This is a genomic window from Streptomyces zaomyceticus (assembly GCF_014656215.1).
Classification (GTDB): Bacteria; Actinomycetota; Actinomycetes; order Streptomycetales; family Streptomycetaceae; genus Streptomyces; species Streptomyces zaomyceticus.
This window is the reverse complement of sequence record NZ_BNBZ01000026.1, coordinates 1-98,368: the sequence shown is the minus strand read 5'-3', so window position 1 is coordinate 98,368 and position 98,368 is coordinate 1. Positions and strand designations below refer to the sequence as shown.

Here is a 98,368-nt window from a genome sequence, read left to right as displayed (position 1 = left end):
GCCCGGCCGCGGCGCCCGCGCCGGGGGACGCGCCGGCACCGGGCGACGTGCTCGCACCGGGCGAGGCGCTGCGGGTGGAGGCGGGCTCCTTCGCCGGTGAGGTCTCGACGGCTTCCCGGCCGCAGCCGACGAGGACGGCACCCAGAAGACCGAGCGCCGCCAAGTTTCGTACAGAATTGTTCACGATCGGAAGTTATCCGATCAAAGTGTCAAACGCTCGCGACTCCACAGCGGCAGCACCCGCGTCCACGCGGTGAGCTGACGCACCATCGCGTGGGCGGCGGCCCGCTCAGGTGGCCAGCAGCCGCCGCCGGCACTCGTCCACGTCGAAGTCCCCCGGCGGGTAGGCCGGGTCCAGCGCCTCCAGGGCGATCTCGTACGCCTCCCGGTACGCCGGCCACAGCGCCCGTTCCTCGATGTCGCCCACGTTGAACTTCCAGTGCTTCTCCGGGTTGTCCAGGCGCTCCAGGAGACGGCCGCGCTGCTCCTCGTACGAGATGTGGAGGAAGACCTTGACGATCGTCACGCCGTCCTCGGCGAGGGACTGCTCGAAGCGGTTGATCTGGCCGTAGCGGGGGTCGAGCTGCGAGCGCGGGACCAGTTCCCGTACGCGGGCGATGAGGACGTCCTCGTAGTGCGAGCGGTCGAAGATGCCGATCTCGCCCGGCCGGGGGAGCGCCTGCATGATCCGCCACAGGAAGGGGTGGCTCTGTTCCTCGGGGGTCGGCGCCTTGAAGGCGCGGATACGGCAGCCGGACGGATTGAAGAGACCGATGACGTGCTTGACCGTGCCGCCCTTGCCGCTGGTGTCCATGCCCTGGAGGACCAGCAGGATCCGCCGGCGGTCACCGGCCGTGCTCGCCGCGTACAGGCGTTCCTGGAGGTCCGCGAGGCGGGGCGCGAGGGCGGCGGTGGCGGCCAGTCCGGCCGCCTTGTCGGCGGGGCCGGCCGGGACCGCCGAGGCGTCGTACGCGGTGAGGTCGATCCGCCGGCCCCCGGGGACGCGGAGCACGTCCCGCAGTGCCGGGGACTTCTCCCGGGACCTCCGGCGCGCGGACTTCTTCCCGCCGTCCTTCGCCCGGTCCTTCCCGCCGCCCCTCTTTCCGTCCTTCTCCCCGTCCTTCTTCGCCACCTCGTACCCCTTCCGCCGCGCCGCTCGTCCTTCCCGATCCTGCGACGGAACCCGGTCGCCCGCGAGTGCGGGCGACCGGGGGAGGGTCAGCTCAGCACCACGGACCCGTCACCGCGAACGTCGTCCCCGGTGTGTAGCAGTTGACGTACATGGTTCCCCGGTCGGGCGAGAAGGTGACGCCCGCGAACTCGCCCCACTCCGGGTTCTCGGGGGTGCCGATGTTCTGCGCGCCCCGGGCGACCGCGTACACCTCGCCCTTCTCGCTCACCCCGAAGACGTGCTGCGCCCCGTTGCCGTCCTCGCTGACCATCAGGCCTCCGGTCGGCGCCAGGCAGATGTTGTCGGGCGACTCGCCCGGGAGCCGGATGTCGGTGTCCGGGCCGAAGACGACGACCAGGGTGAGCCGGCGCCGGTGCGGCTCGTACTTCCAGACCTGGCCGAAGTGGGTGCCGCCCGAGCCGTCCGTCACGCGCGCGAAGGACGACACGAAGTACACGGCCCGGCCACCCCAGTAGCAGCCCTCCAGCTTCTGGGCGTGCGTGATGCCCCGGGGGCCGAAGTCCTGGTGCCGGATCGGCGTCCCGGCCGCCTGCGGATCGGGTACGGGGACCCACTCGACGCCCTCGAACCGGGCGCCGGTCTCCTGGACGACGGAGAGGTCGGGCACGCCCGGCACCCGCATGGCCTCCAGGTCGCCGCCCGCGCGCAGCGAGCCGGTGCCGCCGAGCGGCTTGCGGGGGAGGAAGCGGTAGAAGAGCCCGAAGGGTTGTTCGAAGGCGTCCTCCGTCTCGTAGACGATCCCGCTCGCCGGGTCGACGGCGATCGCCTCGTGCTGGAACCGGCCCATCGCGGTGAGCGGGACGGCTCCGGTGCGGTGCGGGTCGGCCCCGTCGACCTCGAAGATGAAGCCGTGGTCCTTGGTGTAGCCGTTCGTCCCGGCCTTGTCCTCGGTCTCCTCGCAGGTCAGCCAGGTACGCCAGGGAGTGGGCCCGCCGGCGCAGTTGACGGCCGTGCCGGCGATGGCGACCCGCTCGCCGAGGACGTTGTTCCGGCCGTCGAGTTCCAGGGCCGTACAGCCGCCCTTGGCGGCCGGGTCGTACGTCAGGCCGGGCACGGTCGGGACGCCGATCTTCCCGCTGACCCGGTTCTCGTGGTTGCGGACGAGGTGCACCCGGCCCCGGCGGCCGGCGAAGGCGGCCATGCCGTCGTGGTTGCTGGGCACCGGGCCCTCACCGGAGCGGAGCGGATCGCCCTGCCGGGAGAGGACCTTGTAGCGGAAGCCGGCCGGGAGGTCGAGGAGTCCGGCGGGGTCGGGGACGAGAGGGCCGTAGCCGGCCCGTCCCGTGTGGCCGCCGGGCGCGGCGCCCGCGGTGCCGGCGAAGAGTTCGGAGAGGGCGCCGGTGAAGGCGATCCCGGCGGCGGTGGCGCCGGTACGGGACAGGATCTGACGTCGTGTCGCGGAGGACATGAGGCAACAACTCCTGTTGGCGGACAGGTAGGTGTGTGACGCGTGACCCGCATGTGTGTACCACGCACTGTGGTGACACGTGAACCATGCGGGCCACAACTGCCTCATGTGGCGCGTGTTCTGACTCGGGGTCAGGAACCGATGAGCTCGGCCGTGAGGGTGATCTTCGTGCCCGTGAGCGCCTGGCTGACCGGGCAGTTCTTCTTGGCGTCCTCGGCGAGCTCCTGGAACTTGTCCGCGTCCACACCCGGGACCTCGCCGCGCACGGTGAGGTGGATTCCGGTGATGCCCTCACCCGGCTGGAAGGTGACGTCGGCCTTGGTCTCCAGGCGGGTCGGCGCGTGGCCGGCGCCGGCCAGGGCGTGCGAGAACGCCATGGAGTAGCAGGAGGAGTGCGCGGCCGCGATGAGCTCCTCGGGGCTCGTCTTCCCGTTGGGCTCCTCGGAGCGGGCCGGCCAGGAGACGTCGTACGAGCCGAGGCCCGAGGAGTCGAGCGAGACGACGCCGGAACCCTTGAGGAGGTCGCCCTGCCAGACGGTGTGGGCGTGACGCACGGTGGCCATGGTGGATCCCTTTCGATCGGGTACGGCCTCCAACCTACTGCGCCACAAGCCCCTTGGCGTCGCGGGCGAGTGCGGTGAGCCGGGAGATCGCCCGGAAGTACTTCTTGCGGTACCCGCCGTTCAGCATCTCGTCGCTGAAGAGCCGGTCGAAGGGGAGTCCGGAGGCGAGCACGGGTATCTCACGGTCGTACAGCCGGTCGGCGAGGACGACGAGCCGGAGCGCGGTCGACTGGTCGGGGACGGGCTGGACGTCGGTGAGGCAGACGGCGGCGAGGTCGTCGGTGAGGGCGCCGTACCGGCTCGGGTGGACCTTGGCCAGGTGTTCGAGCAGATGCGGGAAGTCGTCGAGGGAGGCACCCGCCGTCGCGTACGCGGTCTCCGTGACGACCTGGTCGGAGTAGGGGGCCGGGGCCTCGGGGAGACCGCGGTGGCGGTAGTCCTCCCCGTCGATCCGCAGCGGCCGGAAGTGGGCGGAGAGGCCCTGGATCTCGCGGAGGAAGTCGACGGCGGCGAAGCGGCCCTCGCCGAGCTTGCCGGGGAGGGTGTTGGAGGTGGCGGCGAGCGCCACGCCCGATTCGACCAGCTTGCCGAGCAGGCTGGAGACGAGGACGGTGTCGCCCGGGTCGTCGAGCTCGAACTCGTCGATGCAGAGGAGCCGGTGCTCGCCGAGGGTCTTCACCGTCTGCTGGAAGCCGAGCGCGCCGACCAGATTGGTCAGCTCGACGAAGGTGCCGAAGGCCTTCAGGGCGGGCTCGGCGGGGGTGGCGTGCCAGAGCGAGGCCAGCAGGTGGGTCTTGCCGACGCCGTAGCCGCCGTCCAGATAGACCCCGCGCGGCCCGGTGGGGGCGGCCGGCTTCCGGGCGAACCAGCGGCGCTTCCCGGCGCCGGAGGCATGGGCTCCGCCCAGGCCCTCGGCGAAGGTGCTCAGTGCCTTGACGGCGTCCGTCTGGCTGGGCTGGTTCGGGTCCGGGAGGTACGTGTCGAACCGTACGGAGTCGAAGCGCGGCGGCGGCACCATCTCCGCGACGAGGCGGTCGGCGGGGACGTGGGGCTCTCGGGAGCAGAGCGAGAGCGGGGCCGCGGGGGCGGAAGCGGCTTCGGTGAGGGCACGGGTCGACACAGTTCCCCACTGTAAGCGCCATGTCAGACTCACAGGATGCGACGACTGCTCCCTGTGACGGACATGACAGCTGCCGAGACCGAGGGCGGGACCGCCGCCGGACCGGCCGCCGCCGGGCCGGGCGCCGGGGGACGGGCTTCCGCCGGACCGGCCGCCGCCGGGCCGGGCGCCGGGGGACGGGCTTCCGCCGGACCGGCCGCCGCCGCGTCGGCCGCCGCATCCGGCCCCGGGTCCTCCGCCTCCGGTCGCGAGTGGTCCCTCGACGAGCTGGCCGACGCCTACGCGTACCCCGCCCTTCCCGCCGGGGAGGGCGCGTGGCTGCGGGCCAACATGGTCTCCTCGCTCGACGGGGCGGGTCAGCACGACGGGCGCTCCCAGCCGCTCTCCTCCGACGCGGACATGCGGATCTTCGGCACCCTGCGGGGTCTCGCCGATGTGGTCGTCGTCGGTGCGGAAACGGTACGCCTGGAGGGATACCGCCCCGCCCGCGCGCGTGAGGCCTTCGCCGCCCGCCGCGCCGCCGCGGGACAGGGCCCCGCCCCCGTGATCGCCGTGGTCAGCGCCTCGCTGAACCTCGACTTCTCCCTTCCGCTCTTCACCGAGCCGCTGGTGCCGACCCTGATCCTCACGGGGGCCGCCGCGCCCCCGGACCGGGTGCGGGCCGCCCGCGCGGCGGGCGCCGAGGTGCTGACGGCGGGCGACGGCGCCGGAGTGGAGCCGGCCCGTGCGAAGGCGGCGCTGGCGGAGCGCGGGCTCCGGCGCCAGCTGACCGAGGGCGGTCCCCGGCTGCTCGGCCAGTTCGTGGCGGCGGAGGCCCTCGACGAGCTGTGTCTCACGGTCTCGCCGACGATGACGGCGGGGAGCGCCCAGCGGATCGCCGGAGGCCCTTCGGTGGCCGTCCCGACACGCTTCGCGGTGGCTTCCGTGCTGGAGCAGGACGGCTTCCTCTTCACCCGCTACCTTCGGATCTGACAATCAGCGGAATTTGTCGTTCCGCTTAGCGTCCGCTGGGCACACTTACTTCGCAGACCCCGTGCGGGCACGGGGAAGGATGGTTTCCGCAGAAGGGCTCCTGAGGTGTTCACAAGCGTTCTGATGATCGAGAAGCCCCTGACGTCCGTCGACGTGGAATTCGTCACCACGCTGCACGGCGACGAGGGCGTGTCCTTCATCGTTCTGATGCAGCCGCGTGGTGACCAGGCCGATCTACTGCTGCGTGCCATCGACGACGTCGCCATGGGCGAACTGAAGGAAGCCGCCCGGGAGGGCGACGAACCCGAGGGCAAGGAGGCCCGCGGTCCGGCCGAGCTGGCCCTGGAGCACTCGCTCCGGGCCCTGAGAGACGCCGGCTGCGAAGCGGTCGGCCAGGTCGTCGAGGACCACCCGCTCAACAAGATGAAGGCGGTGGTCGACGAGTCGGCGGCGGACGAGGTGATCGTGCTCACCGCCCCGCACTACGTGGAGGAGTTCTTCCACCGGGACTGGGCCTCCCGGGCCCGCCACAAGGTGGGCGTCCCCGTCCTCAAGCTCTTCGCCCACAGCGAGGAAGCGGCCGAGTAGGCGGTCGACCGGGTCCGCGCCCCGTGCAGGGGGCGCGGACCCGGCACCCGCACGGGACCCACGCACACACGACCCGCCCCCCGGTGGCTCCCGCCGGGTCCATCCGGCGGGAGCCACTAGGCTGGGGGCTTCCACGCACGACGCACCCCGGGGAGAGATCCGCATGGCACCCGCCATCCCTGCCGCCATGGAACGGCCGCACTTCATCGGCATCGGCGGTGCCGGAATGTCGGGCATCGCGAAGATCCTCGCCCAGCGCGGCGCCAAGGTCGCCGGCAGTGACGCCAAGGAGTCCGCGACCGCCCAGTCGCTGCGCGCCCTCGGCGCCACCGTGCACATCGGCCACGCCGCCGAGCACCTCGCCGACGACGCCTCCGCCGTCGTCGTCTCCAGCGCCATCCGCGCCGACAACCCCGAGCTGGCCCGCGCCGCCGAGCTCGGCATCCCCGTCGTCCACCGGTCCGACGCGCTCGCCTCCCTGATGGACGGCCTGCGCGCGATCGCCGTCGCCGGCACGCACGGCAAGACGACGACCACCTCCATGCTGGCCGTCGCCCTCACCGAGCTCGGTCTCGACCCCTCGTACGCCATCGGCGGCGACCTCGCGGGCCCCGGCACCAACGCGCTGCACGGCGCGGGCGAGGTCTTCGTCGCCGAGGCCGACGAGAGCGACCGCAGCTTCCAGAAGTACGACCCCGAGGTCGCGATCGTCCTCAACGTCGAGCTGGACCACCACGCGAACTACGCCTCCATGGACGAGATCTACGAGTCCTTCGAGGCCTTCACCGCCAAGATCCGCCCCGGCGGCACCCTGGTCGTCGGCGAGCACGCGGGCGCCCGCGAGCTGGCCCGCCGGGTCGCGGACCGCGAGGGTCTGAACATCGTCACGGTCGGCGAGACCGAGGGCTCCGACGCCCACATCCTGAAGATCGTCCCGAACGGGATGAAGAGCGAGGTGTCGGTCGCCCTCGACGGCACCGAGTACACCTTCACCGTCTCCGTCCCCGGCCGTCACTACGCCCACAACGCCGCCGCGGCCCTCGCCGCCGGCGCCCGTGTCGGCATCGACCCGGCCGAGCTCGCCCAGGCCCTCACCGCCTACACCGGTGTCGGCCGCCGCCTCCAGCTCAAGGGCGAGGCCAAGGGCGTCCAGGTCATCGACTCGTACGCGCACCACCCCACCGAGATGACCGCCGACCTGGAGGCCATGCGCGGCGCCGCCGGAGCCTCCCGCCTCCTCGTCGTCTTCCAGCCCCACCTCTTCTCCCGCACCCAGGAGCTGGGCAAGGAGATGGGCGACGCGCTGGCCCTCGCCGACGCGTCGGTCGTCCTCGACATCTACCCGGCCCGCGAGGACCCGATCCCCGGCATCACCAGCGAGCTGATCATCGCCGCCGCGCGGCGGGCGGGCGCCGACGTGACGCCCGTCCACGACAAGGCGACGGTGCCGCAGGTCGTGGCAGGAATGGCGGGCCCCGGCGATCTCGTTCTCACCATGGGCGCGGGCGACGTCACGGACCTCGGCCCGCTGATCCTGGATCACCTGTCGAAGTAGCGGGAAGCAGTCCTTCCCCCAGCAGCAGAGGGAGCGAGCTCATGGCGTACGACGTCGAGAAGCCGGACGAGCAGTGGCGTGCGGAGCTGACCCCGGCGGAGTACCAGGTGCTGCGCCAGGCGGGCACCGAGCCCGCGTTCCGGGGTGAGTACACCGACACCACGACCAAGGGCGTGTACTCCTGCCGGGCCTGTGGCGCGGAGCTGTTCACGTCGAACGAGAAGTTCGAGTCGCACTGCGGCTGGCCGTCCTTCTTCGACCCGAAGGACAGCTCCGCCGTCGAGCTGATCTCGGACACCTCCCACGGCATGGTCCGCACCGAGGTCCGCTGCTCCCGCTGCGGCTCCCACCTGGGCCATGTCTTCGAGGGGGAGGGCTACCCGACTCCGACGGACCAGCGGTACTGCATCAACTCGATCTCGCTGCGGCTGGAGCCCGGCGAGGGCTGACCCGAGGAGCGACGGCGGCAGGGGAAGGTTCCCCTGCCGCCGTCGCGCTGTACCGGGAACCCTCCCGCGCGACAGCCACGGACACGGCCGGTGTCACCGCGTACGCCGGACAAGGAGCACGCATGCCGCACGTGAACACCCCGGAGGACGTCGACGCCTGGTTCCGGGACCACGGATGGTTCCCGGGGCGGGACGTGACCGGCACCGTGCCGGCGATGGTGGACGAGATCACCGGGCAGTACCGGGAGGCGGGGTTCCCGGTGGAGCCCTTCGAGGCCGCGACCGCCTTCCTCGCCGAGCACGGCGGACTGCGTCTCACCATCGACGCCGCGCGGGAGGACCACCTCTACCTCACCCCCCACCTCGGCTTCCGGTCCGCCCCGGCGGAGGTCGCCGAACTGAGCGGCGCACTCGGCGTCCGGCTCTTCCCGGTCGGCCTCGACGGCTCCGAGAGCTCGCCCGTGCTCATCGACGAGCGGGGCAGGTTCTTCCTCGTGCACCACACCGGCGCCTACTTCATGGGTGCCGACAAGTACGGGGCGATGATCGGTTTCGCCCACGCCCCCATGCGGGACGCGGAGGACTTCTTTGTCTGAGACGACCCCCGGTCCGGCGGCCGCGCCGCCGCCGGTGCGTGGCACGATCCTCGGCCAGGAGTTCTGATGCCCTTTCTCCGCACCCCGGCGGACGTCGACGCCTGGTTCGCCGAGTACGGCTGGTATCCCGGCCGGAACGCCGCCGAGCAGGCATCGGCGTTCGTGGCGGAGGCCGTCGAGGAGAGCCGGAAGCGCGGGTTCCCGGTCGAGCCGTTCCCCGCGGCGACCGACTTCCTCACCGAGCACGCCGGACTCCGCGTGATGCACGACGTCCGGCGCGACGACTACATCGACCTCACGCCCGTTCCCGACTGGTGCAATCTCTTCGAGGACATGGCGGAGCTGAGCCGCCGACTGGAAGTGCGACTCTTCCCGATCGGCTGGGACTCCACGGACGGCGAGGTGTACGTCGTCGACGAGCGGGGCCGGTTCTTCTGCATGCACCACACCGGCGACTACTACCTGGGCACCGGCAGGCACGAGGCGATGATGGGCCTCTACCGGTGTCCGATGCGGGACGCGGAGGACTTCTACGTCTGACGCGCGGCGGCGGGTGCGGCCCGCCGGTACCGCGCTCAGTGGACGGAGAAGCCGCCGTCCACGAAGAGCGACTGCCCCGTGACGTACGCCGAGGAAGTGCTCGCCAGGAAGACCGCCGCACCCGCGAAGTCCTCGGCGAGGCCGTTGCGGCCGGTCATCGTGCGGGCGGCCAGCGCGGCCACCTTCTCCGGGTCGGACGACAGGCGCTGGTTCAGCGGGGTCATCACGAAGCCGGGCACCAGGGTGTTGGCCGTGACGCCGTACGGGGACCAGGCCTCCGCCTGCGAACGGGCCAGCGACTCCAGCGCGCCCTTGGACACCCCGTACGCACCGCTCTGCACGAAGGCGCGGTGCGCCTGCTGGGAGGTGATGTGGATGATCCTGCCGAAGCCGCGCTCGGCCATCCCGGGGCCGAAGCGCCGGCCGAGGAGGAACGGCGCCTCCAGATTCACCGTCATCGTGGTGTCCCAGACGTCGTCGTCCAGCTCGCCGAAGGGCGGACGGAGGTTGATGCCGGCCGAGTTGACCAGGATGTCGGGCTCGCCGAAGACGGCCGCGGCCTCCTCCGCCCCTGCCTTGATCCCGTCACGGGTGGACAGGTCGGCACTCACCCAGGCCACCTCACAGCCGTCGGCCGTCAGCTCCCCGGCCGTCGCGACGAGTTCGGCCTCCTTGCGGGCCACGATCACCACCCGCGCCCCGGCCCGGGCCAGCGCACCGGTGATGGCCCGGCCGATGCCGGAGCTGCCGCCCGTGACCAGGGCCGTACGCCCTTCCAGGGAGAAGAGCCCGGAGAGGTAACCGCCGGGTGTGGTGCTCATGGTGTCGCTCCTCGTCTCGTACGGCACCTGCCGCACCGGTGCGGATGGCGGGCAGGTACACGCATCCTGGCACACGCGGGCGGGACGGGGACCGTCCAGGACGACCGGGCACCCGCCGCGGGCACCCCCACGGGCGGGCGTCAGAACCAGTGAAGGCAGTGCGGCGGACGATCGGCACGGAAGAGCGTGTCGGCGACCGCCGCCGCCTCCGGGCGGTGCGCCAGGACGTGCCCGGCGCGCACCAGCCGGCTCGGCTCCGTGCCGCCCAGATAGATCGCCCCCAAGTCGCTGACGTCCAGCGACAGATCGGGCTCCCGGTCCGTCGCGACGCACTCCGCCTTCCCGTCCCGGACGGTCAGCAGCCACCGGTCGCGCTCGCCGAGGAACGGGTCGTCCACGTCGAGGACCAGCTCCCCGTCCGCGAACCAGCCCCGGGACGTCAGCGCGCGCGGGACGTCCAGCAGTCGCACCCACAGCCCGTCGGTGTCACCGGTCACCTCGCCGCCCCGGAAGTCCTCCAGCTGCCAGCGCAGCGGGTGGTCGGTCGGCACGTGCTTCAGTACGACCCGCTCGACCAGGTCGTGCCCGATCAGGAACCGCACCAGCGCCGTGTACACCGCGTCGTCGGCGGTGATGATCTCGTCGACGGTCATGACCCCCGAGTCGACCGCGTAGCTGGCGTACCCGTCCGCGACCCCTTCGGCGTCCCGGTGAAGCGCGATGTACCGCGGCGCCTCGGCGACCGGCGGCTGACCCGCCCGCAACGCCCACCAGCGGTGCGGCCGCGACACCGCCCCCGGCTGCGCCCGCCGGTACCGGTCGTAGACCTCCTCAAGGGCCTCGACGCACCGCGACCGCCGCACCACCTCGACCGAACCGGACGCCGCCGCCCCGGCCGCGCCTCGCGCCCGGGGAGCCGCCAGCGCGCCCCGGTGCCGAGGAACCGTCAACCGAGCCGTGTACGTCGCCGGCCCGTAACCGAACCTGCGGTAGATCACCGCCTCGGCGGCCAGCAGCACCGCCAGACACTCCCCGCGCTCCCGGAACGAGGTCAACTGCTCCCGCATCAGCGCGGTCAGCGCCCCACGCCGACGGTGCGACGGCAGGACACCGACGGCCGTCACCCCGGAGGCCGGCACGATCGCCCCACCCGGCAGCGTCAGCTCGAAGGAGTACGCCCCCGCCGTCCCGACGGCCCTCCCGTCCTCCGCCGTCGCCAGCAGATTCCGGTCCATCTCGTACGCCGCCCAGAACACCCCGCCACCGTCCTCCGCCGGGGTCGGCGGGTGCATCGCGAACGCGGCGTGGATCGTGTCGACGAAGACCTCTCGGTCCTGCTCGGTCGTGTGACGGATCTCCATTGCTGCCGCTGCCTCCCTGGATGAAGGGACGCCACGGCCCGTGAAGTCCCGCCACAGTCCAGCCCCACCACGGCTCCGGAGCAACCGGATTACGACGCGGGGCGCTTGGGGGCGGGACCCCGTCAGGCCAGCCGGGAGAGGAACTCCGTCCAGGCGGCGGGGTCCAGGGCGAGCTGAGGGCCGGTGGGGTTCTTGGAGTCGCGGACGTGGACGGTGGAGGGGCAGGCGGCGACTTCGACGCAGTTGTCGCCGTCACCGCTGCTGTAGCTGCTCTTGAACCAGGCCAGTTCAGTGGTGCTCATAGTGCTCCTCGGATCTCCCGCATCAGGCCCACGGTCGCCTCTACAGACAGAGCCTGTGTCCGCATCCTGGCATACCGCTGCTGGAGGATGCTGACCACTTTGGGGTCGGAGATGAGCTGGCCGGTGCCCTGGCCCTCGCTGTACGCGTACCAGGCGTTCTCCTCGGTCTCCAGGAGGCACAGGGGGCCTCCGAGACCTGCGTGGTACCCACGCGACTGCGGCATGATCTGGACGTCGATGTTGCGTCGCTTGCTGAGTTCGATGATGTGGTCGAGCTGTGCGTCCATAACCTCCCGGGCGGCCACCTGACGGCGCAGTGCGTGCTCCTCGATGATGAAGCTGTAGATCGTCTCCGGGCGCTCGGTGAGGATGCTCGCCCGCTCCACGCGCGTGACCAGGTTCGACGCGATCTTGTCATCGCTCATCGCCGGGATCTGTTCCTCGAAGAGCGTCCTGGCATACGAGGGTGTCTGTAGCAGGCCTGGCACCAGCCGGTTCTCGAAGATGTACAGCGTCACCGCCAGCGGCTCCAGCTCCGCCCACCCCTCGAACCACTTCGCGAGGCCCGCCTTGCGCGTCAGGTGCTTCGCCGCCGCCCTGATGACGCCGAACGCGTCCAGCACCTCCTCCGCCCGGTCCACGAACTCCTTCGAGGGCAGACGTCGGCCCTGCTCGATCGAGGCGATCATGGGGACCGAGTAGCCCACCGGCGGTGCGAACTGTTCCTGCGTCAGCCCCGCCCGTCTGCGGAAGGCCTTGACCACTTCCCCGAAAGCCTTCAGGCTCTCCGACGTCTCCGGTTCGGTTCCCTTCGGGACCCCGTCCGTCACCCCGCCACCTCCCGTACCTGTGTGCTCGCGCCGAACGCATCCAGGTTCACTGGTAGTCACCGGTACAGTCCAGAGCGTGAACCCGTACGCTGTGCAGCGTACGGGTTCCTGAGCTGGCAACTCCGTCCGGCCGACGCCACATTGGCCCCATGACCACCCCCACGGCCCGCCAAGCCCCCGTCACCGTACGTATGTTCACCCAGCGCTTCAGCTCGACCCCGCGCGGCGCCCGGCTCGCCCGGCGTCTCGCTCTGCATCAGCTCGACCGCTGGGGCATCCCGTACGGCTCCGAAGTCTCCGACTCTGTCGGGCTGCTCGTCGCCGAGCTCGCCGCCAACGCCGTCACCCACGGCCGTGTCCCCGGGCGGGACTTCGAGCTGGCGCTCACGTACACGCCCGGTGTGCGGCTGAGGGTCGACGTGTCCGACACCCGGGGCGAGCGCCGCCCGGCCTCCGTCGCCACGGGCCCCCTCGACGAGGGCGGCCGCGGTCTGCTCCTCGTCGAGGCGCTCGCCTCCCAGTGGTCGGTGCTCGACCGCGTACCGGTCGGGAAGACCGTACGAGCCGACCTCGACCTCGGCCCCTGACGTACCTTGATCGGGAAGGAACAGGCGTAGGGGGTGGACGACTTGGACGCCGAGACGAATGCGGTCAAGGGATTTCTGGGACCACGCGCGGCGGTCGTGTTCGGGCTGGTGATCACACTGCTGCTGGCGGCTCTGTCGGGGCTCGTGATGCTTCCGGCGGCCCAGCACCTGCGCTCCCTCCAGGACGGCCGACAGGCCGAGGCGACGATGGTCGCGGCCGGCTCGGGATGCTTCCTCGGGGGATGCGAGGTCAGGTTCGAGGCCGAGGGGCGGACCGTGGTGGCGAACCTTCCGGTGGGGAGCGGTCACGGGGACGACGAGGCCGGTGATCGTCTGACCGTCCGGTTCAGGGAGGACGATCCGCAGGTGGTCGCCGCTCAGGACGATGTCGGTGGCGGTGGGGCGGCCGTGGGCGCCGTCCTGTTCGGTGCCGGTGCCGTGTTCTTCGCGCTGTTGCTCGTGTGGTCGACGGTCCACCTGAGGCGGCAGCGGCGCGCGGAGGGCGTCCACGCTCCGATGCCCGGGGCCGGGGCGACGAAGAGCGGCGCCTGAGCGGGTGTCCGGTCCGTGGGGTCGCCACGGACCGGACACCCTTCCCTCAGTCGACCTGCCCCCGTGGCGCCGGGGCATAGCCCGCCGGGCGGGTCGTGAAGGTGCCCCGGCCCTGGGTGCGGCCGCGCAGGCGGGACGCGTAGCCGAAGAGTTCGGCCAGCGGCACCGTCGCCTCCACCACCGCCGTACCGGAGCGGGTCGTCTGGTCCGTCACCCGGCCGCGGCGGGCCGCGAGGTCGCCGAGGACCGAACCGACGGACTCCGCGGGGGCGGTGACCGTCACGTCGGTCACCGGCTCCAGGAGCGTCATGGCACTCGCGCGGAGCGCCTCGCGCAGCGCGAACCTGCCCGCCGTGCGGAACGCCATCTCCGAGGAGTCCTTCGGATGCGTCGCGCCGTCCGTGAGCGTGACCCGGACACCCGTCACCGGGTGGCCGCCGAGCGGGCCCTCGACGAGGGCGTCCCGGCAGCCGGCCTCGACCGCGCGGACGTACTCCTGCGGGACCCGGCCGCCCGTGACGGCCGACGTGAACGCGAACTCCTCTCCCTCGTCGAGCGGTGCGACGTCGATGACGACATGGGCGAACTGGCCCGCGCCGCCGTCCTGTTTGACATGGCGGTACAGCAGGCCGGTGACGCCCTTCGCCACCGTCTCCCGGTACGCGACCTGCGGACGGCCCACCGTGACCTCAAGGCCCCGGTCGCGCCGCAGCTTCTCCACCGCGACCTCCAGGTGCAGTTCGCCCAGGCCCGACAGGACGGTCTGGCCCGTCTCCGGGTCCGACCGCACGACGAGCGACGGGTCCTCCTCGGAGAGCCGGGCGAGGGCCGTCGCCAGCCGACCGGTGTCCGTGCTCCGGCGCGCCTCGACGGCGACCGAGACCACGGGGTCGGCGGTCGTCGGCGGTTCGAGGACGATCGGCGCGCCCGGGGCGCACAGGGTCGCCCCCGCGCGGACGCCCTTCGGGCCCACGACGGCGACGATGTCCCCGGCGCGCGCCACGTCGACCTCGGTCGCCCGGTCGGCCTGCACCCGCAGGATGCGGGCGATCCGTTCGGTGCGGCCGCTGACGGCGTCGAGCACGGTGTCCCCCTTTCCGATCGTGCCCGCGTAGACGCGGACGTACGTCATGCGGCCGGTGGCGGTCGCGCTCACCTTGAACGCGAGGGCGGTGAACGGCGCCTCCGGGTCCGCCGGGACCTCCCCGCGGACCGGAGGCATGTCCGACGGCGCCGGGAGGTACGAGACGACCGCGTCGAGCAGCGGCTCGACACCCCGGTTGCGGTACGCCGAACCGCAGAGCACGACCACGGCCTCGCCGGTGAGGGTGAGGTCGCGGAGCGCGCCCGTGAGGGTCTCCGCCGAGAGCGCGCCCTCGCCGCAGAACTCCTCCAGGGCACCCGGGTGGAGCTCCGCCACCGATTCCTCCAGGCGTCGCCTGCGGTGCCGGGCCTCCTCCAGGAGGTCGTCGGGGACCGGCCGGTCGGTGTACGTGTCGGCCCCGTCGGCCCATACGTACGCCCGCATCCCGACCAGGTCCACGAGGCCCGTGAAGCCGTCCTCGCGCCCGATGGGGAGCTGGACGGGCAGCGGGACGGTGCCGAGACGCGTACGGATCGACTCCACGGCGGTGTCGAGCTCCGCGCCCGCGCGGTCCAGCTTGTTGACGAACGCGATGCGCGGGACGCCGTGCCGGTCGGCCTGGCGCCACACCGTCTCGCTCTGCGGCTCGACGCCCGCGACGGCGTCGAAGACGGCGACGGCGCCGTCGAGGACGCGCAGGGAGCGTTCGACCTCGTCGGAGAAGTCGACGTGCCCCGGGGTGTCGATCAGGTTGATCCGGTGCCCGGCCCAGTCGCAGCTGACGGCCGCGGCGAAGATCGTGATGCCCCGGTCCCGCTCCTGCGGGTCGAAGTCGGTGACGGTGGTGCCGTCGTGGACCTCGCCGCGCTTGTGGGTGGCTCCGGTGAGGTACAGGAACCGCTCGGTGACGGTGGTCTTGCCGGCGTCGACGTGGGCGAGGATGCCGAGGTTGCGGACGCGGTCGGTGAGGTGAGTACGCACGGTGTCGTGCCTTTCGCTGCTGCGTGGAGACAGGGCAGCGCGATGTCCCGTACGAGGGCCGTCAGAGGGACGGCGGAAGCGTCACGGGTCGGCGATGGCGGGCGCGCAGCCGCCACCGGCCGGAGGGAGAGGCGAGGATCACGTCGTACCGGGCACGGGGGGACGACGCGGCGACGGCGTTGTGGCAACGCACGGTCGTCTCCCCTCGGTCGGACGTCGGACGGCACACCGGTCGGCGCGCCGTGACGTGAGTGTAGGGAGTGGGGCGGCCCGGGGGACAGCGGTTTTGGCGTACGGCACGTCGGCCGTGCCCGCACCGGCACAAGAAGGGATGTAGGGCAAAGTACCGGCCAGAAAGGCGAGTTGGCTGTTTCTCTCCTGCCTCACGACCCTCTTCGGGCGCTTAATGGTGACCCCGCGCGCGGGGTGGAAGCGACCGACCGGACATCGGGGGGAACACATGGACGCCACGGGACCCGCAGGACCGCCGCCGCCCGAGCCGCCGCGGGCGCCTTCGGTGCCACCGACACCGTCCGAGCGGCCATGGGCGTCTTCGGTGCCGCCGGCATCGCCCGCACCGCAGGTGCCCCGCCGGGACGGCACCCTGGTCCTCAAGGTGAGTCGCCGGATCCTGTGGGTGGGCTCCGCGGCCCTCCCGCTGCACAACATCACCCGCGTCGAGGCCTTCATGATCAAGGCCGACCGGGGTGCGGCCTTCGTCCGCTTCCTGAGGTGGCTCCTCGTCGCCGCCCTGATCTACGCCGCGATCAACTACGCGAGCGACGGCGAGATCGAGGGCAACCCCGTTCTCCTCGTCGTCGGGATCGCCCTGTTCCTGTTCCTCCTCAAGGAGCTGTTCCAGTCGCCGACGCCTGTGCTGGTCGTGGAAACGGCCGGCGGCTCCACGGTGGTCGTGACCCTGCCGACCGTGAACGAACTGCTGGACATCGCCGGACGGATCGCGCACGCCATCGACAACCCGGAGGCCGAGTTCACCGCGGTCGTGCAGCAGTACAACCACACGAACAACTTCGGCCCTGTCGTCCACATGAACGGCGGCCGGAACAACAGGGGGATCAACCTGTGAGCGACGACACGACGAACAACTACGGGCCCGTGGTCCACATGAACGACGGCCAGGGCAACGTCGGCATCAACTACGGCACCGTCGGCGGCACACCGGACGACCGGCTCCGCGCCGCCGTCGAGGAGCTCACCCGCCTCCTTCAGGACCTGCGGCCCCACCTCGGCCCGGAGCAGGCACAGACCGTCGACGAGGCCCTGCCCGAACTCATCCCCGACCGGGCGGCCCTGCGGCAGCGCGGCCTCGTCCTGGCCTCCGTCGCGCAGATCGCCGCCGCCGTCGGCGCCGTCGGCCAGCCGGTCGTGGAGGCGGTGGGACGGCTCCTCCCGCTCCTGGGCTGAGTTGTCGCCTCCGGGTGACACGAAAAGGAAACGGCCCGCCGATCTCATCGGCGGGCCGTCGTGCGTAGTGCGCGTGAGCGGGACTACGGAATTACTGGGAGATCTGCCACACCTGCGCGTAGTTCCACGTGGGGTTGCAGGTCCACAGGGTCAGCCAGGTGCCGTTGGCCAGCGAGTTGCCCTTGTTGGTGATGCACTTCGTGCCGTTGAGGGTCCGGATGCGGTCGGAGTACTGGTCGAAGTCCTCGTCGAACCGCTGCGGGCTGTTCAGCGAGTTGAAGTCACAGGTCCACAGGGTCAGGACGGCGCCGTTGGTGCCCGAGGCGTTGCCGCGCGGCGTCAGACACTTACCGCTCACGTCGTGGACGAGGAACATGCCGTTCCAGTGCCACCGCTGCAGCGGGCTGCCGGTGCAGTCCCACACGGTGACGACGGCGCCGTTGGCGGTGCTGTTGCCCTCGGGGGTGGCGCAGTTGCCCATGTTCCACAGCTTGGTCTCGCCGGCGGCCGAAGCCGGGCTCGCGGCGAGGAAGCTCACGCCGACCATGGTCATGAGCGCTATGAGCGCCGACATTGCCTTGCGAATCATCTTCAGTTCCTTCTTGGTCTTCGGCCCACAGGGCCGACCCATGCCCGCACTTGCCCTGAGTCGTCATGAACCACTGGTCTTCCAGGGCTGGTTGCGGGCAGTTCCCCCGGGTCAATCAAAGCGATACGACACGGAGCGTTTCCGCTGTTGATCAAGGTGCCAGTGATCCACTTGACTGTCAAAACGCTTCGTAGCGTTGGGTCTTGGGGTAGGGTCGGACGCATGTCCACGGCCCCGTCCCGCCGCAGCGAGAAGGCCCGGCAGGCGATCCTCGAAGCCGCCTTCGACCTCTGTGCCGAGCGCGGACTCGCGGCGACCACGATCGAGGCGATCGCGGCCCGGGCGGGCGTCGCCAAGACGACGATCTACCGATGGTGGCCCTCGAAGGCGGCGATCCTCCTGGAAGTCGTGGAGGTCCGGCGCAGCGCCGACGGCGGCTACCCCGACACCGGTGACATCATGGCCGACCTGGCCACCCAGACCGCCAATGTGACGCGCCTGTTCGAGACGGAGCTCGGGGCGATCTGGCGCGGTCTGATCGCCGCCGCGCAGACCGAGGACGTCGCCGCCGAAGGGGTGCGCCGCATCCTGCGAGGCGCCATCGACGAGTGCGTCGCACGCCTGGCCAAGGCCCGCGACGCGGGCCAGATCCGCGAGGACCTCGACCTCGAACTCGCCGTCGAGCTCGTCTACGGGCCGATCTACCACACCTGGCTTCTCGGCATCCGGGCCGTGAGCCCGCCCTTCATGGCGTCCGTCCTCGACGCCCTCAGGCCCAGCCTGCAGCCGCCGCCGTCCTGTGGGGTCGGCCCGCCCCTGGGCACGGGGTAGGCGGAACCCCGGGAGACGGCGGGTCCGACGCCCGGGTGCACGGCCGTACCCGGCGATGCCGAGGTGCCGCGTCCCGCCCGGGGCGGAAGCGCTCCCGGCGTCCGGGGCGCTACGCGGCCGGGTCCGCCGGCTGGAGCAGGTCCCAGCGGTTGCCGTAGAGGTCCTCGAAGACGGCGACCGAGCCGTACGGCTCGTGGCGCGGCTCCTCCAGGAACTTCACCCCCGCCTCCGACATCCGCGTGTGGTCGCGGGCGAAGTCGTCGGTGTGGAGGAAGAAGCCGACCCGGCCACCCGTCTGGTTGCCGACGGAGGCCTCCTCGGCGTCGTTCTTGGCGCGGGCCAGGAGCAGGCCCACGTTCCCGAGGCCGCCGACCCCGGCCGCGCCGGGCGGGCGGACCACGACCCAGCGGTTGCCGCCGCCCCGGTCGGTGTCCTCGACCAGGTCGAATCCGAGGGCGTCGGTGTAGAAGGCGATGGCCTCGTCGTAGTCACGGACAACGAGGGTCACAAGTGCGATGGACGGCATTACCCCAACGTAATACGGGCAAGCGGCAGGAATCTATCCGCGTCGACCCGTGTCGTTCCCGGCGCGACCCTTGTCGATAGCAGGGTGCGAACGAGGGTCCGAAGGAGGGCCGGGGGAGGGTCGGGACGGGGGGACGGGGCCGCGGACGGAGCGGGCCGTGCCGGCCGCGGCGGTGCGAGAATGCCCCGCATGGACGCGCAGCAGTTCGACCGCCTCGCCGCCCGGGCGGAGGCCCTCGCCGAGCGCCCCGGGGACGGCCGCCCGCCCCGCCGCATCCTGGGGCTGGCCGGCGCGCCCGGCGCCGGGAAGTCCACCCTCGCCGCGCGGCTCGTCGCCCGGCTCGGCGGGCTCGCCGCCCTCGTCCCCATGGACGGCTTCCACCTCGCCCGGGCCGAACTGGAACGCCTCGGCCGGGCGGAGCGGAAGGGCGCCCCCGACACCTTCGACGCCGCCGGATACACCGCGCTCCTCGCCCGGCTGCGGACCCCGGCCCCCGGCACCACCGTCTACGCGCCCGCGTTCGACCGTTCCCTGGAGGAGCCGATCGCCGGGGCGATACCCGTCGGACCCGAGGTGCCGCTCGTCGTCACCGAGGGCAACTACCTGCTGCACGACGAGGGCGGCTGGGCCGGGGTCCTGCCCCTCCTCGACGAGGTCTGGTACCTCGACCTGGACGACCGGCGCCGCGTCCCCCGGCTCGTCGCACGCCATGTCCGCTTCGGCAAGGACCGGGCCCACGCCGAACGCTGGGTCCACGACTCGGACGAGGCCAACGCCCGCCTGGTGGCCCGCGGCCGCGACCGGGCGCACCTCGTGGTGCCGATGTCCTGATCCCCGGGGCTCCGAGCCCCGGGCCCCGGGCAGGCGAAAGGACGGACTCCCGCGGCGACGCCGCTCTATGGTGGCGCTTCCGGTCTCGAAACCAACGGGAGGGCCGACGGATGACCGTCGACGGTTTCAAACTGCTCGCGGAGGCACACGACTACCTGCTCGCCGCCGCGCGTGGCGTCCCCGCCGGGGCGTGGGGGGACGCGACGCCGTGTACGGAGTGGACGGTGCGCCAGGTGCTGAACCACGCGCGCCTGGACCAGCAGGCGCTGGTCATGCAGATCACGGGTGTCACGCCGCCGAGCGACCCGTTCGAGCCCGTGGACGCGGTGGCGGACGACCCGATCGCGGAACTGGCGGGGGTGCTGGAGGCGGCCGCCGTGGCGTGGGAGTCGGGGAGGGGCTCCGAGAGCGTGGCCACCCCGATGGGGCCGATGCCGGCCGGGACGGGTGCCGCCGCCGCGGCCCTCGACGCCGGCCTCCACGCCTGGGACATCGCCAGGGCCACCGGGCAGGACCTGCCCCTGACCGAGGAGATGGCTGAGGGTCTGGAGGACATCGCGTCGAAGCTCGTCGACTTCGTCCGCGACTCGTTCGGGAAGTACGCGCCGCCCGTGGTCGTCCCGGAGGGGGCGAGCCGCGCGGAGCGGCTCCTCGCGTTCACCGGACGCGACCCGCACTGGTCCCGCTGACCGCACGCCGAACCCCCGCCGGCCACGCGCCGGGCGCGGAACCCGGCGCCCTGCCCAGGGACGCGTCCCTAGGCAGGGCGTTCGGCCGCGTGCTTCGCCGCCGCGGCCGCGAGCGCCCGGATCAGCGCGTGCGGGCGGGTGCCGTCGCCCGCGAGCTCCGGCTGGAAGAGCGTCGCCAGGAAGAAGGGGTGCGAGGGGAGTTCCGCGATACGGATCCCGCCCTCCTCGTCCGCGCCCGTGAACCGCATCCCGTGCGCCCGCAGGGTGTCCAGGTGGCGGCTGTCGGGGCCGTATTCGCAGTGGTAGCGCTCGGTCGTCCGCTCCGCGCCCAGGGCCCGCTCGGCGCGTGAGCCCGGGGTGACCCGTACGACTCCCTCGTGGCCCACCAGCGAACAGGCCAGCGGGGCGATGAGGAGGTCGCCCTCGTCCGCCGCCGGGTCGTTCTCGGCGTGCGCCGCCCCGGTCAGGCCGCAGACGTCCCGCGCGTATTCCAGGAGGGCGTGCTGGAATCCGCCGCAGGTGCCGAGGAACGGGATGCCGTCCTCGCGGGCCGTACGGATCGCGGCCAGCGCCCCCGCCTCGCTCGCGTACGGACTCCCCGGCAGCACCCACACCGCGTCGAAGCCCTTCACAGCGCCGGGCGCCGCCGCGTCCCCGGTCGGGATCCAGTACGCGTCGAGGGCGAGGCCGTCGCGCTCGGCGAGGGCGTCGAGGAGGACAGGGACCCGGACGTGGGAGCGGACGTGCGGGGAGCGGTCGCCGACCAGGGCGATACGGGGGGTACGGGCGTGGGGATGCGTGGTGTTCATGGGGATCATCCTCGACAGCGGCCGCGGTTCACGTCCAACGATGATCTCTGCACCTCGCATCACGAATGCTTATGACGGGCTGGATAGGGTGCACGCATGACGAACGATCAGGACCCGAACGGCTGGGAAGACCGCGTCGCCGCGCTCTGGGAGCGGATCGACAGCCACGAGCCCGCCGACTTCCGCGCCCGCGTCGCCGCGCTCGCCGCCGAGCGCCCCGCCGACGACGCCCCCGCCCTCTTCGAACAGGGCGCCGCGCACGACTCCACCGGCCTGCCCGAGGAAGCCGTCGGGTTCTACCGGCGCGCCCTCGACAGCGGTCTCACCGGGCTGCGCCGCCGCCGCGCCGTCATCCAGCTCGCCAGCAGCCTGCGCAACCTCGGCCGGCCCGACCGCAGCGTCGAACTCCTCACCGCCGAGCGGGCCGTCCCCGCCGACCGGCTCGACGCCGAGGAGATCGCGCTCGCCGGAGCCGTCGACGCCTTCCTCGCCCTCGCCCTGGCCGACACCGGCCGCGACCGCGAGGCCGCCTCCCTCGCCCTCGGCGCCCTCGCCCCGCTGCTGCCCCGCTACAACCGCTCCCTCGCCCACTACGCGCAGGCCCTCCTCACCGCCCCCGACGGGTCCTGAGGGGCCCGGCGCACGCCATGGACCCGCACCTCCTCCGTACCTACGTCACCGTCGTCCGCCTCGGGTCCTTCTCCGAGGCCGCGCGCGAGCTGGGCTACACCCAGTCCGCCGTCTCCCAGCACATCGCCGCCCTGGAGACCGACCTCGCGCTGTCGCTGCTCACCCGCAGGCCCGTCGCCCCCACCCCGGCCGGCGAGCGGCTCCTCGAACACGCGGGGGCGCTGCTGCTCCGCCTCGACGCGGCCCGCGCCGACCTCGACCGGTTCGCGGCGGCGCCCCGCGCGACGCTGGACGTCGCCGCCTCCCCGCTCGCCCTGCACGCCCGTACCCTCGCCGCGCTGCCCGCCACCGGCGTCACCCTGCGCGCGGTGCCCCGCGAGCGGGTTCCCGTCGCCGTCGCCACCGGCGAGGCCGACGCCGGGCTCGTCGACGGAGTCGCCGCCCCCAGCGACCCCCTGCGCCTGCCCGACGTCGCCCCGCTGACCGCGACCGGGGTCGCGGAGGAACCGCTCGCCGTCGTCCTGCCCACGACCCATCCGCTCGCCGGCCGCACCGGGCTCCGCCTCGACGACCTCGTCGACGCCCGCTGGCTGGAGGCGCCCACCGCGGGCATCCCGCTCGACCGGCTGCGGGCGGTCCACGGCGGGCCCGCAGGGCGGGGCTTCCGCACCGCCCTGCGCTACGAGGGCGGCGACCCCCGCACCCTCGCCGCCCTGGCCGCCGCCGGGCACGGCCTCGCGCTGCTGCCGCTGCCGCTGGCGACGGACGTCCCCGGAGCCACCGCCGTACCGCTGGTCGCTCCCCGGCTCGTCCACCGCACCGAACTCCTGCTGCCGGCCGGTGCGGACGCCGAACCCACCGGTCCGGTGGCCGAGTTCACCGGACGGCTCAAGAGCTGACACCCGCAGTCGCTACCCTGTGCGCAACGGCGACGGAAGGCGGGCAGGCGTGGGGTGGCTGCGACGAGGACCCAGGCGGGACGGCGACGACGCACCGAGGGACCCCGAGTTCGCGTACTTCTCCCAGCGCGAGGCCGGGCTCTTCCGCGGCCGGGTCCGGGAGACCTTCGCCGAACTCGGCCTCGAGGTCACCGTCTACGCCGACCACGTCATCGACGACAAGGGGCGCCGCTTCGGCCTCGGCAACCTCGCCGCCGTCTGCCACCAGGACCGGCGCGGCCCGCGCGTCTGGCCGGGCATGATCAACCGGCACATCGGCCTGGTCGTCCGTGCCATGGACGGTCCGTCCGCGCTCGACACCCTGCCGCCCGAGCAGATCCGCTCCCAGCTCTACCCCCGGGTGGTCAGCGGCGACGGCATCGACGCCGCCGCCTTCGGCTATGCCAGGACCGTCGGCCCGGGGCTGTACGAGATCCTCGCGCTCGACCTGCCGGAGAGCGTCATGATGCTCACCGACGAGGCGCTCGAACGGCTCGGCGACCACGCCCAGCTGCGCGACCGGGCCCTGCGCAACCTGCGGGGGCTGCCCGTCGAGGAGCACGAGACCGTCCGCGACGCCGACGGCATGTGCTTCGAGATCATCCTGGGCGACTCCTTCTACACCGCGAGCCGGGTCCTGGACCTGGACGGCGTGGCCCGCCGGGTCACCGGCCTGCCGCTCGGCGAGCACGGCGCCCTCGTCGCGATGCCGTTCCGGCACCAGCTCGCGTTCCACCCCATCCGCGACACCTCGATCATCCCGGCCCTCGGCGCGATGGCCTCGTTCGCCGCCTCCGGGTACGAGGACACCCCGGGCGCCATCAGCCCGTACGTCTTCTGGTGGCGCGGCGGCACGCTCACCCAGCTCAGCGAGCACGACGAGGAGCGGGGGGACCTGCGGATCGTCGTCGGCGACGACTTCCAGGAACTCCTGGAACGGCTCATCGCACAGGGCCCCGACCGCCGCTGACCGGTCGCGGCCGGGGGCCCGTCCCGGCAGGATGCTGTACGTCGAGGACGCAGCGGAGCCGAGAAGGAGACCCCATGTCGAGCACTCCCGCCCCCGAAGCGGCCGAGGACCGGGGCGACACCCCCGTTCCCTTCACCGCCGACGACTACCGGGCCCGGATGACCCGCGCCACCGAGTCCGCCGCCGACGCCGGACTCGCGGGCGTGATCGTCGCCCCGGGCCCCGACCTCGTCTATCTCACGGGCTACCGGCCGACCGCGATCACCGAGCGGCTCACCTTCCTCGTCCTCGCCGTCGGACAGGAGCCGGTCCTCGTCGTCCCGACCCTGGAGGCCCCGGACGCCGAGAAGGCGGTGGGAGCCGCCGCGCTCACCCTGCGGGACTGGACCGACGGCAAGGACCCGTACGCCGTCACCGCGCCCCTGCTCGACGTCGACGGCCGCTTCGGCATCAGCGACAACGCCTGGGCCATGCACCTCCTCGGTCTCCAGAAGGCCCTGCCGGAGACCTCGTACGTGTCCCTCACCGAGGCCCTGCCGATGCTCCGCGGCGTCAAGGACGCCCACGAGCTGGCCCGGATCGCGGCCGCGGGGGCCGCCGCCGACCGGGCGTACGGCGAGATCCTCAAGGTCCGTTTCGCCGGCCGCAGGGAGACCGAAGTGGCCGCCGACCTCGCCGCGCTGCTGATCCGCTTCGGGCACTCGCAGGTCGACTTCACCGTCGTCGGCTCGGGCCCCAACGGCGCCAACCCGCACCACGAGGCCGGCGACCGGGTCATCGAGCACGGCGACATGGTGGTCCTCGACTTCGGCGGCCTGAAGCACGGCTACGGCTCCGACACCACCCGTACCGTCCACGTCGGCGAGCCCACCGACGAGGAGCGGCGCGTCCACGACCTCGTCCGGGAGGCCCAGCAGGCCGGCTTCGAGGCGGTACGGCCCGGGGTGGCCTGCCAGGACGTCGACCGGGCGGCCCGCAAGGTCATCACGGACGCCGGCTACGGCGAGTACTTCATCCACCGCACCGGCCACGGCATCGGCGTCACCACCCACGAGCCGCCGTACATGATCGAGGGCGAGGAACTCCCGATCGTGCCGGGCATGTGCTTCTCCATCGAGCCCGGCGTCTACCTGCCGGGCCGCTTCGGCGTCCGGATCGAGGACATCGTGACGGCGACGGAGGACGGGGCGGGGCGCCGGTTCAACAACACCCCGCACGAGATGGCCGTCGTGGAGTAGCCGGGCGGGACGGCCGTCCTTCGTACAACGGGACGGCCGTCCGCGGAACAGGCGGGCAGGTCCGCCGTCAGCCGTCCGCGAGGACGACCGCCGACTCGCCGGGCAGCCGCAGGACCCCGTCCGCCGCGGGGGTCTCGACCGGGTCCCAAGCCGCCAGGACCTGGTCGCGGCCGTTGGAGCCGAGCGGGATCACGGCCGGCTCCTTGCCCAGGTTGACGGCCACCCGCAGCACCCCGCGCCGGAAGACCAGCCAGCGGGCCTCCTCGTCGAAGGCCACCTTCACCCCCGCCAGGTCCGGGTCCGTCAGGTCCGGCAGGGTGCGGCGCAGCGCGATGAGCTGCCGGTACCAGGCGAGCAGCCGCTTGTGCGGGTCCCGCTCGCGCTCGGCCCGGTCGAGTACGGAGCGGTCGCGGGTGGCGGGCTCCTGCGGGTCGGGGACCTCGTTCTCGTCCCAGCCGTGCTCGGCGAACTCCCGCCGCCTGCCCCGCCGTACGGCCTCGGCCAGCTCCGGGTCGGTGTGGTCGGTGAAGTACTGCCAGGGTGTCTTCGCCCCCCACTCCTCGCCCATGAAGAGCATCGGCACCGAGGGCCCGGTCAGGACGAGGGTCGCCGCGCAGGCGAGGAGGCCGGGGGAGAGGGAGGCCGAGAGACGGTCGCCCAGGGCCCGGTTGCCGATCTGGTCGTGGGTCTGGGCGTAGCCGAGGAAACGGTGGGCGGGGGTGCGCTCCCGGTCCACCGGCCGTCCGTGCCGGCGGCCCCGGAAGGCCGAGTACGTGCCGTCGTGGAAGAAGACATGGGTGAGCGTCTTCGAGAGCGCGGCCATCGGGGCGCGGGCGAAGTCCGCGTAGTAGCCCTGGGACTCGCCGGTGAGGGCGGTGTGCAGGGAGTGGTGGAAGTCATCGTTCCACTGGGCGTGGATCCCGAGCCCGCCGAGCGCGCGCGGGGTGGTGGTGCGGGGGTCGGCGAGGTCGGACTCGGCGATCAGGAAGTGCGGGCGGCCCTGCTCCTTCGCCAGCTCGTCGACGGCCGCCGACAGCTCCTCCAGGAAGGTCAGGGCCCGGGTGTCGGCGAGCGCGTGCACGGCGTCCAGCCGCAGCCCGTCGATCCGGTAGTCCCGCAGCCAGGCGAGCGCGCTGCCCCGGAAGTACGCCCGGACCTCGTCCGAGCCGGGCGCGTCCAGGTTCACCGCGGCGCCCCACGGGGTGTGGTGGGTCTCCGTGAAGTACGGCCCGAAGAAAGGGAGATGGTTGCCGTCGGGCCCCAGGTGGTTGTGCACCACGTCCAGGACCACGCCCATGCCGAGCCCGTGCGCCGCGTCCACGAACCGCTTCAGCGCCTCGGGTCCGCCGTAGGGTTCGTGCACCGCCCACGGCGCCACACCGTCGTACCCCCAGCCCCGCACCCCGGGGAACGGACACAGCGGCATCAGCTCCACATGGGTGACGCCGAGGCCCGCGAGCTCCCCGAGGCGCGCGGCCGCCCCGTCCAGGGTCCCCTCCGGGGTGAAGGTGCCGAGGTGCAGCTCGTACAGGACGGCGCTGCGGAGCCGCAGCCTCGGGGACTCGTTCCGCCAGACGTACGCGGAGTGGTCGACGACCGCGCTCAGGCCGTCCGGCCCGTCGGGGAGCCGGCGGGAGCGCGGGTCGGGCAGCAGGTGCCCGCCGTCCAGCGAGAAGCCGTACCGGTCGCCGTCCTCGGCGGGTACGACCCCCGTCCACCAGCCGTCCCGCTCGGCGTCCCGTTCCAGGGGATGGGCGGAGCCGTTCAGCTCCAGCGTCACGCGGTCACGGGCGTTCGGCGCCCACACCTCGAAGAGCACGGAAATCCCCTCGTCGACGGTCCAGTCAGTCAGCGAATCAACGCATGACTACCGTGCCCATCCTGGCAGTCAGGACACCGCCACGCCCGGCGCGTCCCACAGGTAGTTGATCGCGCGCTCGAAGGTGATGTAGCCCGTACGGGCGAACGAGGCCGCCATCGGCACGTTCCCCAGGTCCGTCGCGGCCCGGATGCGGGGCACGTCGTGGGCGGCCAGGATCCGCGTCCCCTCGACCAGGATGTCGTCGATGTAGCCGTGGCCGCGGTGGGCGGGCAGCACGCCGATGTACGCGATCGTGTGGTGGTAGTTGTTGCGCGCGGGGACGACGAAGCCGACCGGCTCGCCGCTCTCCGGCAGCTGGGCCACCTGCCACCACTCCTGAGGCGAGGAGTAGTGCGTGAACTCCTCGTCGTAGTGCAGCTCCGCGGCCTCCCGCACCGAAAGGCCGGAGGCCAGGTCGGCCTGCCCGTGGGCGTCGAGGGTGCCCTCCATGACGAGCGTCATCAGGGAGACCAGGTCCTCCCGGTCCCGCACCGGACGGAACTCCAGACGGCCCTTCGGCTCCGGTACGGGGGTGCCGGACCGCCATTCCAGGCGCAGCCGTTCGACGAGCGGACGGGCCCCCGTGGCCACCAGGGCGCCGAAGACGGACTCCAGGAGGGACCGGGTCTCCGGCACCTCGCGCCAGTCGGCCGGCATGAAGCGGCCGAACTCGGGGCGCTGCGTGCCCGCCGGGATCACGGCGGCCGTGGCGGTCTCCAGGAGCCGCAGACCGATCGTGGCGCGCTCCTCCTCCGACAGCTCCGGGGCGAGGTCGAAGAAGTCGAGGGCCTGCGGGGCGCGGCCGGCCGTGTTGGTCCACCAGGCGATCCGGCCGAGAAGCCGGTCGCCGTCGACGGCGACCCACATCCACTCCGGCAGACGGCGGCCGGTGGCGAGGTCGTCGGCGAGCTCGTGGTCGAGCGAGTAGGTGAGACGGAGGAACAGGTCGAGTTCCTCGGGTCCGGCGAGCGGACGTATGACGAGGTCGTGCGCCTCTGTGGTGCCGGTGGTGCTGGGCGTGCTGGTGGTGGTGCCGGGCGTGCTCGAAGAAGACGCGGTCACGTCGTGTTTCCCCCTGGGGATCCGTGCTGTGGAGACGGCAGACCGTAGCAGCGATCATGGACGAGGGGGTACGGGGTTTCCCGGGCCGAGGGCCCTTCTGGACACTGCGGGCCCGACGGACCGACAATCACAGATGTGACGACCCCTTTCGAGCTTCCGGCGAACACCCCTCGGCTGACCGACGCCGAGCGGGACCGCGCGCTGGTGCTGCTCCGTGAGGGCGCCGCCCAGGGCCGCCTCTCGCACGACACGTTCATCTACCGGATGGAGCGCGCGCTCCAGGCCAGGCGCTCCGACGAACTCGCCCTGCTCACCGCCGACCTGAGGACCGAGGGCACCTGGACCCGCCGGGTGGTGGGCGCGGTCGAGCGGATGTCCGCGTTCACGGCCAGGCTGGGACGCGCCTGGTCCGCGGAGCGCCTGCCGAAACTCCTGCTGCCCCTGCCGGGCCCGCACCCCCTGCGCATCGGCCGCGACCCGGTCAACGGCCTCCGCCTCAGCCACGAGACGACCTCCCGGCTGCACGCCGAACTGTCGATGCAGAGCGGGATGTGGATCCTCCGCGACCTCGGCTCGACGAACGGCACGACGGTCAACGGCCGCCGGGTCACGGGCGCGGTGGTCGTGCGCGAGGGGGACGTCGTCGGCTTCGGTCAGATGACGTTCCGGCTCTCGCACGGGTAGGCACGCCAGGAAGGCCCGAGCGCCCGAACGTCTACGCTCTCGGGATGCAGCGGAACGACGTCACGCGGAACGACGGCACATGGATGGGCCTGTCACTCGACGCCCGGGACGGCCGTCAGCCCGGGCTGCGCGTGTTCAGCGCCGGGCAGAAGCTTTTGGTCTCCCAGCAGTCGCGGCCCGTGCTGCTCGCCGTCGTCGACGAACACCTCGAGGGCGTGGACTTCTGGCGCACCGACGCGTACCGCTCCCCCGTCCCGCCGCTCCGCGCCGATACGGGGCGCGCGCTGGCGGGCGGTCCGGAGCGGTGGGCCCACCGCTTTGCACGGCACCTCGTCGACTCGCCGGACAGCCCGCTGCACGAGGGCCGCTGGCTGCTCTCGTGCGACAGTCCGCTCCGGCGCTGGAGCCACGCCGACACCTCGCACGCCGAGTACTGGAGCTCGCTGCTCGTCGACGGCCATCCGGACGGCTCCATCGACTGGTTCCTCCATTCCCACTCGTGGGAGGTCCTTCCGCTGCGGCCGATGCCCGATGCCGAGGACAGCAGGGTCAAGGCGTACCGCAAGCAGGCCCGTGAAGGGACGCTCCCGCCCGTCCTGCTGTGGTGGGTCAGCGGTCTGGACTGCCATCTGATCCTGGACGGCCACGCGCGGCTCGCCGCGGCGATCGCCGAATCCGTCGACCCTCCACTCCTGCAGCTGCAGCGCACGGTGTCGCGCGACGACCTGGCCGCACGTACCCGTGAGGCCGTGGGCTTCTACGAGGACGAACTGGCGCGCTTCGCCGAACTCCGAGCCGTCCACGGTCCCACCGTCCCCGACGGCGCCGCCACCGCGGGCCCACAGCTGGCCCGCCTCCTCCAGGACCTCACCACCAAGGAGCAACTCACCTGGGCCTGGCCGCTGCCCGGTGGGGAAGCCGAGTGGGCTCGCATCAGCCGCGAGGTGACCGCCGACCGAGAATGGCCCGTGGTCTGAGCCCGGGGGAATCGCTCCCGGACCCGTGGAGCCGTGCCCCCTCCCGACCGCCGCGGCCGTTCACCCCTGAACCGCTTCACCCGTTCGGCGGTATGCGGCGGGCGGTCGGGGTCGGGCGGTGATGGGCTGTGGGGACGCGCGCCACGATCGCCGGCCGCGGCACCCACCGCCGATCGACAGGGGGCGCGATGAGCGACGAGCCGAACCGCGAGCCGGGCCGAGGCATAGGCGACACCCGACCGGAGGTTCCTGCCGGGGACCCCTGGACGAGGCTTCCGTCGATGGCGCCGACGACGCCGATGGCCGACGGAGAGGCCGGTGTCCTGCTGCGGGCCGGGCTCGCGTCGCCCGTGCCGGGCCGGGGGCGGGCCGCATCCGGCCCGGCCGCCTCAGGGTCCCCTGCCGGAGCCGGGGTGCCGGCCGGCCCCGTCGCGTCCGGGACCAGGACCGTCGCGCCGAGCCCCCTCGACCCCGGCGCCTCCCGCGACCCGCACGGGATCCACCGGACCCTGCGCGAGAAGTTCCCGCTCACCTATGACCCGCTGCTGCGAGCCTGGGTGCTCAGCCGGTACGCGGACGTGGCGACCGCGCTCACCGACAGCCGCTTCACCCATGGGCACCGGCCCGGCGACCCGCCGTGCGTCCGGGCCCATGTCGACGTCGACGTGGCGGCCCTCCGGTCGGTCACCGAACGCACCGCGTACGTCCTCGCCCGCCGGATCGCCGAACGCCCGCAGGCAGACCTGGTCGCCGACTTCTGCCACTGGCTGCCGGCCGGGACGGTCGCCGCCGCCGTCGGGGTGCCCTACCGCGACATGATGCGGCTCGTGCGCGGCCGGGCCGCCGGGGTGCTGGCGGGGGAGTGCGGTGGTCAGATCGCCGTACGGGAGAAGGCCCTGGCCTCCTTCCTCGGCAACGTCCTCTCGGACCCGGACCAGGTCGCCGCCCTCCGTGACGCACCCGCCGGACTCGTCGCCCGCGCCTGGGCCGAATCGCTGCGCCGGGACCCGCCGGTGCAGATCGCCGTGCGCCGTACCAGCGCCGAGGTGCCGGTCGGGGGCGGAGTCGTCCCGGCGGGCGCGTCCGTCGCCCTGCTCGTCGGCTCGGCGGGCCGGGATCCGGAGCGGTTCCGCGAGCCCGACCGCTTCGACCCGCTCCGGGACGACCCGGGCCAGCTCACCTACGGCGGCGGCTTCTGTCCGGCGGTGGTGCTGGCCGGTCTGGAGGCCGAGTACGCCCTGAGGGCCTTGTTCACGGCCATGCCCCGGCTCCGTCTGGCCGACGGCTTCCGCCCGGTGTGGGCGGGCCTCATCACGCGGTCGCCGCGAAGTCTGATCGTCCGGCCAGGGGGCTGATCTTCCGGCCCGGTGGGCGATCCCCGAACGGGCGGGGACACGGCCCGCCCGCTGCTAGGGTGACGTGCGCTCGTCAAGAAGCGCCATCATCAGTACCACTTTCAACGGGGATTCAAACGTGAAGATGCGTCATGTTCGTGCGATCGCTGTCTTCGGCATCGCGGTCGTCGCCCTCACCGGTGCCCGCGGCTCGCACGGCGGCAGCTGTGGCGGAAGCAGCAGCTCCGGCAGTTCGAGCAGCAACCACAACAGCGACAACGACAGCACCTCCGGTGGCACCTCCGGCGGCTCCCTGCCCGGCGGCTCCAGCAGCGCCGACAAGGCGATCCGCGACGTGACCATCGACGAGTGCAAGTACGACCCGGCGACCAAGAACCTCGTCGCCCGGATCACCGTCAAGAACGACGGCGCGCTCGACTACGACTACAGCGTCACCATGAAGTTCAAGGGCGACGCGAGCGGCACCGCGATCCCGGCCACCGCCACCAAGACCGCCATCGCGGTCGCGGCGGGCGCCTCGGCGAGCGCCGAACTCACCACCTCCTACCCGGGGTCCGGCGACGGCTCCGAGTACACCAAGTGCGAGGTCTCGCGAGCCTCCCGCTCCTGACGGCCGGCCGGCCGAAGGGGCGGCCGACAGCCCGGTGGGCCGGTGGCCCGGCCGGAGCGGAACGGGACGCCCCACGGGGCGTCCCGTTCTTCGTGCCGTTTCCGCTCCTCGTGCTCCCCGAGGAGTCGTGGCGCCTCACTCCATTCGCGCGAGCAGCGCCACCGGCCGCTCCGCGAACAGCTCGGCCACCTTCAGTTCCGTCGCCGGGCCGCCGATGAACTCCCGTACACCGTCCAGGACATCGGCCCACCTGCCCTCCGGCAGAACCAGTTCCGTGTCCTGCCAGCCGCCCGACTCCCAGAGCCGCAGGGGCAGCCGGGTGACAGCGGTGATCACCTCGTCGGAGCGGCTGAAGGCCAGGCAGTGGGCGGCCGTCGGGCCCTCGGCGGTCAGGGGGGTGTACGCACCCCGGGCGCCGAAGGCCGAGGGGCGCTCGCGCCGCAGCCGCAGCGCCGCCCGCACCAGGGCCGTACGGTCGTCGTCCTCGCCGACCGTGAACAGCGCCCGGTTGTCCGGGTCGACCAGGGCCCGGTACTCCCGCTCCGTGTTCTGGTACAGCTCCGGCACCCCCGGCATCGTCAGCTGCGTCAGGAGCGCGCCCAGCGCGTGCGCCCGGATGTGCGGTTCCAGGGCGAAGGCCGCCTCCGAGGCGGCGCGGAGCGGGATGCGGCCGGGCCCGGCCGCCGCGAACTCCGCCACCGCCCGCTCGTAGTCCGGGTCGGGCTCCGTCCAGCTGGTCCGCAGGCCCGCCTCCCGTACGGACTTGAGGATCGCCGGACCGAGCCGGTCGGGGTCCGGGGTGCCGAAGCCGAACGCGGTCTGCCAGGCCGTCCAGGAGACGTGCGCGTCGGGTGCCGGCACCCCCGCGACCTCGGCGAGGAGCTCCGCCCACACCTGCGGACACTGGGAGAGGACCGCGATCGCGGCCCGGACGTCCGCACTGCGCTTGGTGTCGTGCGTGGACAGGACGGTGCCGGTGCCCGGCCAGTCCCGGGCGACCCGCCGGCAGTACGCGTGGAACTCCTCCACCGACACCGCCGGCCGTCCCGCGTCCCCGCCGACCTCGTTCGCCGACAGCAGCGGCGTGTACCGGTAGAAGGCCGTGTCCTCCACGGACTTGGCCCGCAGTGCCGACGAGGTCTGCGCGAACCGCGCCCGGAACGCCCGGTGCTCGGGCCCGTCGCCGAGCGTCCCGAGTGCGAGATCCCGTACGACGTCGACCGCCGCGGCCTCCTCCGGCACCGCGAAGGCGGCCTTCGCGCCGCGCGCCGCCTCCGGGGTCAGCACCTCCTCGCCGCCGGTCCGGTAGGGGCGGTAGACCGGCACCCGGACGAGAAGCTCGCGGACCGCGGTGCGCAGCGCCCAGGGCGCGTGGTCCCGCAGGGCGGGGTCGGCGGCGCAGATCCGCTCCGCGATCCGGGTCAGTACGGCCGTCTCGGCGGCCAGGTCGTGGCCGGCGACCTCGTACGCGGCGCGCCGCGCCGTCGCCTCCCAGCGGCCGCCCCTGTCCCCGGCCTTGCCGACGAACTCCCGGTACAGATCGGTCAGTTCGTCGGCACCCACCGGGTCGGTGAAGACTCCGTCGACGTGGCGGAGGGCGTCGTACCCGGTGGTCCCCGCGACCGGCCAGGCGGCGGGCAGGACCTCCGGCCCGGTGAGGATCTTCTCGACGACCGTCCAGCAGCGCCCGCCGGTCGCCGCCGCCAGGTCCTCCAGGTAGCCCTGCGGATCGGCGAGCCCGTCCGGGTGGTCGATCCGCAGCCCCTCGATCACCCCGTCCCGGACCAGCTCGACGACCTTCGCATGGGTCGCCGTGAACACCTCGGGATCCTCCACCCGTACCCCGATGAGCTCCGAAATGGTGAAGAAGCGACGGTAGTTGAGCTCGGTGCGGGCCAGCCTCCACCAGCCGAGCCGGTACCACTGGGCGTCCAGCAGCTCGTCGAGCGGCAGCCCCTCCGTGCCGGGCCGCAGCGGGAACTCCTGACCGTCCAGGTGCAGCGCCCCGCCGGAGACCCGCAGCCGGTCCCGTACCTCCGGGAGCCGCGCCGGCAGCACCGGAAGGAGCAGCCGGCCGTCCCCGGCGGACCGGTCGACGTCGAACCAGCGGGCGTACGGCGACCCGGGGCCGTCACGGAGCACGGCGCGCAGCGCGTGGTTGTGCCGCGGCGAGGCCGCCATGTGGTTCGGCACGAGGTCGACGACGAGGCCGAGCCCATGGGCCCGCGCGGTCGCGGCGAGGGCCCGCAGCCCTTCCTCGCCGCCGAGTTCGGCCCGTACGGAGCCGTGGTCGGTGACGTCGTATCCATGGGTCGAGCCGGGGACCGCCTCCAGGACCGGGGAGAGATGGAGGTGCGAGACCCCGAGCCCCGCGAGGTGCGGCACGGCCCGCTCGGCCGCCGCGAAGGGGAACTCCGGCTGGAGCTGGAGCCGATAGGTGGCGGTGGGAAGGACGGCTGCGGGACCGGACGGGAGGGAGGTCATGCGAACGTACGTACCCCGCGCGAGGGCTTCTGTGTCATCGCCTCATGCACCCGTTCGTGTGCATCGCGTTACGTTCGCCCGATGCTCCGCATGTATCGCGACACATGGTCCCTGCTCGGCCCCGTCCTGCCGGTCGTCTCCTTCCTCGGCCGGCTGCCCACCGCCATGTGCCAGCTCGGCAGTCTGCTCCTGGTCGCCGAGACCAGCGGTTCCCTCGCCACGGCCGGGCTCACGGGCGGTGCGCTCGCGGCGGGCCAGACCGTCGCCGGGCCCGTCATCGGCCGGCTCGCGGACCGGCACGGCCAGCGCGGAGTCGTCCTCGCGGCCTCCCTCGCCAACGCGGTCGCCGTCGCCGCCCTGGTGCTCGCCGCGCTCGCCGGGGTGCCCGTCGCCTGGCTGATGGTCCTCGGAGCGCTCGCCGGGGCCACCGTCCCCCAGATCGGACCGCTCGCCAGGACCCGCTCGGTGGCCCTCGCCCGCCGCGGCGGCGCGGACGACCGGACCGTCGGCACGGTGCTCTCCTTCGAGGGAACCCTCGACGAGGTGTCCTTCGTGCTCGGTCCCGCGTTGGTCGGCCTGGCCGCCGCCCTCGCCCACCCGGCGGCCGCGCTCCTCCTGGCGGCCCTGCTGCTCGTCGTCTGCGGCACCGCCTTCGCGCTCCATCCGACCGGCCGGGCCACCGCCCCGGAGCCGTCCGGTTCCACCCGATCGGGTGCCGCCGAACGGACGCGACTGCCGGGATCGGCGTACGCCCTGCGCGGCACGATGGTCCTCCAGGGCGCCATGTTCGGCGCCTCGCAGGCCGGGATCACCGCCCTCACCGAGAAGCTCGGCGCGCCCGCCCAGGCCGGGCTCGTCTATGCGGCGATGGGGGTGATGAGCGCCGCCGTCGGACTCTCCATGGCGGCCGTGCCCGCCCGGATCGGGCTCATGACCCGCTGGCGCACCGCGACCGTCGCGCTCGTCGTCCTCTCGGTCCCGCTGCTGTTCGCCGACTCGCTCGTCGCGCTCTACGCGGTCGTGGTCGTCCTGGGAGCCGCGTACGCCCCGCACCTCATCACCGTCTTCGGGCTCACCGAGAGGTCCGTGCCCGCCACCCGGCTCGCCGAGTCGATGGCCTTCCTGACCAGCGGGATCGTCGGAGGCCAGGCCCTCGCCCTGGCCGTCTCCGGCCGGCTCGCCGAGGGCCACGGAGCCCCCGCCGCCTTCGCGGTGGCGGTGGGGGCGGCCGCGGCCTGCGCCCTGCTGTCCTGGACGGTACGGGTGGCGCCCGCACCGCCCGCCACGGAGGAAGCCGCTGCGAAGGAGGCGGCTCCGGGGGATCCCGCCGTCAGACGGGCCTCCGCAGAACGGTCAGGCTGAGCGGCGCGAGGGTCACCCGCTCGCCGCCCGCGAGCTCCGGGCCCTCCTGCGGCGGCATGCCCTCCGGGTCAGAGGTGTCCACGACCATGCGCCAGCACGCGCCGTGACTGTCGGGGACCGCGAACTCCAGCTCCTTCGCAGAGGCGTTGAACATCAGCAGGAAGGAGTCGTCGGCGATCCGCTCGCCCTGGGTGCCCGGTTCCGAGATCGCGTTGCCGTTGAGGAAGACGGTCAGCGCCTGGGCGTGCGCCGCCTGCCAGTCGCGGGCCGTCATCTCCTCGCCCTCGGGGGTGAACCAGGCGATGTCGGTGAGCTCGTCGTGGGTGCCCTCCACCGGCCGCCCGTGGAAGAAGCGGCGGCGGCGGAAGACCGGATGGTCCCGGCGCAGCCGCACCATCGCCCGGGTGAAGCGGAGGAGGGTGGCCTCGGCCTCGCTGTTCTCCTTCGGCCAGCGCACCCAGGACACCTCGTTGTCCTGGCAGTAGGCGTTGTTGTTGCCGCCCTGTGTGCGGCCGAACTCGTCGCCGTGGCTGAGCATCGGCACGCCCTGCGACAGCATCAGGGTGGCGAGGAAGTTGCGGGTCTGGCGGGCGCGCAGCTCGGTGATGCCGACGTCCTCGGTCTCGCCCTCCGTGCCGCAGTTCCACGAGCGGTTGTGGCTCTCGCCGTCCCGGCTGCCCTCGCCGTTCGCCTCGTTGTGCTTCTCGTTGTACGAGACGAGGTCCCGCAGGGTGAAACCGTCGTGACAGGTCACGAAGTTGACCGAGGCGAGCGGGCGGCGCCCGTCGTCCTGGTACAGGTCGGAGGACCCGGTCAGCCGGGAGGCGAACTCGGCGAGGGTGCGCGGCTCGCCGCGCCACAGGTCCCGTACGCAGTCCCGGTACTTGCCGTTCCACTCGGTCCACAGCGGCGGGAAGTTGCCCACCTGGTAGCCGCCCTCGCCGACGTCCCAGGGCTCGGCGATCAGCTTCACCTGGCTCACCACCGGGTCCTGCTGCACCAGGTCGAAGAACGAGGACAGCCGGTCCACCTCGTGGAACTGGCGGGCCAGGGTGGCCGCCAGGTCGAAGCGGAAGCCGTCCACATGCATCTCGGTCACCCAGTACCGCAGGCTGTCCATGATGAGCTGGAGCACGTGCGGGGAGCGCATGAGCAGCGAGTTTCCGGTGCCCGTCGTGTCCATGTAGTAGCGCGGGTCGTCCGCGAGCCGGTAGTACGAGGGGTTGTCCAGGCCCCGCATGGAGAGCGTCGGGCCCAGGTGGTTGCCCTCGGCGGTGTGGTTGTAGACCACGTCGAGGATGACCTCGATGCCCGCCTGGTGCAGGGCCCGCACCGCCGACTTGAACTCCAGGACCTGCTGGCCCCGGTCGCCCCAGGAGGCGTAGGCGTTGTGCGGGGCGAAGAAGCCGATCGTGTTGTAGCCCCAGTAGTTGGAGAGCCCGGCGTCGACCAGCCGGTGGTCGTTGACGAACTGGTGGACGGGCATCAGTTCGAGCGCCGTCACGCCGAGTTCCTTGAGGTGCCCGATCACCGACGGGTGCGCCAGCCCCGCGTACGTCCCGCGGAGCTCCTCCGGAAGGTCCGGGTGGAGCATCGTCAGGCCCTTGACGTGGGCCTCGTAGATCACCGTGTGGTGGTACTCGGTGCGCGGCCGCCGGTCGTCGCCCCAGTCGAAGTACGGGTTGACGACGACCGAGGTCATCGTGTGCGGGCCCGAGTCGAGGTCGTTGCGCGCGTCGGGCCGCCCGAAGGGGTAGCCGTACACCGCCTCGCCCCACTTCACCTGTCCCGACACGGCCCGCGCGTAGGGGTCGAGAAGGAGCTTCGCCGCGTTGCAGCGGAGTCCGCGCTCGGGGGCGTACGGGCCGTGCACCCGGAACCCGTACCGCTGACCGGGCATCACGCCCGGCAGATAGGCGTGCCGCACGAAGGCGTCGGTCTCGCGCAGTTCCACCGCCGTCTCCGAGCCGTCGTCATGGAGCAGACACAGCTCGATCCTGTGGGCGGCCTCCGAGAAGACCGCGAAGTTGGTTCCCGCTCCGTCATAGGTGGCGCCCAAGGGGTACGCCTGTCCCGGCCAGACCTGCATGGATACGACTCTTCCTCTTCTGTCCGGGTTTTATAGCTGTTCTTCGGCCGAATCCTGCCCGAAAGAGGCGCAACCTCCTAGGACTTCGCCCCGTCCTACCGGGTGACCGCATACCAAGAGGGGGAAAGAGGGGGAAGTGTGTACGAAATAGCGCGCCGCCACCTGGGGAAGGTGGTGGCCGGAGCGGCCATGGCGGTGACGGGAACCGCCGTCGCGGTCGCGATCGGTCTGCCGGGCTCCGCGGGGGCGGACGACACGCCCGGCGGCCGCGGCGCCCTCGGGGCGGGGGCGGCCGGAACCGCCGCCGGCACGTCCGGCGCCGCCGGCTCCTCGTCCGGCCTCCAGGGCGGCGAGGGCGGCGAGGGGACGCAGGCCGTGGGCACCGCGCCGCCGCCCGCGACCGTGGCGCCCGCCGCGGCCGAGGGGAAGAAGGGCGTCGGCAGCGACCCGCTCACCGACGACGAGCTCTCCCGGGCCGGGACCCTGGCGCTGACCCCGCCCGGCGCCGCCGCCCAGCAGAACGTCGAGGGCGGCCGGGGACCCCAGCACCTGGGCACCGACCTCGCCGACCCGCTGCCCGGCGACGGGACGCGCCGCGCCGAGGTCCGCCTCTACGACTACGGGCGCGACGAGCTCATCACCCGGACCGTCAACCTCGACACGGGGAAGGTCGAGAAGTCCGCCTCCCAGCGCGGGGTCCAGCCCTCCGCCCACCCCGAGGAGCTGCGCGAGGCCCTGGAGCTGATCCTCGCGAGCCCGCTCGGCAAGGGCGTCAAGGAGGACTACGAGGACGCCACCGGCAAGGCGCTCACCTCCACCACCCAGCTGTGGTTCAACGGCGACCTCTACCGCACCTACCGCGAGGCGAACGTGCCCGCGCAGCTCTCCCGCTGCGGGGAGCACCGGTGCGTCCGACTGGTCACGAAGGTCCTCAACGGGGCCTGGATCGACACCCGGAACCTGATCGTCGACCTCTCCGCGAGGACCGTCACCCGCGTCGGCTGACCGCCGCCGCCACCGGTCCTTCCGCCGCATCTCCGTACGAGGGAGTACGTTCCCATGTCCACCCAGCGAAACCGGCGCACCCGCAGGCGGGGCGCCGTCCTGACCGCGGCCGCCCTGCTCGGCACCGCCACGGCCGCCGCCGGGCCCGTCGCCGGCGCCACCGCCGCCCCCTCCGTGCCCCGCCCGCCCGGCCCGACGCGCCCCGCCGGACCGACCGAGGCCGACTGCTCCGCCGCCTACCGCATCACGCAGAAGCTCGACGGCGGCGCCGTCTGGCGCATGTGCTGGCGCTACGACACCGCCGCCGGGCTCACCCTCGACCGGGTCACCTACCAGCCGCCCGGCGCCACCGCGCCGATCAAGGTCCTCGCCAGCGCCCGGCTCGCCCAGATCCACGTGCCGTACGACGACGGCGCCGCCGAGTACGACGACCTCACCGGCGCGGGCTTCGGCTGGGGGCTGCAGAACCTCAAGCCGGCCGAGTGCCCCGGCGGCACCCTGACCACCGTCAAGGTGCCCGAGGTCGGCCAGTTCAAGGGCCTGTGCACCACCACCCGGGCGCGTGGCCACGCGTACCGCATGGCCAGCGACGGCGGCACCAAGGTCTGGCAGGCCCAGGCCAAGGACCTGCTCGTCTACACCGTGAACAAGGTCGGCTGGTACGAGTACATCTCCGAGTGGCGGTTCTCCGCCGACGGCACGATCGGCGCCAACGTCGGTGCCACCGGCAGCCTCTCGCCCGTCGACTACAACGCCACCGACGGCCGCGGCTGGCCCATCGGCAAGGGCGCCCGCTCCTACGCCACCAGCCACGCCCACAACGTCTTCTGGAAGCTCGACTTCGGTCTCGACGGCTCCACCAAGGACCGGATCGAGCAGTTCGACTCCACCGTCACCGCGCCCCCCGCGAGCGGCGGCGGACCGACCGTGAAGACCAAGCGCACCGTCGTCACCAAGGAACTCGCCGGGGACGCCAAGAACATGCGCTGGTGGCGGGTGGTCAGCGGCACCGGCAAGAACGCCGACGGCCACGCCCGCTCGTACGAGATCGTCCCCGGCCACACCGACACCCACGCCGGGCGCGGCTTCACCAAGCACGACGTGTACTTCACCCAGGCGCGGGCCTGTGAGAAGTTCGCCAGCAACAACATCGGCAACTGCGGGGCCAACGCCGGTGACAGCGTGGACAAATGGGTCAACGGGGAGACTCTGACCAAACCGTCCGTCTGGGTCAACATCGGGTTCCACCACGTCGCCCGGGACGAGGACCAGCAGCCGATGCCGGTCCACTGGCAGGGCTTCCAGCTCGCGCCCCGGGACGTAACCGCTATGAATCCGCTCACTCCGGCTGATCTCGCCTCCCAGAACGGGCAGCCCGTTCTGGGTAGTTGAACAAGCAGCCTGACGATCCTGCTGCACCGCCTCCCGCTCGCGGAGTACCCTTCCTTGATCGTTGTCGGACCGGTCGACACGGGCGTCCAGGAGCAGAAGGCGGTGCGCGGGTGAGCTCGGGAGGTCTGGAGCTGCCCCCAGGTGATTCGGGTCGCGAGGGGGGCTCCGCCGAGCCCGCGGAGGCGTCGCCCGGCCCGGTCGCGTCACCGGGTGCCGTGCCGCCGGGGACGGTCACCGTCGCCCGGCCGGTGGAGATAGGGGCGGAGCTCGACTGGGACGCCGAGGACTGGGGCGAGGTCCGCACCCGCGCCCAGCGCGCCGGGCGGGCCTACATCTGGCTGAACCTCGTCGAGCAGCGGCTGCGCGCCGTGGTCGCCGCCGTCCTGCGGCCCGTGTACGAACCCGTGCACGGCGAGGAGTGGGTGGTGGCCGCGGCCGGCCCGGCGGGCCAGGAGTGGGTGCAGCGGGCCGTCGCCGTGCGCGAGGTCTCGCGGCGCAAGGGCTATCTCCTCGACCCGGCCGACGACAACGTCCTCAGCTTCCTCACCCTCCCGCAGCTGCGGGAGCTGATGGTGCAGCACTGGCCGTGCTTCGAGCCCTACTTCGACGACCGGCGCGAGGTCGAGCTCGCCCTCGACGAGCTGGAGGTCACGCGGAACGTGGTCTCCCGCAACAGGGCCCTCTCGCTGACCGTCCTCGCCCAGTCCGAGCGGGCCTCCGCCCGCATCCTGGAGATCCTCGGCGGCGGCGCCGGGGTGCCCTCCGCCGACCGGCTGCCCGTGGACGCGGTCGAGGACCTCGTCGGCGACCGGTACGCGGACGTGGTCTCCGTCCATCCCGACCGGGTCCGGCTCCAGCGGCAGCTGCCCGCCGAGGACCTCTTCGGCGGGGCCCGCCGCCTCGACGCCACCGGCATAGGTCTCAATCTGCTCGTGCAGAACTTCTCCGGCCGCCGCATGGTCCGGCTCGCCGAGTCCGGCTGCCGGACCCGGCTCCTCTTCCTCAATCCCGCGAGCAGCGCCGTCAAGCGCCGTGAGCGCGAACTCGGCCTGAAGAAGGGCGAGCTGAGCCGCTCGGTCGAGATGAACATCCTGCACATGCGCAGGGTCCGCTCCAAGCTCCGCGACCCGGGCGCCTTCCAGATCCACGTCTTCGACGAGACGCCCCGCTTCACCGCCTACCTGGTGGACGGCGACGGCCCGGACGGGGTCGGTGTCGTGCAGTCGTATCTGCGCCGGGCCCGGGGCATGGAGGCGCCGGTCCTCGTCCTGCGCGGCGGCGGGCGGAACGTGGTGCGGCACGGGCAGGGCATCCGTGACGGCGATCACGGACTTTTCGAGACATATCGGGAGGAATTCGAGTCCGTCTGGCTCGACTCCCGGCCCGTCTCCTGACCCCTCGCCGGGGGAGGCGAAGGCGTTGTCAGTGGTGCGTGCGAGGGTGGTCAGCACCACGGGGGAGATCACGTAAGGAGGACCCGATGGCTTGGCACGGCGAAACGCTGGTCGGCTTCGACCTGGAGACGACCGGCACCGATCCGCTGGAGGCCCGTATCGTGACGGCCTCGATCATCGAGGTCGACGGCGGGGGACACATCACACACCGGCGGGACTGGCTCGCCGACCCGGGCATCCGCATCCCGGAACAGGCCTCCGCGATCCACGGCATCAGCACCGAGCGCGCGGCAGCCGAAGGCCGGCCGGTCCGCGAGGTGGCCGACGAGATCGCGAAGGCCCTCGCCGAGTACTGGGAGGACGGCGTCCCGGTCGTGGCGTACAACGCCTCCTTCGACCTGACGCTGCTCTCCGCCGAGCTGTACCGGCACGGACTGCCCTCGCTGGGCGAGCGGCTCGGCGGCGCCCCCGTCGGGCCCGTCGTCGACCCGTACACCATCGACCGGGCCGTCGACCGCTACCGGCGCGGCAAGCGGACCCTGGAAGCGGTCTGCGGGGAGTACGGAGTCGTCCTCGAAGCCGCCCACCAGGCCGCGGCCGACGCGCTCGCCGCCGTCCGGGTCGCCGTCGCGATAGCCGAGCGGCACCGCCAGGTCGCCGAGCTCGACCCGGCCGAGCTCCACGAGCGCCAGATCGGCTGGTACCGCCTCTGGGCCGAGAACTTCCAGGACTTCCTGCGCCGCAAGGGCGACACGGAGGCGGTCGTCGACCCGGTCTGGCCGCTGCGCGGCCCGGTGGCCGCGCCCGTCGGCTAGGCCGTCTCTTCCGGATCTGGAAAGAGACGACCTAGGAGTTCTCCTTGAGGAAGGAGAGCAGCAGTTCGTTCACCCGGTCCGGCTGGTCCAGCGGGAACCAGTGGCCCGCGTCCTCCACGCGCTCGTAGCGCCAGGGACCGGCCACGTGCTCACCGGTGTCCACCATCTGGCGCTCGGAGAGGAAGCGGTCGCCGGTGGACCAGACGCCCATCGCCGGGACGGACAGCGGGGGAAGCGCCGGGGGCGCGGCCAGCTGGACCTCGATCGGCAGCCCCGCCCGGTAGATCCGGAGAGCGGCGGTCAGCGCGCCCGGAGCGCGCAACGGCTCCAGGACGGCCTCCGCCTCCGGGTGGTCGTCGAGCATCTCGCGCAGCCGCGCGAAGTCGTCGCGCGAGAGCCACTCCTCGGCGAGCCCCTCGTGCTGGAACATCGACAGGTGCCAGAGGCGCTGCCGCTGCTCCCAGCCCGCGGAGAGGATCGCCGCGAGATCGCCCACCGACATGAGGGTCACGCTCGCCACCCGGTCGGACAGGACCTGCGCGATGCCCTGCGCCAGCCCCGAGCCCCAGTCGTGGCCGACCAGATGGAAACGGTCGACCTCCAGCCGGGCGAGCAGCTCCAGCAGATCGCCCACGTGCCTGGCCGGGTCGTAGGCCTCGGGACCGCCCTCCGGACGGTCCGAGAAGCCGAATCCCCGCAGCGTCGGGGCGATCGTCATGAACCCCGCCGCGTTCAGCGCCGGGATCTGATGGCGCCACAGACGGTGGCTGTCCGGGAAACCGTGCACCAGCAGCACGGCCGGTCCCGCGCCGCTCACCTCGACGTCGAGTGCCACCTCGGACAGTTCCATCCGCATCCCAACACCCCGTTCGATCAGTCCGGTTCGGTCGGGAGCCATGATGTCAGAACGGGTACCAGCGCACCTCGGGGTCGCCGTCCCGCAGCGAGCCGACCCGCCGCTCGAACTCGGCGAGCGCCTTCGGGTTCGCCGGCGCGTGCTGCGCCACCCACGCACAGCTCGCGGTCTCCCGGGCCCCGCGCAGCACCGCGCACCCCTCCCACTCCCTGACGTCCCAGCCGTACGCCTCCGTGAAGGCCTCGTACGCGGCCGGGTCCAGGCCGTACCGGTCCCGGGAGAGGGCGAGCACCACGAGGTCGTGCTCGCGCAGATCGGAGGAGAAGGTCTCCAGGTCCACCAGGACCGGACCGTCCGGGCCGACATGGACGTTCCGGGGGAGGGCGTCCCCGTGGATCGGACCCGGCGCCAGACGCGGGGTCAGGGCGGCCGCCGCCGGGGCGAAGGCATCACGCCGCTCCCGCAGGAAGGCCGCGTCCGCCGGATCGATCGCGTCCCCCGCGAGCCGCAGCCACCGCTCCACCCCGCCGAGCAGTTCACGGCGCGGCAGCGTGAGGGCCGCCGGCTCCGGCAGGGCGTGGATCCGCCGCAGCAGCGGCGCCAGGTCACGCGGCTCCGCCGGCCGTACCGCCTCGGGCAGCCGGTGCCAGAAGGTCAGCGGATGCCCCTCGACCAGACGCGGCTTCTCCTCGGCGGCCCGCACCGCCGGCACGTCCGCGTCGGCGAGCCAGGCGGCGAGCGCCAGCTCCCGCTCGGCACGCTCGTAGACCTCCGCGTCCCGGCCCACCTTCACGGCGAGATCCCCCACGGCGAAGACCGCGTTCTCGCCGAGGGCCAGCAACCGCGCCTCCGCGACCGGCAGTCCCGCCGCTGCCAGGATCTCCCGCGCCCGCGCCTCGTCCATCGACCTCTCCCTACCTGTGCGATTGAGCCAAAGTCTCCCATCCACGCAGCTCACCGCGCGGATCGCCTTGACTGCCCCCGGGCCCGTCAGGACCATGGCGAGGTTCCCACGACGGCGGATCGGGCGGACGGGGGTCGGACCAGTGAGCTCGGTGACCGCGACGAAACGGCGGCCGGACGGGACGCGGGCACCGCGCACCACCCCCGCGAAACGCCCGCGCGGACCCGACTTCGGTGCCTGGTTCCTGGTGCTCCCCGCGCTGCTGCCGATCCTCGTCCTGAGCGTCGGCCCGCTGCTCTACGGCATCGCGCTGGCCTTCACGGACGCCCAGTCCGGCCGCACCGGCGCCACCCGCTGGGTGGGCACCCTCAACTTCCAGGACCTCCTGCACGACACCCTCTTCTGGGACTCCTTCCGCATCGGCGCGGTCTGGGCCGTCGGGGTCACCGTCCCCCAGTTCCTGCTCGCTCTCGGCCTCGCCCTCCTCCTCAACCAGCCGCTCCGCCTCCGATGGCTTGCCAGGGCCCTCGCGATCGTCCCCTGGGCGATGCCCGAGGTCGTCGTCGGCATCATGTGGCGCCTGGTCTACAACCCCGACGCCGGCATCCTCAACGAGACGATCCGCACCCTCGGCCTCGGCGAGGGCCGCGACTGGCTCTCGGGGCTCGCCACCGCCCTCCCCGCCGTCGTCGTCGTCGGCATCTGGGCCGGCATGCCGCAGACCACCGTCGCCCTCCTCGCCGGACTCCAGAACACCCCGCGCGAGCTCCACGAGGCCGCGGCCCTCGACGGCGCCGGAGCCTGGCGCCGCTTCCGCACCGTCACCTGGCCCGCGCTCCGACCGGTGGCCCTCGCCATCACCGCGCTCAACCTCATCTGGAACTTCAACTCCTTCGCCCTGGTCTATGTGCTGACCAGCGGCGGACCGGGCGGCCGGACCCGGCTCCCCATGCTCTTCGCCTACGAAGAGGCCTTCCGCTACGGACAGTTCGGCTACGCCGCCGCGATGGGCTGTGTGATGATCGCCGCCGTCTCGGTGCTCATCGCCCTCTCCCTCGTACGAAGGCTGAAAGGGGACCAGGACCGGTGAGCGCCCTCCGGACGAGCGGACCCGCGCGGATCGGCCAGTACCTGGCCCTCCTCGCCTATCTGGTCTTCCTCGCCCTCCCCTTCCTCTGGCTGGTCTCCACCGCCTTCAAGCCCGCCCCCGAGCTGGCCTCGCTGCACCCCACCTGGATCCCGCGGGACCCCACGCTCGACAACTTCCGGCAGGCCTTCGCCGAACAGCCACTGCTCCGGGCCGCCGCCAACAGCCTGGTCGCCGCGGTCGCCGCCGCCCTGATCGCGGTGGCCGTCGCCACCCCGCTCGCCTATGTGACGGCCCGCCACCGGGGCCGGCTCGCCGGCGCGGCCACCGGCTGGGTGGTGATCAGTCAGGCCTTCCCCTTCGTCCTGGTGATCATCCCGCTCTTCCTGATCCTCAAGAACCTGCACCTCGTCAACAGCGTGGCCGGGCTCGTCCTCGTCTACGTGGTCTGGTCGCTGCCCTTCGCCCTCTGGATGCTCATGGGATACGTCCGCGCCGTCCCCGCCGAACTGGAGGAGGCCGCCGCCGTCGACGGCGCGGGCCGGCTCCGTACCCTCGTCTCCGTCACCGCCCCGCTGCTCGCCCCGGGCATCGTCGCCACCGCACTCTTCGCCTTCGTCACCGCGTGGAACGAGTTCTTCTTCGCGCTCGTCCTGCTCAAGACCCCGGAGAAGCAGACCCTGCCCGTGGTCCTCACCCACTTCCTCGGCGCCGAGGGCGTCGCCGACCTCGGCCCGCTGGCCGCGGCCGCCTTCCTCGCCACCCTGCCGTCCCTCGTCGTCTTCGCCGTCCTCCAGAGACGGATCACCGGCGGGATGCTGGCCGGGGCGGTGAAGTCATGAGACGACGCGTCCTCCCCCTCACCGCCGTCCTCGCCCTGCTCCTCACCGGATGCACCGCCGGGAACGAGGCGCCGGACGACGGGGTGGTACGGCTCCGATTCCAGTCCCTGGCCTGGCAGAAGGAGTCCGTCGACGCCAACCGGCAGCTGGTCGACGAATGGAACGCCGCCCACCCCGACATCCGGATCGACTACGTCCAGGGCAGTTGGGACTCCGTCCACGACCAGCTGCTCACCTCCTTCGAGGGCGGCGAGGCGCCCGACATCATCCACGACGCCTCCGACGACCTGGCCGACTTCGCCCACGGCGGCGACCTCGCCGACCTCCGCCCCCTGCTGCCCGAACGGCTCCGCGCCGACATCCCCGCCGCCGGCTGGCGGACCACCACCTTCGGCGAGGGGATCTACGGCGTGCCGTTCCTCCAGGAACCGCGCGTGATCATCGCCAACCGGAAGATCCTCGACTCCTCCGGCGTCCGCGTCCCCACCCCGTCGAAGCCCTGGACTTGGGCGGAGTTCCGGCAGATCACCCAGGACCTCACCCGAAGCATGGGACCCGGCCGGTACGCCGTCGCCTGGCCCCTCAAGGAACCCGTCTCCGTGAGCCTCAACCTCGGGCTCTCCGCCGGCGGCCGGCTCTTCCACCGGGAGGCCGACGGCCGGGTCACCGTCCGCTTCACCGAGGCCGACGCCGTCGTCCCCGGCACCGTTCACGACCAGGTCGTCAACGACCGCACGGCCCCGCGCACCACGCTCGGCAGCGGCGGCTCCGACACGCTGCCCGGCTTCTTCGCCGGCAAGTACGCCATGGTTCCGCTCGGCTTCGCCTACCGGCAGCAGATCGCGCAGCAGGCACCCGAGGGATTCGAGTGGACGGTGCTGCCCGCCCCCGCCGGGAGCGCCGGACTCACCCAGGGCGTCTCCCCGCAGACGCTGTCGATCTCCGAGGACAGCCCGCACAAGAAGGAGGCGATGGCGTTCCTCGACTTCTTCCTGCGCCCGGAGAACATGGTGCGGCTCGCGCGCGGTGACTGGATGCTGCCCACCGGGACGGCCGCGCTCGCCGACCCCTCCCTGCGCACCGCCCGGGACGGCTGGGCGACCGGCGCCGCGGTGGCCGAGAAGCTGCGCCCGGCGCCCGCCCAGTCGGTACGGGGATACCCGGAGTGGAAGGACAAGGTGGCGACACCGGCCTTCCAGGAGTACTACAGCGGCGCGATCGACGCGGCCGAACTGCGCCGCAGGCTGGTCGAGGACGGCAACCGGGTCCTCGCCCGCTATCAGCGCAAATGAACCGCTCGTGAGGGGTTCGCCATTACGAAACATTGTTGAATAAGTCACAGATGGATGAAGGGGCTTCTCGCGGCTCCCCTGATCGGACAGTGTTCGAACCGGCCACCGCGCCGCCCCCCACGAGGCGCGGTGGCCCGCCTACTCTGAGCCCATGACGCAGACATACGCGCTCCTGCTGCGCGGCATCAATGTGAGCGGCCACCGGAAGGTTCCCATGGCGGAGCTCCGTTCCGTCCTCGAGGGCCTCGGGCACCAGGACGTCCGCACCTATCTGCAGAGCGGCAACGCCGTCTTCACCACCGACTCCGCCGCCTCCGCCGACACGCTCACCACCGCGATCGAGGGCGCGATCGAGGGGCACTTCGGCTTCCGCGTCGACTGCCTCGTCCGCGACGCCGACTACCTGGCCGCGGTGGCCGAGGCCTGCCCCTTCCCGGCGGCCGAACTGGAGGGCAAGCAGCTCCACGCCCTCTATCTCTCCGGTCCCGCCGACGCCGAGCGCTTCGCCGCGATCGACCGGGAGACCCATCTCCCCGAGGAATTCGCCCTCGGCGACCGGGTCGTCTACCTCTACGTCCCCGAAGGGCTGGGCAGGTCCCGGCTGGCCGAGGTCCTCGCCCGGCCGTCCGTCGTCAAGGGGCTGGTGGTCACCGCCCGCAACTGGAACACGGTCGCCAAGCTGGTGGAGATGACACGCGAGGACTGAGAGGGGAAGTGGCCCACTTCAATGGCTGTCGATTGGACCATGGGGACAGGCCACTCGCTGGCTAGATTCGATGCATGACGACCACCGAGATCCAGCCGCCGACCTCGTCCCGCCCCACCGTCGACTTCTACTTCGACCCCGCCTGCCCCTTCGCCTGGATCACCTCCCGATGGATCCTGGAGGTCGAGCGCGAACGGGACATCGACCTCCGCTTCAAGGTCATGAGTCTGTACCTGCACAACGAGGGCAACACCCTGCCCGACTGGTACCGGGAACTCGTCGACGCCTCCATCGGCCCCGTCAGAGTCGCGGCGGCGGCCGCCGCACAGCACGGCGAGGAGATCCTGCGCCCGCTCTACACCGCGTACGGAACCCGTATCCACGAGAAGAAGCAGACGGACTTCGACGCGGTCGTCGCCGAGTCGCTCACCGAACTCGGCCTTCCCGCCGAGCTGGCCGAGGCCGCCCACGACCCCGCGTACGACGAGGTCGTGCGCCGCAGCCACGACGCGGGCAAGGACCCCGAGGCCGGGGCGTACGTCGGCACCCCGACGATCCATGTCGACGGCACCGTCTGGTTCGGCCCGGTCCTGCGTGCCGTCCCGCGCGGCGAGCGCGCGGCCGAACTCTTCGACAGCTTCCGCGTCCTGGCCGGCCACCCGGACCTCTTCGAGCTCAAGCGCACCCGCACGGGCGGCCTCGACTTCGGCTAGACACGGCCTAGGGCCGGGTGTCCGCACACCCGGAGGGGGTGCGGTGCGGGGGCTGCCTCCCGGCGAGCGGGAGGCAGCCGGGGGCGGCCCCGGCACCGTGGTGGGCCGGGGGCCGCCGCATCACCGGCGGAAGCCGTAGTCCAGCAGCTTCTTCACGTCGGCGGCCCTGTTCGTCTCGTTCGTCGAGGCGAGCACGGTGCCGATGACCGTCTTGCCGTTGCGGGTGGCCGCGAAGACCAGGCAGTACTTGGCCTGCGGGCCGGAGCCGGTCTTCACCCCGATCGCACCGCTGTAGGTGCTCAGGAGCTTGTTCGTGTTGGTCCACGACATGTACCGGTAACCGCCGGACCTCGTGGTCACCTTCTGCTTCGTGGACTTCGTCGCGACCACGGTGCGGAACGTGGAGTTCTTCATCGCACTGCTCGCGAGCTTGGTCAGATCGCGAGGAGTCGAGTAGTTGCTCCCATTGCTTATTCCGTCGAACGAGTCGAAGTGGGTGTTCCGCATGCCGAGGTTCCTGGCCTCGGTGTTCATCTTCCCGATGAACGACTTGATGCGGGCCGCCCGCGTCGTGCCGGTGCCGAACTTGTCGGCCAGGGCGTAGGCCGCGTCACAGCCCGACGGCAGCATCAGGCCGTACAGGAGCTGTCGGACCGTCACCTTGTCGCCGACGATGAGCCGGGCGGACGAGGCGTTCTTGGAGACGATGTAGTCGCTGTACGCCTTGTCGACGGTGACCTTGGCGTCCAGGTTCAGCCCTCGCTGGGCCAGCACCACCTTCGCGGTCATGATCTTGGTGGTCGAGCCGGTGGACCGGCGGGTGTCCGCGGCCTTCCCGAACAGCGTCGCGCCCGTCCCGTTGTTCATGACGAAACCGCCGGCGGCGGTGATCGACGGCGCGGGCGGCGGCGCGGCGTACGCCTGGCCGGCGAAGACGCCGCCGGCCAGTACGGCCGAGGCCGTGATCGTGACCGTCAGGGCGCTGCGTACGCCGAGTCTCGAAGTGATCAAAGTCTTCTGCCCTTGGTAGAAACCGATGTCTTCCGGGTCCGCAACGGCCCGGCGCACAGAAGACGCACGAGAGGGCCCCAAGGATGTACGGACGGGCCAAGAATTTTCGCGCACCACCCGGGTCGCGAAACCTCAGGACCACCCGCCGGCCGCTCCGTGGCGTCGACGGTATGAACGAGACGCGGACCACCGAGGGTTATCGGCTGTACGAGGGCTTTCGCCGCGGCTGCCGTCGCCGTGTCCGACGACGCCCCGGAAGATCCGGAAGATCCGGAAGGTGCGGAAGAAGCGGAAGGAACGGCCTAGGCGGAGTGGGCCACGACGACACGGCTCGCGAGGGCCCCGTCGTAGCGCTCCAGGAGCAGCCGGGCCAGCTCGGGGGAGGGGCCGAGGACGTCCGCCAGGACATCCGCGTCCGCCGCGCCCGCCGCGATGCGGTCCGGGAGGCGGCCGGGGGCGATCACGTACGGGGCGACGGCCACCCGCCGGACGCCCGCGTCGCCGCGCAGGGCGCGTACGGCGTCCTCCGTACGCGGAAGAGATGCGGAGGCGAACGCGGGCCGCACGGAGCACCAACCGGTGCGCCGCAGCTCCCGCGCCGTTTCTGCGATCACCGCGATCGCCTCCGGGTCCGTGGAGCCCGCCGAGGCCAGAACGACCCCGGTCGTGCTCTTGTCGCCGGGCGTGAGCCCGGCCTCGTACAGCCGCCGCTCCACCGCCGCGATCAGCAGCGGGGAGGGGCCGAGGACCTCCGCCTGGTGGATCCGCAGCGACGGAGGCGCCTGGCGCAGGACGGCGGGCACGTCGGCCTTCGCGTGGAAGGCCCGGGTCAGCAGCAGCGGAAGCGCGACCACGTCCCGTGTCCCCTCGGCGGCGAGCCGGTCGAGCACCCCCGTCACCGAGGGCAGGTTGAAGTCCAGGAACGCCGTCTCCACGCGCACCCCCGGCCGCAGCGCGCCGGCCCGGCGCACCAGCGCCTGGACGGTCGCCGCGTGCCGCGGGTCGCGGCTGCCGTGGGCGATGACGAGGAGCACAGGTCGGTTCATGGTCGGTCGGCTCACTTCACCAGCAGGCCGCGGCTGCGGAGCACCCAGCGCTCCAGCGGGCTGAAGATCAGCAGGTCGATCGCGATGCCGACGACCAGGATCAGCAGGATCGCCAGGAACACGCCGGGCAGATCGATGTTGTTCCGGCCGTTCTCCAGCAACTGCCCCAGACCCAGACCCAGATCCGGGGAGGAGGCGATGATCTCGGCGGCCATCAGCGAGCGCCAGGAGAACGCCCAGCCCTGCTTCAGGCCGGCCAGGTAGCCGGGCAGCGCGGCCGGGAGGACCACGTGCCAGGTGCCCTTGAGGCCGGTGGCGCCCATGGTGCGGCCGGCCCGCAGGAAGAGCGGCGGGACCTGGTCGACACCGGAGACCAGACCGTTGGCGATGGACGGGACGGCGCCCAGCAGGATCACCGTGAACATCATCGCGTCGTTCAGGCCGAACCAGAGCACGGCCGGCGGCACCCACGCCACCGAGGGCAGCGACTGCAGACCCGACAGGATCGGGCCGATCGCGGCGCGCACGAACTTCACCCGGGCGACCAGCAGGCCCAGCGGGGTGCCGATGGCGAGGGCCAGCAGGAAGCCGGCCAGACCCCGGGACACGCTGGTCCAGACGACCTCCAGCAGGGTGCCCTGGAGCCACATGTCGACCAGGCCGTCCCACACCGCGGACGGTGCGGGCAGCTTGGTCTCCTCGGTGATCTTCGCGGAGACGAGGATCTGCCAGACCGCGAGGACCAGGGCGACGGCGATGGTGGGCGGGAGGACCTTCTTGAGCAGGACCTCCCGGACCGGGGTGCGGCGGATCTCGACCGCGTCCAGGGCGTCGAGTCCGGCCTCCAGACCGGCGAGGTCGTCCTTCTTGACCGTCGCTGCGGTGTCAGTGCTGGCCATGGCGGCGGATCTCCCCACGCAGGTGTTCAGTGATCTCAAGGGACAGCTCGGCCACGTCCGCGTCCTCGATGCGGCGCGGCTGCTCGATGCCCACGGTCCACTCCTTCGCCACCCGGCCGGGACGGGAGGAGAGGAGGACGACCCGCTGCGCGAGGCGCACGGCCTCCCGCACGTTGTGGGTGACGAAGAGGACCGAGAGGTTGGTCTCTTCCCAGATGCGGGTGAGCTCGCCGTGCAGCACGTCACGGGTGATGGCGTCCAGGGCCGCGAACGGCTCGTCCATCAGCAGCAGCTGGCTGTCCTGGGCCAGCGCCCTGGCCAGGGCCACGCGCTGCCGCATACCGCCGGACAGCTCGTGCACCCGCTTGCCGTACGCGCCGCCGAGCCGGACGAGTTCGAGCAGCCGCTCGGCCTCAGGCCTGCGCTCGGACTTGGCCACCCCGCGCAGACGCAGGGCGAGTTCGATGTTCTTGCCCGCGGTCAGCCACGGGAAGAGGGCGTGCTCCTGGAACATCAGGGCCGGCCGGCCGCCCGGGGTCTCGATGGACCCCTGGGTCGGCCGGTCGAGTCCCGCGACCAGGTTCAGCAGGGTGGACTTACCGCACCCCGATGCCCCCAGGATGGTGACGAACTCGCCGGGAGCGACGTCGAGACTGACGTCGTCCAGGACGAGTTGGGTACCGGCCGGGCCGGAGAAGGACTTCGAGACGTGCTCGATCCGGGCGGCGTGCGTCTGCTCCGCTACGGTGCCCTCGGCAGCCTTGGCGAACGTCGTGGCCATGGTCGTCACCTCCTGGGGTTACGGATTCGCGGTCTGTGAGCTGCTCGGGGCGGTTACTTGACGCCGAGACCGGCGTCGGAGACCTCGGGCTTGCCCGCGGCCTTCAGCACCTTGTTGAGGAGCTTCAGGTCGTAGATGCCGGCCAGGTCGGGCTGCTTGATGAGCTCGGCCTTGACCGCCCACTCGGACTGGGTCTTCAGCGTCGCGGCCAGCGGGTCGTTCGTGATCGCGATGCTCGGCCACGCCGGGTCGATGACCTTGGCGTCCAGGGCCTTGCCGCCGAGCGCCTTCAGCGCCTCGTTGGCGGACGCCTTCGCCTTGTCCGGGTTGGCGTTGATCCACTCGTTGGTCTTCACCGTGCCCGTCAGCACGGCCTCGACCACGTCCGGGTGCTCCGCGAGGAACTTCTGCGACACGATCACGTTCGTGATGACGAACTTCTTGTCGGGCCACAGGGAGGTCTCGTCCAGGAGGACCGAGCCGCCCTGGGCGACCAGCTTCGAGGCGGTCGGCTCGGGAACCCAGGCGCCGTCGATGGAGCCGGACTTGAAGGCGTCCGGGGTGACCTTGTTGTCCGTGCGGACGACGGAGACGTCACCCTTGCCGGACTCCGGGTCGACCTTCCAGCCCTTCTCGGCGATCCAGTTGAGGAGCGCCACGTCCTGGGTGTTGCCCTTCTGCGGGGTGGCGATCCGCTTGCCCTTGAGGTCGTCCAGGGTCTTGATCTTGTCCGGGTTCACGACCAGCTTCACGCCGCCGGAGGCGGAGCCGGAGATGATCCGCAGGTTCTTGCCCTTGGACTTGACGTAGGCGTTGATGGACGGCGAGGGGCCGATGAAGCCGATGTCGAGGGAGCCGCCGTTGAGCGCCTCGATCTCGGACGGGCCGGCGTTGAAGGTCTGCGGCTTCAACGTGGTGCCGCCCAGCTCCTTCTGGATCAGGCCGTCCTTGACGCCGATGAGGGCGGTGGCGTGGGTCAGGTTCGGGAAGTAGCCGACCCGGACCTCGTCGGCGGAGAGCTTCTTGGCGTCGGCCGCGACCGGGGCCTTCTTGTCCGCGGACTCGTCCTTCGCGTTGGAGCCGTAGCCGCACGAGGCGAGGGCACCGACCAGGAGGGGCAGCGCGGCGGCGGCGACGATGCTGCGGCGCACGGTGTTACGGGTGGTGCGGGAATTTCCGTTGGCAGACACGGGAGGCTTTCCTCTCGGTACGTGGTCTCATGACGCACGTCTTCGGCGGTGGTGCTGGGGCAGGTACAGCTCGTGGGGGGTGTGGGCGCGCATGCGGTGCGCGTACGTCATCGCGCACATCGCGCCACCCCTCCCTGGCCACTGCCGAGGGTGCCGCTGCCTACGCGGCCACCCTCCTTCGCGAAGGTCGAGTAGATGTCGGAGAGCATGATCCTAGAAGTCCCACCCTTCTTCATCCGCCTGGACGGTGGTCTCGGCCCTGGAGGCGAAGGACTCGCCCGCCATGCCCGCCGCCAGGGTGGTGCCGTCCGCCGGGTCGATCAGCAGGAACGAACCGGTACGGCGCGAGTCCGCGTACGCGTCGAGCGCGAGCGGCTCGGCCGTGCGCACCACGACACGGCCGATGTCGTTGGCGACCAGCTGACCCGGGTTCGGGTGCTGGGAGAGGTCGTCCAGGGTGAGCCGCGAGGGGATCTCCCTGACGATCGCCTTGACCGTGCGGGTCGTGTGCTTGAGCAGCACCCGCTGCCCGACGGAGAGGGCCCGGTCCGCCACGTGGCAGACGGTCGCCTCGATGTCCTGCGTGGTCGCCGGGGCGTCACCGCTCGGGGCGAGCAGGTCGCCGCGCGAGATGTCGATGTCGTCGGCGAGCCGGATCGTCACCGACTGCGGGGCCCAGGCGATGTCCACGGACTCGCCGAGCGCGTCGATCCCGGCGATCGTGGAGGTCTTCCCCGAAGGCAGGACCGTGATCGGCTCGCCGACCCGGAAGGCACCGGCCGCGATCTGACCGGCGTAGCCCCGGTAGTCGGGGTGCTCGGCGGTCTGCGGACGGATCACGTACTGCACGGGGAAGCGCGCGTGGCAGGCCGTCAGGTCGTGGCTGACGGGGACGGTCTCCAGGTGCTCCAGCACCGTCGGGCCGCCGTACCAGTCCATGTTGGCGGAGGGCTCCACGACGTTGTCGCCGGCCAGCGCGGAGATCGGGATCGCGGTGATCTCCGGGACGCCGAGCTCGGAGGCGTACGTCGTGAACTCCTCGGCGATCGCGGCGAAGACGGGCTCCCGGTAGTCGACCAGGTCCATCTTGTTCACGGCCAGGACGACGTGCGGGACGCGCAGCAGCGCGGCGACGGCGGCGTGCCGGCGGGTCTGCTCGACCACGCCGTTGCGGGCGTCGACGAGGACCACGGCCAGCTCGGCGGTGGAGGCGCCGGTCACCATGTTCCGGGTGTACTGCACGTGCCCGGGGGTGTCGGCGAGGATGAAGCGGCGGCGGGGCGTCGCGAAGTAGCGGTAGGCCACGTCGATGGTGATGCCCTGCTCGCGCTCGGCCCGCAGCCCGTCGGTGAGGAGCGCCAGGTCGGGCGCCTCCTGCCCGCGCTTGAGGGACGCGGCCTCGACGGCCTCCAGCTGGTCGGTGAGGACCGACTTGGAGTCGTGGAGGAGCCGGCCCACCAGGGTGGACTTGCCGTCGTCGACGGAGCCGGCGGTGGCGAAGCGCAGCAGGGTCGTGGCCGCCACGTCGGCGAACTGCTCGGTGGTGCTCGTCATGGCTAGAAGTACCCTTCGCGCTTGCGGTCTTCCATCGCGGCCTCGGACATCTTGTCGTCGGCGCGGGTCGCGCCCCGCTCGGTGAGCCGGGAGGCGGCGATCTCGGCGATGACGGCGTCCAGCGTGGTGGCGTCGGAGTCGACGGCACCGGTGCAGGACATGTCACCGACGGTGCGGTAGCGGATCAGCCGCGTCTCGGTCGTCTCCGACTCCTTGGGGCCGCCCCAGTCGCCGGCGGTCAGCCACATGCCGCTGCGGGCGAAGACCTCGCGCTCATGGGCGAAGTAGATGCCCGGGAGCTCGATCTTCTCGCGCTGGATGTACTGCCACACGTCGAGCTCGGTCCAGTTGGACAGCGGGAAGACGCGGACGTGCTCGCCGGGCGCGTGGCGGCCGTTGTAGAGCTGCCACAGCTCGGGGCGCTGGCGGCGCGGGTCCCACTGCGAGAACTCGTCGCGCAGCGAGAACACCCGCTCCTTGGCGCGGGCCTTCTCCTCGTCGCGGCGGCCGCCGCCGAAGACGGCGTCGAAGCGGTGCTGCTGGATCGCCTCGGTGAGCGGGACGGTCTGCAGCGGGTTGCGGGTGCCGTCGGGGCGCTCGCGCAGCTTGCCGGCGTCGATGTACTCCTGCACGGAGGCGACGTGCAGCCGCAGTCCGTGCTGGGCGACGACACGGTCGCGGTACTCGAGGACCTCGGGGAAGTTGTGCCCGGTGTCGACGTGCAGCAGCGTGAAGGGGATCGCCGCGGGGGCGAAGGCCTTCAGCGCCAGGTGCAGCATGACGATGGAGTCCTTGCCGCCGGAGAAGAGGATCACCGGCCGCTCGAACTCGCCCGCCACCTCGCGGAAGATGTGGACGCCCTCGGACTCCAGGGAGTCGAGGTGCGACAGCGCGAACGGGCTGTCCGTGCTGTCGTGAACATGAGCGACGGTCGTCATGCGAGACCCCTCTCGGTGAGCAGCGCGTGGAGCGTCGCTGCCGACTCCTGCACGGTCTGGGTGTGGGACTCGATCCGAAGATCGGGGTTGCGCGGCTCGTCGTACGGGTCGTCGACGCCGGTCAGCCCGCTGATCTCGCCGGCGGCCTGCTTGGCGTAAAGCCCCTTCACATCGCGTACGGAGCACACGTCCACCGGAGTGGCGACGTGCACCTCGACGTACGGGGTGCCTTCGGAGGCGTGGCGCTTGCGGACCGCCTCGCGGCTGTCCTCGTACGGGGCGATGACGGGGACGAGGACCTTCACGCCGTTGGAGGCGAGCAGCTCCGCGACGAAGCCGATCCGCTGCACGTTGGTGTGCCGGTCCTCGCGGGTGAAGCCGAGGCCCGCGGAGAGGAACTCGCGGATCTCGTCGCCGTCGAGCACCTCGACCCGGTGGCCCTCCTCGCGCAGCCGGCCGGCCAGCTCGTACGCGATGGTCGTCTTTCCGGCGCTCGGCAGGCCGGTGAGCCAGATGGTGGCACCCGTCACGTGCTTCTCCTGAATGTTCTGAGTGTCCGTCATCCGTGCAGCCCGCATTCGGTCTTGGCGCGGCCCGCCCAGCGTCCCGCGCGGGCGTCCTCGCCCTCCAGGACCCGGCGGGTGCAGGGGGCGCAGCCGACGGAGGCGTATCCGTCCATGAGGAGCGGGTTGGTGAGGACTCCGTGCTCCATGACGTAGGCGTCGACGTCGTCCTGCGTCCAGCGGGCGATGGGGGAGACCTTGACCTTCCGCCGCTTCTCGTCCCAGCCGACGACCGGGGTGTTCGCCCGGGTCGGGGACTCGTCGCGGCGCAGGCCGGTCGCCCAGGCGCCGTACCGGGTCAGGCCCTCTTCGAGCGGCTTGACCTTGCGGAGCGCGCAGCACAGGTCGGGGTTCCGGTCGTGCAGCTTCGGGCCGTGCTCGGCGTCCTGCTCGGCCACCGTCCGGCGCGGGGTCAGGGTGATGACGTTGACGTCCATGACGGCGTCCACGGCGTCACGGGTGCCGATGGTCTCCTCGAAGTGGTAGCCGGTGTCGAGGAAGACGACGTCCACGCCGGGCCGGACGCGCGAGGCGAGATGCGCGACGACCGCGTCCTCCATGGAGGAGGTGACGCAGAAGCCCTCGCCGAAGGTGTCCACGGCCCACCGGATGATGTCCAGCGCGGAGGCGTCCTCCAGATCACGGCCGGCCTGCTCGGCGAGTGCCTTGAGGTCGGCCGTGGTGGCTTCCTGGGTGACCGTCATATCTCTTTCCCTCCAGGGGTGTTGCTCGAAGTCGCCGGGGCGAGCAGCCCCAGGAACTTCAGCTGGAAGGCTCGACTGCACGCGGCGCATTCCCAGGCGCCGTGACCCAGCTCGTTGGGACGCAGGTCCTCGTCGCCGCAGTAGGGGCAGTGGAACGGTGCGGCACGCTCGCTCATGACAGGGCCTCTTCCGAAGCGCGGGCCGCCCAGGTCGCGAAGCGCTCGCCGGTCTCGCGCTCCGACTGGAAGCGCTTGAGGACCCGCTCCACGTAGTCGGGGAGCTCGGCCGCGGTGACCTTGAGGCCGCGCACCTTGCGGCCGAAGCCGGCCTCCAGGCCGAGGGCGCCGCCCAGGTGCACCTGGTAGCCCTCGACGCGGTTGCCCTCGTCGTCCAGGACCAGCTGGCCCTTGAGACCGATGTCCGCGACCTGGATACGGGCGCAGGCGTTGGGGCAGCCGTTGATGTTGATGGTCAGCGGCTCGTCGAACTCCGGGATGCGGCGCTCCAGCTCGTCGATGAGCGAGGCCCCGCGGGCCTTGGTCTCGACGATCGCGAGCTTGCAGAACTCGATGCCGGTGCAGGCCATCGTGCCGCGCCGGAACGGGGTCGGGTTCACCCGGAGGTCGAGGGCCTCGAGGGCGGCGACCGCCGATTCGAGCCGGTCCTCCTCGACGTCGAGGAGGATCATCTTCTGGTCCGCGGTGGTGCGCAGCCGACCGGAGCCGTGCTGCTCGGCCAGGCCGGCGATCTTGGTGAGGGTGGCGCCGTCGACCCGGCCCACGCGCGGGGCGAAGCCGATGTAGAACCGGCCGTCGTTCTGCCGGTGCACACCCATGTGGTCGCGCCACTGGCCCGCGGGCTGGTCGGGAGCGGGGCCGTCGGTCAGCTTGCGCCGGAGGTACTCGTCCTCCAGGACCTGGCGGAACTTCTCCGGGCCCCAGTCGGCGACGAGGAACTTCAGACGGGCGCGGTTGCGCAGCCGGCGGTAGCCGTAGTCGCGGAAGATCGAGATGACGCCCTCGTAGACGTCCGGGACCTCGTCGAGGGAGACCCAGGTGCCGAGGCGGACGCCCAGCTTGGGGTTGGTGGAGAGACCGCCGCCGACCCAGACGTCGAAGCCGGGGCCGTGCTCCGGGTGGTTCACGCCGACGAAGGCGATGTCGTTGATCTCGTGCGCCACGTCGAGCTGGGGCGAGCCGGAGACTGCGGACTTGAACTTGCGGGGCAGGTTGGAGAAGTCCTTGTTGCCGACGATCCGACGGTAGATCTCGTCGATCGCGGGCGTGCCGTCGATGATCTCGTCGGCCGCGATGCCGGCCACCGGGGAGCCGAGGATGACACGCGGGGTGTCGCCGCAGGCCTCGGTGGTGGACAGGCCGACCGCCTCCAGGCGGTTCCAGATCTCGGGGACGTCCTCGATGCGGATCCAGTGGTACTGGACGTTCTGCCGGTCCGTGATGTCGGCGGTGCCGCGGGCGAACTCCTCGGAGATCTCGCCGATGACCCGGAGCTGCTCGGTGGTCAGCCGGCCGCCGTCGATGCGGACGCGGAGCATGAAGTACTCGTCGTCCAGCTCCTCCGGCTCCAGGACACCCGTCTTGGTGCCGTCCAGACCCTGCTTGCGCTGGGTGTAGAGGCCCCACCAGCGCATGCGTCCGCGCAGGTCGTTGGGGTCGATGGAGTCGAATCCGCGCTTCGAGTAGACCGTCTCAATACGTGTCCGTACGTTGAGACCGTCGTCGTCCTTCTTGAACTGCTCATTGCCGTTCAGGGGGGTGAAGTGCCCCACGGCCCACTGACCCTCGCCACGGTGGCGCCCGGTCTTGCGGCGTGCGGCGGCGGGAGTGGGGTTTTCCGGGGTGGCGGCCATGGCGATGTGTCCTTCGGGACTGCGAGAGGGCGGCTCTGACCTGCACACTGGCGCTCAGGTCAGAGGGTGGCGCGTCAGTGCGCAGCAGGGGTCGGGCAGAGTCGTGCTGAAAAGTGATCGCGGCGGTGCTGGTTCTCTCAGCGCGCCGGACAGATGGCGCTGGACATGCGGCCTAGGTCGACGTGCCGCCGACTCACCAAGGCAATTCCAGTTCCAGACATGACGGAAGCGTGTCACGGGACTTTGGACCCAGTCCAGCATCGTCCAGGATGCGGACGTACATGTCTCGCTTGTTGAGATGGTGTGGCGCGGGTCACGCGAAAGGGGCCCTGATCAGGGCCCCTTCACGGGTCTCCGGCGGGGTGCGTGGGAGGCCCCCACGCGTGCGGCGGTACCGAACGGTCCCGTATGAGGGCTCGGCCGGGGCGCTCAGGCCTGGGCGCCGGGCCAGGGGCCGGGGGTCTCGGTCTCCTCCGTCTCCTCGACCTTGGTGTCGAAGAGACGGAAGCCGCGGCGCTCGTAGTTGGCCATCGCGTGCGGGCCGTCGAGCGAGCAGGTGTGCAGCCAGACGCGCTTCGTCGCCTCCCGCTCCGGCCAGCGCGCGGCCAGGTCCCAGGCCCGCGCCACCCCGACCGACAGCAGATGACCGCCGATCCGGCGCCCCCGGAAGGCCGGGACCAGGCCGAAGTAGACGATCTCCACCACTCCGTCGTCCTGCGGGTCGAGCTCCACATACCCGGCCGGCGTGCCCCTGTCGTACGCCACCCAGATCTCGGCGCCCGGCTTCTCCACGATCTCCTGCCACTGCTTGTACGTCAGCGACAGCCGGTCGGCCCAGCGGATGTCGCCGCCGACCGCGGTGTAGAGGAAGCGGCTGAACTCCGCCGACGGCACCTCGGCGCGCCGGATCGTGATGTCGTCGCCCTCCGGCGGGGTGGCGGGACGCAGGTCGGACGGGGAGGTCTGTTCGAGGGACCAGGTGGTGAGAGTGATGCTCATGAGGTCATCGCATCATGCGGAGCGGCGAATTCCCAGGCCGGCCGGGTGTGGGGACGGGCACCCGGGACGCCGCCGGCGCACACCCGTCCGCCATGTGGACAGCCGCGGACCGGCCCGCGCCGGTGTGCTGCCTACGGCGCGGTCTCCGCCCGGATCGCCGGCGCCAGCGAGTGGGGCAGCAGGTCCGCCGGGAGCTCCGGGCGCAGGACCTCCACCGCGACCTCCTCGCGGAAGCGGTACGGCCGGTGCGCGAGGACCCCGGCCAGGTTCCGCCGTACCCGGGACATCTCCGCCCGCACGGTCACCGTCCGCGTACGGTCCCCGAACACGTCGTCCGCCAGCTCCGCGGCCGTCCGCCCGTCCCGGTGCATCGCCAGGACACAGAGGAGCTCCGCGTGCCGGGGACTCAGCTCCTGCTGCCAGCTGCCGGCCGCCCCCGAGACGGACACCGTCCAGCGGCGCGGCCGGCTCAGGTCGAGGACCACCCGGCTGGCCGCCTCCGTGCCCGGCTCCTCGCCCGGGGTCTCCTCCTCCACGCGCAGCAGCCAGCCGCCCGGGAGCGGCTCCACCGCGCACACGCCGAGCGAGGGCAGCCACAGCCGGCCGGACCGGAAGGACTTCGGCAGCGGGACGCGGTCCACCGGGGCGAGACCGGTCACCGCCGCCGTCCAGCCGTGGGTGTCCACCGCGATCGCCCGGCCGCCCACCCGGCACAGGATCGGCGCGGCCACCGCCCGCAGCCGCTCCACCGATCCGCGGTGCCGCTCCCGCATCTCGGCCTCGGCGAGCTGGGCCACCGAGCCGACCAGGGCGAGCATCGCCGGATGGAAGGTGGACGCCGGACCGCTCACGTCCAGGATGCCGAGCAGCCGCCGGTCGCGCGGATCGTGGACGGGGGCGGCGGCGCAGGTCCAGTTGTGCAGCGCCTGGACGTAGTGCTCGGCGGAGTGCACCTGCACCGCCCGGCCCATGGCGAGGGCCGTGCCGACCGCGTTGGTGCCGGTCGTGTGCTCGGTCCAGGCCGCGCCCTCCTCCAGACAGATGCCGTTCGCCTGTCGCATGACCGCCGGGTTTCCCTGCCGCCACAGCACCCGGCCGTGCTCGTCGGTGACCACCATGATCTGGAGCGAGGTGTCGGCGATGCCCGCGAGTCCGCCGCTCAGCGTCTGCATGACCTCGGAGAGGAGCGTGGTCCTGCGCCGCTGCTCCAGCTCGTCGCGCTGGAGCAGCACGCTGTCCGTCCCCCGGTCGGGGTCGAGCCCGAGCCGGGCCATCCGCTGCCAGGACGCGTCGATCACGGCGCGGGGCGCGATCGGGGGCGTACGGCCCGCCAGGGTCTCCTCGCGGACCCGGTGCAGCAGCCGGGTGGCCTGGGCCGCGTCCATGGCGGCGAGGCGCTTCATGTCGAGCTGAGTGTTATTCATCGGTCTCTCCCAGCCACCCGGGGTGCTGTATCGGTTCTGCACAGGGCAGATGTCCGGAGTGTCGGTGCCCATCGTGCCGTTCGGAACCGTCCCGCGAGGCCCGGTTCGGGTAATCCTGCAACCCTTTGCAACTCTGGTCGACGACGGGCTTCCTGAGTGAAGGTGATGTGAGCGGCGGGTGGTGCCGTGTCGGCGCAGCACCACCCCCGCTTTTCCGCGCGTACCGACCCTTCGCGGTCCACCCCTGGTGCGCGCGGCTCAGCCGCCCCCGCCGCACGGACGTACGGCCCCCGAGGCCTCCCGCCGGCCCCAGGAGCCGCCCGGTCCGTCCGGGCCGCCCGGCCCCAGTGCCCCCGCAGGCCCCGAAGCGCCGCCTTCCGGCCCCGAGCGCGCCCTGCCGGACCCAGGCCTCAGACCTCCACCCGCGCCCGCTCCACCAGCGCCCTCAGATCCAGGGTGTGCGGCAGCGTCCCGAAGGCCGCGCCCCCGTCGCCGCCCAGCCGCGAGGCGCAGAACGCGTCCGCGACCTCCGGCGGCGCCCACCGCACCAGCAGCGACCCCTGAAGGACCAGCGCGAGCCGCTCCGCGAGCCGCCGTGCCCGTGCCTCGATCCCCTCCAGGTCCGCCAGTTCGACCAGCAGGCCCCGGATCGCCCGGTCCAGCCGGTGGTCCGCGCCCCGCGCCGCCCCGACCTCGCGCAGCAGCGCGTCGAGGGCGGCGGGCTCGGTCCGCAGCGCCCGGACCACGTCGAGCGCCTGGATGTTCCCCGAGCCCTCCCAGACCGAGTCGAGCGGTGACTCCCGCAGCAGCCGGGGCATCCCCGACTCCTCCACGTACCCGTTGCCGCCCAGGCACTCCAGGGCCTCCGCCACCAGGGGCGTACACCGCTTCGTCACCCAGTACTTCGCCGCGGGAACGGCGATGCGCAGCAGGGCGCGCTCCCGTTCCGCGTCGCCGCCCCCGGCGTCGACGGCGTCGTAGGCCGCCGCCAGACGCAGGCCGAGCACCGTCGCCGCCTCCGACTCCAGGGCCAGATCGGCGAGGACGTTCCGCATCAGCGGCTTCTCGATCAGCGGCCCGCCGAAGGCCTCGCGGTACGCGCAGTGGTGCACCGCCTGCGCCACCGCCTGCCGCATCAGCGCCGCCGACCCGAGCACACAGTCGAGCCGGGTCGCCGCGACCATGCCCATGATCGTGCGCAGCCCGTGCCCCTCCTCGCCGACCCGGCGCGCCCAGGTCGTCCCGTCGAACTCCACCTCGGCCGAGGCGTTCGAACGGTTGCCCAGCTTGTCCTTCAGCCGCTGGAGCGCGAAGGCGTTGCGCGAGCCGTCCGCGAGCACCCGGGGCACCAGGAAGCAGGTGAGCCCCGCCGGGGCCTGCGCCAGGACCAGGAAGGCGTCCGACATCGGCGCCGAACAGAACCACTTGTGCCCGGTCAGCGTGTACTCCCCGGCCGCCGCCAGTGGACGCGCCCGCGTCGTGTTCGCCTTGACGTCGCTGCCGCCCTGCTTCTCCGTCATGGCCATCCCGAGCAGGGCACCCGGCTTCTCCGCGACCGGACGGAGCTCCCGCTCGTACACATGGGAGGTGGCCGCCGGCTCCCAGACCTCCGCGACCTCCGGCTCGGCGCGCAGCGCGGGCACTGCGGCGTGCGTCATCGACAGCGGGCAGCCGTGCCCCGCCTCCGCCTGCGACACCACCAGGAATCCGGCGGCCCGCCGCACATGGCCACCCGGACGGCCCCACGCGTCGGTGAGACCGGCCCCCACCGACTTCCCGAGGAGCCGGTGCCAGGCCGGGTCGAACTCGACCTCGTCGATCCGGTGGCCGAACCGGTCATGGGTCCGCAGCCGGGGCGGACGGGTGTTCGCCCGCTCACCCCACTCCTGGACCTGCGCGGAACCGTTCGCCCTGCCGAGGGCGACCAGGTCCTCCCGGGCCTCCGCGAGGAGCTCCGGCGCGAGATGCCGTTCGACCGCCTCGGTCAGCGCCCGATCGCTCGTGAAGAGGTCATGTCCCACCAGGGGCGGAGGCTGGTTGGTCACGGTGTGGGTGGTCGCTGCCATGCCGATACGGTAAGCAGGTGCAGGCAGCAAGCGAAACACCCGAACGGCCCGAGCGGCGGCCCTGGAGCAGGCTCCACCGCGCGCGCGTCCTCTACCGCAACGTCTCGAAGCGGAAGATGGTCTGGCTGCTCCTCAAGGACACCGTCAACTCGTGCATCGAGTACCGGATCCTCGGGCTCGCGGCCGAGGCCGCGTTCTTCACCCTGCTGTCCCTGCCACCGCTGCTCCTCGGTCTGATCGCCCTGCTCGGCTACGCCGACGACTGGACGAACACGGACACCGTGGCGAGCATCCAGGAGAACATCCTGCGGGCCGCCGGAACGGTTCTCTCCGACCGGGGCGTCGACGACATCGCCAAACCGATCCTGGACGACGTCACCCAGGGCAAACGGCCCGAACTGATCTCCCTCGGCTTCGCCATCGCCCTCTGGTCCGGCTCCCGCGCGGTGAACGTCTTCATCGACACCATCACCGTCATGTACGGGCTCGACGGCCACCGCGGGATCGTGAAGACCCGGCTCCTCGCCTTCCTGCTCTACCTCGTGGCCCTCGTCATCGGCGCCGTCGTGCTGCCCCTGGCGGTCGTCGGCCCCGACCGGGTCGTCGAACTCGTCCCCTGGGGCACGGAAGTCGTCTCGGTCTTCTACTGGCCGGCCGTCATCCTGCTCTCCATCGCCTTCCTCACCACCCTCTACCACGTCTCCGTCCCCGTCAGATCGCCCTGGATCGAGGACATCCCCGGCGCGCTCGTCGCGCTCGGCATGTGGGTGCTGGGCAGCTTCCTGCTGCGGATCTACCTCACCAGCCAGGTCGAGGGGCCGACGATCTACGGCTCCCTCGCCGCCCCCATCGCCGTCCTCCTCTGGATCGGCATCTCGGCCTTCGCCGTCCTCGTCGGCGCCGCCGTGAACGCCGCCATCGACCGCGTCTGGCCCTCCGTCGCCACGGCCGCCGCCCGCGAGGCCAACGAGCGGGCCCGCGCCGTCCAGGCCGCGGAGCTCGTCGCCCGCGTCCGGGCCGAGGCGGAGGACGTCGACGAGGACGACCCGGACATGCCCTCCGAGTTCCCCGAGCGCTGGTCGAGGTTCCTGCCCCCCGACGACGTCAAGGCCCGCCTCCACTCCGGCTGGGAGAAGGACTGACCGTCCGGCGGGGGCTAGCTTTGACGTGTGTACGAGGAACGCCCCGCCCTGCTCGACGGAGCCGTCCTGTGGACCCGGACCGCCGGCTCCGCCGCGGAAACGTCCCGGCCGGTCCTGCCCGACGGCTGCATGGACCTGATCTGGGCCGACGGACACCTCCTCGTCGCGGGCCCCGACACGCGCGCGTACGTCCCCGAGGAGACCGCCGACCGGTACGCGGGCATCCGCTTCGCCCCCGGGGACGCGCCCGGCTTCCTCGGCGTCCCGGCCCGTGAACTGCGCGACCGGCGGGTCCCCCTCGGCGCGCTGTGGGGCGAGGCCGAGGCACGGCGGCTCGGCGAACGGATCACCGCCGCCCCCGACCCGGCCACGGCCCTGGACGAGCTCGTACGGCTCCGGGCGGCCGCGGCACCCTCGCCCGACCCGCTGCTCCGGGCCGTCGTGGCCCGCCTCGCGGCGGGCCGTGCGGTCGCCGAGACGGCCGACGCCGTCGGCCTCGGCGCCCGGCAGCTGCACCGGCGCTCCCTGGACGCCTTCGGCTACGGCCCCAAGACCCTCGCCCGCGTCCTGCGGCTCCAGCGCGCCCTCGCCCTGGTCCTGGCCGGGGTGCCGTACGCGGAGGCCGCGCTCCGCGCGGGCTGCGCCGACCAGGCCCATCTCGCACGTGAGACGAGGGCGCTGGCCGGCACGACCCTCGGCGGCTACGTGGCGTCGGTGACGGGGACCGTGGCCCCGGAGTCCGCGGCGCTTCCCGCCTCGGTGTCACCCCCGGCACCGGGACCGGCCTCGACGGCGGCGTCGGCGAAGAGCGAGACCCCGCTGCCGTCCGGGTCCAGGACCACGGCGTAGCGCTGGCCCCAGAAGGCGTCCCAGGGCTTCAGATGCCCCCGGTACCCGGCGGCGACCAGCTCCTCGTACACCGCGTCCACCGCATCCGGACCGCCGCACCGGAACGCGAGCTCGATCCGGTTCCCGCCCTCGGGCCGCTTCCGGTCGGGATCGAAGGAACGGACGACGTCCTCCGTGTCCCACGCGAGCCGCAGTCCGCCGGGCAGCGTGACCTCCACGTGCGGGGCGGAGTCGGCCCCGTCCGGGATCTCCAGGCCGAGGCGGCGGTAGAAGGCGAGCGAGGCGGCCATGTCCGAGACGACGAGGCCGACGAGGTCGAAGCGGATGTCCGTGACGAGACGGCGTTCTGTGTCCATGCCCCGCACGTTAGGCGCCGCCTTCCGGGACCGTCTTGAACGAATCGGACGCGCGCCGGGCAGGGACGCCCGCACCCCGCTCACGGGGGCGCCGCCGACCCCGCTCGGAGCCCGCCGGACGAGCCCGGCGAATAAATCCGTGGCGCGCACCGGGACGGTCCGGCTACCGTGTTTCCCGTACAAGATCGCGAGGAGTTCCTCGCGACGCGTTCCCAGCGAAAAGACACACAGGAGGTGTGACCGATGGCTGTCGTCACGACGGGCCTTGCCCTCACGCAGAAGTTCATCCACACCACCTCCGTGGCCACCGGCTGATCTCACCGTTCCCATACGCAGCGCCGGGGCCACCCCTGTGAAGGGTCCCCCTTGTCTTTCCCGCTTTCCCCCATCACCTCTTCCTCCTCCTCGACGCTCGACGCCCACGGCTGGGATTCCGGCTGGGCAGCCGCGTTCGCCCCGTACGCCGCCCAGGGACTCGTCCCCGGCCGGGTGATCCGGGTCGACCGCGGTCAGTGCGACGTGGCCACCGACGACGGGGTCGTGCGCGCCGACACGGCGTTCGTGACCCCGCACGACCCGCTCCGGGTCATCTGCACCGGCGACTGGGCCGCCGTCGACCCCGAAGGCGCCGGCGACCCCCGGTACGTGCGGGCGTGCCTGCCGCGCCGTACGGCCTTCGCCCGCTCCACCTCCTCCAAGCGGTCCGAGGGACAGATCCTCGCCGCCAACGTCGACCACGCCGTCATCACCGTGTCGCTCGCCGTCGAGCTCGACCTCGGCCGGATCGAGCGCTTCCTCGCCCTGGCCTGGGAGTCCGGCGCCCAGCCGACCGTCGTCCTCAGCAAGGCGGACCTCGTGCCCGACCCCGTCGGGCTCTCCTACCTCGTCGAGGACGTGGAGACGGTCGCCCCCGGAGTCCAGGTGGTGCCCCTCAGCTCCGCCACCGGGGAGGGACTCGACGTGCTCTCCGCCGTCGTCGCGGGCGGCACGACCGTGCTGCTCGGTGTCTCCGGCGCCGGGAAGTCGACCCTCGCCAACGCCCTCGTCGGCGAGGACGTCATGGACGTCCGGGCCGCCCGTGACATCGACGGCAAGGGCCGCCACACCACCACCACCCGCAACCTCTTCGTCCTGCCGGGCGGCGGAGTCCTCATCGACACCCCCGGGCTGCGCGGTGTCGGGCTCTGGGACGCCGAGACGGGCGTCGGCCAGGTCTTCTCGGAGATCGAGGAGCTGTCCGGGAACTGCCGCTTCCACGACTGCGCCCACGAGGCGGAGCCGGGCTGCGCGGTGACCGCGGCGGTCGAGGACGGCTCGCTGCCGGTGCGCCGGCTGGAGAGCTACCGCAAGCTGCTCCGTGAGAACCAGCGGATCGTGGCCAAGACCGACGCCCGGGTGCGCAACGAGATCCTCAAGGACTGGAAGCGCAAGGGCGCCGAGGGCCGCCGGGCCATGGAGCTGAAGCGCGGCCACGTCCGGTAGCGGACGGCGGGCCCGGCAGCGGGTTCCGGGGGAGGGGTGGCCCTCCCCCGGAACCCGCCGAGCCCCCGGAGCCCGTGACGTCGCCCGTAACGTCGTGTCCGAAAACCGCGAGCCGAGGGGTGCCCGGGGTCGCACACTGGGATACGTGAAGGACGACGACACCCGCTACGAGGCGGTCAGCAGCAGGGACGCGCGGTTCGACGGAGAGTTCTTCTTCGCCGTCCGCACCACCGGGATCTACTGCCGGCCCAGCTGCCCCGCCGTCACCCCCAAACGGCAGAACGTCGCGTTCTTCCCGACGGCCGCCGCCGCCCAGGGCCACGGCTTCCGGGCCTGCCGCCGCTGCCGCCCGGACGCCGTGCCCGGCTCCGCCGCGTGGGACGTACGGGCCGATGTCGTGGGACGCGCCATGCGGATGATCGGCGACGGCGTCGTCGACCGCGAGGGCGTGCCCGGCCTCGCCGGACGCCTCGGCTACAGCACCCGGCAGGTACAGCGTCAGCTCACCGCCGAACTCGGCGCCGGACCCGTCGCGCTCGCCCGCGCCCAGCGGGCGCACACCGCGCGGCTGCTGCTCCAGACCACCGGACTGTCGGTGACCGAGATCGCCTTCGCGGCGGGCTTCGCCAGCGTCCGCCAGTTCAACGAGACGATCCGCGCCGTCTACGCCCGTACCCCCACCGCCCTGCGCGCCGAGGCCGGCAGCGGTGCGGGAGCCCGAACCGCGCTCGCCGCGGGCGTCCCGCTGCGGCTCGCCCACCGGGGGCCGTACGCGGCCGGCGAGGTCTTCGACCTCCTCGCCGCCGAGACCGTGCCCCGGGTGGAGGAGGTCGTCGGAACCCCCGGCGCGCGCACCTACCGGCGTACGCTCCGGCTCCCGTACGGCACCGGCGTCGTCTCCGTCGACGAGCGGTCCGCCGGGCGCTGGCTGGACGCCCGGATCCACCTCACCGAGCTCCGCGACCTGACCACCGCCGTGCACCGGCTGCGTCGCCTCTTCGACCTCGACGCCGACCCGTACGCGGTCGCCGAACGTCTCGGGGCCGCCCCTGGGCTCGCCGCCGAGGTGGCCGCCCGGCCCGGCGTACGGTCGCCGGGGACGGCCGACCCCGAGGAGTTCGCGCTGCGGACGCTCCTCGGCGCGCGGGAGGCCGCCCGAGTCGTCGAAAGGCACGGCACCCCGCTGGCCACCGCCTGCGGCAGCCTCACCCATGTCTTCCCGGAGGCCCGGGCCCTGACCGGTCACCCCGTGGTGGGCCCGCTCGCCCGCGCGCTCGCCGACGGCGCGGTCCGGCTCGACCCGGGCGCCGACCGCGACGAGGCCGAGCGGGCACTGCTCGCCGTCCCCGGCGTGGGCGCCGGGGACGCGGCCCTGATCCGGATGAGGGCCCTCGGAGACCCGGACGTGCCCCCGGTGGGCGGGCCGGACGCGGAGGAGTGGCGCCCCTGGCGCTCGTACGCCGCGCGCTACCTGGAGCCGGCCCCGCTCGTCCCGGTCGCCTGAGAGGCGTCCTCGAGACCCCAGCTGTGGATCCGTCGCGGATGGATCCGGATGACCTCCTCGCTGAAGTGCGCGCCCAGGGTGTGCGGACCGACGAGCAGCTCCGCCTCGCCGCGGATCTCGACGCCCCGCACCCGCCAGGGGCGCACGCTCGCGAGATCGTCGACGACCAGCGCCACCTTGGGGTTCGTCCGCAGGTTGCGCCACTTCTTCGTACGGCCCATGGCCAGACCCCCCACCAGGACGGTGCCGTCCTCCTGCGGGAAGAAGCCCACCGGATTGGCCTGCGGCTGACCGGACGGGTCGACCGTGGCCATCCGGGCCAGCCGCGGGCCGTCCGTGAGATAGGCGCGTTCCGCCTCGCTGAAACCCTCGAAATCCCTCATGGATCCAGCATCGTCAACCCCAGAGCACCGCGCCCGCCCACGCCCCCACGATCAGCAGGCAGGAGAAGAGCTCGACGAGCACGCTGGTGCCGGCCGCCCGCATCACCGAGCGGGTCGCGGCCCTCGCCTGGCCGTGGCCGCCGAGCCGGAGCCGCTCCGAGAGGTAGATCCCGCCGACGAAGCCGGGGATCGCGCCCAGCACCGGGATGAGGACGAAGCCCAGGACCGCGCCCACACCGGCGTACGCCACCATCCGGCGGGTGATGCCCACGCCCCGGAAGCGGCGGGGCGGGAGCTGCCAGACGATCACCTGGGTGAGCAGCAGCAGTCCGGTGGAGGAGGCCAGCAGGAGCCAGGCGAGGTCGGTCCGCTCGTGCAGGGACCACCAGAGCATCGCGGCCCACACCAGCCACGTCCCCGGCACGCCGGGGGTCAGCACCCCGAACAGGCCGAGCAGCATCACCGTCGCGACCATCAGGAGCTGCCACACACCCACGTTGCCCAGCGTCCCCCACAAACGGAGTCCGCGCAGGTCGCGCGGTGCATACGGGGGTGGGCGGCGGCAGCGAGCGGGTCGACGGCGGGCGGGGCGACAGTGGGCGGGGCGGGCGGCGGGGGGACGGCCGCGGTGAAGTGCCGCGCGCTCGGCCGCGTGCCCCGCCCCCTTCGCGGTGCGCGGCTCAGCCCCGCGCCACCCAGCCCTTCTCGTACGCGTGCCAGCCCAGCTGCAGCCGGGTCGTCACCCCGGTCAGCTCCATCAGGCCCTTCACCCGGCGCTGCACCGTCCGCAGTCCCAGGTCCAGCTGCTTGGCCACGCTCGCGTCCGTCATCCCCGCCAGCAGCAGCGACAGGATCTCCAGGTCCATGACGTCGGGACCGGGAGCCTCGTCCTCGGTGATCTGCGCGCCCGCCCCGAGTCTCAGCGGCAGCGCCTCCCGCCACACCGACTCGAAGAGGCCCATCAGTGACTCGAGGAGCCCGCTCGCGTGCACCACGATCGCCGCGGGCTCCACCCCCCGCCCGGTCAGCGGCACCATCGCCAGATTGCCGTCGGCGACCACCAGCTTCGTCGGGACCCGGTCCGCGACCCGGATGCGCTCCTCGCGGCCGAGTGCCGCCGAGAGCTCCAGCAGCCCGGACGGCAGGGTCAGCACCTCGCGCTCGATCACCACCCGGTAGCGCACACCCCGCCCGGCGGCCTGCTCCTCCGCGTCGTTCTCCATGCCCGACACCGCGATCGGCTTTCCCGTCACCAGGGCGCAGACCTCCTCCTGCGCGCCCAGCTGGAGCTGGAGGAACCGGTGGGTGACGGCGCTCGCGCCGGTCACCACCTCCACCAGGTCGTGCACGGCGGCCTCCGCCGCCTCCGCCCGGTACTCCTCGGCGAGCAGCGCGGCCGCCAGCTCCGCCTGCTCCAGCTCGTGGCGCTGCTGGGTCAGCAGCGCGCCCAGGGCCACCCCGGGCGGCGCCGCCACCCAGCGGCCGGTCCTGGCGGAGGACTGCGCGGCGAGCCCCTGCGACTCGAGGCGGCGCAGCGCCCGCTCGGTGTCCCGCTCGGGCAGCGCCAGCCGGTGCGCGAGGTCGGTCACCTCGGCCGCGCCCAGCGCGACGAGCGCGCGGTACGCGGACTCCTGGCGCTCGTCGAGTCCTATCGCTCCCAGCATGGATGCCCCACCCCTCGCCCTACCTGCGGCGGGCGCCCCGGAGCTTCCCAGGACGTTCACCGGAGGCATTCGTTCCGTTGGTGACCTGGCGGGAAACGGCCACGGCGTATTCCCGCCTTGCCCATCATCCCTGTACCGCCCTCACCTCTGCCAATGTGGCGCCACCGCAGCACCAACAGCCTCCGGAGAAGGGTGTCTTATGCCTTTTTTCCGGAATCAGATGGGGAGAGCGATGCGCCCGATTTCGCGTACGGCCCTGGGGGCGGCGACCGCCGTCGTCCTGGCCGTCACCGCGGTCGCGCCGTCCATGGCGAATGAGCCGCAGGACGGTACGGCCGGCAAGCGACCGCCGGTAGGCAGCGAGACCTCCGCCCGCGCCGGCGAGCGCCCGGTCACGGTGACCCTGGTCACCGGCGACCGCGTCGTGGTCACCCGCGACGCCGACGGCGGCCCGGCCGCCACGGCCCTGCCGCGCGAGGACGGGACCGTCCCCCTGGTCCAGACCCGCCGCTCCGGCCAGGACCTCTACGTCTACCCCGAGGACGCCGCCGCCGCGCTCGCCGCCGGCCGGGTCGACGAGGAGCTCTTCAACGTCACCGGGCTCGTCCGCCAGGGCTACGACGACACCGCCACCACCACGCTGCCCCTCATCGCGGTCTACGGCTCCGACCTCGCCCGCTCCGTCCCCGCCGCCCCGCGCGGCGCCAAGCGCGGCCAGGTCCTGAAGGCCGTCGACGGCGTCGCGCTCACGACGGAGAAGAAGCAGGCCGCCACGTTCTGGGCCGAACTGAACGCCCCCGCCGCCCGCTCCGCCTCCGGGATCAAGAAGCTCTGGCTCGACCGCAAGGTCCAGGCCACCCTGGAGCGTTCGACGAAGCAGGTCCACGCCCCCGAGGCCTGGGCCGCCGGCTACGACGGCACCGGCACCAAGGTCGCCGTCCTCGACACCGGCGCCGACGTCGAGCACCCCGACCTCAAGGGCCGGGTCGCCGCTTCGGAGAACTTCACCGACTCCGACAGCACCGACGACCGCCAGGGCCACGGCACCCACACCCTCTCCACCGTCGGCGGCTCCGGCGCCGCGAGCGACGGCAGGAAGAAGGGCGTCGCGCCCGGCGCGTCCCTCCTCAACGGCAAGGTCCTCAACGACTCCGGATCCGGCGCCGCCTCCTGGATCATCGCGGGGATGGAGTGGGCCGTCGCGCAGGGCGCCGACGTCGTCTCGATGAGCCTCGGCAGCCCCGTCCCCACCGACTGCACCGACCCCATGAGCGTCGCGGCCGAGGAACTCGCCCGGAACGAGGGCACGCTCTTCGTCATCGCCGCCGGAAACTCCGGCCCGACCCTCAACACGGTCTCCTCGCCCGGCTGCGCGCCCGGCGTGCTCACCGTCGGCGCCACCGACCGCGACGACTCCACCGCGTACTTCTCCAGCCGCGGCCCGACGATCGTCAACCACACCCTGAAGCCCGAGATAGCCGCGCCCGGCGTCGGCATCTCCGCCGCCGCCGCCGGCGGCCGGGGCGTGTACGCGTACCGGTCCATGTCCGGTACGTCGATGGCCACCCCGCACGTCGCGGGCGCCGCCGCCATCGTGAAGCAGCGCCACCCCGACTGGACCGCCCAGCAGGTCAAGGCCGCGCTGGTCGCCTCCGCCGAGAGCTCCGTCCCCGGCGACGTCCGCGAGGTCGGCGGCGGCCGGCTCGACGTCAAGGCCGCGATCGACCAGACGGTCCTCGGCTCGCCCGCCGTCCAGGGCGGCACCTACAACTGGCCGCAGGACGGCTCCGACCGCACCACGGTCTCCGTCCCGTACACCAACACCTCCGGCGCCCCGGTCACCCTGGACCTGGCCGTCGAGAAGGTCACCGGCAACGACGGTTCCCGTGTGCGCAGTTCGGTCGCCCGCCTCGGGAAGCGCTCCGTCACCGTCCCCGCGGGCGCCACCGTCCGGGTCCCGCTCGAGCTCGACCCCACGGCCCGCCTGGAACGCGCCCAGTACGGCGACGTCACCGGCCGGGTGATCGCCACCGGCAAGGGCGGCGTCCACGTCTCCACCCCGTTCTCCCTCTACGTCGAGCCCGAGACCGTCACCCTGCGGGTCAAGCTGATCGACCGTCAGGGCGACCCGGCCTCCGGCGCCAGCTCCCTCGACGTCATCGGCACCGACGACGCCAGTGGGGAGCGCCGCTTCAATGACGGCGCCGCCGACCAGGTCTACCGTCTGCGCCCCGGCAGCTACTTCCTCTCCTCCTTCGTCGCCACTCCCGATGCGGGCGAGAGCGCCCGGCTGAACGACTCGCTCAGCTACCTCGGCCGCCCGCAGCTGGAGCTGAAGAAGGACACCACGGTCGTCCTCGACGCCCGCAAGGCCCACAAGCTGTCGGTCAGGACCGACAAGGCCTCCGAACTCCGGGGAGCCACCCTCGCGTTCGCCCGCTCCTGGGACGACGCCTGGATGCACGCCGGCACCGCCGCCGGACCGCGCACCATCCGTCACTACTACGCCTCGGTCGAAGGCGCCGCGGACGAGGGCGACTTCGAGTTCGGCAGCTACTGGCGCACCGCGGCCCCGCAGATCACCTCGCTGCGCACCACGGACGGCCTGACCCTGCACCCACTCACCGCCTCCACCGGCTCCGACAACCTCGACGGCACCGGCTCCGCCCGGCTCGTCGACGCCGGGACCGGCACCCCGCAGGAGCTGAAGGCCGCCGGAGTCCAGGGCCGTGTCGCCCTCGTCCGGCTGCCCGACGACTCCACCGGTGCGGGCGCCCTCGCCCGGGACGCCAAGGCCGCCGGCGCCGTCGCCGTGATCGTCCACCACACGACCCCCGAACGCTGGTACCCCGGCGGCTCGTTCACCGGCCTCGGTCTGCCCGTCCTCTCCGTCCCGTCCGGCGAGGCGACGGCCCTGCGCGCCAGGCTGGCCGCCGGTGAGGTCACGCTCGACTGGAAGGCCACCGCGAAGAGCCCGTACTCGTACAGCCTGGCCTTCCCCGAGTCCGGCCCCGTCCGCGACGAGAAGACCTACCGCGTCCGGGACGACCGGCTCGGCCGCAAGGACGCCCGCTTCGGCTCGGCCGGCATCGCCACCGACTTCCTGTACTTCGCGGACGCCCACCGGCCCAACGGCACCCGCGTCGCCTTCGGCTCCCTGGAGACCGTCCCGGCACCGGGCAGCCGTACCGAGTACTACACGACCGGCGACACCGCCTGGGCCGAGTCGGTCGGCAGCAGCTTCCCCTTCGGCGAGCTGATGATCGGTACCGCGCACACGTACAAGCCCGGCGAGAAGCGCACCGAGGCCTGGTACGACGGCGTCATCGCCCCCACCGCCCCGCGCGACGCCGAGGGGAGGCCGGTCCTCGTCTCCGAGCGCCAGGGCAACCTGATCGGCTTCGCCGACGCCATGTGGGGCGACGGCACCCACCACGCCGAGCCCGGCTCCTTCGGCGACATAGGCAGCCTGAGCCTGAGCCGCGACGGGGAGCTCCTGGGGCGGACCGGCTGGCCGTTCGGAGTCTTCGAGGTACCGGCCGAAGCCGGGACGTACACCCTCGAACAGAACACCATGAAGATCGGCAGCAAGGTGTGGGCGCGCTCCACTTCCGTCAACTCGGTGTGGAAATTCACCTCCAAGCTTGACGAGAGCGTCTATTCTCAGGGCATCCCGATTCTCTTCCCCCGGTACGACCTTCCGGAGGACGGTCTCAAGACCCTCGCCGCGACCGACGGCCAGCACATCGGCCTCACCGCGACGGGTCACGCGGGCTACACCCCCGCAGCGCTCACCTCGGCCAAGCTCTCGTACTCCTACGACGGGGGTACGACCTGGACCGAAGCGCGGGTCTCTCAGCAGGGCGGCGACTGGACCGCGACCGTGAACCACGCGGGCGCGACCGGAAAGCCCGTCACCCTGAAGACCGAACTGACGGACGCCAACGGCAACTCCGTCACCCAGACCGTGGTCCGCGCCTACGACGTGCGCTGATCACGCCGGTCCGCCGGGCGTCCTTCCCGTGGGGGGTGGGGCCGCCCGGCGGACCACCCATTTGCAGCAGCGGTTTTCCTGATGTCCCGTTTTCGGGCGCCCTGCGCGGTGGACAATAAGGGCATGACTCAGCAGGGGGACGACAACTGGTGGGACAAGCTCTACGACGACTCGGCGCCGGACACGGCCCCGGCGGAGTCGGGTGACACCCTCGACGACCACTTCACGACGGCGGCACGGGCCACGACGGGCCCACCGGCACGGGACCCGGCACCCCCGCCGCCTCCGCCTCCGGCGAGCCCGCCCGGTGTCCCCGGCCCCGGCACGGCCCCCTGGGAGACGCCCCCGGAGGGGCCTCGGACCTTCTCCGTCCCACCCCCGCCCCCGCCTCCGCCGGTCGCACCGCCCGTCGAGGCGCCCACCGTCCAGGTGACGGTGCCCCCGGAGCGGGACCCCGGGGAGCCGGAGCCCCGGCTCGCCGACGAGGCGGAGCCCGAGACCGGCCCCGGGCCCGACCTCACCGTCGAGGTGTCCGTGCCCCGGCCCAGGACCGGCTACGTCGGGAGCCGGCCGCCCACCTACGAGGCGGAGCCGACCGCGCTCCCCGTCGCCCGCCCCGGAGAGCTCGGCGAACTCGTCTCCGACACCGTGCTCGACGGGGCCCGCTACGGCACCTGCACCCTGCGGGCCGCCTCCGTCCGCGGGGACTCCGCCCGCTACCGGGGCGAGCCCCGGCGCGACGCCCTGCTGACCGCCCGCTTCGGCCACGACGAGACCGCGCTCGTCCTCGTCGCCGTCGCCGCCGGGTCCCGCGCCGCCGAGGACGCCCATCTCGCCGCCTCCGACGCCTGCCAGTGGATCGCCGAGGCCGTCTGCCGCAGTCACGCCCGGCTCTCCGAGGACATCAGGTCCGGCCGCCGCGGCGACCTCAAGTCGGGACTCCACCGGCTCACCGACCGCACCTACGGCAAGCTCAGGGCCCGCGCGGCGGAACGGGGCCTCGCCTCCGACGAGTACACCGCGACCCTCCGCTGCCTGCTCGTCCCCGCCGACCCCGAGTGCCGCACCCGGGTCTTCTTCGGCATCGGCGCCGGCGGCCTGTTCCGGCTCCGTGACGGCTCCTGGCAGGACATCGAACCGCTTCTGCCGGAACAGGCAGCCGTCACCGGCGCCCCCGTACTCGGCTTCGGCTCCCCGCCGCCCCCCGGGGCGGCCGCCGCCGAGACCGAGGAGGGCGACCGGCTCACCATGGACCTCGGCATCACGACCGCTCCCGGGCCGCTGGTCGAGGAGCCCGTGCCGCCGCCCGCCGAGCCGTTCCGCTTCCGTGCCTCCGTCGCCCGACCCGGCGACACCCTGCTCCTCGCCTCGCCCGGTCTCGCCGAGCCGATGCGCGGCGAACCCGCCCTCGCCCGCGAGCTCGCCGCCCGCTGGGCCGACGCCGAGGCGCCCGGTCTGGCCGCGTTCCTCGCCGACACCCAGCTGAGGGTGACCGGTTACGCCGACGACCGTACGGGGGTGGGCGTCTGGGAGGCGTAACCCGGCGGGTCATGTGTTGATGGAGCCATGGCCAAACAGAACGTGGCGGAACAGTTCGTCGACATCCTCGTCCGCGCGGGGGTCCGGCGCCTGTACGGCGTCGTCGGTGACAGCCTCAACCCGGTCGTCGACGCGATCCGCCGTACCCGCGCGATCGACTGGATCCAGGTGCGGCACGAGGAGACCGCGGCCTTCGCCGCCGGCGCCGAGGCCCAGATCACCGGCGGGCTCGCCGCCTGCGCGGGCTCCTGCGGACCGGGCAACCTCCACCTGATCAACGGCCTGTACGACGCCCACCGTTCGATGGCCCCGGTCCTGGCCCTCGCCTCGCACATCCCGTCGAGCGAGATCGGCCTCGGCTACTTCCAGGAGACCCACCCCGACCAGTTGTTCCGCGAGTGCAGCCACTACAGCGAGCTCATCTCCAACCCCCGGCAGATGCCCCGGCTGCTCCACACCGCGATCCAGCACGCCGTCGGCCGCCGCGGCGTCAGTGTGGTCTCGCTGCCCGGCGACATCGCCTCCCAGCCGGCCCCGGAGAAGGCGGTGGAGACCGCGCTGGTCACCTCGCGGCCGACCGTCCGCCCGGGGGACGCCGAGATCGACGCGCTGGTCGGGATGATCGACGCGGCCGACCGGGTGACGCTCTTCTGCGGCAGCGGCACGGCCGGCGCGCACGCCGAGGTGATGCAGTTCGCCGAGCGGATCAAGGCACCGGTCGGCCACGCCCTGCGCGGCAAGGAGTGGATCCAGTACGACAACCCGTACGACGTCGGCATGAGCGGGCTGCTCGGGTACGGCGCCGCCTACGAGGCCACCCACGAGTGCGATCTGCTGATCCTGCTCGGCACCGACTTCCCGTACAACGCCTTCCTTCCGGACGACGTCAAGATCGTGCAGGTGGACGTACGGCCCGAGCACCTCGGCCGCCGTTCCCGGCTCGATCTCGCCGTCTGGGGCGACGTCCGGGAGACCCTGCGCTGTGTCGTCCCCCGGGTGCGCGCCAAGAACGACCGCCGCTTCCTCGACAAGATGCTGAAGAAGCACGCCGACGCGCTCGAAGGTGTCGTCAAGGCGTACACCCGCAAGGTCGAGAAGCACGTCCCCATCCATCCCGAGTACGTCGCCTCCGTGATCGACGAGCTGGCCGACGACGACGCCGTGTTCACCGTGGACACCGGGATGTGCAATGTGTGGGCGGCCCGCTACCTCACCCCCAACGGGCGGCGCAGGATCATCGGTTCGTTCAGCCACGGTTCGATGGCGAACGCGCTGCCGCAGGCCATCGGAGCGCAGTTCACCGACCGGAACCGGCAGGTGGTCTCGCTCTCCGGCGACGGCGGATTCTCCATGCTGATGGGCGACTTCCTCACCCTCGTGCAGTACGACCTGCCGGTGAAGGTGATCGTCTTCGACAACTCCTCGCTCGGCATGGTCGAGCTGGAGATGCTGGTGTCCGGAATTCCCTCGTACGGAACGACGAACAGGAACCCGGACTTCGCGGCCGTCGCCCGTGCCGCCGGGGCCCACGGCATCCGGGTGGAGAAGCCCAAGCAGCTCACCGGCGCGCTCAAGGAGGCCTTCAAGCACAAGGGTCCGGTCCTGGTGGACGTCGTCACCGACCCGAACGCGCTGTCCATCCCGCCGAGGATCAGCGCCGACATGGTGACCGGCTTCGCCCTCTCCGCCAGCAAGATCGTCCTGGACGGGGGAGTGGGCCGGATGGTGCAGATGGCCCGTTCCAATCTGCGCAACGTGCCCCGACTCTGAGGGAATGCGGACGTTTTGGCGGGGCATGCATCCCCGTGAGCCTGTTCGACGCGATCTGTGGGTGGGGGATATGGCCGGGGAGGCAGGACAGCCGACTCAACTGCTCAGAAAGGTGGGAGGCGCGGATCTCACCGCGGTGCCGGAGGTGCGGCACGCCTTGCGTGACCTGCTGCGGAAGTGGGGCGGGCCGGGCGCCTCCGACGTGGCGGAGCTGCTCACCAGCGAGCTGGTGACCAACGCCCTCGTCCACACCGGGCACGGGGCCGTCGTCACCGCGACGGTCGTGCCCGAGCAGCTGAGAGTCGAGGTCCGCGACTTCGTCCCCGGCCTCGCGCCGCCGCACGTACCGCCCGCCGACGACGGTACGCACGGCAGGGGGCTGATCCTCGTCGAGGCCCTGGCCGACTCCTGGGGGGTCGAGGACCTCGGGGTGGGCAAGGTGGTGTGGTTCGAACTGAACGGCGGGGCCGCCTGAGAGGCGGCCCCGCCGGTGTGGGGTGGACGGAGACGTGCTCAGCCGAACTGCTGCTCCAGATCCTTGAGCTTGCGCTCCAGGGAGTCGAGACGGGGCAGCGTCTGGGTGTCGTCCTCCGCGGTGAGGTCCACCGTCCGGGAGTCGCCCGTGTGGCTGTCACGACCCCTTACGGCTTGGAGGGAGGGCCGGGGTCGAAGCGGCAGTTGTCCCGGGTCCGCTATGGCGGGTTCCGCGACGGCGGCCTGCACGGACGCCGTGGCGGAACCCGAACCCGCTCCGGTGCCGGACCCCGAACCCGGGCCCGGACCGGAACCCGCCGTGGCGTTGAGCGCGGCCATCTCGACCTGACGCCCGCCGCCCCTGCCGAGCCCGAAGGCCCGGTGCTGGCGGTTGATCGCCTTGAGCCGCGCCCGGTCGAGCTTGACCTGGTCGCGCCGCCGGATGCGGTTCTGCTCCTTCTCCCGCCGGTCCTCGCGCACCTCGTCGACGGCCTCGTCCAGGGTCCGTACGCCCTCCAGGAGCATCAGCGACCAGGCAGCGAAGGTCTCCCGGGGCGCCCGCATCCACCGGACGATCCGGATCTGCGGCAGCGGGCGGGGCACCAGGCCCTGCTCGCGCAGCGCGGCCCTGCGGGTCTGCTTGAGCGCCCGGTCGAAGAGGACCGCGGCCGAGAGGGACATGCCCGCGAAGAACTGCGGGGCGCCGTCGTGGCCGAGCCCGCGCGGTGCGTGCACCCAGTTGAACCAGGCCGCCGCGCCCGCGAACAGCCAGACGAGCAGCCGCGAGCCGAGGGCCGCGTCTCCGTGGCTGGCCTCGCGGACCGCGAGCACCGAGCAGAACATGGCGGCGCCGTCGAGGCCGAAGGGGACGAGGTACTCCCAGCCCCCGGTGAGGTTGAGGTTCTGCCGGCCGAAGCCGACGAGGCCGTGGAAGGAGAGCGCCGCGGCGACCGCGGCACAGCAGAAGAGGAGGACGTAGGAAGCGGTGCCGTAGACGGCTTCCTTCCGTCTGCGGCGCTCCTCGCTGCGTTCCCAGGAGTCCTCGGCCGCGGCCTGGTCACCGGCGCGCTTCCCGCGCGCGAGCACCGCCACCGCCGTCAGGACTCCGGCCACCATCACGCCGCCCGGAAGCAGCCAGTCCAGCGATATGTCGGTCAGTCTCATGCGGTGTCCCTTGCATCGCAGTAGGGCGTTTGGCGGCCCATACTGGCCGACCCCGTGGGGCGCTCAAGGGGTTTCCGGGCAAGAGCACGCCATCGGGTCGCCACGACATACGAATAGGTGCGATCTGGTCGAACACCCTTGCAGGGAAAGGGAATCGAGTTCGATTTACGCCACCCGTCCGGGTGGCGTAATCACTCGGGAGCCTCAGGCGGCCGTGGCCAGCCGGCGGACCCGCTCGGCATCGCAGGTGCGCGGACACGTGATGCAGGTGTCCTCGGGGCGCAGCGTGTAGAAGAAGCAGCAGGTCGCCCGGTCGCGCGTGGCACGCGGAGCCCCGTCCGGCCCCTCGGCGCCGGGCAGTTCGCGGAAGCCCGCCGCGCCCGCGTACGGCTTGTACGGCTTCGCGGTGCCCGGCATGAGGAGATCGAGCTCGTCCATCGCCCGGCGCTCCTCGCCGAGCAGGGCGCCGATGTACCAGAGGCCCTCGACGATCTCGTCCGTGGCCATCCCCCACAGGGCGCGGCGGCCGCGCCTCATCCGGGAGCCGAAACCGTCGAGGATCGCCTCGAAGTGCTCGGCGAGCGAGGCGCGCACCTCGGCCCGCAGGGCCTCCTCGTCGGCGACGACCCGGGCGCCGGGCAGCGCGGCGGCGGGGTCGCCCGGCAGGCAGGCGAACTCCTCCACCCGGACGGCCATCCGTCCGAGGGCGCGCTGGAAGGACACGTTCCCCGCGGGCAGCCGGGGCACCCTGCGGTCGAGGAACCAGGGGACGGTGACGAGGAGGCAGGCGGGCCAGGCGTAGCGGTGGAGTCCGAAGCTGGCGACGACGTCGGGGCGGGCCTGGGCGCCGTAGTCGCGCAGCACCTGTGCGTTGTCCCAGGCGAGGAAGGCGTCGAGGTCGGGGCCGCCGGCCGCGAGTTCGTCCGCGCCGACCCAGCCCGCGCCGCGCGGCAGCCGCTCGTCCCGGACGTGTTCCTCTATCCGCAGATGGGGGAAGACCTCGGCGAGCCGGGCGTAGGAGGCCGCGACGGGCGAGGTCGGGAGGGCGGGCAACAGGGCGGGGACGGTCATGCGGACCACCGAATCGCGATCGTTGGCAGGTTAGCCTTACCTTACCCGATTCGGGGTCGCCTCTCACCACCGGGCCGACGGCCGCCACGGAGGGGGCGGCCCCGGCACCTTTGATGTCGGTGTGTTCGCCTATGGTGCACAGAGGACCCGGGTGATGCGAGCCGGGCCCGGCACAAGGCCGCAGGAGGACCCGGGTGGAGCAGGGCGCAGCGCGCGAGCGGGCGACGGAGAGGCCGTCCCCGCCGTTCGGCGACGCCGCCCGCGTCCCGGAGCAGGCCCGTGGCGCGGGGTCCCCGCCGCGGGATCCCGGGCCCATCGACGGCCCGGCACGCGCCGACGACGGCGACGGCGATCCGGTCCGCGGCGCCCACCGGACCCGTGGCGCCGAGCGGCCCCCGGCCACCGGCGCCTTCGGCACCGCCCCCGCCACCGGCGCCTTCGGCACCGACCCGGCCACCGGCAGCTTCGGCACCGCCCCGGTCCGACGGGCCGAGGACGCCCGCGGCGAGCACACCCACGGCGAAACCGCCGCCCCCGCCTCCCGGGTCGTGCGGCACTCCGTCCGCAGCCAGATCCTCGACGCCCTCCGTGCCGCCCTCGTCGGCGGCGAGCTCGTCCCCGGCGAGGTGTACTCCGCGCCCGCCCTCGGCGAGCGCTTCGGCGTCTCGGCCACGCCCGTCCGCGAGGCCATGCAGCGCCTCGCCGTCGAAGGCGCCGTCGAGGTCGTGCCGAACCGCGGCTTCCGCGTCGTCGAGCGCACCGCGCGCGAACTCGCCGAACTCGCCGAGGTCCGCGCACTCATCGAGGTCCCCGTCATGCTGCGGCTCGCCCGCACCGTCCCGGCGGCCCGGTGGGCCGAGCTCCGCCCGCTCGCCGAGGCGACCTCGACCGCCGCCGCCCGGGGCGACCGCGCCCACTACGCCGAGGCCGACCGGGCCTTCCACCGGGCCGTCCTCTCCCTCGCGGGCAACCAGCAGCTGCTCGCCGTCGCCGACGATCTCCACCGGCGCTCCCAGTGGCCCCTGATCAGCGCCCCCACCGTGCGCCACGGTGTGCTCGTCGCCGACGCCGCGGAGCACACCGCCCTGCTCGACGCCCTGATCGTCCAGGACCTCACGGTCGTCGAAGCCCTCGTCCGGGAACACTTCACCGGCTCGAACGCCTGACCCGCGCGGCCCGCCGGGGTCGCCGACCATGCCGGCCGCTCGTGGGGTCCCGCAGGCGCACCTACCGGTTCGGACCCGAGCGGGCGGAGGGCGCCGCCCGGGTCGCGCCCGGCCGGCCCCGGGTCCGCGCGGCGCGCGGCGACCCCGATCTCCGAGCCGCCCCGGGACCTTCGCGGAAGCTCCCGGGAGACCGCCTCCGCCGACCGGGGCGTCCCCGGGGCCCGCGCCCACTAAGGTCGTTGACGTCAGCCGCCCGCACCGCGTTTGCCCGTGAGGTGTCCCCATGCCGTCCGCGACCCCGTCCCCGGCATGGGACGGACGCCGACCCGCCACCGGTACGGAGGCCGAGGCCACGGCCCTGCTCGGCTGGCTGACCGATCCCGAGGCGCCCCGGCTCTGCCTCGTCACCGGAGCCCCCGGCAGCGGCAAGACGGCGCTGCTCGGCTGGTTCGCCAAGCACGGCCCGCGGGCCGGCCGGCCGCGCCGCCGGACCGCCCGGGTACTCGTCCCACTGGCCGGACAGAGCGCCCTCGGCGCGACCTGGACGATCGCCGACCGCCTCGGCGTGGTGGCCAGGTCGCCCGGCGACCTCGTGCACGCCCTCGCCACCAGTGAGGCCCGGCCCGCCGGCCGCGCCGTCCTTCTCCTCACCGATCTGCACGCCGCCGCCGAGCCCGCCGCGCTCACCGATCTCATCGCCGAGCTCGCGGGCGTCGGCCGGGTCCGTCTCGTGGTCGAGGCCCGCAGCGGCACCCCGGCCCCCGCCGCACTGCGCCGCACCGACCGCCGGGTCGCCGTCGTGGACCTCGACGGCGACACCGAACCCGCCGGCCCCGCCGCCCCGGAGCCGCCGGGGCCGCTGCCGGACCTCTCCGACCCGGTGGCCGTCTGCACGGCGGACCCGCTGCTCGTCACCACGGCCTATGTCACCGGCTCCGCCGCCGCCGGACTGCCGGGCACCCTCGACGGACCCGAGGTGCCCTCCCGTCCCGGCGAGAACGCCGCCGAGGACCACGGCGGACTGCGCGCCGCCTGGATGCGGGCAGGGCAATCGCTCTGCCGCGAACAGGGCGCGGAAGAAAGGGCGTTGGTACTGCTCTCGGCGCTCGGCGACGGCGCCGACCCCCGGCTGCGCCCCGCGCTCGCCGAACTCGCGGAGGGCTCGCCCTGGCGGCTCTGGTGGGCCCGGCACCGGGGCGATCTCACTCCGCCCTGGCCCGGTCCCGTCACCGTCCTGGGTTCGGCGGGCGGGCCGCTGGAGGGAACGCTCCTCGTGGGCGACCGCACCGGCGCCGTACGGCTCCTGCACGAGGCCGACGCGAGCCCGGCGGGACGCCTGGCCCACACCGTTCCCGGCCGGGTCACCGCACTCGCGCCCGCTCCCGACGGAACGGTGCTGCTCCTGGACGACCGGGGAAGGCTGCACACGGTACGGGGGGCGGCGCCGCGTGCCCCGTACCTGGAGCGCCTCACGGAGGCCGTCTCGGCGACGCTCGCCCGTCATCCCGGTACGGCCCTCGCGGCGATCGCCGGCTCGGTGGTGGTGGGGGACCGGCTCGGCTCCGTACACGCCTTCGGTCTGCGCGGGCTGCACCAGGCGGCCTCGCACAGCGGGCGGGTGGCGGCGGTCTCGGCGGTGGACTCCGAGACCCCGTTCGTCTGTTCCGGCGGTGTCGACGGGACGGTCCGGCTCTGGACCCCGGGCCGTGACCCGCGCCCCGAACCCCTCGCCGAACGCCCCTCGCCGGTGGTCGCCCTGCACGCGACGGAGACCCCGCACGGACCGCTGGTCGCGGTGGCGTGGGGCGACGGTCTCGTCGAACTCCACCGCCCGGAGGGCGGCCGGACGCTTTCGTTCCGCCCGGGCCCCCCGGTCCGTGCGGTCGCCGTCACCGGCGCCGGCTCCCTGCTCGTCGGCACCGACGAGAGCCTGGTCTGTCTGGTGCCGAAGCGCCCCCCTCGGCGTGAGAACTGAGAGACCGTCACCGGTCCTGCTTCGGAGGGGACTTCAGGTCGCGGGCCGGGGCATCAGCTGACTCGCGAGCCAGGTCGGCACCCCGCCCAGAAGGCGGAAGAGGCGGCGGGCCTCGGCGCGCAGACGGCCCGCCTCGGGTTCCGTCTCCGTGGTCGCGAGCGCGGTGAGGGCCGGGGCCGTACCGACCAGGTAGCCGAGCTCCTCCCGGATGCGGAGCGACTCCGCGAAACCGTGCCGGGCCTCCGCCAACTCGCCTTCCCGCAGGGCGAGTCCGGCCAGATGCCGCCAGGTGGAGGAGAGCAGCAGCGAGTCCCCCTGCGCGGTGGCACCCGCGTGGGCCCTGCGGTACGCGGCGCGGGCCGCCTGCGGGGAGTCGCCGAGGTTCTGTGCGATCAGCCCGCGCCGCAGGTCGAGCAGGGGGCGGCCCTCGGCCGAGGGCGCGATCAGGGCCGCTGCCCGGCCGAGCGCCATCCGTGCCTCGTCGGCCCGGTCGCGCACCCCCAGCAGCGTCGACGCGTAGGCCAGATACCCGCGTTCGCAGGCGGCGGCCCCGCGTTCCTCGTCCGTTCCGGCCACCGCCTCGGCCGCCCGGAGCGCCTCCTCCGCGTCGGCCCAGCCCTGTTCGGTGTAGAGGCAGCGCTCGATCAGCAGCGCGGCCCGTTCGAGTGCGGCGGCGGGTTCCGTCGCGTGCGGCGCGAGCAGCGCCGCCGCGTCCGTCCAGCAACCTCGGGAGCGGAGCCGCCATATGGCGGTCTCCACGGGAGTCTCCTTGCCGTAGGCGAGGGACGGATCTTCTCCGCCCCTTGATTCGGAACCAGACATGGCGGTGTCCGCCACATTGCCCTCCCCGAGCGCGCCATTGAGCTGTTGAGTGAGAACCGCATCTCAGCACGAAGGGCAGTACCTGGCCAAGGGGTCAGGTGAAAGATTTCACAAGTGTCCGATGCATCGAGCCACCGCTCCCCGGACCGGGTCCGACAGGCCGTCAGATCGCCCCGGGGCCCGTGATCAGGCCCCGGCGGGGCCCGTCGGCCGGCCCGGCGGACAGGCCCCCACCGGCCCGGACCTCACTCCACCGGACTCAACCGAAAGGGTGAATCCCGAACCGCTCGATCAGTTCGTCCGCAGGGCTCGATCAGCTCATCCGCAGGGCGAGGAAGAAGTCGAGCTTGTCCTCCAGACGGGACAGATCACGGCCGGTGAGCTGCTCGATCCGGCCCACCCGGTAGCGCAGCGTGTTCACGTGCAGGTGCAGCCGGGTCGCACAGCGGGTCCAGGAGCCGTCGCAGTCGAGGAAGGCCTCCAGGGTCGGGATCAGCTCCGCCCGGTGACGACGGTCGTAGTCGCGCAGCGGGTCGAGCAGCCGGGCCGTGAAGGCCCGCCGGACGTCGTCCGGGACGAACGGCAGCAGCAGCACGTGGGAGGCCAGCTCGTGGTGGCCCGCGGCGCAGACCCGGCCCGGCCGGGCGGCGGCGACCCGGCGGGCGTGCCGGGCCTCCTCCAGCGCCCCGCGCAGGCCCTCGGCCGAGTGCACGGCCGCGCTGACACCGAGGGTGAGCCGCCCGTCGTCGGCCAGACCGGCCGAGAGCGGGGCCCGTACGGCGGCGAGCAGCGCGTCCGCGTGCAGACCGAGAGCGGGGGCCGGGCTCTCGTCCTCGCTGTCCGGCAGCGGCCCCGCCGCCAGCGGCACCAGGGCGATGGCCTCGTCGCCGCTGTGGGCGACCGCGATCCGGTCGGCGGACTCGGCGCCCACGGTCGCCGGGTCGACGAGGATCTCCTCCAGGAGCGCCTGGGCGACCGGGCCGCCGTCCACGGCGGTGCCCTGACCGGCCTCCTGCTCCCATTCGACCCTGGCCACGACCACCTGCCAGTGCGGGGCCGTGCCGAGCCCGGGCAGCAGCACCGGGGCGGCGACCCGCAGCCTGGCCGCGATCTCGGCGGGCGCGGCACCCGTCTGCACCAGCTCCAGGACCTCCTGGGCGAGCCGGCGCCGTACCGTACGGGCGGCGTCGCGCCGGTCCCGTTCGACGGCGATCAGCTGGGTGACGCCCTGGAGCAGGTCGAGCCGGGCGGCGGGCCAGTCACCGGCGTCCGCCTCGACGGCGAGCAGCCAGTCCGAGAGGACCGTCTCGCGCACGTCCCGGGAGGCGGGGGCCGCACCCCGGCCGGTGTTGCGGATCGGGAACAGCGAGTACGCCGTGCCACCGGTGCTCAGCCGGTGCGGGCCCCGCCGGCCGGTCCGGGTGGCCGCCAGGTGCTCGCCGGCCAGGGTGGCGGCGAGCGGGGCCGGGAGGGGCTCGCCCGCGCCCGCGATCTGGCGGCCGGTGGGGGAGAGGACCCAGGCCCGCAGGTCCAGGTCCGAACCCAGCAGATCGAGGACCACCTCGGGGCCGCCGCCCGCCGGTCCCGAGGTCATGAGCCGCCGGTGCCGGTCGACGACGGCCGCCAGGTCGCCCGCCCGCTCGCCGGAGACCTGTCGAACAACGTGCTCGGTGATCGTCGCGAACGCAACCGTCTCGTTCACCGCGAAGAGGGGCAGCCGATGGCGTGAACACGCCTCTACGAGATCATCGGGGATGTCGCCCAGCTCCGCCTCGCCCGCCGCCAGGGCGGCGACCCCGGCCGAGGCCAGGATCCGGGCGAAGGGCTCGGCGTCGGCCGGCTCCCGCAGCCAGGCCAGACCGGTGAGCACCAGCTCGCCGCCGGACAGATACCGGCTGGGATCCTTGAGGTCCGTCGTCATCACGCCGCGGACGGTGCGGTCCAGCTCGTCCTCGCCGCCGAGCAGGCGCAGCCCGAGCGCGTCGTTCTCCAGCAGTGCGCGCAGCCGCATCGTGTCGCCGCCGTTCCTTCGTCAGTGGGTGGTGGGGTTGTCGCGTTGTCGACGGTGGCGTGTGGCCACCGTTTCCAGGGGAAAACAGCGAGGTGACTGTTCCCCGCCTTTCGTTCGAATCTACAAGACGACGACGGGACCCAGCCAACTCCTTCATGTTTTCGGTGACTGCACCCGGGCGATCGTGGCTTGTGTACTAGGCCACACACCGCGTGAACAGCACATGAACGTGAAGTCGAGGACCGGCCGTCCCCCCGGAACCCTGCGCACGCCCCCCGATCACCAGAATCACTAGAAGAGAGCCACCATGGACTTCCTTCGCCCCGCCAGCTGGGAGGAGGCGCTCGCCGCCAAGGCAGAGCACCCCACGGCCGTGCCCCTTTCGGGTGGCACGGACGTCATGGTCGAGATCAATTTCGACCACCGGCGGCCCGAGTACCTCCTGGACCTGAACCGCATCGAGCTGCTGCGTGAGTGGGAGGTCGGCGAGGAGAACGTCCGCCTCGGCGCCGCCGTTCCGTACACCCAGATCATGGAGAACCTGCGGACCGAGCTGCCCGGTCTGGCACTCGCCTCGCACACCGTCGCCTCCCCGCAGATCCGCAACCGCGGCGGCGTCGGGGGCAACCTCGGCACCGCCTCGCCCGCCGGCGACGCCCACCCGGCCCTGCTCGCCGCGGGCGCCGAGGTCGAGGTCGAATCGGTGCGCGGAAACCGCTTCATCCCGATCGACGAGTTCTACACGGGTGTGAAGCGCAACGCGCTCCAGCCCGACGAGCTCATCAAGACCGTCCACATCAAGAAGGCGGACGGCCCCCAGCAGTACTCCAAGGTCGGCACCCGCAACGCGATGGTCATCGCGGTCTGCGCCTTCGGCCTGGCCCTGCACCCGGAGACCCGGACCGTGCGTACCGGCATCGGATCCGCCGCACCCACCCCGATCCGCGCCAAGGAGGCCGAGGCCTTCCTCAACGCGGCACTGGAGGAGGGCGGCTTCTGGGACAACGGCAAGATCATCACCCCGTCGATCGCGAAGCAGTTCGCCGACCTCTGCTCGGGCGCCGCCAACCCGATCGACGATGTCCGAGGCACCGCCAAGTACCGCCGCCACGCCGTCGGCATCATGGCCCGCCGCCAGCTCGGCTGGACCTGGGAGCAGTACCGCGGCACCGGCCGCACGCTTGAGGGAGCTGCATAACCATGCGCGTCAATTTCACGGTCAACGGACGTCCGCAGGAAGCCGACGACGTCTGGGAGGGCGAGTCCCTCCTCTACGTCCTGCGTGAGCGGCTGGGGCTTCCCGGCTCCAAGAACGCCTGCGAGCAGGGCGAATGCGGTTCCTGCACGGTCCGCCTGGACGGAGTGCCGGTCTGTTCCTGTCTGGTCGCCGCCGGACAGGTCGAGGGCCGCGAGGTCGTCACCGTCGAGGGTCTGGCGGAGTTCGCCAAGGAGCGTACGGAGCACGCCGGTTGCGCCTCCGGCACCTGCGGCACCTCGCTCGACGCCGCCAAGAAGTGGGAAGCCAAGCCCGGCCAGGACTCGCAGACCGGTGAGGGCGTCGAACTCTCCCCGATCCAGCAGGCGTTCATCGACGCCGGCGCCGTCCAGTGCGGCTTCTGCACCCCCGGTCTGCTGGTCGCGGCCGACGAGATGCTGGAGCGCAACCCGTCCCCGACGGACGCGGACATCCGCGAGGCGCTCTCCGGCAACCTTTGCCGCTGCACCGGTTACGAGAAGATCCTCGACGCGGTCCGCCTCGCGGCCGCTCGCCAGGAGCGTCAGGGAGAGGCGGTCTGACGATGGCTCAGAACACACGCACCGTTCCGGTGGGCACGCCCACCGACGTCACGCAGAACCACGTCAAGGGCGGCATCGGCGAGTCCACGCTCCGCCCCGACGGCACCCTCAAGGTCACCGGCGAGTTCGCGTACTCCTCGGACATGTGGCACGAGGACATGCTGTGGGGCCAGATCCTGCGGTCCACCGTCGCGCACGCCGAGATCGTGTCCATCGACACGACGGAGGCCCTCGTGATGGACGGCGTCTACGCCGTACTGACCCACGAGGACCTGCCGGCCGCGAAGAACTACGGCATGGAGTTCCAGGACACCCCGGTCCTCGCCTACGGCAAGGTCCGTCACCACGGTGAGCCGGTCGCCCTCGTGGCCGCCGACCACCCGGAGACCGCCCGCCGCGCCGCCGCGAAGATCAAGATCGAGTACCGGGAGCTCCCGGTCATCACGGACGAGGCCTCGGCCACCGCTCCGGACGCGATCCTGGTCCACGAGGGCCGCGACGACCACCACTCGGGTCATGTCCCGCACCCGAACATCGTGCACCGCCAGCCGATCATCCGCGGCAACGCGACCGAGGCCGCCAAGCGGGCCGACGTCATCGTCACCGGCGAGTACACCTTCGGCATGCAGGACCAGGCCTTCCTCGGCCCCGAGTCCGGCCTCGCCGTACCGGCCGAGGACGGCGGCGTCGACCTCTACGTCGCCACCCAGTGGCTGCACTCGGACCTCAAGCAGATCGCGCCCTGCCTCGGCCTGCCCGAGGAGAAGGTCCGGATGACCATGGCCGGCGTCGGCGGCGCGTTCGGCGGCCGCGAGGACATCTCCATGCAGATCCTCGCGTCCATCCTCGCGCTGCGGACCGGCAAGCCGGTCAAGATGGTCTACAACCGCTACGAGTCCTTCTTCGGGCACGTCCACCGGCACCCGGCGAAGCTCTGGTACGAGCACGGTGCCACCAAGGACGGCAAGCTCACGCACATGAAGTGCAAGATCGTGCTCGACGGCGGCGCCTACGCCTCGTCCACGGCGTCGGTCGTCGGCAACGCCTCGTCCCTCTCGGTCGGCCCGTACGTCATCGAGGACGTCGAGATCGAGGCGATCGGCCTCTACACCAACAACCCGCCCTGCGGCGCGATGCGCGGCTTCGGCGCCGTCCAGGCCTGCTTCGCGTACGAGGCCCAGATGGACAAGCTCGCGGCGAAGCTGGGCATGGACCCGGTGGAACTGCGCCAGCTCAACGCCATGGAGCAGGGCACGATCATGCCGACCGGCCAGGTCGTGGACTCGCCGGCGCCGGTCGCCGAGCTCCTGCGTATCGTCAAGGCCCGCCCGATGCCGCCGGAGCAGCAGTGGCTCGCGGCCGGCGAGGCCGCGGACGTCCGCGCCCTTCCGGGTGGCCTCTCCAACACCACGCACGGCGAGGGTGTCGTCCGAGGTGTCGGCTACGCCGTCGGCATCAAGAACGTCGGCTTCTCCGAGGGCTTCGACGACTACTCGACCGCCAAGATCCGCATGGAGGTCATCAACGGCGAGGCCGTCGCCACGGTCCACACCGCCATGGCGGAGGTCGGCCAGGGCGGCGTCACCATCCACGCGCAGATCGCCCGCACCGAGCTCGGTGTCCAGCAGGTCACCATCCACCCCGCCGACACCCAGGTGGGCTCGGCCGGCTCGACCTCCGCGGGCCGTCAGACGTACATGACCGGCGGCGCCATCAAGAACTCCTGCCGCATCGTCCGCGAGAAGGTCCTGGAGATCGGCCGGCGCAAGTTCGGCTCGTACCACCCGGCGTGGGCCAACGCCGAACTCCTCCTGGAGGGCGGCAAGGTCGTCACCGACGGCGGCGACGTCCTCGCCACCCTCGCGGACGTCCTCGAGGGCCAGGCCGTGGAGGTCGAGGAGGAGTGGCGGCACCGCCCCACCCAGGCCTTCGACCTCGTCACCGGCCAGGGCGACGGTCACGTCCAGTACGCCTTCGCCGCGCACCGCGCGGTGGTGGAGGTCGACACCGAGCTCGGCCTGGTCAAGGTCATCGAACTGGCCTGCGCGCAGGACGTCGGCAAGGCGCTCAACCCGCTCTCCGTGGTCGGCCAGATCCAGGGTGGCACCACCCAGGGCCTGGGCGTCGCGGTGATGGAGGAGATCATCGTCGACCCGAAGACCGCGAAGGTGCGCAACCCCTCCTTCACGGACTACCTCATCCCGACCATCCTCGACACGCCGACCATCCCGGTCGACTACCTCGAGCTGGCCGATCCCAACGCGCCGTACGGCGTGCGGGGCATCGGTGAGGCCCCGACCCTGTCGTCCACCCCGGCCGTCCTCGCGGCGATCCGGGCCGCGACGGGCCTGGAGCTCAACAAGACGCCGGTCCGCCCCGAGGCGCTCACCGGCACCCTGTAGGACTCTCCGGGCGGTCCGTGCCTCCCACGGAACGTCACACTTCCCCGCCCGTACCGCCCGGAGTCACCCCAGCAGTACCCCGCAGTACCAGCACCATCAGCAGTGCCCCGCAGGACCAGCAGTACCCGCAGTGCCCCGCAGTACCGCAGTACCGATCCATTCCGTTCGCCTCGGGCCGTCCCCCGGGTCGTGCAGCCCACGCAGCATCCCAAATCCCGCATTCTTCACCAGATCGAAGTCCTTCGAAGTCTGACGCGGGTGCCCCTTTGAACCTTGGGAGTAGGCCCCATGACCCAGTCGTCTGTGGAGCCCAAGACCGCTTCGGAGGACGCGGGCTCCGGCTCGAACGTCCCCGCCGGCCGCTCTTGGCTCGACCGGTACTTTCACATCTCGGAGAGAGGATCCACCGTCGCGACGGAGATCCGCGGCGGCGTCACCACCTTCATGGCGATGGCGTACATTCTCCTGCTCAACCCCCTGATCCTCGGCGGCAAGGATGTGGACGGCAACGTCCTCAGCCAGCCCGCACTCATCACCGCGACCGCGCTCGCCGCCGCCGTGACCACCCTGCTGATGGGCTTCTGGGGCAAGGTCCCGCTCGCCCTGGCGGCCGGTCTCAGCGTCTCCGGCGTGCTGTCCTCGCAGGTCATCGCCGTCATGACCTGGCCCCAGGCGATGGCCATGTGTGTGGCCTACGGTGTGGTGATCTGTCTCCTGGTGGTCACCGGCCTCCGTGAGATGATCATGAACGCGATCCCCTTGGCGATCAAGCACGCGATCACCATCGGCATCGGTCTCTTCATCGCGCTCATCGGCTTCGTCAAGGCGGGCTTCGTCCACGAGAACCCCTCTCCCGGCGGTGGCCCGGTCGTCCTCGGCCCGGCCGGCGAGCTGGCCGGCTGGCCGGTCCTGATCTTCGCCTTCACCCTGCTGCTGATCTTCGCGCTCCAGGCCCGCAACGTGCCCGGCGCCATCCTGATCGGCATCGTGGCGGGCACGGTCATCGCCGCCATCGTGAACGCCGTCGGCGACCTGCCGGCCAAGGCCTGGTTCTCCGGCCCGCCGGAGCTCAACGGCAGCGCCGTCTCCACGCCGGACTTCTCACTCATCGGTGAGGTCTCCTTCAGCGGCTGGGGCGACGTCGGCTACATCACGATCACCATGATCATCTTCACTCTGGTGCTCGCCGGCTTCTTCGACGCCATGGCCACGATCATCGGCGTCGGCTCCGAGGCCAAGCTCGCGGACTCCCAGGGCCGGATGCCCGGCCTCTCCAAGGCGCTGTTCATCGACGGTGCCGGCGGTGTCATCGGCGGCGGCGTCGGCGGCTCCGGCCAGACCGTCTTCGTCGAGTCGGCCACCGGCGTCGGCGAGGGCGCCCGTACGGGTCTGTCCTCCGTCGTCACGGGCGCCTTCTTCGCGGCCTGCCTCTTCTTCACCCCGATCACCGCGATCGTCCCGGCCGAGGTCGCCTCCGCCGCCCTGGTCGTCATCGGCGCGATGATGATGCAGAACGCCAAGCACGTCGACTGGAGCGACCGCTCCGTCGCGATCCCGGTGTTCCTCACCGTGGTCCTGATGCCCTTCACGTACACCATCACCACGGGTGTCGCGGCCGGCGTCATCTCCTACACCGTCATCAAGACGGCGCAGGGCAAGGCACGCGAAGTGGGCGCCTTCATGTGGGGCCTGACCGCGATCTTCATCGTGTTCTTCGCGATCCATCCGATCGAGAGCTGGCTGGGCGTCAGCTGACGCCCGTACCGTCACCCTCCACACACGTATCGAGGAGTTCGAGATGCTGGACATCGCCGAGGAGCTGCAGCGGTGGGTCGAGCAGGGACGCGAGTTCGCCGTCGCCACGGTCGTGGCGGTCGGCGGGAGCGCGCCCCGGCAGCCGGGCGCCGCGCTCGCCGTCGACAGCGACGGCACGGCGATCGGCTCGGTCTCCGGCGGATGTGTGGAGGGTGCGGTCTACGAGCTGTGCCAACAGGCCATCGAGGACGGGAAGACCGTCGTCGAGCGCTTCGGCTACAGCGACGAGGACGCCTTCGCGGTCGGTCTGACCTGCGGCGGTGTCATCGACATCCTCGTCACCCCGGTCCGCGGCGGGGTCTTCCCCGCCGCGCTCGCGGCCGCCTCCGCCGGGGAGGCCGCGGCCCTGGCCCGGATCGTCTCCGGCCCCGAGGACCTCATGGGCCGGGCGCTCCTGGTCCGCCCCGACGGCGCGTACGAGGGGAAGCTCGGCGGTCACCCTGAGCTGGACCGCACCGCCGCCGCCGAGGCCCGCGCGATGCTCGACGCGGGCCGTACCGGCATCGTCGAGATCGGCGAGGACGGCAGCCGCTGCGGACAGCCGCTCACCCTTCTGGTCGAGTCCTCCGTGCCCGCGCCCCGCATGATCGTCTTCGGTGCCATCGACTTCGCCGCCGCCCTCGTCCGGGTCGGCAAGTTCCTCGGCTACCACGTCACCGTCTGCGACGCGCGGCCCGTCTTCGCGACGCCGGCCCGCTTCCCCGAGGCCGACGAGATCGTCGTCGAATGGCCCCACCGCTACCTGGCGTCCACCGAGGTGGACGGCCGCACCGTGCTCTGCGTCCTGACCCACGACGCGAAGTTCGACGTGCCGCTCATCCAGGCGGCCCTCAGGCTCCCCGTCGCCTACATCGGCGCGATGGGCTCCCGCCGCACCCACGAGGACCGCAACAAGCGCCTCCGCGAGGTCGGCGTCACCGAACTCGAACTGGCCCGGCTGCGCTCCCCGATCGGCCTCGACCTGGGCGCCCGTACGCCCGAGGAGACCGCCCTGTCGATCGGCGCCGAGATCGTCGCCAACCGCCGGGGCGGCACCGGCACCTCGCTCACCGGCGCCCACACCCCGATCCACCACGACGGCCCCCGGCAACCGGACGGCCGCATAGGCTCCGTCGCCTGACGGCCCCGGCCCGGCGCCGGTGCGGTCCCCGGGAGGCGACGGCGGTTCCGTCGCCCCCGCGGAAGCGGAAGTCCGGCCGGAGCGGGCGCGGGGTCAGTGCGGCGCGCCCCTGCCCCGTACGGCCGACGCCCAGGCCGGCTGTTCCTCGTCCGCCTCGGCCTCGGCCCGGCGCCCGCCCCGGGCGAAGAAGTCCGCGAGCGGCAGGATCGCCGCCCCGACCGTGACCGCGTCGGGGCCCAGCGTGCCGAGGGAGATGCGGACCCGGGCCGCCGGGTACTTCAGGGCGTACTCCGTGGCGTACCCCTTCACCGTCTCCAGGAAGGGGGCGCCGAGCTGGAGCCCCGCCCAGCCGCCGACGAGGATGCGCTCGGGCTGGAAGAGGTTGATGAGGTCGGCGAAGCCGGCGCCCAGGTACTCGGCCGTCTCCTCGAGGACGGCGAGCGCCGTCGCGTCGGGATCCGTCGTCGCGTCCGCCGGGTAGGCGGCCGTCAGCATCGCCGTCAGCGCCGTCTCCTCGTCGGTGCCCTCCGGGGGCCGTCCGCCCGCCTCGCGCCACCGCTCGAGGAGCGCCTCGGCGCCGGCGTACGCCTCCAGGCAGCCCTGTGCGCCGCAGCGGCACCGACGGCCCCTGACCCGCACCTTCAGGTGTCCCCACTCGATCGCCCGGCCGGGCCCCATCGGGTCCGTGACCACGCAGGCGCCCACGCCCGAGCCGAAGAGGACGACGACGGCGCTGTGCGCGCCCCGCCCGGCGCCGAACCACATCTCGGCCTGGCCGAGGGTCTTGGCGCCGTTGTCGATCCAGTACGGCACCGAGGGCGGCAGGTCCACGCTCTCGCGGAGCAGCCGCTCCAGGGGCACCGCGTCCCAGCCGGTGGTCTGGCCGTGCACGACCGCGCCGTCCTCGGCGTCACGGGCGACGATGCCGGGCACGCCGATGCCGACCCCGAGGAGCTGCTCGGCGGCCACGCCGGCGGTCCGCAGCACCTCCGCGACGCCCTCCCGCACGTGCCCGACGACGACCCCGACCTCGTACCGGTCGTGGGGGTTCGGGCTGTCGATCGCCAACGGGCGTTCGGTGCGGGCGAGCTCGGTGAGGGTGAGGTCGAAGAGCTCGATCCTGACCCTCGTCTCGCCGACGTCGACGCCGATCATGCAGCCGCTGCCCGGGGTGATCCGGAGCAGGGTGCGGGGGCGGCCGCCGGCCGAGTCGACGCTGCCCGCCTCCTCGACCAGTCCCTCGGCGACGAGCTCCGCGACCACGTTGCTGACCGAGCCGGAGCTGAGGCCGGTGGCGGGGCCGAGCGAGAAACGGCTCAGCGGCCCGTCGAAGTAGAGGCGCTGAAGGACCGCGGTGCGGTTCTCGCGTCGCAGGTCACGCACGGTGCGGCCGTTCCGCATGGTCACTGGGCCCCCTGGCGAAGTAGTCCTGAGGTCAACATACCTCCGCCGGTACGCGCGGGCCTTCTTCTCTTGAGCTTTAAGCCACACCCTGAATTAAGCGCGGCGAGCCTTCAGGACCTGAACGCGGTCGCGTTGCGTGGCTCGCCGGGGCGCCCCCGCTCGGGCGCTCAGGCCTTGCGGAGGCCGCTCAGGAGGAGTTCGGCGAGCTGCTCGTACGCCTCCGCGTCGGCCAGACCGGTCGCCGAGGCCACCTGGCGCCGCTGGATCCGGACCATCACCGAGGAGATCACGTCGGCCGCGAAGGTCACGTGCACCTCACGGAAGACACCCGCCCGCACCCCCTCCTCGATGAGCTGCTGGACCCGGCCCGCCGCCGCGCGCGTGTTCCGCTCGTACACCTCGGCCGCCGGCTCGAACGCGGCCACGTCGTCGAAGAACTGCGGCGAGACCGGGGCCAGCTCTGCCGAGACCGCCCGCAGATAGGCGGCGAGCCGCTCGGCGGGGCCGGTCGCGGCGGCGAGGACCGCCTCCACCCGGGCCGTGGCACGCCGGAAGAAGTGCACGACGGCCGCCCGGACCAGCTGCTCCTTGCTCCCCGCCAGGCCGTACAGGGTCCGCTTCGAGCAGTGCAGCCGAGCGGCCAGGTCGTCGAGCGTCAGCCGGGCGAATCCCTCGCCGACGAGGAGGGCGACGAGCTCCTCGAAGAGGGCGGAGCGGCGCGCCGCGCCGCGGCCCGTCAGCTTCGGGGCGTCGGCGGCTGAGGTCTCGATCACCCGGTCAGTATTCCAGGCCGGGATTCCGGGGGGTTACGGCGAAACCCTTCTGCGCTACGCTAAGCGGTACTGCAGTACCTTCCGCAGTACCACTTTGCGCGCCGATGGAGACGCCATGGATGTCGACCGCCTGCTTCCCACCCCCGAGGCAGCGGACCTCATCGCCCTCACCAGGGAGATCGCCGACAAGGAGCTCTCTCCCAAGGCGGACGAGTACGAGGCCACCGAGACCTATCCCGAAGGGCTCTTCGCCACCCTCGGCGAGGCCGGGCTGCTCGGCCTGCCGTATCCCGAGGAGTTCGGCGGCGGAGGCCAGCCGTACGAGGTCTACCTCCAGGTCCTGGAGGAGCTCGCCGCGCGCTGGGCGGCCGTCGCCGTCGCCACCAGCGTCCACACGCTCGCCTGCCACCCCCTGCACACCTTCGGCACCGCGGAACAGAAGGAACGCTGGCTGCCCGAGATGCTCGAGGGCCGGACCATCGGCGGCTACAGCCTCTCCGAGCCCCAGGCCGGCTCCGACGCCGCCGCGCTCACCTGCAAGGCCGAGCGGCAGGACGACGGCAGCGGCTACCGGATCACCGGCACCAAGGCGTGGATCACCCACGGAGGCAGGGCCGGCTTCTACGCGCTCTTCGCCCGTACCGCGCCCGGCAGCCACGGCATCTCCTGCTTCCTCGCCCCCGGCGCGACCGAGGGCCTGAGCTTCGGCGCCCCCGAGCGCAAGATGGGCCTCCAGGCGGTCCCCACCACCTCCGCCTACTGGGACGGCGCCCTCCTCGACGCCGACCGGCTCGTCGGGGACGAGGGCCAGGGCCTCCAGATCGCCTTCAGCGCGCTCGACAGCGGCCGTCTCGGCATCGCCGCCTGCGCCACGGGTCTCGCCCAGGCCGCCCTCGACGCCGCCGTGGCGTACGCCAACGAGCGCACCACCTTCGGCCGTCGGATCATCGACCACCAGGGCCTCGGCTTCCTCCTCGCCGACATGGCCGCCGCCGTCGACGCGGCCCGCGCCACCTACCTGGACGCGGCCCGCCGCCGTGACCTCGGCCGTCCCTTCAGCCGGCAGGCCAGCGCGGCCAAGCTCATCGCCACCGACACGGCGATGAAGGTCACGACGGACGCCGTCCAGGTCCTCGGCGGCTACGGCTACACCCGTGACTTCCCGGTCGAGCGCTATATGCGCGAAGCCAAGATCACCCAGATCTTCGAGGGCACCAACCAGATCCAGCGCCTGGTCATCGCCCGGGGGCTCGCGCAGGCGTGACGGCCGTTCAGAACGCCCCGGTACGGCTCGCTCGGCCTGTACGGCGTGTTCTGTCCGTGCGGTCCGTGCGGTCCGTGCGGTCCGTGCGGTCCGTGCGGTCCATCCGGTCTGTGTGGTCCATCCGATCCGTGCGGGCCGTCCCGGCTGTTCCACCCGCATGGCACAGGCGCCGGCCTTCGAGGAGGGCCGCGATCCCCGTCAGGCCGTGACGGACCGCGTGGTCCAGGGCCGTGCGGCCGTGCGGGTCCGGGAGCTCGGGATCGGCGCCCGCCGCCAGGAGGAGGGCGACGACGTCCTGGTGGGCGCGGCCGCCCGTGCCGAGGATCACCGCCTCCAGGAGGGCCGTCCAGCCCAGACGGTTGACGTGGTCGACGTCGACGGAGGTCTCGTCGAGGACGGCGCGGACATAGGCCACGTGCCCCCGCTCCGCCGCCGGGATCAGGACCGTTCCGCCGTAGCGGTCGGTGAGCCGGAGGTCGGGGCCGGCCGGGAGCAGGGTCCGCATCATCGCGACGCCGCCCGTGACGCCGGTGACCAGCCAGGGGCTGTCGCACCGGTCGTCCTGGGCGTTCGGGTCCGCGCCCGCGGCGAGGAGGACGCGCGCGGTGGCGACGTGGTCGTGCCGGGCGGCGCGGAGCAGCGGTGTGCGGCGGCGTTGGTCGCGGACGTCGACCCGGGCGCCCGCGGCGAGGGCCGCGCGGACGGCGACGGTGTCACCGTGCGCGGCGGCCGCCAGGAGGGTGTCTTCGAGCGCGTTCATGGCGGTGTTCCTCGTGCGAGCCAGGCGGGACTTTCCGGACACCCCCTGGCGACGGGCGGGCCGTGTTACTTGCCGAGGGCGGCGACGCCGGCCTGGGCGAACTTCTCGTCGAGGTCGCCCGAGGGGGCGCCGGCGACGCCGATGCCCGCGATCGG

At 72.5% G+C, this 98,368-nt stretch carries 89 protein-coding genes and 4 pseudogenes; 47 read left to right on the top strand and 46 right to left on the bottom strand.

The window, feature by feature from the left end; translation table 11 throughout:
• The 5 genes and pseudogenes from IE311_RS27950 to zapE all read right to left on the bottom strand — a co-directional run.
• A pseudogene (locus tag IE311_RS27950) lies at positions 1-184 on the bottom strand (hypothetical protein); the annotation flags it as partial.
• 105 nt (positions 185-289) lie between these two features.
• On the bottom strand, positions 290-1,132 hold the full coding sequence (locus tag IE311_RS27945) for a PPK2 family polyphosphate kinase (protein ID WP_189834600.1): 843 nt from the start codon (positions 1,130-1,132) through the stop codon (positions 290-292).
• A gap of 91 nt (positions 1,133-1,223) precedes the next feature.
• Positions 1,224-2,600 (bottom strand): alkaline phosphatase PhoX, encoded by a 1,377-nt coding sequence (locus tag IE311_RS27940; protein WP_189834599.1) that lies wholly within the window; start codon positions 2,598-2,600, stop codon positions 1,224-1,226.
• 131 nt (positions 2,601-2,731) lie between these two features.
• Complete coding sequence (locus IE311_RS27935) at positions 2,732-3,163, bottom strand: OsmC family protein (protein WP_189834598.1); 432 nt, start codon at positions 3,161-3,163, stop codon at positions 2,732-2,734.
• A gap of 34 nt (positions 3,164-3,197) precedes the next feature.
• Positions 3,198-4,283, bottom strand: a complete 1,086-nt coding sequence (gene zapE, locus IE311_RS27930; protein ID WP_189834597.1) for a cell division protein ZapE — start codon at positions 4,281-4,283, stop codon at positions 3,198-3,200.
• A 36-nt stretch (positions 4,284-4,319) separates the two neighbouring features.
• On the opposite strand from zapE, the gene IE311_RS27925 reads away from it, so the two are divergent.
• The 6 genes from IE311_RS27925 to IE311_RS27900 all read left to right on the top strand — a co-directional run bounded on the left by IE311_RS27925 (position 4,320) and on the right by IE311_RS27900 (position 8,983).
• Positions 4,320-5,255, top strand: coding sequence for a pyrimidine reductase family protein (locus IE311_RS27925; protein ID WP_229902210.1), 936 nt, complete (start codon positions 4,320-4,322; stop codon positions 5,253-5,255).
• Between the two features lie 105 nt (positions 5,256-5,360).
• Positions 5,361-5,843: an indole-3-glycerol phosphate synthase gene (locus IE311_RS27920; protein WP_189834596.1), complete on the top strand. Its 483-nt coding sequence runs from the start codon at positions 5,361-5,363 to the stop codon at positions 5,841-5,843.
• 163 nt (positions 5,844-6,006) lie between these two features.
• Complete coding sequence (murC, locus tag IE311_RS27915; RefSeq protein WP_189834595.1) at positions 6,007-7,398, top strand: UDP-N-acetylmuramate--L-alanine ligase; 1,392 nt, start codon at positions 6,007-6,009, stop codon at positions 7,396-7,398.
• 41 nt (positions 7,399-7,439) lie between these two features.
• Positions 7,440-7,847 carry a peptide-methionine (R)-S-oxide reductase MsrB gene (msrB, locus tag IE311_RS27910; RefSeq protein WP_189834594.1) on the top strand — a complete coding sequence of 136 codons (408 nt, stop codon included), beginning with the start codon at positions 7,440-7,442 and terminating at the stop codon, positions 7,845-7,847.
• A 122-nt stretch (positions 7,848-7,969) separates the two neighbouring features.
• Entirely contained in the window at positions 7,970-8,443 is a 474-nt protein-coding gene (locus tag IE311_RS27905; protein ID WP_189834593.1) for an SUKH-3 domain-containing protein, read from the top strand.
• Between the two features lie 66 nt (positions 8,444-8,509).
• Entirely contained in the window at positions 8,510-8,983 is a 474-nt protein-coding gene (locus IE311_RS27900; protein WP_189834592.1) for an SUKH-3 domain-containing protein, read from the top strand.
• A gap of 35 nt (positions 8,984-9,018) precedes the next feature.
• Here IE311_RS27900 and IE311_RS27895 read toward each other — a convergent pair whose 3' ends face one another.
• The 4 genes from IE311_RS27895 to IE311_RS27880 all read right to left on the bottom strand — a co-directional run bounded on the left by IE311_RS27895 (position 9,019) and on the right by IE311_RS27880 (position 12,297).
• Complete coding sequence (locus tag IE311_RS27895) at positions 9,019-9,804, bottom strand: SDR family NAD(P)-dependent oxidoreductase (RefSeq protein WP_189834591.1); 786 nt, start codon at positions 9,802-9,804, stop codon at positions 9,019-9,021.
• 140 nt (positions 9,805-9,944) lie between these two features.
• Complete coding sequence (locus tag IE311_RS27890) at positions 9,945-11,165, bottom strand: GNAT family N-acetyltransferase (protein ID WP_189834590.1); 1,221 nt, start codon at positions 11,163-11,165, stop codon at positions 9,945-9,947.
• A 122-nt stretch (positions 11,166-11,287) separates the two neighbouring features.
• Complete coding sequence (locus IE311_RS27885) at positions 11,288-11,467, bottom strand: DUF397 domain-containing protein (protein WP_189834589.1); 180 nt, start codon at positions 11,465-11,467, stop codon at positions 11,288-11,290.
• Positions 11,464-12,297: a helix-turn-helix domain-containing protein gene (locus IE311_RS27880; RefSeq protein WP_189834588.1), complete on the bottom strand. Its 834-nt coding sequence runs from the start codon at positions 12,295-12,297 to the stop codon at positions 11,464-11,466. Before IE311_RS27880 ends, IE311_RS27885 begins: the two co-directional genes overlap by 4 nt.
• Before the next feature lie 149 nt (positions 12,298-12,446).
• On the opposite strand from IE311_RS27880, the gene IE311_RS27875 reads away from it, so the two are divergent.
• Together IE311_RS27875 and IE311_RS27870 are read left to right on the top strand one after the other, a co-directional pair.
• Entirely contained in the window at positions 12,447-12,884 is a 438-nt protein-coding gene (locus IE311_RS27875) for an ATP-binding protein (RefSeq protein WP_189834587.1), read from the top strand.
• Positions 12,885-12,917: 33 nt separating this feature from the next.
• Positions 12,918-13,436, top strand: a complete 519-nt coding sequence (locus IE311_RS27870; RefSeq protein ID WP_229902209.1) for a DUF3592 domain-containing protein — start codon at positions 12,918-12,920, stop codon at positions 13,434-13,436.
• Positions 13,437-13,482: 46 nt separating this feature from the next.
• Here the strand turns inward: IE311_RS27870 and fusA are convergent, their stop codons facing one another.
• Entirely contained in the window at positions 13,483-15,501 is a 2,019-nt protein-coding gene (gene fusA / locus IE311_RS27865) for an elongation factor G (RefSeq protein ID WP_189834586.1), read from the bottom strand.
• A gap of 556 nt (positions 15,502-16,057) precedes the next feature.
• Here fusA and IE311_RS27860 point away from each other — a divergent pair.
• Entirely contained in the window at positions 16,058-16,588 is a 531-nt protein-coding gene (locus IE311_RS27860) for a DUF6232 family protein (RefSeq protein WP_229902208.1), read from the top strand.
• On the top strand, positions 16,585-16,926 hold the full coding sequence (locus IE311_RS27855; RefSeq protein ID WP_229902207.1) for a hypothetical protein: 342 nt from the start codon (positions 16,585-16,587) through the stop codon (positions 16,924-16,926). Before IE311_RS27860 ends, IE311_RS27855 begins: the two co-directional genes overlap by 4 nt.
• A gap of 91 nt (positions 16,927-17,017) precedes the next feature.
• Here IE311_RS27855 and IE311_RS27850 read toward each other — a convergent pair whose 3' ends face one another.
• On the bottom strand, positions 17,018-17,515 hold the full coding sequence (locus tag IE311_RS27850; RefSeq protein ID WP_189834585.1) for an RICIN domain-containing protein: 498 nt from the start codon (positions 17,513-17,515) through the stop codon (positions 17,018-17,020).
• 222 nt (positions 17,516-17,737) lie between these two features.
• Between IE311_RS27850 and IE311_RS27845 the strand changes: the two genes are divergently transcribed.
• Complete coding sequence (locus tag IE311_RS27845; RefSeq protein WP_189834584.1) at positions 17,738-18,346, top strand: TetR/AcrR family transcriptional regulator; 609 nt, start codon at positions 17,738-17,740, stop codon at positions 18,344-18,346.
• A 109-nt stretch (positions 18,347-18,455) separates the two neighbouring features.
• On the opposite strand, the gene IE311_RS27840 is transcribed toward IE311_RS27845, so the two are convergent.
• Positions 18,456-18,872 (bottom strand): VOC family protein, encoded by a 417-nt coding sequence (locus IE311_RS27840; RefSeq protein ID WP_189834583.1) that lies wholly within the window; start codon positions 18,870-18,872, stop codon positions 18,456-18,458.
• 180 nt (positions 18,873-19,052) lie between these two features.
• Between IE311_RS27840 and IE311_RS27835 the strand changes: the two genes are divergently transcribed.
• Together IE311_RS27835 and IE311_RS27830 are read left to right on the top strand one after the other, a co-directional pair.
• Positions 19,053-19,703 carry a nucleoside/nucleotide kinase family protein gene (locus tag IE311_RS27835; protein ID WP_189834582.1) on the top strand — a complete coding sequence of 217 codons (651 nt, stop codon included), beginning with the start codon at positions 19,053-19,055 and terminating at the stop codon, positions 19,701-19,703.
• A gap of 110 nt (positions 19,704-19,813) precedes the next feature.
• Positions 19,814-20,392, top strand: coding sequence for a TIGR03086 family metal-binding protein (locus tag IE311_RS27830; protein WP_189834581.1), 579 nt, complete (start codon positions 19,814-19,816; stop codon positions 20,390-20,392).
• Between the two features lie 68 nt (positions 20,393-20,460).
• Here IE311_RS27830 and IE311_RS27825 read toward each other — a convergent pair whose 3' ends face one another.
• Complete coding sequence (locus tag IE311_RS27825) at positions 20,461-21,201, bottom strand: CTP synthase C-terminal region-related (seleno)protein (protein ID WP_189834580.1); 741 nt, start codon at positions 21,199-21,201, stop codon at positions 20,461-20,463.
• Positions 21,202-21,297: 96 nt separating this feature from the next.
• Here IE311_RS27825 and IE311_RS27820 point away from each other — a divergent pair, with 96 nt between their 5' ends.
• The 4 genes from IE311_RS27820 (at position 21,298) to IE311_RS27805 (ending at position 24,977) form a co-directional block, all read left to right on the top strand.
• A complete protein-coding gene (locus IE311_RS27820) occupies positions 21,298-21,831 on the top strand; it encodes a tetratricopeptide repeat protein (protein WP_189834579.1) in 534 nt (177 codons plus the stop codon).
• 17 nt (positions 21,832-21,848) lie between these two features.
• Entirely contained in the window at positions 21,849-22,730 is an 882-nt protein-coding gene (locus tag IE311_RS27815; protein ID WP_189834578.1) for a LysR family transcriptional regulator, read from the top strand.
• A gap of 49 nt (positions 22,731-22,779) precedes the next feature.
• Positions 22,780-23,739: a DUF1444 domain-containing protein gene (locus IE311_RS27810; protein ID WP_189834577.1), complete on the top strand. Its 960-nt coding sequence runs from the start codon at positions 22,780-22,782 to the stop codon at positions 23,737-23,739.
• A gap of 74 nt (positions 23,740-23,813) precedes the next feature.
• Positions 23,814-24,977 carry an aminopeptidase P family protein gene (locus IE311_RS27805; protein WP_189834576.1) on the top strand — a complete coding sequence of 388 codons (1,164 nt, stop codon included), beginning with the start codon at positions 23,814-23,816 and terminating at the stop codon, positions 24,975-24,977.
• Positions 24,978-25,044: 67 nt separating this feature from the next.
• Here the strand turns inward: IE311_RS27805 and treZ are convergent, their stop codons facing one another.
• Together treZ and IE311_RS27795 are read right to left on the bottom strand one after the other, a co-directional pair.
• The gene (gene treZ, locus IE311_RS27800; RefSeq protein ID WP_189834575.1) at positions 25,045-26,796 is read right to left on the bottom strand and encodes a malto-oligosyltrehalose trehalohydrolase; all 1,752 of its coding nucleotides are present in this window, start codon (positions 26,794-26,796) and stop codon (positions 25,045-25,047) included.
• A 69-nt stretch (positions 26,797-26,865) separates the two neighbouring features.
• Entirely contained in the window at positions 26,866-27,816 is a 951-nt protein-coding gene (locus tag IE311_RS27795) for a GNAT family N-acetyltransferase (RefSeq protein ID WP_189834607.1), read from the bottom strand.
• A gap of 219 nt (positions 27,817-28,035) precedes the next feature.
• Between IE311_RS27795 and IE311_RS27790 the strand changes: the two genes are divergently transcribed.
• The 4 genes from IE311_RS27790 to IE311_RS27775 all read left to right on the top strand — a co-directional run bounded on the left by IE311_RS27790 (position 28,036) and on the right by IE311_RS27775 (position 31,526).
• The gene (locus IE311_RS27790; RefSeq protein ID WP_189834574.1) at positions 28,036-28,584 is read left to right on the top strand and encodes a DUF1707 and FHA domain-containing protein; all 549 of its coding nucleotides are present in this window, start codon (positions 28,036-28,038) and stop codon (positions 28,582-28,584) included.
• Positions 28,585-28,628: 44 nt separating this feature from the next.
• Entirely contained in the window at positions 28,629-29,561 is a 933-nt protein-coding gene (locus IE311_RS27785; protein WP_189834573.1) for a hypothetical protein, read from the top strand.
• Between the two features lie 281 nt (positions 29,562-29,842).
• Positions 29,843-30,916 carry a cytochrome P450 gene (locus IE311_RS27780; RefSeq protein ID WP_308439831.1) on the top strand — a complete coding sequence of 358 codons (1,074 nt, stop codon included), beginning with the start codon at positions 29,843-29,845 and terminating at the stop codon, positions 30,914-30,916.
• Between the two features lie 124 nt (positions 30,917-31,040).
• On the top strand, positions 31,041-31,526 hold the full coding sequence (locus IE311_RS27775; protein WP_229902206.1) for a hypothetical protein: 486 nt from the start codon (positions 31,041-31,043) through the stop codon (positions 31,524-31,526).
• 135 nt (positions 31,527-31,661) lie between these two features.
• On the opposite strand, the gene treY is transcribed toward IE311_RS27775, so the two are convergent.
• Positions 31,662-34,010, bottom strand: coding sequence for a malto-oligosyltrehalose synthase (gene treY / locus IE311_RS27770; RefSeq protein WP_189834570.1), 2,349 nt, complete (start codon positions 34,008-34,010; stop codon positions 31,662-31,664).
• A gap of 90 nt (positions 34,011-34,100) precedes the next feature.
• On the opposite strand from treY, the gene IE311_RS27765 reads away from it, so the two are divergent.
• On the top strand, positions 34,101-35,372 hold the full coding sequence (locus IE311_RS27765; protein ID WP_189834606.1) for an MFS transporter: 1,272 nt from the start codon (positions 34,101-34,103) through the stop codon (positions 35,370-35,372).
• On the opposite strand, the gene glgX is transcribed toward IE311_RS27765, so the two are convergent.
• Entirely contained in the window at positions 35,341-37,461 is a 2,121-nt protein-coding gene (gene glgX, locus IE311_RS27760) for a glycogen debranching protein GlgX (protein ID WP_189834569.1), read from the bottom strand. The genes IE311_RS27765 and glgX overlap by 32 nt on opposite strands.
• Positions 37,462-37,599: 138 nt before the next feature.
• Between glgX and IE311_RS27755 the strand changes: the two genes are divergently transcribed.
• The 4 genes from IE311_RS27755 (at position 37,600) to IE311_RS27740 (ending at position 42,067) form a co-directional block, all read left to right on the top strand.
• Positions 37,600-38,466 carry a Tat pathway signal sequence domain protein gene (locus IE311_RS27755; RefSeq protein ID WP_229902205.1) on the top strand — a complete coding sequence of 289 codons (867 nt, stop codon included), beginning with the start codon at positions 37,600-37,602 and terminating at the stop codon, positions 38,464-38,466.
• A 54-nt stretch (positions 38,467-38,520) separates the two neighbouring features.
• Positions 38,521-39,858 (top strand): copper amine oxidase, encoded by a 1,338-nt coding sequence (locus tag IE311_RS27750; RefSeq protein ID WP_189834568.1) that lies wholly within the window; start codon positions 38,521-38,523, stop codon positions 39,856-39,858.
• A 110-nt stretch (positions 39,859-39,968) separates the two neighbouring features.
• Positions 39,969-41,252 carry an SAV2148 family HEPN domain-containing protein gene (locus tag IE311_RS27745; RefSeq protein ID WP_189834567.1) on the top strand — a complete coding sequence of 428 codons (1,284 nt, stop codon included), beginning with the start codon at positions 39,969-39,971 and terminating at the stop codon, positions 41,250-41,252.
• A gap of 86 nt (positions 41,253-41,338) precedes the next feature.
• A complete protein-coding gene (locus tag IE311_RS27740; protein ID WP_189834566.1) occupies positions 41,339-42,067 on the top strand; it encodes a 3'-5' exonuclease in 729 nt (242 codons plus the stop codon).
• Between the two features lie 31 nt (positions 42,068-42,098).
• Here IE311_RS27740 and IE311_RS27735 read toward each other — a convergent pair whose 3' ends face one another.
• Together IE311_RS27735 and IE311_RS27730 are read right to left on the bottom strand one after the other, a co-directional pair.
• Positions 42,099-42,917 (bottom strand): alpha/beta fold hydrolase, encoded by an 819-nt coding sequence (locus tag IE311_RS27735; RefSeq protein ID WP_229902204.1) that lies wholly within the window; start codon positions 42,915-42,917, stop codon positions 42,099-42,101.
• Positions 42,918-42,969: 52 nt separating this feature from the next.
• Entirely contained in the window at positions 42,970-43,827 is an 858-nt protein-coding gene (locus IE311_RS27730; RefSeq protein WP_189834564.1) for a phosphotransferase, read from the bottom strand.
• Positions 43,828-43,969: 142 nt separating this feature from the next.
• On the opposite strand from IE311_RS27730, the gene IE311_RS27725 reads away from it, so the two are divergent.
• The 5 genes from IE311_RS27725 to IE311_RS27705 all read left to right on the top strand — a co-directional run bounded on the left by IE311_RS27725 (position 43,970) and on the right by IE311_RS27705 (position 48,467).
• The gene (locus IE311_RS27725) at positions 43,970-44,917 is read left to right on the top strand and encodes a carbohydrate ABC transporter permease (protein WP_373313993.1); all 948 of its coding nucleotides are present in this window, start codon (positions 43,970-43,972) and stop codon (positions 44,915-44,917) included.
• The gene (locus IE311_RS27720; protein WP_189834562.1) at positions 44,914-45,756 is read left to right on the top strand and encodes a carbohydrate ABC transporter permease; all 843 of its coding nucleotides are present in this window, start codon (positions 44,914-44,916) and stop codon (positions 45,754-45,756) included. Before IE311_RS27725 ends, IE311_RS27720 begins: the two co-directional genes overlap by 4 nt.
• Positions 45,753-47,048 (top strand): ABC transporter substrate-binding protein, encoded by a 1,296-nt coding sequence (locus tag IE311_RS27715; RefSeq protein WP_189834561.1) that lies wholly within the window; start codon positions 45,753-45,755, stop codon positions 47,046-47,048. Before IE311_RS27720 ends, IE311_RS27715 begins: the two co-directional genes overlap by 4 nt.
• Before the next feature lie 151 nt (positions 47,049-47,199).
• On the top strand, positions 47,200-47,754 hold the full coding sequence (locus tag IE311_RS27710) for a DUF1697 domain-containing protein (protein ID WP_189834560.1): 555 nt from the start codon (positions 47,200-47,202) through the stop codon (positions 47,752-47,754).
• A gap of 74 nt (positions 47,755-47,828) precedes the next feature.
• Positions 47,829-48,467, top strand: a complete 639-nt coding sequence (locus IE311_RS27705; RefSeq protein WP_189834559.1) for a mycothiol-dependent nitroreductase Rv2466c family protein — start codon at positions 47,829-47,831, stop codon at positions 48,465-48,467.
• Positions 48,468-48,587: 120 nt separating this feature from the next.
• Here IE311_RS27705 and IE311_RS27700 read toward each other — a convergent pair whose 3' ends face one another.
• The 15 genes from IE311_RS27700 to IE311_RS27635 form a co-directional block, all read right to left on the bottom strand.
• A complete protein-coding gene (locus tag IE311_RS27700) occupies positions 48,588-49,478 on the bottom strand; it encodes a D-alanyl-D-alanine carboxypeptidase family protein (RefSeq protein WP_229902203.1) in 891 nt (296 codons plus the stop codon).
• Between the two features lie 302 nt (positions 49,479-49,780).
• A complete protein-coding gene (locus IE311_RS27695) occupies positions 49,781-50,524 on the bottom strand; it encodes a sirohydrochlorin chelatase (RefSeq protein ID WP_189834558.1) in 744 nt (247 codons plus the stop codon).
• An 11-nt stretch (positions 50,525-50,535) separates the two neighbouring features.
• Positions 50,536-51,423, bottom strand: coding sequence for an ABC transporter permease (locus tag IE311_RS27690; protein ID WP_189834557.1), 888 nt, complete (start codon positions 51,421-51,423; stop codon positions 50,536-50,538).
• Complete coding sequence (locus IE311_RS27685; RefSeq protein WP_189834556.1) at positions 51,410-52,204, bottom strand: ABC transporter ATP-binding protein; 795 nt, start codon at positions 52,202-52,204, stop codon at positions 51,410-51,412. Before IE311_RS27685 ends, IE311_RS27690 begins: the two co-directional genes overlap by 14 nt.
• Before the next feature lie 53 nt (positions 52,205-52,257).
• A complete protein-coding gene (locus tag IE311_RS27680; protein WP_189834555.1) occupies positions 52,258-53,394 on the bottom strand; it encodes an aliphatic sulfonate ABC transporter substrate-binding protein in 1,137 nt (378 codons plus the stop codon).
• Between the two features lie 213 nt (positions 53,395-53,607).
• Complete coding sequence (locus IE311_RS27675; protein WP_189834554.1) at positions 53,608-54,948, bottom strand: sulfate adenylyltransferase subunit 1; 1,341 nt, start codon at positions 54,946-54,948, stop codon at positions 53,608-53,610.
• Positions 54,949-54,950: 2 nt separating this feature from the next.
• The gene (gene cysD / locus IE311_RS27670; protein WP_189834553.1) at positions 54,951-55,886 is read right to left on the bottom strand and encodes a sulfate adenylyltransferase subunit CysD; all 936 of its coding nucleotides are present in this window, start codon (positions 55,884-55,886) and stop codon (positions 54,951-54,953) included.
• On the bottom strand, positions 55,883-56,449 hold the full coding sequence (cysC, locus tag IE311_RS27665; protein WP_189834552.1) for an adenylyl-sulfate kinase: 567 nt from the start codon (positions 56,447-56,449) through the stop codon (positions 55,883-55,885). The genes cysD and cysC overlap by 4 nt, the downstream gene beginning before the upstream one ends.
• Positions 56,446-57,153, bottom strand: a complete 708-nt coding sequence (locus IE311_RS27660; protein WP_189834551.1) for a phosphoadenylyl-sulfate reductase — start codon at positions 57,151-57,153, stop codon at positions 56,446-56,448. Before IE311_RS27660 ends, cysC begins: the two co-directional genes overlap by 4 nt.
• On the bottom strand, positions 57,150-57,329 hold the full coding sequence (locus tag IE311_RS27655) for a hypothetical protein (RefSeq protein WP_189834550.1): 180 nt from the start codon (positions 57,327-57,329) through the stop codon (positions 57,150-57,152). The genes IE311_RS27660 and IE311_RS27655 overlap by 4 nt, the downstream gene beginning before the upstream one ends.
• Positions 57,326-59,023 carry a nitrite/sulfite reductase gene (locus tag IE311_RS27650; RefSeq protein ID WP_189834549.1) on the bottom strand — a complete coding sequence of 566 codons (1,698 nt, stop codon included), beginning with the start codon at positions 59,021-59,023 and terminating at the stop codon, positions 57,326-57,328. Before IE311_RS27650 ends, IE311_RS27655 begins: the two co-directional genes overlap by 4 nt.
• Positions 59,024-59,160: 137 nt before the next feature.
• On the bottom strand, positions 59,161-59,244 hold the full coding sequence (locus tag IE311_RS37380) for a putative leader peptide (RefSeq protein WP_310591794.1): 84 nt from the start codon (positions 59,242-59,244) through the stop codon (positions 59,161-59,163).
• A 208-nt stretch (positions 59,245-59,452) separates the two neighbouring features.
• The gene (locus tag IE311_RS27645) at positions 59,453-60,022 is read right to left on the bottom strand and encodes a GNAT family N-acetyltransferase (RefSeq protein WP_189834548.1); all 570 of its coding nucleotides are present in this window, start codon (positions 60,020-60,022) and stop codon (positions 59,453-59,455) included.
• A 131-nt stretch (positions 60,023-60,153) separates the two neighbouring features.
• Positions 60,154-61,446 (bottom strand): GAF domain-containing protein, encoded by a 1,293-nt coding sequence (locus IE311_RS27640; protein ID WP_189834547.1) that lies wholly within the window; start codon positions 61,444-61,446, stop codon positions 60,154-60,156.
• A 410-nt stretch (positions 61,447-61,856) separates the two neighbouring features.
• Positions 61,857-63,512 (bottom strand): acyl-CoA dehydrogenase family protein, encoded by a 1,656-nt coding sequence (locus IE311_RS27635; protein ID WP_189834546.1) that lies wholly within the window; start codon positions 63,510-63,512, stop codon positions 61,857-61,859.
• Between the two features lie 17 nt (positions 63,513-63,529).
• Between IE311_RS27635 and IE311_RS27630 the strand changes: the two genes are divergently transcribed.
• Positions 63,530-64,654, top strand: coding sequence for a YihY/virulence factor BrkB family protein (locus IE311_RS27630; protein ID WP_189834545.1), 1,125 nt, complete (start codon positions 63,530-63,532; stop codon positions 64,652-64,654).
• 27 nt (positions 64,655-64,681) lie between these two features.
• Positions 64,682-65,299 (top strand): annotated as a pseudogene (locus IE311_RS36875) (DUF6597 domain-containing transcriptional factor); the annotation flags it as partial.
• Positions 65,300-65,355: 56 nt separating this feature from the next.
• On the opposite strand, the gene IE311_RS27620 reads toward IE311_RS36875, so the two are convergent.
• Positions 65,356-65,793 (bottom strand): VOC family protein, encoded by a 438-nt coding sequence (locus IE311_RS27620; protein WP_373313994.1) that lies wholly within the window; start codon positions 65,791-65,793, stop codon positions 65,356-65,358.
• Between the two features lie 432 nt (positions 65,794-66,225).
• On the opposite strand from IE311_RS27620, the gene rsgA reads away from it, so the two are divergent.
• Together rsgA and IE311_RS27610 are read left to right on the top strand one after the other, a co-directional pair.
• Positions 66,226-67,341, top strand: a complete 1,116-nt coding sequence (rsgA, locus tag IE311_RS27615; protein ID WP_189834543.1) for a ribosome small subunit-dependent GTPase A — start codon at positions 66,226-66,228, stop codon at positions 67,339-67,341.
• Positions 67,342-67,486: 145 nt separating this feature from the next.
• Positions 67,487-68,845 carry a DNA-3-methyladenine glycosylase 2 family protein gene (locus tag IE311_RS27610; protein WP_373313992.1) on the top strand — a complete coding sequence of 453 codons (1,359 nt, stop codon included), beginning with the start codon at positions 67,487-67,489 and terminating at the stop codon, positions 68,843-68,845.
• On the opposite strand, the gene IE311_RS27605 is transcribed toward IE311_RS27610, so the two are convergent.
• The 3 genes from IE311_RS27605 to IE311_RS27595 form a co-directional block, all read right to left on the bottom strand.
• A complete protein-coding gene (locus tag IE311_RS27605; RefSeq protein ID WP_189834542.1) occupies positions 68,809-69,228 on the bottom strand; it encodes a PPOX class F420-dependent oxidoreductase in 420 nt (139 codons plus the stop codon). The two genes, IE311_RS27610 and IE311_RS27605, sit on opposite strands and share 37 nt — an antisense overlap.
• 13 nt (positions 69,229-69,241) lie before the next feature.
• A complete protein-coding gene (locus IE311_RS27600) occupies positions 69,242-69,724 on the bottom strand; it encodes a DUF456 domain-containing protein (RefSeq protein WP_189834541.1) in 483 nt (160 codons plus the stop codon).
• A gap of 184 nt (positions 69,725-69,908) precedes the next feature.
• Positions 69,909-70,892 carry a helix-turn-helix transcriptional regulator gene (locus IE311_RS27595; RefSeq protein ID WP_189834540.1) on the bottom strand — a complete coding sequence of 328 codons (984 nt, stop codon included), beginning with the start codon at positions 70,890-70,892 and terminating at the stop codon, positions 69,909-69,911.
• A 232-nt stretch (positions 70,893-71,124) separates the two neighbouring features.
• Here IE311_RS27595 and IE311_RS27590 point away from each other — a divergent pair, with 232 nt between their 5' ends.
• The 4 genes from IE311_RS27590 (at position 71,125) to IE311_RS27575 (ending at position 78,670) form a co-directional block, all read left to right on the top strand.
• Positions 71,125-74,886 (top strand): S8 family peptidase, encoded by a 3,762-nt coding sequence (locus IE311_RS27590; RefSeq protein ID WP_189834539.1) that lies wholly within the window; start codon positions 71,125-71,127, stop codon positions 74,884-74,886.
• A gap of 123 nt (positions 74,887-75,009) precedes the next feature.
• On the top strand, positions 75,010-76,425 hold the full coding sequence (locus tag IE311_RS27585; RefSeq protein WP_229902201.1) for a protein phosphatase 2C domain-containing protein: 1,416 nt from the start codon (positions 75,010-75,012) through the stop codon (positions 76,423-76,425).
• A 27-nt stretch (positions 76,426-76,452) separates the two neighbouring features.
• Entirely contained in the window at positions 76,453-78,195 is a 1,743-nt protein-coding gene (locus IE311_RS27580; protein WP_189834537.1) for a pyruvate dehydrogenase, read from the top strand.
• Positions 78,196-78,220: 25 nt separating this feature from the next.
• On the top strand, positions 78,221-78,670 hold the full coding sequence (locus IE311_RS27575; RefSeq protein WP_373313991.1) for an ATP-binding protein: 450 nt from the start codon (positions 78,221-78,223) through the stop codon (positions 78,668-78,670).
• A gap of 38 nt (positions 78,671-78,708) precedes the next feature.
• Here IE311_RS27575 and IE311_RS27570 read toward each other — a convergent pair whose 3' ends face one another.
• Positions 78,709-79,833, bottom strand: a complete 1,125-nt coding sequence (locus tag IE311_RS27570) for a DUF2637 domain-containing protein (RefSeq protein WP_189834535.1) — start codon at positions 79,831-79,833, stop codon at positions 78,709-78,711.
• Between the two features lie 204 nt (positions 79,834-80,037).
• Positions 80,038-80,904 carry a (2Fe-2S)-binding protein gene (locus tag IE311_RS27565; protein WP_189834534.1) on the bottom strand — a complete coding sequence of 289 codons (867 nt, stop codon included), beginning with the start codon at positions 80,902-80,904 and terminating at the stop codon, positions 80,038-80,040.
• 194 nt (positions 80,905-81,098) lie between these two features.
• On the opposite strand from IE311_RS27565, the gene IE311_RS27560 reads away from it, so the two are divergent.
• Positions 81,099-82,070, top strand: coding sequence for a GntR family transcriptional regulator (locus IE311_RS27560; protein ID WP_229902200.1), 972 nt, complete (start codon positions 81,099-81,101; stop codon positions 82,068-82,070).
• A 283-nt stretch (positions 82,071-82,353) separates the two neighbouring features.
• A complete protein-coding gene (locus IE311_RS27555; protein ID WP_189834533.1) occupies positions 82,354-84,045 on the top strand; it encodes a WD40 repeat domain-containing protein in 1,692 nt (563 codons plus the stop codon).
• A 33-nt stretch (positions 84,046-84,078) separates the two neighbouring features.
• Here the strand turns inward: IE311_RS27555 and IE311_RS27550 are convergent, their stop codons facing one another.
• On the bottom strand, positions 84,079-84,867 hold the full coding sequence (locus IE311_RS27550; protein ID WP_189834532.1) for a hypothetical protein: 789 nt from the start codon (positions 84,865-84,867) through the stop codon (positions 84,079-84,081).
• Positions 84,868-85,180: 313 nt separating this feature from the next.
• Positions 85,181-86,878 (bottom strand): PucR family transcriptional regulator, encoded by a 1,698-nt coding sequence (locus tag IE311_RS27545; RefSeq protein WP_189834531.1) that lies wholly within the window; start codon positions 86,876-86,878, stop codon positions 85,181-85,183.
• A 307-nt stretch (positions 86,879-87,185) separates the two neighbouring features.
• Between IE311_RS27545 and IE311_RS27540 the strand changes: the two genes are divergently transcribed.
• From IE311_RS27540 to IE311_RS27520, 5 genes are all read left to right on the top strand, one after another.
• Positions 87,186-88,076, top strand: coding sequence for an FAD binding domain-containing protein (locus tag IE311_RS27540; protein WP_189834530.1), 891 nt, complete (start codon positions 87,186-87,188; stop codon positions 88,074-88,076).
• A gap of 2 nt (positions 88,077-88,078) precedes the next feature.
• On the top strand, positions 88,079-88,675 hold the full coding sequence (locus tag IE311_RS27535) for a (2Fe-2S)-binding protein (RefSeq protein WP_189834529.1): 597 nt from the start codon (positions 88,079-88,081) through the stop codon (positions 88,673-88,675).
• Between the two features lie 2 nt (positions 88,676-88,677).
• A complete protein-coding gene (locus tag IE311_RS27530) occupies positions 88,678-91,077 on the top strand; it encodes a xanthine dehydrogenase family protein molybdopterin-binding subunit (RefSeq protein WP_189834528.1) in 2,400 nt (799 codons plus the stop codon).
• A gap of 288 nt (positions 91,078-91,365) precedes the next feature.
• On the top strand, positions 91,366-92,832 hold the full coding sequence (locus IE311_RS27525; protein WP_073906836.1) for an NCS2 family permease: 1,467 nt from the start codon (positions 91,366-91,368) through the stop codon (positions 92,830-92,832).
• Positions 92,833-92,875: 43 nt separating this feature from the next.
• On the top strand, positions 92,876-94,012 hold the full coding sequence (locus IE311_RS27520; RefSeq protein WP_189834527.1) for an XdhC family protein: 1,137 nt from the start codon (positions 92,876-92,878) through the stop codon (positions 94,010-94,012).
• A gap of 93 nt (positions 94,013-94,105) precedes the next feature.
• On the opposite strand, the gene IE311_RS27515 is transcribed toward IE311_RS27520, so the two are convergent.
• Together IE311_RS27515 and IE311_RS27510 are read right to left on the bottom strand one after the other, a co-directional pair.
• Complete coding sequence (locus tag IE311_RS27515; protein ID WP_229902199.1) at positions 94,106-95,419, bottom strand: ROK family transcriptional regulator; 1,314 nt, start codon at positions 95,417-95,419, stop codon at positions 94,106-94,108.
• 164 nt (positions 95,420-95,583) lie between these two features.
• Positions 95,584-96,189 carry a TetR/AcrR family transcriptional regulator gene (locus tag IE311_RS27510; RefSeq protein WP_189834526.1) on the bottom strand — a complete coding sequence of 202 codons (606 nt, stop codon included), beginning with the start codon at positions 96,187-96,189 and terminating at the stop codon, positions 95,584-95,586.
• 115 nt (positions 96,190-96,304) lie between these two features.
• Between IE311_RS27510 and IE311_RS27505 the strand changes: the two genes are divergently transcribed.
• Positions 96,305-97,453 (top strand): acyl-CoA dehydrogenase family protein, encoded by a 1,149-nt coding sequence (locus tag IE311_RS27505; RefSeq protein ID WP_189834525.1) that lies wholly within the window; start codon positions 96,305-96,307, stop codon positions 97,451-97,453.
• Between the two features lie 178 nt (positions 97,454-97,631).
• Here IE311_RS27505 and IE311_RS27500 read toward each other — a convergent pair.
• Positions 97,632-98,213, bottom strand: a pseudogene (locus IE311_RS27500) (ankyrin repeat domain-containing protein); the annotation flags it as partial.
• Between the two features lie 65 nt (positions 98,214-98,278).
• A pseudogene (locus tag IE311_RS27495) lies at positions 98,279-98,368 on the bottom strand (heme-binding protein); the annotation flags it as partial.

What these genes read in the sequence shown, in the direction of transcription:
- IE311_RS27925 (WP_229902210.1), top strand. Translation starts at nt 4,320, where the DNA reads ATGCGACGACTGCTCCCTGTGACGGACATGACAGCTGCCGAGACCGAG.
- IE311_RS27675 (WP_189834554.1), bottom strand. Translation starts at nt 54,948, where the DNA reads ATGACGAGCACCACCGAGCAGTTCGCCGACGTGGCGGCCACGACCCTG.
- IE311_RS27825 (WP_189834580.1), bottom strand. Translation starts at nt 21,201, where the DNA reads ATGAACACCACGCATCCCCACGCCCGTACCCCCCGTATCGCCCTGGTC.
- IE311_RS27905 (WP_189834593.1), top strand. Translation starts at nt 7,970, where the DNA reads ATGCCGCACGTGAACACCCCGGAGGACGTCGACGCCTGGTTCCGGGAC.
- IE311_RS27695 (WP_189834558.1), bottom strand. Translation starts at nt 50,524, where the DNA reads ATGAACCGACCTGTGCTCCTCGTCATCGCCCACGGCAGCCGCGACCCG.
- IE311_RS27580 (WP_189834537.1), top strand. Translation starts at nt 76,453, where the DNA reads ATGGCCAAACAGAACGTGGCGGAACAGTTCGTCGACATCCTCGTCCGC.
- IE311_RS27660 (WP_189834551.1), bottom strand. Translation starts at nt 57,153, where the DNA reads ATGACGGTCACCCAGGAAGCCACCACGGCCGACCTCAAGGCACTCGCC.
- IE311_RS27705 (WP_189834559.1), top strand. Translation starts at nt 47,829, where the DNA reads ATGACGACCACCGAGATCCAGCCGCCGACCTCGTCCCGCCCCACCGTC.
- IE311_RS27845 (WP_189834584.1), top strand. Translation starts at nt 17,738, where the DNA reads ATGTCCACGGCCCCGTCCCGCCGCAGCGAGAAGGCCCGGCAGGCGATC.
- IE311_RS27885 (WP_189834589.1), bottom strand. Translation starts at nt 11,467, where the DNA reads ATGAGCACCACTGAACTGGCCTGGTTCAAGAGCAGCTACAGCAGCGGT.
- cysC (WP_189834552.1), bottom strand. Translation starts at nt 56,449, where the DNA reads ATGACGGACACTCAGAACATTCAGGAGAAGCACGTGACGGGTGCCACC.
- IE311_RS27735 (WP_229902204.1), bottom strand. Translation starts at nt 42,917, where the DNA reads ATGGAACTGTCCGAGGTGGCACTCGACGTCGAGGTGAGCGGCGCGGGA.
- IE311_RS27835 (WP_189834582.1), top strand. Translation starts at nt 19,053, where the DNA reads ATGCCCCGCATGGACGCGCAGCAGTTCGACCGCCTCGCCGCCCGGGCG.
- IE311_RS27525 (WP_073906836.1), top strand. Translation starts at nt 91,366, where the DNA reads ATGACCCAGTCGTCTGTGGAGCCCAAGACCGCTTCGGAGGACGCGGGC.
- IE311_RS27750 (WP_189834568.1), top strand. Translation starts at nt 38,521, where the DNA reads ATGTCCACCCAGCGAAACCGGCGCACCCGCAGGCGGGGCGCCGTCCTG.
- IE311_RS27620 (WP_373313994.1), bottom strand. Translation starts at nt 65,793, where the DNA reads ATGGCCGCCTCGCTCGCCTTCTACCGCCGCCTCGGCCTGGAGATCCCG.
- IE311_RS27590 (WP_189834539.1), top strand. Translation starts at nt 71,125, where the DNA reads ATGCGCCCGATTTCGCGTACGGCCCTGGGGGCGGCGACCGCCGTCGTC.
- IE311_RS27850 (WP_189834585.1), bottom strand. Translation starts at nt 17,515, where the DNA reads ATGATTCGCAAGGCAATGTCGGCGCTCATAGCGCTCATGACCATGGTC.
- IE311_RS27820 (WP_189834579.1), top strand. Translation starts at nt 21,298, where the DNA reads ATGACGAACGATCAGGACCCGAACGGCTGGGAAGACCGCGTCGCCGCG.
- cysD (WP_189834553.1), bottom strand. Translation starts at nt 55,886, where the DNA reads ATGACGACCGTCGCTCATGTTCACGACAGCACGGACAGCCCGTTCGCG.
- IE311_RS27740 (WP_189834566.1), top strand. Translation starts at nt 41,339, where the DNA reads ATGGCTTGGCACGGCGAAACGCTGGTCGGCTTCGACCTGGAGACGACC.
- IE311_RS27805 (WP_189834576.1), top strand. Translation starts at nt 23,814, where the DNA reads ATGTCGAGCACTCCCGCCCCCGAAGCGGCCGAGGACCGGGGCGACACC.
- IE311_RS27890 (WP_189834590.1), bottom strand. Translation starts at nt 11,165, where the DNA reads ATGGAGATCCGTCACACGACCGAGCAGGACCGAGAGGTCTTCGTCGAC.
- IE311_RS27645 (WP_189834548.1), bottom strand. Translation starts at nt 60,022, where the DNA reads ATGAGCATCACTCTCACCACCTGGTCCCTCGAACAGACCTCCCCGTCC.
- IE311_RS27505 (WP_189834525.1), top strand. Translation starts at nt 96,305, where the DNA reads ATGGATGTCGACCGCCTGCTTCCCACCCCCGAGGCAGCGGACCTCATC.
- IE311_RS27605 (WP_189834542.1), bottom strand. Translation starts at nt 69,228, where the DNA reads ATGAGGGATTTCGAGGGTTTCAGCGAGGCGGAACGCGCCTATCTCACG.
- IE311_RS27935 (WP_189834598.1), bottom strand. Translation starts at nt 3,163, where the DNA reads ATGGCCACCGTGCGTCACGCCCACACCGTCTGGCAGGGCGACCTCCTC.
- IE311_RS27540 (WP_189834530.1), top strand. Translation starts at nt 87,186, where the DNA reads ATGGACTTCCTTCGCCCCGCCAGCTGGGAGGAGGCGCTCGCCGCCAAG.
- treY (WP_189834570.1), bottom strand. Translation starts at nt 34,010, where the DNA reads ATGACCTCCCTCCCGTCCGGTCCCGCAGCCGTCCTTCCCACCGCCACC.
- IE311_RS27940 (WP_189834599.1), bottom strand. Translation starts at nt 2,600, where the DNA reads ATGTCCTCCGCGACACGACGTCAGATCCTGTCCCGTACCGGCGCCACC.
- IE311_RS27555 (WP_189834533.1), top strand. Translation starts at nt 82,354, where the DNA reads ATGCCGTCCGCGACCCCGTCCCCGGCATGGGACGGACGCCGACCCGCC.
- IE311_RS27535 (WP_189834529.1), top strand. Translation starts at nt 88,079, where the DNA reads ATGCGCGTCAATTTCACGGTCAACGGACGTCCGCAGGAAGCCGACGAC.
- IE311_RS27875 (WP_189834587.1), top strand. Translation starts at nt 12,447, where the DNA reads ATGACCACCCCCACGGCCCGCCAAGCCCCCGTCACCGTACGTATGTTC.
- IE311_RS27780 (WP_308439831.1), top strand. Translation starts at nt 29,843, where the DNA reads ATGGCGCCGACGACGCCGATGGCCGACGGAGAGGCCGGTGTCCTGCTG.
- IE311_RS27785 (WP_189834573.1), top strand. Translation starts at nt 28,629, where the DNA reads ATGCAGCGGAACGACGTCACGCGGAACGACGGCACATGGATGGGCCTG.
- IE311_RS27685 (WP_189834556.1), bottom strand. Translation starts at nt 52,204, where the DNA reads ATGGCCACGACGTTCGCCAAGGCTGCCGAGGGCACCGTAGCGGAGCAG.
- IE311_RS27765 (WP_189834606.1), top strand. Translation starts at nt 34,101, where the DNA reads ATGTATCGCGACACATGGTCCCTGCTCGGCCCCGTCCTGCCGGTCGTC.
- IE311_RS27545 (WP_189834531.1), bottom strand. Translation starts at nt 86,878, where the DNA reads ATGCGGCTGCGCGCACTGCTGGAGAACGACGCGCTCGGGCTGCGCCTG.
- IE311_RS27830 (WP_189834581.1), top strand. Translation starts at nt 19,814, where the DNA reads ATGACCGTCGACGGTTTCAAACTGCTCGCGGAGGCACACGACTACCTG.
- IE311_RS27570 (WP_189834535.1), bottom strand. Translation starts at nt 79,833, where the DNA reads ATGAGACTGACCGACATATCGCTGGACTGGCTGCTTCCGGGCGGCGTG.
- glgX (WP_189834569.1), bottom strand. Translation starts at nt 37,461, where the DNA reads ATGCAGGTCTGGCCGGGACAGGCGTACCCCTTGGGCGCCACCTATGAC.
- IE311_RS27730 (WP_189834564.1), bottom strand. Translation starts at nt 43,827, where the DNA reads ATGGACGAGGCGCGGGCGCGGGAGATCCTGGCAGCGGCGGGACTGCCG.
- IE311_RS27715 (WP_189834561.1), top strand. Translation starts at nt 45,753, where the DNA reads ATGAGACGACGCGTCCTCCCCCTCACCGCCGTCCTCGCCCTGCTCCTC.
- IE311_RS27650 (WP_189834549.1), bottom strand. Translation starts at nt 59,023, where the DNA reads ATGGCCGCCACCCCGGAAAACCCCACTCCCGCCGCCGCACGCCGCAAG.
- IE311_RS27815 (WP_189834578.1), top strand. Translation starts at nt 21,849, where the DNA reads ATGGACCCGCACCTCCTCCGTACCTACGTCACCGTCGTCCGCCTCGGG.
- IE311_RS27640 (WP_189834547.1), bottom strand. Translation starts at nt 61,446, where the DNA reads ATGAATAACACTCAGCTCGACATGAAGCGCCTCGCCGCCATGGACGCG.
- IE311_RS27775 (WP_229902206.1), top strand. Translation starts at nt 31,041, where the DNA reads ATGCGTCATGTTCGTGCGATCGCTGTCTTCGGCATCGCGGTCGTCGCC.
- IE311_RS27895 (WP_189834591.1), bottom strand. Translation starts at nt 9,804, where the DNA reads ATGAGCACCACACCCGGCGGTTACCTCTCCGGGCTCTTCTCCCTGGAA.
- IE311_RS27595 (WP_189834540.1), bottom strand. Translation starts at nt 70,892, where the DNA reads ATGCTGGGAGCGATAGGACTCGACGAGCGCCAGGAGTCCGCGTACCGC.
- IE311_RS37380 (WP_310591794.1), bottom strand. Translation starts at nt 59,244, where the DNA reads ATGTCTGGAACTGGAATTGCCTTGGTGAGTCGGCGGCACGTCGACCTA.
- IE311_RS27565 (WP_189834534.1), bottom strand. Translation starts at nt 80,904, where the DNA reads ATGACCGTCCCCGCCCTGTTGCCCGCCCTCCCGACCTCGCCCGTCGCG.
- IE311_RS27900 (WP_189834592.1), top strand. Translation starts at nt 8,510, where the DNA reads ATGCCCTTTCTCCGCACCCCGGCGGACGTCGACGCCTGGTTCGCCGAG.
- IE311_RS27635 (WP_189834546.1), bottom strand. Translation starts at nt 63,512, where the DNA reads ATGGCAGCGACCACCCACACCGTGACCAACCAGCCTCCGCCCCTGGTG.
- IE311_RS27710 (WP_189834560.1), top strand. Translation starts at nt 47,200, where the DNA reads ATGACGCAGACATACGCGCTCCTGCTGCGCGGCATCAATGTGAGCGGC.
- IE311_RS27520 (WP_189834527.1), top strand. Translation starts at nt 92,876, where the DNA reads ATGCTGGACATCGCCGAGGAGCTGCAGCGGTGGGTCGAGCAGGGACGC.
- murC (WP_189834595.1), top strand. Translation starts at nt 6,007, where the DNA reads ATGGCACCCGCCATCCCTGCCGCCATGGAACGGCCGCACTTCATCGGC.
- IE311_RS27530 (WP_189834528.1), top strand. Translation starts at nt 88,678, where the DNA reads ATGGCTCAGAACACACGCACCGTTCCGGTGGGCACGCCCACCGACGTC.
- IE311_RS27550 (WP_189834532.1), bottom strand. Translation starts at nt 84,867, where the DNA reads ATGTCTGGTTCCGAATCAAGGGGCGGAGAAGATCCGTCCCTCGCCTAC.
- IE311_RS27585 (WP_229902201.1), top strand. Translation starts at nt 75,010, where the DNA reads ATGACTCAGCAGGGGGACGACAACTGGTGGGACAAGCTCTACGACGAC.
- IE311_RS27690 (WP_189834557.1), bottom strand. Translation starts at nt 51,423, where the DNA reads ATGGCCAGCACTGACACCGCAGCGACGGTCAAGAAGGACGACCTCGCC.
- IE311_RS27840 (WP_189834583.1), bottom strand. Translation starts at nt 18,872, where the DNA reads ATGCCGTCCATCGCACTTGTGACCCTCGTTGTCCGTGACTACGACGAG.
- msrB (WP_189834594.1), top strand. Translation starts at nt 7,440, where the DNA reads ATGGCGTACGACGTCGAGAAGCCGGACGAGCAGTGGCGTGCGGAGCTG.
- IE311_RS27655 (WP_189834550.1), bottom strand. Translation starts at nt 57,329, where the DNA reads ATGAGCGAGCGTGCCGCACCGTTCCACTGCCCCTACTGCGGCGACGAG.
- IE311_RS27575 (WP_373313991.1), top strand. Translation starts at nt 78,221, where the DNA reads ATGCATCCCCGTGAGCCTGTTCGACGCGATCTGTGGGTGGGGGATATG.